This is a genomic window from Enterobacter sp. Ap-867 (assembly GCF_011752855.1).
In the GTDB taxonomy this organism is placed as follows: domain Bacteria; phylum Pseudomonadota; class Gammaproteobacteria; order Enterobacterales; family Enterobacteriaceae; genus Cedecea.
In genome coordinates this window covers 967,971-1,083,313 of the sequence record NZ_VWWS01000001.1, presented here as the reverse complement: position 1 = coordinate 1,083,313, position 115,343 = coordinate 967,971, and the positions used below count along the sequence as shown (strand labels likewise).

Annotated in this window: 108 protein-coding genes, 2 tRNA genes, 1 other RNA gene, 1 pseudogene and 1 riboswitch (2 of these 113 cut by a window edge); of the genes and pseudogenes, 48 read left to right on the top strand and 64 right to left on the bottom strand. The window is 55.8% G+C overall.

What is annotated here, in order from left to right:
• A protein-coding gene (gene adhE / locus F3J26_RS05230; protein ID WP_166992030.1) for a bifunctional acetaldehyde-CoA/alcohol dehydrogenase crosses the window boundary here: on the top strand, positions 1–1,487 show its 3' portion. It extends 1,186 nt beyond the left edge of the window; only the last 1,487 of its 2,673 coding nucleotides appear in the window; the start codon falls outside the window, past its left edge; the stop codon is at positions 1,485–1,487.
• A 120-nt stretch (positions 1,488–1,607) separates the two neighbouring features.
• On the opposite strand, the gene tdk is transcribed toward adhE, so the two are convergent.
• A complete protein-coding gene (gene tdk, locus F3J26_RS05225; protein WP_039303730.1) occupies positions 1,608–2,213 on the bottom strand; it encodes a thymidine kinase in 606 nt (201 codons plus the stop codon).
• Positions 2,214–2,767: 554 nt separating this feature from the next.
• Here tdk and hns point away from each other — a divergent pair.
• Positions 2,768–3,175, top strand: coding sequence for a histone-like nucleoid-structuring protein H-NS (gene hns, locus F3J26_RS05220; protein ID WP_008454242.1), 408 nt, complete (start codon positions 2,768–2,770; stop codon positions 3,173–3,175).
• Positions 3,176–3,931: 756 nt separating this feature from the next.
• Here hns and F3J26_RS05215 read toward each other — a convergent pair.
• From F3J26_RS05215 to rssA, 4 genes are all read right to left on the bottom strand, one after another.
• Positions 3,932–5,272 carry a UDP-glucose dehydrogenase family protein gene (locus F3J26_RS05215; RefSeq protein ID WP_166873320.1) on the bottom strand — a complete coding sequence of 447 codons (1,341 nt, stop codon included), beginning with the start codon at positions 5,270–5,272 and terminating at the stop codon, positions 3,932–3,934.
• A 24-nt stretch (positions 5,273–5,296) separates the two neighbouring features.
• Positions 5,297–6,205 carry a UTP--glucose-1-phosphate uridylyltransferase GalU gene (galU, locus tag F3J26_RS05210; RefSeq protein ID WP_008454237.1) on the bottom strand — a complete coding sequence of 303 codons (909 nt, stop codon included), beginning with the start codon at positions 6,203–6,205 and terminating at the stop codon, positions 5,297–5,299.
• A 202-nt stretch (positions 6,206–6,407) separates the two neighbouring features.
• Complete coding sequence (rssB, locus tag F3J26_RS05205; RefSeq protein WP_008454235.1) at positions 6,408–7,421, bottom strand: two-component system response regulator RssB; 1,014 nt, start codon at positions 7,419–7,421, stop codon at positions 6,408–6,410.
• 81 nt (positions 7,422–7,502) lie between these two features.
• Positions 7,503–8,411, bottom strand: coding sequence for a patatin-like phospholipase RssA (gene rssA / locus F3J26_RS05200; RefSeq protein WP_166992028.1), 909 nt, complete (start codon positions 8,409–8,411; stop codon positions 7,503–7,505).
• A 113-nt stretch (positions 8,412–8,524) separates the two neighbouring features.
• On the opposite strand from rssA, the gene F3J26_RS05195 reads away from it, so the two are divergent.
• From F3J26_RS05195 to F3J26_RS05175, 5 genes are all read left to right on the top strand, one after another.
• Positions 8,525–8,980, top strand: a complete 456-nt coding sequence (locus tag F3J26_RS05195) for a YchJ family metal-binding protein (RefSeq protein WP_166992025.1) — start codon at positions 8,525–8,527, stop codon at positions 8,978–8,980.
• A gap of 63 nt (positions 8,981–9,043) precedes the next feature.
• Positions 9,044–9,886, top strand: coding sequence for a formyltetrahydrofolate deformylase (purU, locus tag F3J26_RS05190; RefSeq protein WP_008454230.1), 843 nt, complete (start codon positions 9,044–9,046; stop codon positions 9,884–9,886).
• 157 nt (positions 9,887–10,043) lie between these two features.
• Positions 10,044–10,128: transfer RNA gene (locus F3J26_RS05185), tRNA-Tyr, on the top strand.
• 43 nt (positions 10,129–10,171) lie between these two features.
• Positions 10,172–10,302, top strand: a non-coding RNA gene (locus tag F3J26_RS05180) — RtT sRNA.
• 26 nt (positions 10,303–10,328) lie between these two features.
• Positions 10,329–10,413: transfer RNA gene (locus F3J26_RS05175), tRNA-Tyr, on the top strand.
• A 377-nt stretch (positions 10,414–10,790) separates the two neighbouring features.
• On the opposite strand, the gene crcB is transcribed toward F3J26_RS05175, so the two are convergent.
• The 11 genes and pseudogenes from crcB to F3J26_RS05120 form a co-directional block, all read right to left on the bottom strand.
• Positions 10,791–11,168, bottom strand: a complete 378-nt coding sequence (gene crcB / locus F3J26_RS05170; RefSeq protein WP_008454228.1) for a fluoride efflux transporter CrcB — start codon at positions 11,166–11,168, stop codon at positions 10,791–10,793.
• 54 nt (positions 11,169–11,222) lie between these two features.
• On the bottom strand, positions 11,223–12,512 hold the full coding sequence (gene eno, locus F3J26_RS05165) for a phosphopyruvate hydratase (protein ID WP_166992022.1): 1,290 nt from the start codon (positions 12,510–12,512) through the stop codon (positions 11,223–11,225).
• 10 nt (positions 12,513–12,522) lie between these two features.
• A complete protein-coding gene (locus F3J26_RS05160) occupies positions 12,523–12,954 on the bottom strand; it encodes a universal stress protein (RefSeq protein WP_008454225.1) in 432 nt (143 codons plus the stop codon).
• Positions 12,951–13,862 carry a DHH family phosphoesterase gene (locus F3J26_RS05155; RefSeq protein WP_166992019.1) on the bottom strand — a complete coding sequence of 304 codons (912 nt, stop codon included), beginning with the start codon at positions 13,860–13,862 and terminating at the stop codon, positions 12,951–12,953. The genes F3J26_RS05160 and F3J26_RS05155 overlap by 4 nt, the downstream gene beginning before the upstream one ends.
• 80 nt (positions 13,863–13,942) lie before the next feature.
• Positions 13,943–14,013, bottom strand: a riboswitch (Fluoride riboswitch).
• Between the two features lie 36 nt (positions 14,014–14,049).
• Positions 14,050–14,328 (bottom strand): annotated as a pseudogene (locus tag F3J26_RS05150) (ArsC/Spx/MgsR family protein); the annotation flags it as partial.
• Positions 14,329–14,424: 96 nt separating this feature from the next.
• A complete protein-coding gene (locus tag F3J26_RS05145) occupies positions 14,425–14,766 on the bottom strand; it encodes a metalloregulator ArsR/SmtB family transcription factor (RefSeq protein ID WP_166992013.1) in 342 nt (113 codons plus the stop codon).
• Between the two features lie 133 nt (positions 14,767–14,899).
• The gene (gene narI, locus F3J26_RS05140; RefSeq protein WP_008454218.1) at positions 14,900–15,577 is read right to left on the bottom strand and encodes a respiratory nitrate reductase subunit gamma; all 678 of its coding nucleotides are present in this window, start codon (positions 15,575–15,577) and stop codon (positions 14,900–14,902) included.
• Entirely contained in the window at positions 15,577–16,281 is a 705-nt protein-coding gene (gene narJ / locus F3J26_RS05135) for a nitrate reductase molybdenum cofactor assembly chaperone (RefSeq protein WP_008454216.1), read from the bottom strand. The genes narI and narJ overlap by 1 nt, the downstream gene beginning before the upstream one ends.
• Positions 16,278–17,816, bottom strand: a complete 1,539-nt coding sequence (gene narH, locus F3J26_RS05130; RefSeq protein WP_008454215.1) for a nitrate reductase subunit beta — start codon at positions 17,814–17,816, stop codon at positions 16,278–16,280. Before narH ends, narJ begins: the two co-directional genes overlap by 4 nt.
• Positions 17,813–21,559, bottom strand: coding sequence for a nitrate reductase subunit alpha (locus tag F3J26_RS05125; RefSeq protein ID WP_166992010.1), 3,747 nt, complete (start codon positions 21,557–21,559; stop codon positions 17,813–17,815). The genes narH and F3J26_RS05125 overlap by 4 nt, the downstream gene beginning before the upstream one ends.
• A 347-nt stretch (positions 21,560–21,906) precedes the next feature.
• On the bottom strand, positions 21,907–23,298 hold the full coding sequence (locus F3J26_RS05120) for a NarK family nitrate/nitrite MFS transporter (RefSeq protein WP_166992007.1): 1,392 nt from the start codon (positions 23,296–23,298) through the stop codon (positions 21,907–21,909).
• A 307-nt stretch (positions 23,299–23,605) separates the two neighbouring features.
• Here F3J26_RS05120 and narX point away from each other — a divergent pair, with 307 nt between their 5' ends.
• Both narX and narL read left to right on the top strand, forming a co-directional pair.
• Positions 23,606–25,399 carry a nitrate/nitrite two-component system sensor histidine kinase NarX gene (gene narX / locus F3J26_RS05115; RefSeq protein ID WP_166992004.1) on the top strand — a complete coding sequence of 598 codons (1,794 nt, stop codon included), beginning with the start codon at positions 23,606–23,608 and terminating at the stop codon, positions 25,397–25,399.
• Positions 25,396–26,046, top strand: a complete 651-nt coding sequence (gene narL / locus F3J26_RS05110) for a two-component system response regulator NarL (RefSeq protein WP_008454210.1) — start codon at positions 25,396–25,398, stop codon at positions 26,044–26,046. Before narX ends, narL begins: the two co-directional genes overlap by 4 nt.
• Before the next feature lie 6 nt (positions 26,047–26,052).
• Here narL and F3J26_RS05105 read toward each other — a convergent pair whose 3' ends face one another.
• A complete protein-coding gene (locus F3J26_RS05105) occupies positions 26,053–27,453 on the bottom strand; it encodes a YchO/YchP family invasin (protein WP_166992001.1) in 1,401 nt (466 codons plus the stop codon).
• A gap of 161 nt (positions 27,454–27,614) precedes the next feature.
• Between F3J26_RS05105 and F3J26_RS05100 the strand changes: the two genes are divergently transcribed.
• From F3J26_RS05100 to F3J26_RS05090, 3 genes are all read left to right on the top strand, one after another.
• Positions 27,615–27,968, top strand: a complete 354-nt coding sequence (locus tag F3J26_RS05100; RefSeq protein ID WP_166991998.1) for a DsrE/DsrF/TusD sulfur relay family protein — start codon at positions 27,615–27,617, stop codon at positions 27,966–27,968.
• 110 nt (positions 27,969–28,078) lie between these two features.
• Positions 28,079–29,866: a methyl-accepting chemotaxis protein gene (locus tag F3J26_RS05095; RefSeq protein ID WP_166991995.1), complete on the top strand. Its 1,788-nt coding sequence runs from the start codon at positions 28,079–28,081 to the stop codon at positions 29,864–29,866.
• Positions 29,867–30,088: 222 nt separating this feature from the next.
• A complete protein-coding gene (locus F3J26_RS05090) occupies positions 30,089–30,334 on the top strand; it encodes a DUF1883 domain-containing protein (RefSeq protein ID WP_166991992.1) in 246 nt (81 codons plus the stop codon).
• 35 nt (positions 30,335–30,369) lie between these two features.
• On the opposite strand, the gene F3J26_RS05085 is transcribed toward F3J26_RS05090, so the two are convergent.
• A complete protein-coding gene (locus tag F3J26_RS05085; RefSeq protein WP_166991989.1) occupies positions 30,370–31,065 on the bottom strand; it encodes a gamma-glutamylcyclotransferase in 696 nt (231 codons plus the stop codon).
• A gap of 572 nt (positions 31,066–31,637) precedes the next feature.
• Here F3J26_RS05085 and chaA point away from each other — a divergent pair.
• Positions 31,638–32,741 (top strand): sodium-potassium/proton antiporter ChaA, encoded by a 1,104-nt coding sequence (gene chaA / locus F3J26_RS05080; RefSeq protein WP_166991986.1) that lies wholly within the window; start codon positions 31,638–31,640, stop codon positions 32,739–32,741.
• Positions 32,742–32,901: 160 nt separating this feature from the next.
• Here chaA and kdsA read toward each other — a convergent pair whose 3' ends face one another.
• Genes kdsA through hemA form a run of 6 tightly spaced genes read right to left on the bottom strand, consistent with a single transcriptional unit; the run spans position 32,902 to position 38,208 of the window.
• Positions 32,902–33,756, bottom strand: coding sequence for a 3-deoxy-8-phosphooctulonate synthase (gene kdsA, locus F3J26_RS05075; RefSeq protein WP_008454194.1), 855 nt, complete (start codon positions 33,754–33,756; stop codon positions 32,902–32,904).
• Between the two features lie 24 nt (positions 33,757–33,780).
• On the bottom strand, positions 33,781–34,590 hold the full coding sequence (sirB1, locus tag F3J26_RS05070) for an invasion regulator SirB1 (protein ID WP_008454192.1): 810 nt from the start codon (positions 34,588–34,590) through the stop codon (positions 33,781–33,783).
• Positions 34,591–34,592: 2 nt separating this feature from the next.
• A complete protein-coding gene (locus F3J26_RS05065) occupies positions 34,593–34,982 on the bottom strand; it encodes a SirB2 family protein (protein WP_008454190.1) in 390 nt (129 codons plus the stop codon).
• Positions 34,983–35,002: 20 nt separating this feature from the next.
• Positions 35,003–35,833 carry a peptide chain release factor N(5)-glutamine methyltransferase gene (gene prmC / locus F3J26_RS05060; protein ID WP_166991983.1) on the bottom strand — a complete coding sequence of 277 codons (831 nt, stop codon included), beginning with the start codon at positions 35,831–35,833 and terminating at the stop codon, positions 35,003–35,005.
• Positions 35,833–36,915 (bottom strand): peptide chain release factor 1, encoded by a 1,083-nt coding sequence (gene prfA, locus F3J26_RS05055; protein WP_008454187.1) that lies wholly within the window; start codon positions 36,913–36,915, stop codon positions 35,833–35,835. The genes prmC and prfA overlap by 1 nt, the downstream gene beginning before the upstream one ends.
• 36 nt (positions 36,916–36,951) lie before the next feature.
• Positions 36,952–38,208 (bottom strand): glutamyl-tRNA reductase, encoded by a 1,257-nt coding sequence (hemA, locus tag F3J26_RS05050; RefSeq protein WP_008454185.1) that lies wholly within the window; start codon positions 38,206–38,208, stop codon positions 36,952–36,954.
• A gap of 202 nt (positions 38,209–38,410) precedes the next feature.
• On the opposite strand from hemA, the gene lolB reads away from it, so the two are divergent.
• The 4 genes from lolB to dauA all read left to right on the top strand — a co-directional run bounded on the left by lolB (position 38,411) and on the right by dauA (position 42,775).
• Positions 38,411–39,034, top strand: coding sequence for a lipoprotein insertase outer membrane protein LolB (lolB, locus tag F3J26_RS05045; protein WP_008454183.1), 624 nt, complete (start codon positions 38,411–38,413; stop codon positions 39,032–39,034).
• 2 nt (positions 39,035–39,036) lie between these two features.
• Positions 39,037–39,903, top strand: a complete 867-nt coding sequence (ispE, locus tag F3J26_RS05040) for a 4-(cytidine 5'-diphospho)-2-C-methyl-D-erythritol kinase (protein ID WP_166992944.1) — start codon at positions 39,037–39,039, stop codon at positions 39,901–39,903.
• A gap of 125 nt (positions 39,904–40,028) precedes the next feature.
• Complete coding sequence (gene prs, locus F3J26_RS05035; protein ID WP_008454180.1) at positions 40,029–40,976, top strand: ribose-phosphate diphosphokinase; 948 nt, start codon at positions 40,029–40,031, stop codon at positions 40,974–40,976.
• A 116-nt stretch (positions 40,977–41,092) separates the two neighbouring features.
• Positions 41,093–42,775, top strand: coding sequence for a C4-dicarboxylic acid transporter DauA (gene dauA, locus F3J26_RS05030; RefSeq protein WP_166991980.1), 1,683 nt, complete (start codon positions 41,093–41,095; stop codon positions 42,773–42,775).
• 15 nt (positions 42,776–42,790) lie between these two features.
• Here the strand turns inward: dauA and F3J26_RS05025 are convergent, their stop codons facing one another.
• On the bottom strand, positions 42,791–43,003 hold the full coding sequence (locus tag F3J26_RS05025) for a tautomerase family protein (protein ID WP_008454175.1): 213 nt from the start codon (positions 43,001–43,003) through the stop codon (positions 42,791–42,793).
• Positions 43,004–43,016: 13 nt separating this feature from the next.
• Positions 43,017–43,757: an SDR family NAD(P)-dependent oxidoreductase gene (locus F3J26_RS05020; RefSeq protein ID WP_166873251.1), complete on the bottom strand. Its 741-nt coding sequence runs from the start codon at positions 43,755–43,757 to the stop codon at positions 43,017–43,019.
• A 117-nt stretch (positions 43,758–43,874) separates the two neighbouring features.
• On the opposite strand from F3J26_RS05020, the gene F3J26_RS05015 reads away from it, so the two are divergent.
• Complete coding sequence (locus F3J26_RS05015; protein WP_166991977.1) at positions 43,875–44,786, top strand: LysR substrate-binding domain-containing protein; 912 nt, start codon at positions 43,875–43,877, stop codon at positions 44,784–44,786.
• Here F3J26_RS05015 and F3J26_RS05010 read toward each other — a convergent pair.
• Together F3J26_RS05010 and ychH are read right to left on the bottom strand one after the other, a co-directional pair.
• A complete protein-coding gene (locus tag F3J26_RS05010) occupies positions 44,743–45,795 on the bottom strand; it encodes a MerR family transcriptional regulator (protein ID WP_166991974.1) in 1,053 nt (350 codons plus the stop codon). The genes F3J26_RS05015 and F3J26_RS05010 overlap by 44 nt on opposite strands.
• A 123-nt stretch (positions 45,796–45,918) precedes the next feature.
• On the bottom strand, positions 45,919–46,197 hold the full coding sequence (ychH, locus tag F3J26_RS05005; protein WP_008454166.1) for a stress-induced protein YchH: 279 nt from the start codon (positions 46,195–46,197) through the stop codon (positions 45,919–45,921).
• 275 nt (positions 46,198–46,472) lie between these two features.
• On the opposite strand from ychH, the gene pth reads away from it, so the two are divergent.
• The gene (gene pth, locus F3J26_RS05000) at positions 46,473–47,057 is read left to right on the top strand and encodes an aminoacyl-tRNA hydrolase (protein WP_008454164.1); all 585 of its coding nucleotides are present in this window, start codon (positions 46,473–46,475) and stop codon (positions 47,055–47,057) included.
• Positions 47,058–47,196: 139 nt separating this feature from the next.
• The gene (ychF, locus tag F3J26_RS04995; RefSeq protein WP_008454161.1) at positions 47,197–48,291 is read left to right on the top strand and encodes a redox-regulated ATPase YchF; all 1,095 of its coding nucleotides are present in this window, start codon (positions 47,197–47,199) and stop codon (positions 48,289–48,291) included.
• 63 nt (positions 48,292–48,354) lie between these two features.
• Here ychF and F3J26_RS04990 read toward each other — a convergent pair whose 3' ends face one another.
• From F3J26_RS04990 to F3J26_RS04960, 7 genes are all read right to left on the bottom strand, one after another.
• On the bottom strand, positions 48,355–49,791 hold the full coding sequence (locus F3J26_RS04990) for a purine-cytosine permease family protein (protein ID WP_166991971.1): 1,437 nt from the start codon (positions 49,789–49,791) through the stop codon (positions 48,355–48,357).
• Between the two features lie 331 nt (positions 49,792–50,122).
• Positions 50,123–50,524, bottom strand: a complete 402-nt coding sequence (locus tag F3J26_RS04985; protein ID WP_008454157.1) for a DUF6515 family protein — start codon at positions 50,522–50,524, stop codon at positions 50,123–50,125.
• 205 nt (positions 50,525–50,729) lie between these two features.
• Positions 50,730–51,365 (bottom strand): carbonic anhydrase, encoded by a 636-nt coding sequence (locus tag F3J26_RS04980; protein WP_008454155.1) that lies wholly within the window; start codon positions 51,363–51,365, stop codon positions 50,730–50,732.
• A 156-nt stretch (positions 51,366–51,521) separates the two neighbouring features.
• Positions 51,522–52,400 (bottom strand): cycle-inhibiting factor, encoded by an 879-nt coding sequence (locus F3J26_RS04975; RefSeq protein ID WP_166873231.1) that lies wholly within the window; start codon positions 52,398–52,400, stop codon positions 51,522–51,524.
• A 104-nt stretch (positions 52,401–52,504) separates the two neighbouring features.
• Positions 52,505–53,968: a hypothetical protein gene (locus tag F3J26_RS04970; RefSeq protein WP_166991968.1), complete on the bottom strand. Its 1,464-nt coding sequence runs from the start codon at positions 53,966–53,968 to the stop codon at positions 52,505–52,507.
• Positions 53,969–54,055: 87 nt separating this feature from the next.
• The gene (locus F3J26_RS04965; RefSeq protein ID WP_166991965.1) at positions 54,056–54,763 is read right to left on the bottom strand and encodes an SDR family oxidoreductase; all 708 of its coding nucleotides are present in this window, start codon (positions 54,761–54,763) and stop codon (positions 54,056–54,058) included.
• A gap of 92 nt (positions 54,764–54,855) precedes the next feature.
• Positions 54,856–56,223 carry a formimidoylglutamate deiminase gene (locus F3J26_RS04960; RefSeq protein WP_166991962.1) on the bottom strand — a complete coding sequence of 456 codons (1,368 nt, stop codon included), beginning with the start codon at positions 56,221–56,223 and terminating at the stop codon, positions 54,856–54,858.
• 107 nt (positions 56,224–56,330) lie between these two features.
• On the opposite strand from F3J26_RS04960, the gene hutC reads away from it, so the two are divergent.
• Positions 56,331–57,092: a histidine utilization transcriptional repressor HutC gene (gene hutC, locus F3J26_RS04955; protein ID WP_008454147.1), complete on the top strand. Its 762-nt coding sequence runs from the start codon at positions 56,331–56,333 to the stop codon at positions 57,090–57,092.
• Positions 57,089–57,643, top strand: a complete 555-nt coding sequence (locus tag F3J26_RS04950; RefSeq protein WP_166991959.1) for a HutD family protein — start codon at positions 57,089–57,091, stop codon at positions 57,641–57,643. Before hutC ends, F3J26_RS04950 begins: the two co-directional genes overlap by 4 nt.
• Before the next feature lie 42 nt (positions 57,644–57,685).
• On the opposite strand, the gene F3J26_RS04945 is transcribed toward F3J26_RS04950, so the two are convergent.
• The 8 genes from F3J26_RS04945 to F3J26_RS04910 are packed head-to-tail and all read right to left on the bottom strand — an operon-like array spanning position 57,686 to position 65,448.
• On the bottom strand, positions 57,686–58,447 hold the full coding sequence (locus F3J26_RS04945) for an enoyl-CoA hydratase-related protein (protein ID WP_166991957.1): 762 nt from the start codon (positions 58,445–58,447) through the stop codon (positions 57,686–57,688).
• Positions 58,440–59,333, bottom strand: coding sequence for a 3-hydroxyacyl-CoA dehydrogenase family protein (locus tag F3J26_RS04940; RefSeq protein ID WP_166991954.1), 894 nt, complete (start codon positions 59,331–59,333; stop codon positions 58,440–58,442). The genes F3J26_RS04945 and F3J26_RS04940 overlap by 8 nt, the downstream gene beginning before the upstream one ends.
• Positions 59,334–59,349: 16 nt before the next feature.
• Positions 59,350–60,546 carry a CoA transferase gene (locus F3J26_RS04935; RefSeq protein WP_166991951.1) on the bottom strand — a complete coding sequence of 399 codons (1,197 nt, stop codon included), beginning with the start codon at positions 60,544–60,546 and terminating at the stop codon, positions 59,350–59,352.
• Positions 60,539–62,098, bottom strand: a complete 1,560-nt coding sequence (locus tag F3J26_RS04930) for an HAL/PAL/TAL family ammonia-lyase (RefSeq protein WP_166991948.1) — start codon at positions 62,096–62,098, stop codon at positions 60,539–60,541. Before F3J26_RS04930 ends, F3J26_RS04935 begins: the two co-directional genes overlap by 8 nt.
• Before the next feature lie 9 nt (positions 62,099–62,107).
• Positions 62,108–62,992, bottom strand: a complete 885-nt coding sequence (locus F3J26_RS04925) for an ABC transporter substrate-binding protein (RefSeq protein WP_166991945.1) — start codon at positions 62,990–62,992, stop codon at positions 62,108–62,110.
• A gap of 33 nt (positions 62,993–63,025) precedes the next feature.
• Entirely contained in the window at positions 63,026–63,706 is a 681-nt protein-coding gene (locus F3J26_RS04920) for an ABC transporter permease (protein WP_039303879.1), read from the bottom strand.
• A gap of 3 nt (positions 63,707–63,709) precedes the next feature.
• Positions 63,710–64,354 (bottom strand): ABC transporter permease, encoded by a 645-nt coding sequence (locus F3J26_RS04915; RefSeq protein ID WP_008454132.1) that lies wholly within the window; start codon positions 64,352–64,354, stop codon positions 63,710–63,712.
• The gene (locus F3J26_RS04910) at positions 64,351–65,448 is read right to left on the bottom strand and encodes an ABC transporter ATP-binding protein (protein WP_039303885.1); all 1,098 of its coding nucleotides are present in this window, start codon (positions 65,446–65,448) and stop codon (positions 64,351–64,353) included. The genes F3J26_RS04915 and F3J26_RS04910 overlap by 4 nt, the downstream gene beginning before the upstream one ends.
• A gap of 494 nt (positions 65,449–65,942) precedes the next feature.
• Here F3J26_RS04910 and hutU point away from each other — a divergent pair, with 494 nt between their 5' ends.
• The 5 genes from hutU (at position 65,943) to gap (ending at position 71,779) form a co-directional block, all read left to right on the top strand.
• On the top strand, positions 65,943–67,619 hold the full coding sequence (gene hutU, locus F3J26_RS04905) for a urocanate hydratase (protein WP_166991942.1): 1,677 nt from the start codon (positions 65,943–65,945) through the stop codon (positions 67,617–67,619).
• Positions 67,620–67,670: 51 nt separating this feature from the next.
• The gene (gene hutI, locus F3J26_RS04900) at positions 67,671–68,879 is read left to right on the top strand and encodes an imidazolonepropionase (RefSeq protein WP_166991939.1); all 1,209 of its coding nucleotides are present in this window, start codon (positions 67,671–67,673) and stop codon (positions 68,877–68,879) included.
• Positions 68,872–69,669, top strand: a complete 798-nt coding sequence (hutG, locus tag F3J26_RS04895) for an N-formylglutamate deformylase (RefSeq protein WP_166991936.1) — start codon at positions 68,872–68,874, stop codon at positions 69,667–69,669. The genes hutI and hutG overlap by 8 nt, the downstream gene beginning before the upstream one ends.
• A 40-nt stretch (positions 69,670–69,709) precedes the next feature.
• Positions 69,710–70,690: a GlxA family transcriptional regulator gene (locus tag F3J26_RS04890; protein WP_166991933.1), complete on the top strand. Its 981-nt coding sequence runs from the start codon at positions 69,710–69,712 to the stop codon at positions 70,688–70,690.
• 78 nt (positions 70,691–70,768) lie between these two features.
• On the top strand, positions 70,769–71,779 hold the full coding sequence (gene gap, locus F3J26_RS04885) for a type I glyceraldehyde-3-phosphate dehydrogenase (RefSeq protein WP_166991930.1): 1,011 nt from the start codon (positions 70,769–70,771) through the stop codon (positions 71,777–71,779).
• A gap of 86 nt (positions 71,780–71,865) precedes the next feature.
• On the opposite strand, the gene mqo is transcribed toward gap, so the two are convergent.
• The gene (gene mqo / locus F3J26_RS04880; protein WP_205246349.1) at positions 71,866–73,524 is read right to left on the bottom strand and encodes a malate dehydrogenase (quinone); all 1,659 of its coding nucleotides are present in this window, start codon (positions 73,522–73,524) and stop codon (positions 71,866–71,868) included.
• Positions 73,525–73,825: 301 nt separating this feature from the next.
• The gene (locus tag F3J26_RS04875) at positions 73,826–74,386 is read right to left on the bottom strand and encodes an NADPH-dependent FMN reductase (RefSeq protein WP_166991927.1); all 561 of its coding nucleotides are present in this window, start codon (positions 74,384–74,386) and stop codon (positions 73,826–73,828) included.
• A gap of 97 nt (positions 74,387–74,483) precedes the next feature.
• Between F3J26_RS04875 and F3J26_RS04870 the strand changes: the two genes are divergently transcribed.
• Entirely contained in the window at positions 74,484–75,254 is a 771-nt protein-coding gene (locus tag F3J26_RS04870; protein WP_166991924.1) for a helix-turn-helix domain-containing protein, read from the top strand.
• Here F3J26_RS04870 and F3J26_RS04865 read toward each other — a convergent pair.
• Positions 75,218–76,639: an MFS transporter gene (locus F3J26_RS04865; protein ID WP_166991921.1), complete on the bottom strand. Its 1,422-nt coding sequence runs from the start codon at positions 76,637–76,639 to the stop codon at positions 75,218–75,220. The genes F3J26_RS04870 and F3J26_RS04865 overlap by 37 nt on opposite strands.
• A 111-nt stretch (positions 76,640–76,750) precedes the next feature.
• On the opposite strand from F3J26_RS04865, the gene F3J26_RS04860 reads away from it, so the two are divergent.
• The 6 genes from F3J26_RS04860 to F3J26_RS04835 all read left to right on the top strand — a co-directional run bounded on the left by F3J26_RS04860 (position 76,751) and on the right by F3J26_RS04835 (position 85,457).
• A complete protein-coding gene (locus F3J26_RS04860) occupies positions 76,751–77,626 on the top strand; it encodes an MmyB family transcriptional regulator (protein WP_166992938.1) in 876 nt (291 codons plus the stop codon).
• 485 nt (positions 77,627–78,111) lie between these two features.
• On the top strand, positions 78,112–78,606 hold the full coding sequence (locus F3J26_RS04855) for an SH3 domain-containing protein (RefSeq protein ID WP_166991918.1): 495 nt from the start codon (positions 78,112–78,114) through the stop codon (positions 78,604–78,606).
• A gap of 120 nt (positions 78,607–78,726) precedes the next feature.
• Entirely contained in the window at positions 78,727–79,686 is a 960-nt protein-coding gene (locus tag F3J26_RS04850) for a hypothetical protein (RefSeq protein WP_008454108.1), read from the top strand.
• Between the two features lie 38 nt (positions 79,687–79,724).
• Positions 79,725–81,107 (top strand): protein kinase domain-containing protein, encoded by a 1,383-nt coding sequence (locus F3J26_RS04845; RefSeq protein WP_166991915.1) that lies wholly within the window; start codon positions 79,725–79,727, stop codon positions 81,105–81,107.
• A gap of 174 nt (positions 81,108–81,281) precedes the next feature.
• On the top strand, positions 81,282–83,039 hold the full coding sequence (gene treA, locus F3J26_RS04840; RefSeq protein ID WP_166992935.1) for an alpha,alpha-trehalase TreA: 1,758 nt from the start codon (positions 81,282–81,284) through the stop codon (positions 83,037–83,039).
• 240 nt (positions 83,040–83,279) lie between these two features.
• Positions 83,280–85,457 (top strand): TonB-dependent siderophore receptor, encoded by a 2,178-nt coding sequence (locus tag F3J26_RS04835; RefSeq protein ID WP_166991912.1) that lies wholly within the window; start codon positions 83,280–83,282, stop codon positions 85,455–85,457.
• A 65-nt stretch (positions 85,458–85,522) separates the two neighbouring features.
• On the opposite strand, the gene F3J26_RS04830 is transcribed toward F3J26_RS04835, so the two are convergent.
• A complete protein-coding gene (locus F3J26_RS04830) occupies positions 85,523–85,774 on the bottom strand; it encodes a GlsB/YeaQ/YmgE family stress response membrane protein (RefSeq protein WP_008454104.1) in 252 nt (83 codons plus the stop codon).
• A gap of 236 nt (positions 85,775–86,010) precedes the next feature.
• Between F3J26_RS04830 and ycgR the strand changes: the two genes are divergently transcribed.
• Positions 86,011–86,742: a flagellar brake protein YcgR gene (ycgR, locus tag F3J26_RS04825; protein ID WP_008454103.1), complete on the top strand. Its 732-nt coding sequence runs from the start codon at positions 86,011–86,013 to the stop codon at positions 86,740–86,742.
• Position 86,743: 1 nt separating this feature from the next.
• Here the strand turns inward: ycgR and emtA are convergent, their stop codons facing one another.
• Positions 86,744–87,355, bottom strand: coding sequence for a membrane-bound lytic murein transglycosylase EmtA (gene emtA, locus F3J26_RS04820; protein WP_008454102.1), 612 nt, complete (start codon positions 87,353–87,355; stop codon positions 86,744–86,746).
• 95 nt (positions 87,356–87,450) lie between these two features.
• On the opposite strand from emtA, the gene ldcA reads away from it, so the two are divergent.
• Positions 87,451–88,362, top strand: a complete 912-nt coding sequence (gene ldcA / locus F3J26_RS04815; RefSeq protein ID WP_166991909.1) for a muramoyltetrapeptide carboxypeptidase — start codon at positions 87,451–87,453, stop codon at positions 88,360–88,362.
• An 89-nt stretch (positions 88,363–88,451) separates the two neighbouring features.
• Positions 88,452–90,182 carry a potassium/proton antiporter gene (locus F3J26_RS04810; protein WP_008454099.1) on the top strand — a complete coding sequence of 577 codons (1,731 nt, stop codon included), beginning with the start codon at positions 88,452–88,454 and terminating at the stop codon, positions 90,180–90,182.
• Positions 90,183–90,322: 140 nt separating this feature from the next.
• Here F3J26_RS04810 and dadX read toward each other — a convergent pair whose 3' ends face one another.
• Together dadX and F3J26_RS04800 are read right to left on the bottom strand one after the other, a co-directional pair.
• Positions 90,323–91,393: a catabolic alanine racemase DadX gene (gene dadX, locus F3J26_RS04805; protein WP_166991906.1), complete on the bottom strand. Its 1,071-nt coding sequence runs from the start codon at positions 91,391–91,393 to the stop codon at positions 90,323–90,325.
• An 11-nt stretch (positions 91,394–91,404) separates the two neighbouring features.
• Positions 91,405–92,703 (bottom strand): D-amino acid dehydrogenase, encoded by a 1,299-nt coding sequence (locus tag F3J26_RS04800; RefSeq protein WP_008454094.1) that lies wholly within the window; start codon positions 92,701–92,703, stop codon positions 91,405–91,407.
• Positions 92,704–93,028: 325 nt separating this feature from the next.
• On the opposite strand from F3J26_RS04800, the gene F3J26_RS04795 reads away from it, so the two are divergent.
• Complete coding sequence (locus F3J26_RS04795) at positions 93,029–94,561, top strand: SpoVR family protein (RefSeq protein WP_008454091.1); 1,533 nt, start codon at positions 93,029–93,031, stop codon at positions 94,559–94,561.
• Positions 94,562–94,769: 208 nt separating this feature from the next.
• On the opposite strand, the gene fadR is transcribed toward F3J26_RS04795, so the two are convergent.
• Positions 94,770–95,489 carry a fatty acid metabolism transcriptional regulator FadR gene (gene fadR, locus F3J26_RS04790; protein ID WP_008454089.1) on the bottom strand — a complete coding sequence of 240 codons (720 nt, stop codon included), beginning with the start codon at positions 95,487–95,489 and terminating at the stop codon, positions 94,770–94,772.
• Positions 95,490–95,717: 228 nt separating this feature from the next.
• On the opposite strand from fadR, the gene nhaB reads away from it, so the two are divergent.
• Complete coding sequence (gene nhaB, locus F3J26_RS04785; protein ID WP_166991903.1) at positions 95,718–97,283, top strand: sodium/proton antiporter NhaB; 1,566 nt, start codon at positions 95,718–95,720, stop codon at positions 97,281–97,283.
• Positions 97,284–97,428: 145 nt separating this feature from the next.
• A complete protein-coding gene (gene dsbB / locus F3J26_RS04780; protein ID WP_008454083.1) occupies positions 97,429–97,959 on the top strand; it encodes a disulfide bond formation protein DsbB in 531 nt (176 codons plus the stop codon).
• A 50-nt stretch (positions 97,960–98,009) separates the two neighbouring features.
• On the opposite strand, the gene F3J26_RS04775 is transcribed toward dsbB, so the two are convergent.
• From F3J26_RS04775 to F3J26_RS04755, 6 genes are all read right to left on the bottom strand, one after another.
• Entirely contained in the window at positions 98,010–98,249 is a 240-nt protein-coding gene (locus tag F3J26_RS04775) for a putative hemolysin (protein WP_008454082.1), read from the bottom strand.
• Between the two features lie 24 nt (positions 98,250–98,273).
• The gene (gene ymcF / locus F3J26_RS22825; protein WP_502706580.1) at positions 98,274–98,483 is read right to left on the bottom strand and encodes a cold shock small protein YmcF; all 210 of its coding nucleotides are present in this window, start codon (positions 98,481–98,483) and stop codon (positions 98,274–98,276) included.
• A 98-nt stretch (positions 98,484–98,581) separates the two neighbouring features.
• Positions 98,582–99,028 (bottom strand): cysteine cluster protein YcgN, encoded by a 447-nt coding sequence (ycgN, locus tag F3J26_RS04770; protein ID WP_008454079.1) that lies wholly within the window; start codon positions 99,026–99,028, stop codon positions 98,582–98,584.
• A gap of 89 nt (positions 99,029–99,117) precedes the next feature.
• The gene (locus F3J26_RS04765) at positions 99,118–99,777 is read right to left on the bottom strand and encodes a fumarylacetoacetate hydrolase family protein (RefSeq protein ID WP_085540087.1); all 660 of its coding nucleotides are present in this window, start codon (positions 99,775–99,777) and stop codon (positions 99,118–99,120) included.
• Positions 99,778–99,867: 90 nt separating this feature from the next.
• The gene (locus F3J26_RS04760; RefSeq protein WP_166992932.1) at positions 99,868–100,929 is read right to left on the bottom strand and encodes a lytic murein transglycosylase; all 1,062 of its coding nucleotides are present in this window, start codon (positions 100,927–100,929) and stop codon (positions 99,868–99,870) included.
• Between the two features lie 75 nt (positions 100,930–101,004).
• The gene (locus tag F3J26_RS04755) at positions 101,005–101,280 is read right to left on the bottom strand and encodes a YcgL domain-containing protein (protein ID WP_008454073.1); all 276 of its coding nucleotides are present in this window, start codon (positions 101,278–101,280) and stop codon (positions 101,005–101,007) included.
• A 126-nt stretch (positions 101,281–101,406) separates the two neighbouring features.
• Between F3J26_RS04755 and minC the strand changes: the two genes are divergently transcribed.
• From minC to minE, 3 genes are read left to right on the top strand one after another with little or no spacing between them, the layout of a single operon-like run.
• Positions 101,407–102,117 (top strand): septum site-determining protein MinC, encoded by a 711-nt coding sequence (gene minC / locus F3J26_RS04750; RefSeq protein WP_008454072.1) that lies wholly within the window; start codon positions 101,407–101,409, stop codon positions 102,115–102,117.
• A 24-nt stretch (positions 102,118–102,141) separates the two neighbouring features.
• Entirely contained in the window at positions 102,142–102,954 is an 813-nt protein-coding gene (minD, locus tag F3J26_RS04745; protein WP_008454070.1) for a septum site-determining protein MinD, read from the top strand.
• Between the two features lie 3 nt (positions 102,955–102,957).
• The gene (gene minE / locus F3J26_RS04740; protein ID WP_008454068.1) at positions 102,958–103,233 is read left to right on the top strand and encodes a cell division topological specificity factor MinE; all 276 of its coding nucleotides are present in this window, start codon (positions 102,958–102,960) and stop codon (positions 103,231–103,233) included.
• A 140-nt stretch (positions 103,234–103,373) separates the two neighbouring features.
• Here the strand turns inward: minE and rnd are convergent, their stop codons facing one another.
• From rnd to yoaA, 5 genes are all read right to left on the bottom strand, one after another.
• Positions 103,374–104,495, bottom strand: coding sequence for a ribonuclease D (gene rnd / locus F3J26_RS04735; protein WP_166991900.1), 1,122 nt, complete (start codon positions 104,493–104,495; stop codon positions 103,374–103,376).
• Positions 104,496–104,564: 69 nt separating this feature from the next.
• Positions 104,565–106,250, bottom strand: a complete 1,686-nt coding sequence (fadD, locus tag F3J26_RS04730) for a long-chain-fatty-acid--CoA ligase FadD (RefSeq protein ID WP_166991897.1) — start codon at positions 106,248–106,250, stop codon at positions 104,565–104,567.
• 201 nt (positions 106,251–106,451) lie between these two features.
• Positions 106,452–107,045, bottom strand: a complete 594-nt coding sequence (locus F3J26_RS04725; protein ID WP_008454060.1) for a Slp family lipoprotein — start codon at positions 107,043–107,045, stop codon at positions 106,452–106,454.
• 42 nt (positions 107,046–107,087) lie between these two features.
• Positions 107,088–107,783: a tRNA (adenosine(37)-N6)-threonylcarbamoyltransferase complex dimerization subunit type 1 TsaB gene (gene tsaB, locus F3J26_RS04720; RefSeq protein WP_166991894.1), complete on the bottom strand. Its 696-nt coding sequence runs from the start codon at positions 107,781–107,783 to the stop codon at positions 107,088–107,090.
• Between the two features lie 68 nt (positions 107,784–107,851).
• Positions 107,852–109,762, bottom strand: a complete 1,911-nt coding sequence (gene yoaA / locus F3J26_RS04715; protein ID WP_008454055.1) for a DNA repair helicase YoaA — start codon at positions 109,760–109,762, stop codon at positions 107,852–107,854.
• Positions 109,763–109,890: 128 nt separating this feature from the next.
• Between yoaA and F3J26_RS04710 the strand changes: the two genes are divergently transcribed.
• Entirely contained in the window at positions 109,891–110,235 is a 345-nt protein-coding gene (locus F3J26_RS04710; protein ID WP_008454054.1) for a RidA family protein, read from the top strand.
• A gap of 21 nt (positions 110,236–110,256) precedes the next feature.
• Here F3J26_RS04710 and F3J26_RS04705 read toward each other — a convergent pair whose 3' ends face one another.
• On the bottom strand, positions 110,257–110,457 hold the full coding sequence (locus F3J26_RS04705) for a YoaH family protein (protein WP_008454053.1): 201 nt from the start codon (positions 110,455–110,457) through the stop codon (positions 110,257–110,259).
• A 62-nt stretch (positions 110,458–110,519) separates the two neighbouring features.
• Between F3J26_RS04705 and pabB the strand changes: the two genes are divergently transcribed.
• The 3 genes from pabB to sdaA all read left to right on the top strand — a co-directional run bounded on the left by pabB (position 110,520) and on the right by sdaA (position 114,035).
• Complete coding sequence (pabB, locus tag F3J26_RS04700) at positions 110,520–111,887, top strand: aminodeoxychorismate synthase component 1 (RefSeq protein WP_166991891.1); 1,368 nt, start codon at positions 110,520–110,522, stop codon at positions 111,885–111,887.
• Between the two features lie 3 nt (positions 111,888–111,890).
• Positions 111,891–112,487, top strand: coding sequence for a CoA pyrophosphatase (locus tag F3J26_RS04695; protein WP_166991887.1), 597 nt, complete (start codon positions 111,891–111,893; stop codon positions 112,485–112,487).
• Positions 112,488–112,670: 183 nt separating this feature from the next.
• The gene (gene sdaA / locus F3J26_RS04690; protein WP_166991884.1) at positions 112,671–114,035 is read left to right on the top strand and encodes an L-serine ammonia-lyase; all 1,365 of its coding nucleotides are present in this window, start codon (positions 112,671–112,673) and stop codon (positions 114,033–114,035) included.
• Between the two features lie 142 nt (positions 114,036–114,177).
• On the opposite strand, the gene F3J26_RS04685 is transcribed toward sdaA, so the two are convergent.
• Positions 114,178–115,038 carry a LysR family transcriptional regulator gene (locus tag F3J26_RS04685; protein WP_166991881.1) on the bottom strand — a complete coding sequence of 287 codons (861 nt, stop codon included), beginning with the start codon at positions 115,036–115,038 and terminating at the stop codon, positions 114,178–114,180.
• Between the two features lie 95 nt (positions 115,039–115,133).
• Between F3J26_RS04685 and F3J26_RS04680 the strand changes: the two genes are divergently transcribed.
• Positions 115,134–115,343, top strand: partial view of a nitrilase family protein gene (locus tag F3J26_RS04680; RefSeq protein ID WP_166991878.1) — the start only. 804 nt of this gene lie beyond the right edge of the window; 210 of the gene's 1,014 nt are visible here — the first part of the coding sequence; it begins with the start codon at positions 115,134–115,136; its stop codon lies off the right edge, out of view.

Below are 115,343 nucleotides of genomic sequence, written 5' to 3'. Positions count from 1 at the left end.
TTAACACTCCGGCTTCACAGGGGGGTATCGGTGACCTGTATAACTTCAAACTTGCGCCGTCTCTGACGCTGGGTTGTGGTTCATGGGGCGGTAACTCCATCTCCGAAAACGTGGGTCCTAAGCACCTGATCAACAAGAAAACCGTTGCTAAGCGAGCTGAGAACATGCTGTGGCATAAACTTCCGAAATCTATCTACTTCCGCCGTGGCTCTCTGCCAATTGCGCTGGATGAAGTGATTACTGATGGCCACAAACGTGCGCTGATTGTGACCGACCGTTTCCTGTTCAATAATGGCTATGCCGATCAAATCACCTCCGTGCTGAAAGCCGCTGGCGTAGAAACCGAAGTCTTCTTCGAAGTTGAAGCTGACCCTACGCTGACCGTTGTTCGCAAGGGTGCTGAACTGGCAAACTCCTTCAAACCAGACGTGATCATTGCGCTGGGCGGCGGCTCCCCAATGGATGCAGCCAAAATCATGTGGGTCATGTACGAACACCCAGAAACCCACTTCGAAGAACTGGCGCTGCGCTTTATGGATATCCGTAAACGTATCTACAAGTTCCCGAAAATGGGCGTGAAAGCGAAGATGATTGCGGTCACCACCACGTCCGGTACCGGTTCTGAAGTTACACCGTTTGCGGTTGTTACCGACGATGCAACCGGCCAGAAATACCCGCTGGCTGACTACGCGCTGACCCCGGACATGGCAATTGTTGATGCTAACCTGGTGATGGATATGCCTAAGTCGCTCTGCGCCTTTGGTGGTCTGGATGCCGTGACCCACGCGCTAGAAGCTTACGTTTCCGTGCTGGCAAGCGAATTCTCTGACGGCCAGGCTCTGCAGGCACTCAAACTGCTGAAAGAAAACCTGCCAGCTTCCTATAATGAAGGGTCTAAAAATCCGGTTGCACGTGAACGTGTTCACAACGCAGCGACTATCGCCGGTATCGCGTTTGCTAACGCCTTCCTGGGCGTGTGCCACTCCATGGCTCACAAACTGGGTTCTCAGTTCCACATTCCTCACGGTCTGGCGAACGCCCTGCTGATCTCCAACGTTATTCGCTATAACGCGAACGACAACCCAACCAAGCAGACGGCTTTCAGCCAGTATGACCGCCCGCAGGCTCGTCGTCGCTACGCTGAAATCGCCGACCATCTGGGTCTGACCGCAGCGGGCGACCGTACCGCGGCTAAGATTGAGAAACTGCTGGCATGGCTGGAATCAATCAAGGCTGAACTGGGTATTCCTAAGTCCATCCGCGAAGCAGGCGTGCAGGAAGCAGACTTCCTGGCCCACGTGGATAAACTGTCCGAAGATGCCTTTGATGACCAGTGCACCGGCGCTAACCCACGCTATCCACTGATTTCTGAACTGAAACAGATTCTGCTGGATACCTACTACGGCCGTCCGTTTGTTGAAGGTGCTGCGGCTAAAGAAGCTGCACCAGCGGCAAAAGCTGACAAAAAAGCCAAGAAAACGGCTTAATCGGTAGCCCTTAAAATGCAAAACCCGCCTTTTGGCGGGTTTTTTTCTGTCTGAATACGTCACTCAGGCCTGCACAGCATGTTTAATGTAGAAGCGTTACAGGAAGTTATGGTCGGTGAATCAGTTGCCCTGAATGGCCTGTAGAGAGCCTTTAAGCAACGCTTCTTTGTAATGCTTACGGCAGACCGAAACATAGCGCTCATTCCCGCCTATCACCACCTGTTCACCCTCATTATAAGGCCGACCTTCCTGATCGAGACGCAGTACCATACTGGCTTTACGGCCACAGAAACAAATCGTTTTCAGCTCAACCAATTTGTCTGACAGCGCCAACAGGTACTGACTTCCGCTGAATAACTCCCCGCGAAAATCCGTTCGCAGCCCGTAGCATAAAACAGGAATATCCAGCTCATCGACAACATCAGATAAAGCATAAACCTGCTCTTTAGATAAAAATTGGCTCTCGTCCACCAGAACGCAGTGTATCGGGGCAGATTGCTGTTCGGCGCGGATGTCGGCCAGCAGGTCCGTTGTCGGATTATAAAGCCGGGCCGGGGAAGACAGACCAATACGCGAACTGACCTTACCCACACCAAAGCGATTATCAATTTCGGCGGTGTAGACCAGCGTACGCATCCCTCTTTCCTGGTAATTCCAGGATGACTGAAGTAGCGCCGTCGATTTTCCCGCATTCATTGCTGAGTAGTAAAAATAGAGTTGAGCCATTGCACCCGTTGCCTGAATCAAAAGTGTAAATTATGTTTCGGCGGATTGTACCACACTGTAACGTGCGGTGGATGGCGGATTACCTCGCTAAACATCAAGGTTAATTGTATCCGATATATTAATAAATCACGCTTATACATTGAGTAATAGCGGTACGCCGGATACATGAAACAGCTATGACGGATCGCCGATCCAGATGGGTTATCGCCTCTAATGAAATGCTTCACCTGCTCAATTATTATAAATTGTAAACGACCGCTATCCATCCTATGCCTAAATACCCGCGCTTGATATTTGATGATTAATGCGAAATTTTTATCTTTCCCTCATCATGACAAACCCTTTTGATGGCAGGGTTGTTGTCTAAAAATTGAGTCTTGAAGTGCCATTTCACGTGGTTTAGCGGCCAGGAATTAAGTTAACAGTATTTAAACTGCCACTTATATATCAGCAAATTTTGAATTACTTACATTCACGGCTATTGCAGAACCTAATATAACGCTCTATTATTAGCTCAAACGTCACCCCCCAATAATAAGTTTGAGATTACTACAATGAGCGAAGCACTTAAAATTCTGAACAACATCCGTACTCTTCGTGCCCAGGCAAGAGAATGCACCCTGGAAACTCTGGAAGAGATGCTGGAGAAATTAGAAGTTGTCGTTAACGAACGTCGTGAAGAAGAAAACGCGGCGGCGGCTGAAGTTGAAGAGCGCACTCGTAAACTGCAGCAATACCGTGAAATGCTGATTGCTGACGGCATCGACCCTAACGAACTGCTGAACAGCATTGCTGCTGTTAAATCTGCAGGTAAAGCGAAACGCGCTGCGCGTCCTGCTAAATACCAGTACATCGACGAAAACGGCGAAACTAAAACCTGGACTGGCCAGGGCCGTACGCCAGCAGTTATCAAGAAAGCAATGGATGAGCAAGGTAAGAAACTGGAAGACTTCCTGCTGTAATCCCCTCAGTGCTGCTTATTAAGATCCCGCTCCGGCGGGATTTTTTATTTGTGACGCACTTCATTTTAATGCCCCCGGCATGAACCACTTTAGTAAAACAATCCTATAACAGCTTACGTTTCTTTATTAATGAATCGTATTTAATATCTTTAGATACAATACCTGTCCTTTAGTACAGTTAATTTCTCCCGCTAATCATCAGGTTAAGCCTGACGCAGATTTATCTGGCGTTAAGGTAATCCATTTCTCGGGTTGATATACTCCATAAGCGTTATCAACTAAAAATGTGGCGTTAATACATAGAGTTGAATCCTTGCCTGAACAAAGTGGGGAATCCTGCCTGAAGATCTCATGCCGAGAGATTATTGAGTATCCCATACGTTGCATTTATCTCGCTGACGCCGAGACTGGTTCGCCCCACATACGCGCCGTGAAGTATATTACTGCCACTTTTATCGCTCATATTTACACGGCCCATTGTTATCAGCGTTTAGTCGCTCGCTTATCTTTCTGCTTCAAATGCACCCTGATGTTCAAATAACGAACACAACCCTTTACCTTAACCCCTATAAAGGTTTTGTCCGTCGAGCACGGCAGAATATTGCAGGAACACGGCTGAAAAGCCCTGTAGGAGCCTAATAGCGGGGATTTAAAATCTTAGGAGTGGTGCGAAGAAGGAGAACGTGACCGGCAGCGTACAGGCTCTCTGGTGCGCTGTCGTGCCGGTCACGATAAATAACAACAGACGGGCGTTATTTAAACAATATTAATGGAAGCACCGCGGCCGATTGCGTAATAAACAAAACCACGCTTATTCAGTCTCTCTGGATCATAAAGATTACGACCATCGAAGATGACCGGCTGCTTCAGGGATTTCTTCATCAGATCGAAATCCGGAGCCTTAAAGCTCTGCCACTCGGTACAAACCACAAGCGCATCAGCGCCCTGCAGGGCCGCTTCTTTGGTTCCCATCAGCCTTAAATCACTGCGGTGGCCGTAAATACGCTGAGTTTCATCCATGGCTTCTGGATCGAAAGCCTGAATCTCTGCGCCTCGTTCCCACAGAGCCTCAATCAGCACCCGGCTGGAGGCTTCACGCATATCGTCTGTATTAGGCTTGAAAGACAGTCCCCAAAGCGCAAAGGTTTTGCCTTTCAGATCCTGGCCAAAGTGGCGGGTCACGAATTCAGGCAGCTTTTGCTTCTGAGCATAGTTAACCTCTTCGACCGCCTGCAGAATTTTTGGCGTGTAGCCAATCTGCTCTGCGGTGCGAATCAGCGCCTGAACATCTTTCGGGAAGCAGGAGCCACCGTAGCCGCAGCCTGGATAGATGAAACTGTAGCCAATCCGGGAATCAGACCCGATACCCATTCGCACTTTCTCGATGTCAGCCCCGAGACGTTCGGCCAGGTTAGCAATCTCGTTCATGAAGCTGATTTTGGTCGCCAGCATGCAGTTAGCGGCGTATTTGGTCAGCTCGGCGCTGCGGATATCCATCAGAATCATGCGATCGTGATTACGGTTGAACGGCTCGTACAGCTCACGAAGCAGGTCAATAACCTCTTCGTTATCCGTCCCGATGACGATACGCTCAGGGCGCATGCAGTCGGCAACCGCGGCACCTTCTTTCAGGAACTCGGGGTTAGAAACCACATCAAAGTTAATCTCCAGACCGCGAGATTTCAGGGTTTCTTCCATCACCGCACGGACTTTGTCTGCCGTGCCAACGGGTACCGTTGACTTGTCGATGACGACTTTATGTGAATCCATGTACTGCGCAATGGTACGCGCAACGGAAGTCACGTATTTCAGGTCAGCGGAACCGTCTTCATCCGGCGGAGTCCCCACGGCGATATAGTGCATTTCGCCATGGTTGACGCCCTCTTCAGCATTGGTGCTGAACTGCAGGCGCCCTTCTTCATAATTTTTCTTCACCAACGGCGCAAGGCCTGGCTCAAAGATAGGGATTTCACCTTTTTTCAGGTTTTCCACTTTCTTTGCGTCTACGTCGATGCACATGACGTCATGCCCAACATCAGCGAGCACGGCGGCCTGGACTAAACCAACGTAGCCAATACCAAATACGGTAACTTTCATCTTACCATCCTGCGTTGAATTAACTTATTTCTTCGCGCCAACGGTGGCTTCAAGCCAGGTTTTAAAGTCTGCACCCAGCGTGTTATGACGAATACCGTACTCAACAAACGCCTGCATATAGCCCAGCTTGTTGCCGCAGTCGTGGCTCACGCCTTTCATGTGGTAGGCTTCAACGGTCTCTTTTTCCATCAGCATTGCGATAGAATCGGTGAGCTGAATTTCATCCCCGGCACCTGGAGGGGTTTTCGCCAGCAGCGGCCAGATATCCGCGCTCAGCACATAGCGTCCGACAACGGCCAGATTGGATGGCGCAACGTCAGCTTTAGGTTTCTCAACAATCCCGACCATTGGCACGCTGTCGCCCGCAGAAAGCGCAGCGCCTTTGCAGTCAACCACGCCATAAGCGGTTACATCCGCAACAGGTTCAACCATGATTTGGCTGTGTCCGGTTTCGTCAAAGCGGCGGATCATTTCGGCCAGGTTGTCCTGAGAAAGGTCGGATTCGAACTCATCCAGAATCACGTCCGGCAGGATCACCGCAACCGGCTCATCACCGACGACAGGATGCGCACACATCACGGCGTGGCCCAGCCCTTTCGCCAGCCCCTGACGCACCTGCATAATGGTGACGTGCGGCGGGCAAATAGACTGCACTTCTTCCAGAAGCTGACGCTTAACGCGCTTCTCAAGCATGGCTTCCAGTTCAAAACTGGTGTCGAAGTGGTTCTCGATGGAATTTTTAGAAGAGTGGGTAACCAGTACAATCTCGGTAATACCGGCAGCGATACACTCATTAACGACATACTGAATCAGCGGTTTATCAACCAGCGGCAGCATCTCTTTTGGAATTGCCTTTGTTGCCGGCAACATACGCGTTCCCAACCCCGCAACCGGGATAACAGCTTTTCTTACTTTAGAATTAATGGCAGCCATTGAAAAAACCTCCAGGACTGTTCAAGTTTCACACTTGTCGTCAATTTAAAAACGCGGTTGAGTATATCAGCTTAAAAACGAAAACCGCCCCCCGTTTACTCCGGCAGCGGCTAATTTAAGACAAATACGATTAGGTTGGACGCGATATTACCACCGCCCGGGTTCCAGGAAAAAAGCTAAATGTAATCAGTTGTTCCGTTGTTTATTCTGCAGACAACATCAGCCGTAAACGCCCACCGGAGCCCCACACCTGGCATTGCCAGGCTTCGCACCGCTGGCTGATTTGATTGAGGTAGGCATTGCCCAGCGTCCCCAACGGCACGCCGTTGCTGACCTGGATTTGGTGCTCGCCGGTATTTAATGTGGCATTAAGCCCGGCGGAGACCAGAATGAGGTTTTTTAATCCGCTGTGATAATAACCCACAATGAGCGGAAATTGTCCGTTCAGGTTTGCCTGACGCAATAGTTGATTGACCTGTTTTAGTAAATTACCCAGTTCAGGTAAACGCTGGCCCTGATGCGAAAGTTGTTCCTGTAATAATCCGTTGAATAACGCTCTGAGCAACAGCGCGGCTAATACACCGTTATCGCCAGCACGGGTAACGTCTAAACAATAAAAAGCCAGATCATTATCTGAAAGTGGCGCAATATCGAGCACCAGACCAGGCTGATCGACCGCAATTAACTGGCGATAATTTATTCGGCAGCGCGACATAACCTGCTGGACCGGCGGTTGCAGTTCTTGCAGCAGCTTGGATGCAGCCTGAGGATCCCGTGCCAGCGCATCCCAATCCTGAAACAGCCGCTCCTCCTCTTCTACCCGGGAATTAAACATTGTGGGGTAGATACAGGACAATACGGTCTCTTTTAATCGATTAAGATCTTTAATGGGTTTCAGCAACACATCCTGCACACCGAGCCGTAAAGCCTGGGCTATGTCAGACATATTTTCCGTCGCTGAAATAACTAAAATGGGCGTTTGATTACCTTCGTTACGGATATGTTCCACCAGTTCAAGACCATTCATTCGTGGCATCGCCAGGTCACAAATCAGCAGATCCGGCGTAAATTGCCCCAGCTTCTCAAGCGCATCCATGCCGTCCCAGGCAAGCAGCGTGCCCGCGCCAAGCGACGTCAAATAGCTGTCCAGCAGAGAGCGGAAAACGGGCTCGTCTTCAACAATGAGGATCTGCTTTCCTTCCAGCGGGTAACTCATGCGCTTTCCTCTGCCTGGCAATATTTCAATAGTGGCACGGTATCGCAACGAGCGCCTGTCAGAAACGGGTTAAGTATTAACTTAATCATGAGTACGAACCAGCGGCAGTAGCTCATCCATTTTTTTCTCAACCGCAAGGTAGCCTGCCGCGATAGCTTCGGACGCACGATGAAAGTCGAGGGTGGAAATTTGCGGGCAAAAGGGCTGCAGAAGAATATCGGGAGGATCGCCCGCCATGCGGTTACGCTTGAGGCGGTTTTCCAGCACCTGAATCGAGGTCGTCATAATTTCCATCGCCGTCGGCGTAACAGTGGCCCGGCGGTGGGTCATTTTTCCCAAACGCTCCCGTAAACGACTGCGCCAGGACGCAGGCTGCGCCAGATTATCCTCCCCGGCAGGCGTCATATTCACCGACAGCAGATCCTGCTGCATCAGGTGCGCATCGTGCTGCAAGTCCACCGCAATGACGATATCCGCCCCCAGCGCACGAGTGAGCGAGATCGGCACCGGATTGACAATTGCGCCATCCACCAGCCAGTAACCGTTGTGTGCAACGGGAGACAGCAGCCCCGGCATGCTGCAGGAGGCGCGAATAGCCTGATGGAGGTCGCCGTCGGTAAACCACAGCTCTCGCCCGGTACTCAGGTTGGTGGCCACGGCACCAAATCTCATGCCACAGCCCTCAATAGCGGTTTCTGGAATGATTTTGCGAATATTGTTAAACACGCGTTCACCGCGGAGCAGCCCGCCGCGACGCCAGGAAAGATCCATCAGACGCAGGACATCCCAGTAGCTGAATGATCGCACCCATCGCTCCATCAACGGCAACCGCTGGCTGGCATAGGCGGCACCGACCAGCGCGCCGACGGAACACCCGGCCACGATATCAATCTGAATCCCTGCTTTTTTTAACGCATTGATAACGCCAATGTGCGCCCATCCTTTGGCCGCACCCGACCCTAATGCCAGGCCGATCTTTACCTGTCTCATCACGCCTCGGTCAATCTTCCCCGGTAATCACTCCGTGACGCCAACGCCACCGCTCAGTTAACATAAGTGCTGCCGTCGTATTATTGGCGTCGTTTATTTTTCCTGGAGATATTATGTTGCAACTTTGTCCCTGTGGCAGCGGTTTGGAGTATAGCTTATGTTGCCAGCCTTACCTAAGCGCGGCCCAGCATCCGCAACGCCCGTCACAGCTTATGCGCTCTCGTTACACCGCTTTTGTGAAGCAGGATGCGGATTATCTTGTTGCAAGCTGGCATGAGAGCTGCCGCCGTCCGTCGTTAAAATCAGAAATATCCAGCGGCTTCGGCGACACGGAATGGCTCGGCCTGACGATATATGAAGAAGCCGAAGGCAAAGATGTCAACGAAGGATTTGTCAGCTTTGTGGCCCGTTTTCAGGAAAACGGCAAGCAAAGCGCGATAATCGAACGCTCTCGTTTCGTCAGGGAAAGCGGTCAATGGTACTATATCGACGGCCTCCGCCCGCAGTTCGGTCGTAATGACCCCTGCCCTTGCGGTTCTGGAAAAAAATATAAAAAATGCTGCGGATGATAGCCTTCGCTGCATAACAGCATTATTGTTTCGCAAACACCGTTCAACAGGATTTATCTCTTCATGCAGGCATTACAACGTAAAGTTCTCCGCACAATCTGCCCCGATCAGAAGGGTCTCATCGCGCGAATCACTAACATTTGCTACAAACACGAACTCAATATTGTTCAGAACAACGAATTTGTCGATCATCGTACCGGCCGCTTCTTTATGCGTACCGAGCTTGAAGGCATTTTTAACGACACTACGCTGATGGCCGACCTGGACAGCGCGCTGCCGGAAGGCTCAATTCGTGAATTGACGCCTGCGGGCCGCCGTCGCATTGTTATTCTGGTCACCAAAGAAGCCCATTGCCTCGGCGATTTGCTGATGAAATCCACCTATGGCGGCCTGGACGTAGAAATCGCTGCCGTCATCGGCAATCACGAAACCCTACGTACCTTAGTGGAGCGTTTCGACATTCCGTTCCAGTTAGTCAGCCACGAAGGGATGACGCGCGAAGAGCACGACATGCAAATGGCCGATGCTATCGAAGCACATAAACCAGACTACGTCGTGCTGGCCAAATACATGCGCGTATTGACGCCTGAGTTTGTCGCCCGCTTCCCGAACCAGATAATCAACATCCATCACTCGTTCCTGCCGGCGTTTATCGGCGCACGCCCTTATCACCAGGCTTACGAACGCGGCGTGAAGATTATCGGCGCCACCGCGCATTATGTTAATGATAATCTGGACGAAGGCCCGATCATCATGCAGGACGTGATCCACGTCGATCACACCTACACCGCCGACGACATGATGCGTGCCGGGCGTGACGTAGAGAAAAATGTGCTAAGCCGGGCGCTCTACGAAGTGTTGGCCCAGCGAGTCTTCGTTTACGGCAACCGTACGATTATTCTCTAATCACTCAGAAAATGAATTGGTTAGCTTTGCGGCGCTCAGCGTAAAAAAGCGGCAAACGATTCATTTTCCTCAAGTGAATGCTTTACAGCGGCGCTTCATTTGATATGATGCGCCCCGCTTCCACAGCGAAGCAGGCCAGTAACAAGCATTACCCCGTGGTGGGGTTCCCGAGCGGCCAAAGGGAGCAGACTGTAAATCTGCCGTCATCGACTTCGAAGGTTCGAATCCTTCCCCCACCACCATTATTCACCACAGCGATGTGGTAATACCGATGAGATGAGACAAAGTTTTCGCTTATCGGGAAGGGTGAGAATCTTCGACCAAGGTTCGAATCGAGCGAAAGCGAAATAACGCTGCTAAAGCAGCGGCCCGAAGGGTGAGGAGTGAAGCGACGAATAATCCTTCCCCCACCACCATCTAAAAATTCAAAGCATTAACCCCTGGCGGGGTTCCCGAGCGGCCAAAGGGAGCAGACTGTAAATCTGCCGTCATCGACTTCGAAGGTTCGAATCCTTCCCCCGCCACCATATTCCAGAACAAACCCCAACTTAAGAACTTGCACAATCATCCAGATTCCCGTTGGGGAAGGACGAGAAGCTTCGATTAAGGTTCGACTCACGTCAGTGAGAACGCGCTTGCGCGGTCATCCTTCCCCCGCCACCATCTTCCAGAACAAATCCCAACTTCAGAACTCGCACAATCATCCAGATTCCCGTTGTGGAAGGACGAGAAGCTTCGATTAAGGTTCGACTCACGCCAGTGAGAACGCGCTTGCGCGGTCATCCTTCCCCCGCCTCCCTATTCCTGGCACTCGGGCTAATACTCTTATAAAACGCCTTTCGCTGTTGTTCTCTAAGAATAAAAAAGGCGAGCCAAACTCAGGCCCGCCGGTTGCACAGCCCTATTACATCACTGCATTTATGACAAAGAAACCGACCGCGGTCATTAACAGTGAACCCAGTACGTGAGCGAAAACGGACGCCATCGCCCAGGCATAATTCCCCCCCTGCAGCAGCGAAAACAGCTCAACAGAGAACGTTGAAAAAGTACTCATGCCGCCGCACAGGCCGGTGGTAATCAACAACTTCCAGCCGGGATCGAGCTGCGGCTGACGCAGAAAGAAAGCCATTGCGCCACCGATAATCAACCCAGCCAACAGGTTGACCGCCAGCGTACCGAGGGGCAAATGAGGGAAAAGGCCATTCAGACGTAACGCAAGGAGCCAGCGAATAACACACCCAGCCGAGCCGCCAACAATAACTGCAAACAGTGGTTTAACCATATTTCCCTCAAAAAGATCTAAACGATACGGTGTTGTTAAATAAGAACTTTGCTTTTAGCTTTTATGAATAAAAGCGCTACGTCCGGCAAAATGTGCATCTGCGCCTAGCGCCTGTTCAATTCGCATCAACTGATTATATTTTTCTACCCTTTCGCCCCGACAAGGCGCGCCGGTTTTCAGGTGCCCCGCACGCAGGGCAACCGTCATGTCCGCAATAAAGCTGTCCGTCGTTTCACCGCTGCGGTGCGAAATAAACGTTCCCCAGCCGTGCTGCTGGCAAAGTGCCACCGCGTCGAAGGTTTCGCTCAGGGTGCCTATCTGGTTCAGCTTGATCAGCGCCGCGTTAGCCAGGTTCTCTTCTATGCCACGTCGGATGTATTTCACGTTAGTCACGAAGAGATCGTCGCCCACCAGCTCGACCCTGTTGCCCAATTTTTGGTTCAGGTGCTTCCAGCCTGCCCAGTCATTCTCGGCCAGCCCATCTTCAAGCAGCACAATAGGAAACTGGCCCAGCAGATCGGCATAATAGCCCGTCATCTCTTCGGCGCTAAGCGTGCTTTTTTCCGTTCTTAGGTGGTATTTACCCTCGGTATAGAATTCGCTGGAAGCGGGATCGATACAGATGCTGATATCTTCCCCTGGCCGGTAGCCCGCTTTCTCAATCGCCTGCACGATAAACTGCAAAGGTTGTTTATTAGAGGACACCGCCGGGGCAAATCCGCCTTCATCACCCACGGCTGTAGAAAGATTGTTATCCAGCAGGATCTGGCGAAGCGCCTGGTAGACTTCGCTCCCCTGGCGCACGGCTTCGGTCAGGCTGGCCGCACCATGTGGCGCAATCATAAACTCCTGAAAATCCGCTCCCTGCCCCCGGGCATGCACCCCGCCGTTAACAATATTCATGCAGGGAACCGGCAGCAGGTTCGCCCTCAGCCCACCGAGATAGCGAAACAGCGGCTGGCCGGTTACCTGAGCTGCAAGCCGCGCGACGGCCAAAGAAACACCGAGAATGGCGTTAGCCCCCAACCGTGCCTTGTTTTCCGTGCCGTCCAGCGCCAGCAGAATATCATCCACCCGCCGCTGTTCACGGCCATCAACGCCCACAAGTGCCTGATGAATCTCGGTATTGATCGAATGCACTGCGTTCTGCACCCCCTTACCGTTGTAGCGCTGTTTATCGCCATCCCGTCGCTCTATGGCCTCCCTTGAACCCGTGCTGGCACCGGACGGAACCGAGGCCCGGGCCATAACCCCCTCTGTGGTATAAGCATCAACTTCAACGGTTGGGTTCCCACGAGAATCCAAAATTTCACGAGCAACTATTTTATCCAGCGTAAAATTCATGGTGATTACCTCATTGTTTGCCATCGATATGTTTAATCAGCACGTCAACATTCAGATGATTAACGTATTCCATCGAGTCAGAAGCGATCTGCCCCAGCCAGCGGTTGCGGTGCCCGGCCAGCACCAGGTCCACATCCAGTGAAGAAATGCATTTTTCAACGTCTTCAAAGCGGTTCAACGTCACCAGCTCCCGCGTTTTTACCGGCACGTTGACCGAGCGCACCAGCTCGCTAAACAACGCTTTCGCCTGAATCAGGTCGGCAGAAACGTTGTCATCCATTCGCGCATCGGAGACGTAATTCATCTCCCGGTAGTCTTCGCTGATGTGGACGAGGGTGATTTGGACGGGCAGCGCCCCGGCAAGGCGAGCGGCATGTTGAATCAGCACCTGCCCGTCGGTCTTGCCCTGAATAAGTACGAGAACGTGGGAGTAGAGGTTCATAGCGGGCTCCTGGCGGGATTGAGCTGGCTTTGCAGCCAGGGGAGAAGCTGTTTTTTGCGACTCATCATGCCCGGCATCACGCGGGGCTGCGCCCCAGGCATCAATGAAGAGGTGGAGAAATAGAGTTCAGATTCACAAGCATTAATATCGGTCACCATCAACACGACAAGATCGACATCGGCGTCGGCCGCATGCAGATTCATTTCTTCCAGCAGAGCATCCAGTTGAGGAGCAAGTTGCGTTAGAGAGTAGAGTTCCAGCTGCGCAATTTTTAGCCGAACACCGTTGATGTCAAAACGCTTGAGATCTTTGTGCAGCAGTTCCCTCGCGCTCTGCCCGGCCACAGAGGTCTTGGCCGTGAGCAGGTCGGCAATAAACTCTTCATAATCGATACCGATGCGCCCGGCCAGCTCATCCGCCGCCAGCCTATCCTCAGGTGTGGTCGTGGGCGAACGTAGCGCGACGGTGTCACTGAGCAGCGCGCCCAGGAGCAAAATAGCCTCGCTGGCAGAGATCCCGGCCCGAAGTCGGGCGTCCATAAGCTGCCAGATCACCGTGGCCGTGCTGCCTACGGGTTTGATGCACACCTCCGGCGGCAACCGGGTAATCAGCCCGCCCAAACGGTGATGATCGATGATCCCAACAATATTGCCGGTGATAAGCGAGTCTGGCCCTTGCCCCGGCTCGTTAAAATCCACCAGCCAGATGTCTTTGTTGCTCAGAGAAGACGAGAGAAGCCCGGGCAGAGGAAGAGCGGCACGGGAGAAAATCAGTTCAGTTTCACGGTTAACCTCGCCGCAGCGCCACGCCTGTGCCGTGCGGCCCCGCAGCGTTAACCAGCGAGCAACCATCACGGCGCTGCAAACGGCATCGCTGTCGTGATGAAGGTGACCAATAACATGTATCATGGCTCGAGCCCCGTTAAGGGAAGCATGCAGAGCCGGGGGGTAAACGTTGACCAGCCTGACATGCCTCTTGGATTAAAAGAGTCATACCAGGCGTCATCAGCCTCTGAACGAGGCGGTTGGGGGAAGGTGGAACGCCATCACCTTGCGAAGTATTGTGAACCCTTCCCCTCAGGGTTTCAAGCGGGTTTTACGGTTTCAAGCGCTGGCCCTGCTCATCCACAACCGGCTCGCCGTCCTCTTTACTGAACGCACCCTGCTGCCCTTCAGGCAGGATATCCAGCACGCGTTCCGAAGGGCGGCAAAATCTCGTCCCCCGCTCAGTCACCACAATCGGGCGGTTAATTAACAGCGGGTACTGCACCATCAACTCAATGAGTCGCTCCTCGCTGAATTGCCCTTTCTCCAGCCCTAAAACTTCATAAGGCTCAACGTTTTTGCGCAGCAGTTCACGGGCGCCGATTGCCATGAAGAAATAGCGTTCCTGCTAAAAACATGTTCACTCCCACTTCAGTAAAACAACGCCATAATATTCGAAAAAACGAATATGTTAAGTTAAATTTTTTTACTGGCAAAGCGCCATAGCCCCACTCGCCTCGATGCGTTTCAAACGCTCCAGCACTTCATGGCCCTGGCTTTGCCAGGCCTGCTCAATGACCGCCGCCGCCCACGCGGGCATGTGGGGTGAAAGGCGATAATAAACCCATTTCCCCTCTCTTCTGTCCTGCAGCAAACCGCCCTCGCGCAGCATCGCCAAATGCCGGGAGACCTTAGGCTGCGGCAGGTCCAGCACAGCAGTTAGTTCACAGACGCAAAGCTCGCTTTTCGCTCTTAGCAGCAGAGTGATAGCCAGCCGGGTTTCTTCCGACAAATGTTTAAAAAGCTGTAAAGGCGCCAGGGCAGTCATGGTGAGATCTCTTGAATAAACGCTGCCATAGTAAAGCTCTCGGCGTTAAAGTCAACGTTCATATCCGAAAAAACGAATTTGTTTATTGTGTAAAAAGCCCGGCATATACCGGGCTTGTGATCGTTCATGCAGACTAGCGGCGAGCGCGAACAATCTGGTATTTGCGTGTCAGGTATTCCACCGGCGCGCTCCAGATATGCACGAGGCGCGAGAACGGGAACAGCAGGAACAGCGTCATGCCCAGCACCAGATGAACGCGGAAAATAAACGCCACGCCGTCGAGGTAGTCAGATGCGCCACCGCGGAAGGTGACCACGTGCTGCGCCCAGTTCACCAGCTTCATCATTTCGCTGCCGTCCATATGCTGGGCGGAGAACGGAATAGTGCCGAGGCCCAGCGCACACTGGAGCATCAGCAGGCTAAGGATCAGGATATCGGCCCCAGTGGTGGTGGCGCGCACGCGTGGGCTGAACAGGCGACGCTTCAGCAGCAGCAGGCCGCCCACCAGCGTCATCACGCCGCTGGCTCCCCCGGCAAACATGGCCATTTTCTGTTTAATTTCTAGCGGCAAAAACGCCTCGTACATCCAGTGCGGCGTCAGCATGCCAAGGAAGTGTCCGGCAAAGATCCCAAGAATACCGAAATGAAACAGGTTTGAGGCCAGGTTCATGCCCTTGCGATCCAGCATCTGGCTGGACGCTGCACGCCAGGTGTACTGCCCGTAGTCATAGCGCAGCCAGCTGCCAATCAGGAACACGGCACCGCAAAGGTACGGGTAGATATCAAAGAAGAAGACGTTGAGAAAATGCATTATTTCCCTCCTGCTATATTCAGGTACTGCGGAGCCACCGCCCCGGCAAAACGGCGCTGGTGTGCGGTAATGTCGGTCTCTCCGCAGCTGTCATCGGCCATGAATTTCACCTGCTCCTCTTCCCACACCGCATCCAGCGCCTGAGGCGTGTCGTCGCGCGCTTCGTTGGCAATTTGCTGGCGGACCGTTTCGACGCTGACGTCGCTTTCAGCCAGAGCAATCAGCAGGTCGAAGAGGAGCGCATAGTCGCTTTCACGCTGTTTCAGACGCGCGCTGAGCAAAGCCAGGATCGGCGCGATGTCCTGCAGCCCGCCCTGCGCTTCTGCCCGCGTGCGCTGGGACAGGTATTCCAGATAAAGCGGCAGATGGTCCGGCAGCTCGCGGCTGTCAATTTCCAGCCCGGCCTGTTGATACTGGTTCATCAGGTTAACCATCGCCTGGCCCCGATCGCGCGATTCACCGTGAACGTGCTCGAAGAGCAACAGCGAAGTGGCTCTGCCCCGGTCGAATAGCTCGCTGTAGCTGGATTGCGCGTCCAGCAGCTCCCGCTGGCAGAGTGAGTCGATAAACCCATCCAGACTGGCGCGCTGCATTTTCGTCAATGTCTCGCTTTGGGCCAGCGCCTCATGCAGCTCCTGATGATGCTGCCACAGGGCAGCATCCGGGTACTCCAGCAGGCGGGAGATAATCAGTAGTTCAATCATGGATGCGGCTCCGTTTTGCTCGAGACGTCGATAGCGTCAATCCGACGGCTGTTGAACAGATTGAATTTGGTGTCGCTGCCGTGACAGCCGTCGCCAAAGCTAAAGCCGCAGCCGCTGTGCTCAGGGAAAGAGTTCTCGGCCAGTTCGCGATGGCTGGTCGGCACCACAAAACGATCTTCGTAGTTAGCGATAGCCAGGTAGCGGTACATTTCCTGCGCCTGAGCTTCGGTTAGCCCCACCTCTTCCAGCGCACGCGTGTCGATCACGCCTTCAACGGTTTCAGCACGTTTGTAGTGACGCATCGCCATCATGCGCTTCAGCGCCCGCAGCACCGGCGCGGTGTCCCCGGCGGTCAGCAGGTTGGCCAGGTACTCCACCGGAATACGCAGGCTTTCGACATCAGGCAGAATACCGGTGTGCGGCAGCTGGCCCGCATCGCTCGCGGACTGAATCGGCGACAGCGGCGGCACGTACCAGACCATCGGCAGCGTGCGATATTCCGGGTGCAGCGGCAGAGCCAGCTTCCAGTCCATCGCCATTTTGTACACCGGCGACTGCTGAGCCGCCGTAATCACTCCCTGCGGGATACCGTCTTTCAGCGCTTGCGCAATGACTGCCGGATCGTTCGGATCCAGGAATACGTCCAGCTGGCGCTGATACAGATCTTTCTCGTTTTCCGTGCTGGCCGCCTGCTCAATCGCATCGGCGTCATACAGCAGCACGCCGAGATAGCGAATACGTCCGACGCAGGTTTCTGAGCAGACCGTCGGCATCCCCGCTTCAATGCGCGGGTAGCAGAAGATGCACTTCTCGGACTTGCCACTTTTCCAGTTGAAGTAGATTTTTTTGTACGGGCAGCCGGTGATGCACATCCGCCAGCCGCGGCATTTATCCTGATCAATCAGCACAATGCCGTCTTCTTCGCGCTTGTAGATGGCCCCGCTCGGACAGGTGGCGACGCAGGCCGGGTTCAGGCAGTGCTCGCACAGGCGCGGCAGGTACATCATGAAGGTGTTTTCGAACTGGCCGTACATCGCCTTTTGCATATTGACGAAATTCTGGTCCTGCGCGCGTTTTTCAAATTCGCCGCCAAGCAGCTCTTCCCAGTTCGGGCCAGCTTCGATTTTGTTCATCCGCTGGCCGGTAATCAGCGAGCGAGGCCGGGCCACGGGCTGCGCTTTGCTGCCCTCCGGCGCGGTGTGCAGGTTCTGGTAGTCGTAGTCAAACGGCTCGTAATAATCATCGATCCCCGGTAAATGCGGGTTAGCGAAGATTTTACCCAGCAGCATCGCGCGGTTGCCCATGCGGGGCTGCAGCTTGCCGTTGATTTTGCGGATCCAGCCCCCCTTCCATTTGTCCTGGTTTTCCCAGTCGTTTGGGTAGCCCAGGCCAGGCTTGGTTTCCACGTTGTTAAACCACGCGTATTCCGTTCCTTCGCGGCTGGTCCAGACGTTTTTGCAGGTCACCGAGCAGGTATGGCAGCCGATGCATTTGTCCAGATTCAGCACCATGCCAATTTGTGAACGAATTTTCATTTTACGCTCTCCTGTACCTGGTCATTGCCTTCGCCGTCTAACCAGTTAATCTCTTTCATTTTGCGAACCACCACGAACTCATCGCGGTTAGAGCCGACCGTACCGTAATAGTTAAAGCTGTAGGCCAGCTGGGCGTAGCCGCCAATCATGTGGGTTGGCTTCAGCGTGATGCGGGTCACCGAGTTATGAATGCCGCCGCGCTGGCCGGTGATTTCAGAGCCCGGCAGGTTCATGATGCGTTCCTGCGCGTGGTACATCATCGTCATCCCGGCCGGAACGCGCTGACTCACTACCGCGCGCGCCGTCAGCGCCCCGTTTTTGTTAAACACTTCAACCCAGTCGTTATCGGCGATGCCGATTTCTTTGGCGTCTGCTTCACACAGCCAGATAATTGGCCCCCCGCGCCCCAGCGTCAGCATCAACAGGTTGTCGCTGTAGGTGGAGTGGATGCCCCACTTCTGATGCGGGGTCAGGAAGTTAAGCGCTTTTTCCGGGTTGCCATTAGACTTGTGGCCCATCATGCCGTCCACGGAACGGGTATCAATCGGCGGACGGTACACCACGAGGCTCTCGCCAAAGTCGCGCATCCACTGGTGATCCTGATAAAGCTGCTGGCGGCCAGACAGGGTGCGCCACGGGATCAGCTCGTGCACGTTGGTATAGCCCGCGTTATAAGAGACATGTTCGTCCTCCAGGCCGGACCAGGTCGGGCTGGAGATGATTTTGCGCGGCTGAACCTGAATGTCGCGAAAGCGAATCTTCTCTTCTTCTTTCGGCAATGCGAGGTGCGTGTGATCGCGACCGGTAAATTCACCGAGCGCGGCCCAGGCTTTCACCGCCACCTGGCCGTTGGTTTCCGGCGCCAGGCTGAGCACAACCTCGGCGGCATCAATGGCCGTGTTGATCATAGGCTGACCTTTCGCCGGGCCGTCGGTCTTCACGTAGTTGAGCTTGCGCAGGAACTCGACTTCTTTTTCGGTATTCCAGCTAATGCCTTTCCCGCCGTTGCCCATTTTCTCCAACAGCGGTCCGACGGAGGTAAAGCGTTCGTACGTCGCCGGATAGTCGCGTTCAACGGCAATAATGTGCGGCGCGGTTTTGCCTGGGATCAGGTCACATTCGCCTTTCTTCCAGTCCATGACGCCATACGGCTGAGCCAGTTCGGCGGCCGAGTCGTGCTGAATCGGCAGCGTCACAACATCGGTCTCTTTACCGAGGTGGCCAACGCAAACTTCGGAGAACTTCTTCGCGATACTTTTGTAGATTTCCCAGTCGCTTTTCGATTCCCAGCAAGGATCCACGGCGGCGGAGAACGGGTGAATAAACGGATGCATATCCGAAGTGTTCAGATCTTCTTTCTCATACCAGGTGGCGGTCGGCAGCACAATGTCGGAATACAGGCAGGTGCTCGACAGGCGGAAGTCCAGGGTGACCACCAGATCCAGCTTGCCGTCCAGGCCGTTATCGACCCATTCCACCTCCTCCGGCATCAGCCCGCCTTCCTGGCCGAGATCTTTCCCCTGAATGCCGTGCTCGGTGCCCAGCAGGTATTTGAGCATAAATTCATGCCCCTTCCCGGAAGAGCCCAGCAGGTTCGAACGCCAGATAAACATGTTGCGCGGGTGGTTATAGCCGGAGTCCGGCTGCTCCGCCGCAAAGCGGATGCCGCCGGATTTAAGTTGTTCAACGGTGTAATCCACCGGCGACATTCCGGCCTCTTTCGCCCGGTCAGCAATGCGCAGCGGGTTAGTGCCAAGCTGCGGTGCAGACGGCAACCAGCCCATGCGTTCGGCGCGCACGTTGAAGTCGATCAGGTGGCCGGTGTAGCGGGACTTATCCGCCAGCGGCGACAGGAACTCATCCGCCGTCACCGTCTCATAGCGCCACTGGCTGGAGTGGTTATAGAAGTAGGAGGTGCTGTTCATGTGGCGCGGCGGGCGCTGCCAGTCGAGGGCGAACGCCAGCGGCATCCAGCCGGTCTGCGGACGCAGTTTTTCCTGACCGACGTAGTGGCCCCAGCCGCCGCCGCTCTGCCCGATGCTGCCGCAGAAGATCAGCATATTGATAAGCCCACGGTAGGCCATATCCATATGGAACCAGTGGTTCACGCCTGCGCCAACGATAATCATCGAGCGGCCGTGGGTTTTGTCCGCGTTATCCGCGAACTCACGGGCAATGCGCACGATATCCTGGCGAGGCACACCGGTGATCTGCTCGGCCCAGGCTGGTGTATAAGCCTTCATTTCATCGTAGCTGCTGGCGCAGTTATCATCGTTCAGGCCGCGATCCAGACCGTAGTTAGCCAGGGTGAGATCGTAGACCGTTGCCACCAGCACGCTTGAGCCGTCCGCCAGCTGCAGGCGTTTAACCGGCAGCTTATGCAGCAGTACGTCTTTCAGTTTGACGTTGTCGAAATGCTCGGTGCTCTCACCGCCAAAGTACGGGAACCCCACCTCGGCAACTTCATCGTGGCTGCCCAGCAGGCTCAGGCGCAGCGCGGTTTCTTCCCCGGTGCTGCCGTCACGCTGCTCGAGGTTCCACTTGCCTTTTTCACCCCAGCGGAAGCCAATGGATCCGTTAGGTGCAACCAGCTCGCCGGACTGATCAGCCAGCGCAACGGTTTTCCACTGCGGATTATTTTCCTGGCCGAGACTGTCGACCAGGTCTGCCGCACGCAGCAAATTCGCTGGGGCATAGAAGCCGTCACGGGCTTCCAGCGTCACCAGCATCGGCATATCGGTGTAGCGACGAACGTAGTCGGTGAAGTACTGGCTTGGTTTGTCGAGATGGAATTCCCGCAGCATAACGTGGCCCATCGCCATCGCCATCGCGGCATCCGTCCCCTGCTTCGGCGCCAGCCACTGGTCGCACAGCTTGGAGATTTCCGCATAGTCCGGCGTGACGGCAACCGTTTTGGTGCCTTTGTAGCGGACTTCGGTGAAGAAGTGGGCGTCCGGGGTACGCGTCTGCGGGACGTTAGAGCCCCAGGCGATGATGTAACCGGCGTTGTACCAGTCCGCGGACTCCGGTACGTCAGTCTGCTCGCCCCAGGTTTGCGGAGACGCTGGCGGCAGGTCGCAGTACCAGTCGTAGAAGCTCATGCAGGTGCCGCCGATAAGCGACAGATAGCGGGTGCCTGCGGCGTAAGAAACCATCGACATGGCCGGGATCGGCGAGAAGCCGGTGATGCGGTCCGGACCGTAGGTTTTTGCGGTATAGACGTTCGCCGCCGCGATCAGCTCGTTAACCTCTTCCCAGGTCGAACGAACAAATCCCCCGCGGCCACGCGCCTGTTTGTAACTTTTGGCTTTGTCGGGATCGTTAATGATCGATGCCCAGGCTTCAACCGGATCGTTATGCTGCGTTTTCGCTTCGCGCCACAGCTTGATCAGACGTTTACGCATCTGAGGGTACTTCAAACGGTTGGCGCTGTAGAGATACCATGAGTAGCTTGCCCCGCGCGGGCAGCCGCGAGGTTCGTGGTTCGGCATATCCGGGCGGGTACGAGGGTAGTCCGTTTGCTGGGTTTCCCAGGTCACCAGGCCGCTTTTGACATAAATCTTCCAGCTGCAGGAGCCGGTACAGTTCACGCCGTGCGTGGAGCGCACCACTTTGTCATGCTGCCAGCGCTGGCGATACCCTTCTTCCCAGTCGCGATTGGTATCGAGTAGCTGGCCGTGTCCATTGGCGAAGGTTTCTCCCTTCTGCCTGAAATAACGAAACCGGTCGAGGAACTTGCTCATCGGGATACTCCTGATGTGGAGCCTGGTGGCTCTTCTGGTGAAATCGACATTGCTTGATGCCCGAGACGGTAACGCCTCGAAAGCTGGGGATTTTTGATAACGATCAACTGCTTCTGGTGTGGTTTTTGGGCGCCCGGCAGCCACTACCACCAAAGTGTAAGGTCTTAAGAATCACTAACTAACTGAATATAAATACAAAAAAATCAAAACCTATCGGGGAGTGGGTAGCGGCAAGCCGGGTTTGGGTATTAAGGGGTAGGCGGCGAATTAACCAGCGCTGAAAACGTAACGGGCAAAAAAAAGCGCGGACGAAGCCGCGCAAAGGGATAACCAAAAAGGTCAATGCATTAGCGAGAGGATTTCCGGCCATAAACGGCCCAGGTAATAACCACACACACAATGTAAAAGACGAGGAACAGCTTCATCGCCCCGGCAGGCGAGCCGGTCAACGCCAGGGAAGTGCCGAAGGCTTTAGGGATAAAGAACCCCCCGATGGCGCCAATGGCCGAAATAAAGCCCAGCGCTGCGGCGGTATCCGTGGCGGCCTCGCGCAGGGCGACTTCATCGCTGCCACCGGCGGCTTTTACTCTGTCCATTGTCAGCTTACGGAAAATCACGGAAATCATCTGGAAGGTCGAGCCACTGCCCAGCCCCGCCGTCAGGAACAGCATCAGGAACACCCCGAAGAAGGCGATGAAGTTCCCACCCTGTCCGTTCGTTGGCAGCGTGGTGAACAGCAGCGCGCTGAAAATGGCCATCAGCATGAAGTTATACAGCGAAACTCGGGTGCCGCCCCAGCGGTCGGAAATCGCCCCACCTGCAGAACGTGCCAGGGCGCCAAACAGCGGGCCAAAGAAGGCAAAATGCAGAATGTTGACGTCCGGGAACTGGGTTTTAGACAGCATCGCAAACCCGGCAGAAAAGCCGATGAACGAGCCAAATGTCGCCAGGTAGAGCAGCCCCAGAATCCAGAGATGGCCGCGCTTAAGCACCGGCAACTGCTCACGCAGGGAGGCTTTCGACGCCGAGAGATCGTTCATTCCGAACCAGGCCGCTAAGGTGAATACCGCCAGAAACGGCACCCAGATCCACGCGGCATTTTCCAGGAACAGCATCGTGCCGTCGCCCTGTGCCACGCCTTTGCCGCCAAAAATGGCAAACATCGACAGGGAGATAGCCAGCGGGGCCACCAGCTGCATCACGCTCACGCCCATATTCCCCAGCCCGCCGTTAATCCCCAGCGCACCGCCCTGCTTTGCCTTCGGGAAGAAGAAGCTGATGTTTGCCATGCTGGAGGCAAAGTTCGCCCCGGCAAAGCCGCACAGCAGAGAGATACAGATGAAGGTGTTAAACGAGGTGCTGGTATCCTGCACGGCAAAGCCCAGCCAGACGCACGGAATAATCAAGATCCCCGTGCTGAACGCCGTCCAGCGGCGGCCGCCAAAGACCGGTACCATGAACGAATACGGGACGCGCAGCAGCGCGCCGGAAACGGAAGGTAACGCCGTGAGCATAAACAGCTGATCGGTGGTGAAGGTAAAGCCGACCTTATTCAAATTCACCGCCACCGCGCTGAACAGCATCCAGACGCAGAAGGCCAGCAGCAGGCTTGGGACGGAAATCCACAGGTTGCGGCTGGCGATCCGATGACCTTTTTGCTGCCAGAACTGTGGATCTTCCGGCCGCCAGTCGGTAATCAGTGCGCCCGACGGCTTCTCGGGAACGGGAGACTGTGACATAAACACCTCATTTCGTGTGAGTAAATGCCGCAACCTTAGGGTTCCTGTGTCGAGATTAGTTGATGTAAATCAAGGGATAATCTATCTCTCCGGCGGGCAAAAAAGCCCCCTCATTCTTTGTGAGTAATCTTCTGGCAAAAAAATAACGTGATTTATCACACCCCTGCGGGACTTGCTGCTGACCGCTCCCATTGCCCTGTCACCTCTGGCAATTTGGGGGTAATCCTTTGGAGGTATGGGTATACTCCAGCTGTTGACTGAAAATAGCGCCACTCGTCACTTTTCCCACTCAGGAGCCCGTTTGCCAATGCTAAAACGCCTGTTTTCTCCCCTTTCGCTGGTCAATCAGCTCGCGCTGGTTGTCATGCTGCTGGCGATGTTAAGCGTGGTGGGAATGGCGATGGCCGGCTGGCTGGCCCAGGGGATTTCGGGCAATGCCCACGCGATCAACAAAACGGGCTCCATGCGCATGCAGAGCTACCGCCTGCTGGCAGCCATTCCGCTGACGGAGCAGGACAAGATGCTGCTGCGAGAAATGGAGCAAACCACATGGAGCGACGATCTCCGCCTTGCCGCCGAGCGCGACGGGCAGCAGGCCAGGCTTCAACAGCTACAAGATTACTGGCGCAGCACGCTTGAACCCGCGCTGATTGCCGCCCAAACGCCGCAGCAGGTAAAACCCGCCGTCGCCCATTTTGTCGCCAGCATTGATGAACTGGTCAGCTCCTTCGACCGCACCACCGAGATGCGTCTGCATCACGTGATTTTGCTGCAGCAGGGTATGGCGGTGTTACTCGGGCTGTTGATCGTCTTTACCCTGATTTGGTTACGCAAAAGATTACTCCGCCCGTGGCGTCAGCTACTGGCGATGGCCACCGCCATTGGTCAGCGAGACTTCACCCAACGGGTGAATTTTCGCGGCCGCGACGAAATGGCCACGCTTGGGAGCGCGCTAAACAGCATGTCCAGCGAACTGGCGCAAAGCTACGCCGTGCTCGAGCGGCGGGTCCGGGAGAAAACCGCCGGGCTTGAGCAAAAAAACCAGATGCTCACCTTCCTCTACGAGGCTAACCGCCGCCTGCACGCGCAGGCTCCGCTGTGCCAGCGTATTTCCCCTGTACTGAGCGAACTCCAGATTTTAACCCCGCTGCTGGGCATCGTGCTCCGGGTGTACGAGTACGAAGATGAAGAGAATTATCAGGAATACACGTTCCAGCCGGACGCGCACTGCGATGCCCGGGGCTGCCAGCTGTGCCCGGATGCCGGGGCAGCGCTACCGCAGGACACCACCACGCTGAAATGGCGCCTCACCGATAACCATCTTCATTACGGTCTGGTGCTGGCCCAGCTTCCGTTGGGCAAAACGCTGACCGAAGACCAGCTGCAGCTTATTGCCACGCTAATGGAGCAGCTCACCGCCACGCTCGCCATGGAGCGTCAGTATGAACACCAGCAGCAGTTAGTGGTGATGGAGGAGCGATCTGCCATTGCCAGGGAATTGCATGACTCCATCGCCCAGTCGCTTTCCTGTATGAAGATGCAGGTCAGCTGCCTGCAAATGCAGGGCAAAACGCTGCCGGAGGAGAGCCGGACGCTGCTGGAGCAAATACGCGGCGAGTTGAACACCTCCTGGCGGCAGTTGAGAGAATTGCTGACCACCTTCCGCCTTAAGCTCACCGAGCCTGGTTTGCGCCCGGCGCTTGAGGCCAGTTGCCAGGAGTTCAGCGACAAACTTGGCTTCCCGGTGATGCTGGACTACCAGCTCCCGCCGCGCTTAGTGCCTTCTCATCAGGCCATTCATTTGGTGCAGATTGCGCGTGAGGCGCTGAACAACAGCCTGAAACACGCGGAAGCCAGCGCCTGCGGTATCAGCGTTACCCGTCACGGAAATCAGGTACGCCTTGCGGTGTGGGACAACGGGCGCGGTATTTCCGGCAGCGGCGAGCGCAGCAACCATTACGGCCTTATTATCATGCGCGACCGCGCCCAAACCTTGCAGGGTGACTGCCAGGTTCGCCCCCGTCCCTGCGGCGGCACCGAAGTGGTCGTCAATTTTATCCCCGAAGCACCGCTTTCTTCCGTAATAAGGAGCGAAGAATGAGTCATCAGGAAGCAGCAACCATTTTGCTGATAGACGATCATCCCATGATGCGTACCGGCGTTAAGCAGCTGATCAGCATGGCGCCAGAGCTGGCCGTCGTCGGAGAGGCCGGCAGCGGCGAACAGGGCGTGCAGCTTGCCGAAGCGCTCGATCCAGACCTGATCCTGCTCGACCTGAACATGCCGGGCATGAACGGGCTGGAAACGCTCGACTGCCTGCGCGAAAAAGCGCTGTCAGGACGCATTGTGGTGTTTACCGTTTCGAACCATGAAGAAGATGTGGTCACCGCCCTTAAGCGCGGTGCGGATGGCTATTTGCTGAAAGACATGGAGCCGGAAGATTTGCTCAAAGCCCTGCAGCAGGCCGCAGCGGGAGAAATGGTACTCAGCGAAGCGCTGACCCCGGTGCTGGCGGCCAGCCTGCGGGCCAACCGTGCAACCTCAGACCGTGACGTCAATCAGCTTACTCCGCGGGAACGCGATATCCTGAAGCTGATAGCCCAGGGACTACCGAACAAGATGATCGCCCGTCGCCTGGACATCACCGAAAGTACGGTGAAAGTGCACGTCAAACATCTGCTGAAGAAAATGAAGCTCAAGTCCCGAGTGGAAGCGGCCGTTTGGGTTCACCAGGATCGTATTTTTTAGCGCCGATTACTCCTCCGGCAGCAAGGAGTAACGCGGGTCACTTTCGGGGGCAATCAGCAGCGGTGCGGCAGGCTGGAGTACAATCTCATTCGACGAGACGCGCTGCCCCTTTTCGTCTTCCACGGTGACCGACAGGTGATATTCATTTGCCGCACCTGCCTGCCACGCAGGCAAAATAATGCTCCAGCCGTCGGTGCTGAGCGGCCGTGCCGGCGGCGTCAGGCTGAGCACCTGGGTATCTCCCTGCCATACCAGCCGCCGGATGCCATGCGTCGCTTTCACCTGCAGCTTAAGCAAAACCGTTTCTCCCGGCTGCAGCTGCCACGGCGGCGTGGCCAGGAATACTGACAACGTTTTACGCTGACGGAACTGCATCACCGGGGCGGACTCGCGCTCAACGCTATCGTAGCGGCTGCCGCGCAGGGAGCTGGTCGCGGCCACTTCGTCCGCCGAGAGCTGCTTCTGCAGCGGCACCCCGAAACGATAATTCAGCTTGAGCCCCAGATTTTCCTGCGCGACGCCGCTTTCACCCTGCTTGTGCTGGGCCGTGAGCGTGATCAGCGGCACGGGCGTATAGTTAATGCCCATCGTCACCGCGACTGGGTTTCGGTATCCGCTATCGCTGTCGAAGAGAGTGACGTTGTCACCAAAGTATTGTTCGAAGCTAAGACTGGTCGCAATATGCCGATAAAACGGCAGCCAGGCCTGCGCCGTGACGTCATAGCCCCGGGCCAGGCGCTGCTCAAGCGTGTCGGTTTGCCCGCGCCAGCCGTTCAGCGGCTGGTAATAATTGGCCGAAAGCCGCAGGTATTCGCCCCAGGCTTCGGCGCCAAATCCCGCCCGCTGTAGCTGCGTAGTCAGCTGATTATCGTAGAACGAGTTGTAGCCCAGTAGCCAGCTTCCGGCGACCCAGCGCTGCCCCAGCCCGAGGTTACCGGTGGTGCCGTATTTTTGCTGGCTAAAGCCGAGCTGGCTCCAGGTCAGATAGCGGCTGTTGTCCTGCCAGGGCGTAAAAAGCGAACCATTGCTGCCCTTCCAGCTCCCGTGTTCATCCACCCGCAAATTGACGCTGGCTTTGCCCCAGGGCGAAAGCAAAGCCTGGGTTTCATCGGTCACTTTGTCGGCCAGTAAATCTCTCAGGCTGGTAAAAGCGAACAGTCGCGCCTGCTCGCCGGTATCCAGCCCGTTGTCCACCATGCTGTCTTCGCCAAACTTCTTCGCCACTGCGGCAATCCTGCGCGCGGCAGCATCGGTTTCAGGCGCGAGGCCCATGTTCGGCAGGTCATCAGCGGGAGAAGAGAAAGGGTTTTGGGCCGCGGGAACAACGTTATTTGAGGTACTCATTGCCCCTCCCGGACGAGGGAGCAAACAACACAAGGTTAAAAGCGGAACGGCAAATCTACGCATTGATTAATGATAACACACTGGTTTTGCTCTTAACCCACCGGGGAGACATGCATGCACGACTCCAGGATTAATCCTGCTTTTCCGGGCACAAATCATACCCAGCGATAACTCAGGGCGATACACTGCTTCTCACGCTCAACGTTATCATCAAGGAGAAACTCATGCAGAAGATAGTCATTATTGCCAACGGGGCGGCGTACGGCAGCGAATCGCTTTTTAACAGTTTGCGGCTGGCCATCGCCCTGCGCGACCAGGAGCCGCAGCCAGAAGTAAAACTGTTCCTGATGTCCGATGCGGTGACCGCTGGCCTGCGCGGTCAGAAGCCCGCCGAGGGATACAACATTCAGCAGATGCTCGAGATTCTCACCGCGCAAGGTGTGCCGGTGAAGCTCTGTAAAACCTGTACCGACGGGCGCGGGATCACCAGCCTGCCGCTCATTGAAGGCGTTGCCATCGGCACGCTCCTTGAACTTGCCAAATGGACGTTAGCGTCGGACAAAATCCTCACTTTCTAATTATTTCAGCGCGGGAATATTATTTGCTTATACCCTCTCCCGCGCCATCAAGTTACCTGCATTTGTTGCCGATATTTTGCTTAGGACAACACAGCAGCAGGATAATAATTATGGTTAAATCTCTTCGTACACGTCTTCTTTTAGTCACGGCAATTTGCCTGGTCTCAGCTCTATGTCTCAACACCTTCATTAATTACGCCGTCACCAGCCGCGATAACCAACGTGCCATCACCGACACACTAACCAGCACCAGCCTGAGCCATTCCGTCGCTATCGGCGACTGGGTCAGCGGTAAAATGGCGATCGTTAGCTCCTTGGAAAACACCGCGCTGAGCGAAGATCCCATCCCGGTCTTCACTCAACTGGCCAAAGCCGGCGGCTTCACCAATATCTACGTCGGTTATGCGAATAAAACCGCAAAATTTTCTGATCCAACGGGGGTACCGGCCGACTTCGACCCCACCGGGCGCCCGTGGTATCAGCAGGTGGTGAAAGACGACGCTCCCGTCGTCACCGCTCCCTACGTGGATGCCGGTACCGGTAAGCTGGTCGTGACTTTTGCCGTGCCCATTAAGCAAAATGGCAGCCTTAAAGCCGTCTTCGCGGGGGATGTGGCGATGGACAGCGTGGTGGCGAACGTGCGCAGCATTCACCCAACGCCCGCCAGCAGCGGGCTGCTAATCAACAGCGATGGGACATTGATTGCCGCTCAGGATCCGACCCTGACGCTGAAAGCCTTTTCTGATGCCGTTCAACAGGCTGATTTACCTCAGCTACTCGGCGATACACATCGCGCCGTCGGCATAATCAGCGGGCAAAGTAAACAGCTGATGGCTACGCCGATTAGCGGCACGCATTGGTATCTGGTCGTGGCCCTCGACGAGCATGATGCCACCTCCGGGATGCGCGCTTTACTGAAGGCTTCCGCCATCGCCCTGCTGGTGTTGGTGCTGATTTCTGGTGCAATTGTGCATCTGCTGATCGGTAAGGTGATGAGCCGCCTCGGGACAATTCGCGACGGGATGCGCGCCATCAGCAACGGCACAAATGATCTATCTCAGCGGTTGCCGGAAACGGGTCACGATGAAGTGACGGAAATCGCCCACGCCTTTAACGCCTTCAGCGACAAGTTGGGCGTAGTCATGACCCAGCTCAGGGATTCAAGCGCCTCGGTGAAAGTCGCCGCCAACGAAATTGCTGCAGGCAATCAGGAGCTTTCTGCCCGCACCGAGCGGGCCGCCTCCAGCCTGCGAGAAACAGCCAGCGCCGTAGAGCAGATCACCGCCTCTGTCGCAAATTCTACCGCTTCTGCCGCTCAGGCCAACGCTCAAGCCCACAGCGCCGGTGAAGCCGCTGAACGCGGGGGTGAAGTGGTCTCGAAGGTTATTACCACCATGCAGGCCATTGAGCTGGCCTCCGGCAAGATTGGCGATATTACCGGCGTCATTGACAGCATCGCTTTCCAGACCAACATCCTGGCGCTAAATGCCGCCGTTGAGGCTGCCCGCGCCGGTGAACAAGGCCGGGGATTTGCCGTAGTCGCTGGCGAAGTGCGCAACCTCGCCAGCCGCAGCGCACAGGCGGCGAAGGAGATCAAAAGCCTGATCGACTCCACCACCGCAAGCGTTGCCGATGGCTCGCTTTACGTGCGCCAGGCCGGTGAGGCGATGGACAAAATAGAACAAAGCGTCGGCAGCGTTTTGGTCATCATGCGCGAGATAACCCTCTCAACCGACGAACAGATGAAAGGGATTCAGGAGATTAATCACGCGGTGACCCATCTGGACAATATGGTACAGCAGAATGCTGAACTGGTAGTGGAATCTGCGGCGGCGGCGGGTGCATTGCAAAGCCAGGCTGGAGAGTTAGCGGAAACCGCGGGGCATTTCCGTATTTAATGATGCGCGGGCGGACGTTTGCCAACGAAACGCCCGCCAGCTGAAAGGTTTCAGGCACAATATGATTATTGTTTAATCGTTGCGGCATTTTTTGATCAACATCAGCATTTACCCCTCTCGGCTCTGGTGTGATGCCACGAGTGATTTGTGAACAACATCACGAACCAGGACAGCACCTTTGGGGGCCAGCAGGCCATGTTTGATGCGGAAGTGGAGTGAAAAATGCCAGTAGTAAAAGCCAGTCTAAAACTTTTTGGTGGCGATACCGTGGTGGTTCGCTGTTCGAATAACTGTCATATCCATTTGATGTGCGACTCAGACAGGCGCGGTAGCTCGGAGGCCGACGTGCTAAGCGTACAAAATCGCCAGTCGGCCTATATCGCCGTGCCCTACAGCGGGACCTGGAAGGTGCTGATCGACAGTCATACCCAGTCGCTGGAGCACTCCATCAGTTTTGTTCCGGCATAAAACACTGAGGCCACCTTTCGGTGGCCTTTTTCTTACTATGCAAAACCAGGCAGCAGCCCGCTGTTATCCTCATGCCCGCTCAGCCAGGCCCGCACCTGGTTTGCCAGTTCGGACATACAATCGTCCTTCATCCCGTGCTTTTTCATTTCCTGCTCGAGCGAAAAAAGATACTGAGCATTGGTGCCCAGCGGCCCGCTGGCAGAAGCGATCAGCGGCGCGATGGTTTCTGCCCGGGTATCCGCCTCATAAAGCGGGTGACGCGGGTCCATAATGAACACCAGCGCGTTGACCATTCGCCCATCGTCCAACTCGAGTTTGCACCAGGTTGGCAAATAGCAGCCGGTAATCATCTCCCGCTTCCAGACCAGCGTCAGTTCGTCTTCCAGGCCAGCCTCCGGCAACCGGTAAGCCAGCCCGGTCGTTCTGCCGCCCTCTTTAAGCGCGAGCATACGTCCAGGGCGGCAGGCGGTTCCACGCCCCGCCGTCAACCGCAGGCAAAATGCACGATGCCAGCCCACCAGCATGCCGGGGGCTGACTCTTCAAATTCAAAAGCCGGGTTCCACATCAGTGAACCGTAACCAAAGAGCCATACCGGACTTTGGTCTGGGCGACAAGCGAGCGTGGCGGCAAGAGACGCCGAACGCTGCTCAGGGGACCACAGTAACGATTCCTCAATGGCACCAAAAGCCGTCTTACAATCCGCTTTCATTAAGAAATCACGCGTTAACACGATATACCTCCGCCACTGCTTGCTTCCGTGCGACTGCACACGCTGCGCCTTCCCGGCATTTATTGACAACTTTTGCCTACTAATAGAGCAATATATCAAGACCATAAGCAATTCACCGCGCGCTGGCAAGCATGATAGCGATCACAAAACAGATAAATTGTCATTTTTTCTTGCCAGACTGATGTGTGTTACCCTGTCGCCAATAAATTAGTCACACATAATGGCGGGTTAATTTTCATAATACTTCTTTTTGTAAACAATGCACTCGCCCGTTACTCTATCGCTAACATACTGATTTCGCGCCCAGGTTGTGATTTTCATGCCAATACCCGGGACTAACACCGTCAAAAACAGCGGTTATTTGACTGAATGCAATTCATATCAATATGTTTTATTTAAATTAAATAAAGAATACACGCCATTTCGGTGAACCAGACTTAAATTCAAATAAATGCCGTAAAAATAAGTAAATTTTTAACTAAAAGTAACGGTTTTTTGCTAGTTTATATGACTTCAAAAACCTGACTATAATGATCAAAACAGGTTATCGCCTGCAGAGATGGAGAAGTTGAATGACAAAAACACAACATGAGGCGGTAAAAACCCGCCACAAGGAGAGTTCTCTCATTTTCCCGGTACTGGCACTGGCGGTACTGGCGATGTGGGGGTCAAGCCAGTCCCTGCCGGTGGTTGTCGGCATCAATATTTTGGCGCTGGTCGCCATTCTGGGCAGTGCCTTTAGCGTTGTTCGCCACGCGGACGTGCTGGCGCACCGTCTGGGTGAACCCTACGGCTCACTGATTCTGAGCCTGTCGGTCGTTATTCTTGAAGTTAGTCTGATTTCCGCGCTGATGGCCACCGGCGATGCAGCCCCAACGCTGATGCGCGACACGCTCTATTCCATCATCATGATTGTGACCGGCGGCCTTGTGGGCTTCTCCCTGTTGATGGGCGGCCGCAAATTTGCCACGCAGTACATGAACCTGTTTGGTATTAAACAGTACCTGATCGCGCTCTTCCCGCTGGCGGTGATCGTGCTGGTGTTCCCGATGGCGCTTCCGGGCGGCAATTTCTCGCTGGGTCAGTCCCTGCTTGTAGCGCTGATCTCTGCCGCCATGTACGGCGTATTCCTGCTGATTCAGACGAAAACGCACCAGAGCCTGTTTGTTTACGAGCATGAAGATGAAGGCGACAGCGACGACCCGCACCACGGCAAGCCATCCGCGCACAGCTCCGCGTGGCACACGGCCTGGCTTATCGTCCACCTGATTGCAGTGATTGCCGTGACCAAGATGAACGCCAACCCGCTGGAGCATCTTCTGGACGCGATGGATGCCCCGGCCCAGTTCACCGGCTTCCTGGTCGCCTTGCTGATTCTGTCTCCGGAAGGGTTGGGCGCGTTAAAAGCGGTGCTGAGCAACCAGGTGCAGCGCGCCATGAACCTGTTCTTTGGTTCCGTGCTCGCCACCATTTCTCTTACCGTACCGACGGTGACGCTGATTGCCTGGCTCACCGGCAACGACCTGGTTTTCGCCCTCGGCATGCCGCAGATGGTGGTGATGATGGCGGCGCTGGTCCTGTGCCAGATTTCGTTCTCCACCGGACGCACCAACGTGCTTAACGGCACCGCGCACCTGGCGCTGTTTGCCGCCTACCTGATGACAATCTTTGCCTAAGTAAACAGCAAGACCGCCTGTAAAGGCGGTCTTTAATATTTGCTCCCCCTCCCACGGGGAGAGAGCATCAGGCCACTACGGACTCATTTCGCTGTCTCCCTCAAGAGAGGGAGACAAATATAAAAAAACCCGCCGAAGCGGGTTTTCTTTTTTGCAGCAATTACTTGCTGGTGTCCAGCGGCTCGAAGTTCTTCACCAGATCGTCAATCGCTTTAATCTGGGTCAGGAAAGCTTCCAGCTTCGCCAGCGGCAGCGCAGATGGGCCATCGCAGCGGGCGTTATCCGGGTCCGGGTGCGCTTCAATAAACAGACCCGCCAGGCCAGTAGCCATCCCGGCGCGAGCCAGTTCAGTCACCTGCGCACGACGACCGCTTGACGCCGCACCAAACGGGTCACGGCATTGCAGCGCGTGGGTGACATCGAAAATCACCGGCGCGCCGTTAGAGACCTGCTTCATCACGCTGAAGCCCAGCATGTCGACAACCAGGTTGTCGTAGCCGAATTGCGTGCCGCGATCGCACAGGATGATTTTGTCGTTGCCGCCTTCGGCGAATTTATCCACGATGTTACCCATCTGACCAGGGCTGACGAACTGCGGCTTCTTCACGTTGATGACGGCGCCGGTTTTGGCCATCGCTTCAACCAGGTCGGTCTGGCGAGCCAGGAAAGCTGGCAGTTGAATCACATCAACCACGTCAGCCACAGGCTGTGCCTGGTGAGCTTCATGCACGTCGGTAATGATTTTCACACCGAAGGTCTGCTTCAGCTCCTGGAAAATCTTCATGCCCTCTTCCAGGCCCGGGCCACGGTAGGAGTGAATGGATGAACGGTTAGCTTTATCAAAAGAGGCTTTGAACACGTACGGGATACCCAGCTTTTGGGTCACGGTCACGTAGTGTTCGCAGATGCGCATCGCCAGGTCGCGGGACTCCAGCACGTTCATGCCGCCAAACAGCACAAACGGCAGGTCGTTTGCGACGTTGATATCGCCAATGTTAACCACTTTTTGTTTCATATGTTCGCCTTATCAGGTGTGAACTTAATGCAGGGTAATCTGCTTGTGCGCAATCGAATTGATTTGCGCCTTAATCATTTCGCTAATTGGATCTTCCGGGCACTGCTCAACAAAATAGCTCAAGTCGTTGAGCGCCACGTGCTCGCAGTCCAGCTGCGCATAAATCAGGCCGCGGTCGCGAATTTCGTACGGATCTTCCGGATTAAACTGCAGCAGTACTTCGCTGGCGCGCAGCGCCATCTCCATCTGCCGCTCCTCCATCAGCGCGGACTTGAGCGTATCCAGCAGCTTGCGGATCACCTCCGCGTTGTCGGACTCGTCAAGATCTTCGTCGAACAGCTCCGCCGTCGGGTTAATATTGCCCTTGATCCACACTTCCAGCGTGTGCTCATCCAGCGTATCGCCGTTAAACGGATTGATAAGCCACATTTCGCCGTCCATCCAGTCGGCACGCAGAATAAGCTGCGTCGGGAAAATCACCGGCATCAGCGGAATATCAAGCTGCTCGGCAAGCCACAGCAAAATTGCCCCAAGGGAAACCGCGCTCCCCTGACGACTTTTTAAAACGTTGTCCAGCCACAGGGCGTCGGACAGGCGATACACGCCGCCTGAGTCCTTAAAGCCCCATTCGCCGTAAAAGAGTTCCAGCAGTTTTTCCAGCTGCAGGTCGGGATGTGTCCCCAGGCAAATCTCTTCTTTTGCCAGCTTCACCAGTTCCCCGAGCTGTGCTTTCACTTCTGCGGTCGGGAAATCATCCCGAATCAGCTGCGAGACCAAAATCATGCCCTCGCAGAGCGGTGCCTGATTAAATTCGAAATCGGCTAACGACTTCATACTTACCCCAATATCGGTATTTTAGTGGTGGCGAGTTTTATGATGATGTAAAGCACCACCAGCCCCAGCAGAAAAGCAAACCAACGAACCTGCTGGCTGCGCGGGCGTTTTCCCAGCGCGATAAAACCTAAAGCGATATAGATAATAACGCCAAACAGCTTTTCAGTCAGCCACGTTCCCTGCGGCGTAAAAGGATAGAAATGCGTAACCATAACCAGCGCGAAACCGCTGATCAATAACAGCGTATCATTAACGTGCGGTACGATGCGCACCCAGCGCTTGCCGGACATCACAGACCCGCGATATTGCCACCAGTAGCGTAAAACAAACAGGCTGATTGAAATAACGACGGTGAAAATATGCAGATATTTAAGTGAAAAATAAGTCGCCAAAATGTCTGTTCCTTAATAAGTCAAAGATAGCGTCCTGACGTCAGGCGATCGTTATCGCCATAATCTTTGTAGGTTGCAACCTCGGTAAAACCGGCATCCCGCAGCAAACGCTGCACGCTTTCGCCCTGCGTCCAGCCGTGCTCCAGCACCAGCCAGCCGCCGGGTTCAAGAAAACGGCGTGAATCGTTAACCAGGGTTTCTAAATCGGCCAGACCATGATTCTCCGCTACCAGCGCGCTTTTCGGTTCAAAGCGAACGTCACCTTCACTGAGGTGCGGATCGGCTTCGTCGATATACGGTGGATTACTGACAATCAGCGCAAAGCGCTGGGCATCAAGGACGTTAAACCAGTGGCTTTGCAACACCCTGACGTTGTTTATGCCCAGGTTTTTTGCGTTCGTTTTCGCCAGCGCCACGGCTTCCGGCACCACGTCCAGCGCGGTGACGTCGCAGTCAGGACGTTCGCTGGCCAGCGCCAGAGCGATAGCGCCCGTCCCGGTGCCCAGATCTAACATTGCGCACGGGGTTTTCGGCAGCTTAGTTAACGCATGTTCGACGAGGCATTCGGTATCAGGGCGAGGAATCAGCGTCACCGGAGAAACGCGCAGCGGCAGCGACCAGAACTCACGTTCGCCCACAAGGTGTGCAATCGGTTCACCGCGCTCCCGGCGAGCCAGAAGCCCATCAAGCTCGGCTTGCTGGGCTGGTGTCAGCGAGGTTTCACCAAAAGCGAGGATAAACGTGCGGGATTTGCCGGTGGCAAATCCCAATAAAATCTCCGCATCTCGCTTTGGGCTTTCGCTTTGCGCCAGGCGCTGAACGGCCTGGCAAAGCCATGACTGAAACTCCATTAATCCTGCTCGGACAGCGCCGCGAGCTGATCGGCCTGGAACTCCTGCACAATCGGCTCGATCAGGGCGTCGATTTTCCCTTCCATCACTTCATCCAGACGGTAAAGCGTCAGGTTGATGCGGTGATCGGTCACGCGCCCCTGCGGGAAGTTGTAGGTACGGTTGCGGTCAGAGCGGTCGCCGGAGCCGAGCAGGTTACGGCGAGTGGAAGCCTCTTCCTGCTGACGTTTGGCGACTTCGGCGGCGCGAATTCGCGCCCCCAGCACGGAAAGCGCTTTAGCTTTGTTTTTATGCTGGGAACGTTCGTCCTGGCACTCCACCACAATGCCGGTTGGCAAGTGAGTAATACGGATTGCGGAGTCGGTGGTGTTAACGTGCTGCCCGCCCGCCCCAGAGGAACGGAAGGTATCGATGCGCAGGTCCGCCGGGTTAATGTCCGGCAGTTCCGCCTCTGGAATTTCCGGCATCACCGCCACGGTACACGCGGAAGTATGAATACGCCCCTGGGATTCCGTGGCCGGAACACGCTGCACGCGGTGGCCGCCGGATTCAAATTTCAGGCGGCCATAGACACCCTCGCCGCTGATTTTTGCGATCACTTCTTTGAAGCCGCCGTGCTCGCCTTCGTTGGCGCTGATGATTTCAATCCGCCAGCGGCGGGCTTCGGCATAGCGGCTGTACATGCGGAACAGATCGCCGGCAAACAGCGCAGCTTCGTCCCCGCCGGTGCCGGCACGAACTTCGACAAACGCATTGCGCTCATCGTCGGGATCTTTTGGCAGCAGCAGAACCTGAAGCTGCTGCTCCAGCTCTTCGCTGCTGGCTTTGGCTTCGGCCAGCTCTTCCTGCGCCATTTCGCGCATTTCCGGATCGCCGAGCATACTTTCTGCGGTCTCAATGTCTTCCTGTACCTGACGCCATTGCAGGAAACAGCGCGATACATCGCTTAACTGGGCATACTCACGAGACAGGGCGCGGAAACGGTCCTGATCGGCAATGGTCGAGGCATCGCCTAGCAGGGCCTGAACTTCTTCATGGCGCTCCTGCAAGGCTTCCAGTTTGGCAACAATAGAAGGCTTCATGGGCGGTGGTTCACCTTGTAATAAGAGTTGTGTGTGCTAATCCAGCCCGAGGCTGTTACGCAGGATTTGCAGGCGTTCGTCGTCCCCGTCACGGGCAGCCTGCGTGAGCGATTTGGTTGGGGCATGAATCAGGCGATTGGTCAGTTTCCAGGCCAGATCCTGCAGTACGGATTCCGCGTCGCCGCCCTGTTGTAGGGCAGCCAGCGCTTTGGCAGCCAGGTCGTCTCTCACCTGCTCTGCCTGACTACGGTATTCGCGAATGGTCTCGGAGGCGCTTTGCGCGCGCAGCCAGGCCATAAATTCACTGCATTCCTGCGCCACGATAGTTTCAGCCTCAACCGCCGCCGCTTTGCGCTGCGCAAGGTTGCTCTGAATAATGGCCTGCAGGTCGTCCACGCTGTAAAGGTAGGCGTTCGCCAGCTTACCGACTTCGGGTTCAACGTCACGCGGTACGGCGATGTCTACCAGCAGCATCGGCTGGTTACGACGGGCTTTAAGCGCGCGTTCCATCATCCCCTTGCCGATGATAGGCAGCGGGCTGGCGGTAGAACTGATGATGATATCGGCATCCGCCAGACGTTCGTCAATTTCACTCAGGCTAATCACTTCCGCGCCGACCTCATCGGCCAGCACCTGAGCGCGTTCTCGGGTACGGTTGGCGATAATCATCTTCTCAACTTTATGCTCGCGCAGATGGCGGGCAACCAGTTCGATAGTCTCCCCGGCACCGACCAGCAGGACAGTTACCGAGGAGAGCGATTCAAAGATTTGCCGTGCCAGGGTGCAGGCGGCAAACGCGACGGAAACGGCGCTGGCGCCAATGTCGGTTTCGGTGCGCACGCGCTTGGCAACGGAGAAGGACTTCTGGAACATGCGCTCCAGCTCGCTGGAAAGCGAATGGCCTTTTTGGGAGTCGGCAAAGGCTTTTTTCACCTGCCCGAGGATCTGCGGTTCGCCCAGCACCAGTGAATCCAGGCCACTGGCCACGCGCATCAGATGGCTGACGGCGTCGTTATCGTGGTGCCAGTAAAGGCTTTTACGCACTTCCTCTTCGTTGAGGTTGTGGTAATCACACAGCCAGCGCACCAGCCCTTCGTGCAGGTTTTCCTGTTGCTCAACGCTCAGATATAACTCGGTTCTGTTGCAGGTCGACAGCACCACTCCGCCCTGAACCATAGGCTGTTCCAGCAAACTGCCCAACGCCTGGTCGAGCGTGTCTGGCGAAAACGTTACACGTTCTCGCAGCGATACCGGCGCGGTTTTGTGGTTAATTCCTAACGCTAACAGGGTCATGGAGCGGTCTGAGTAATACCGATGTTGATAAGGATTTCTGGTCGCATCATACAGGATGAGCCGAATCAATAAAAGAGAGCTTCCCCTTGTGGAGTAAGTGGATGATTTATGATTTAAGACAACATGACCGTAGACGCCCTGCCGCCCGCCCGCTAGCATGAACGGTTGACCACAAAAATGAATTTAAGGATTTGCTGCCGCCATGTTGATGCCAAAAGCCCGCCTGATGCGCCTTCTGCCCCTTGCCAGCCTCGTGCTGGCCGCCTGTTCAGTCACCCAACCGAGCGGCCCGGGCAAAAGTCCTGACTCGCCGCAGTGGTTAGAACACCAGCAACAAGTGCAAAAAATCACCCAATATCAGACGCGTGGCGCTTTTGCTTATCTCTCCGATAGCCAAAAGGTATATGCCCGCTTTAACTGGCAGCAAACTGCCCCGGACCGTTACCGCCTGCTGCTGACCAACCCGCTCGGCAGCACCGAACTTGAGCTTAATGCTCAGCCGGATCGGGTTCAGTTAACCGACCGCGACGGCAAGCGCTACACCGCCACAGATGCGGAAGAGATGATCGGCAAGCTGACCGGGATGCCTATTCCGCTGAACAGCCTGCGCCAGTGGATGCTCGGCCTGCCGGGCGACTCCACGGACTACAAGCTGGACGACCAGTACCGCCTGCGCGAAGTAAACTACACCCAGGGCGGCAAAACCTGGAAAGTGGTATACAGTGATTACGACAGCAAAACCCAACCTTCTCTGCCGTCCAACATGGAATTGCGCGAAGGCGACCAGCGTATCAAGCTGAAAATGGACAGCTGGACGGTGAAATAATGATTTCCCGCTGGCCTGCCCCTGCAAAACTGAACCTGTTTCTGTACATCACCGGCCGCCGTGCCGACGGTTATCACAACCTGCAGACGCTGTTTCAGTTTCTTGATTATGGCGATACGCTCACCATCGAACCGCGTTCCGACGGCGTCATTCGGCTGGTGACGCCGATTGACGCCGTGCCTGATGAAGAAAACCTGATTGTGCGCGCCGCCCGTATGCTGATGGAATTCGCGGCAGAAAAAGGCACCCTGCCCGCGGGCGCAGGCGCCGATCTCGGCGTTGAGAAGCAGCTTCCAATGGGCGGTGGGCTGGGCGGCGGCTCCTCCAACGCGGCTACCGTACTGGTGGCACTGAACCAGCTCTGGAAAACCGGCTGCAGCGAAGACGAACTGGCCGCGCTGGGCATTCGCCTTGGTGCCGACGTGCCGGTATTTGTCAGGGGCCACGCCGCCTTTGCTGAAGGCGTCGGTGAAATCCTGACGCCGGTCGAACCTGAAGAAAAATGGTACCTGGTTGCTCATCCGGGCGTCAGTATTCCAACGCCGATCATTTTTGGCGATCCTGACCTCCCGCGCGAAACCCCGGTCAGGTCAATTACGACGTTGCTAAAATGTGAATTTGTCAACGATTGTGAGGTTATCGCAAGAAAACGTTTTCGCGAGGTTGATGCCGCGCTTTCCTGGCTGTTAGAATACGCGCCGTCGCGCCTGACCGGCACCGGCGCTTGTGTGTTTGCTGAATTTAACACCGAGCACGCCGCCCGGCAGGTGCTTGAGCAAGCCCCGGAATGGCTGCATGGGTTTGTTGCGCGAGGCGTTAATAGATCTCCGCTGCATCAGGCCATATCCGGGCAAGCTGGGCATTGGTGACAACGTCACCTCGTTTCAGACGTTGCATCGTGCTCTTTAATACACCGCCTGGATGGGGGCTACCCCGCCCGCACATTATGCGGTAGCAACCATCCGCCACTGGACGCATGCCTGAGGTTCTTCTCGTGCCTGATATGAAGCTTTTTGCTGGTAACGCCACCCCGGAACTAGCACAACGTATTGCCAACCGCCTGTACACCTCCCTTGGTGACGCCGCCGTCGGTCGCTTTAGCGACGGTGAAGTAAGCGTACAAATCAACGAAAATGTACGCGGTGGTGATATTTTCATCATCCAGTCCACCTGTGCCCCAACGAACGACAACCTGATGGAATTGGTTGTTATGGTTGATGCCCTGCGCCGCGCTTCTGCAGGTCGTATCACCGCTGTTATCCCTTACTTTGGCTACGCTCGTCAGGACCGTCGTGTGCGCTCCGCTCGTGTACCCATCACTGCGAAAGTCGTTGCTGACTTCCTCTCAAGCGTAGGGGTTGACCGTGTTCTCACCGTGGACCTGCACGCTGAACAAATCCAGGGCTTCTTTGACGTCCCGGTAGACAACGTCTTCGGTAGCCCAATTCTGCTGGAAGATATGCTGCAAATCGGCCTGGAAAATCCAATCGTGGTTTCCCCGGACATCGGCGGCGTGGTACGTGCCCGTGCTATCGCTAAGCTGTTGAACGACACAGATATGGCTATCATCGACAAGCGCCGTCCGCGCGCTAACGTTTCCCAGGTTATGCATATCATCGGTGACGTGTCCGGCCGTGATTGCGTACTGGTTGACGACATGATTGATACCGGCGGCACCCTGTGTAAAGCAGCTGAAGCGCTGAAAGAACGCGGCGCTAAACGCGTATTCGCCTATGCCACTCACCCTATCTTCTCCGGTAACGCGGTGCACAACCTGCGCAACTCGGTGATCGACGAAGTGATTGTCTGCGATACCATCCCGCTGTCTGACGAAATCAAAGCCCTGCCAAACGTCCGTACCCTGACCCTGTCCGGTATGCTGGCAGAAGCCATTCGTCGTATCAGTAACGAAGAATCTATCTCTGCGATGTTCGAGCACTGATAGACGTTGCTTTTAAAACCCGCTGCGGCGGGTTTTTTCGTTTTTGAACTACTCTTTTTCAATGCCTCCTTCACCTGCCTGAACGACAGATGATGCGCTCACGGATGGAATCACAAGTGAAAACCGTATCTTCTTCTCACGTAATGCCATTCCGCGCCCTGATTGATGCCTGCTGGCGCGAAAAGTACACCCTGTCCCGCTTTAGCCGGGACGCCATCGCCGGTGTGACCGTCGGGATCATCGCTATTCCTCTGGCCATGGCGCTGGCCATCGGCAGCGGCGTTGCGCCGCAGTACGGTTTGTATACTGCCGCCGTGGCCGGGATTGTCATCGCCCTTAGCGGCGGCTCGCGCTTCAGCGTCTCCGGCCCGACAGCGGCTTTCGTGGTGATCCTCTACCCCGTCGCGCAACAATTCGGGCTTGCTGGCCTGCTGGTTGCCACGCTGATGTCCGGGATATTCCTGATCCTGTTTGGGCTGGCACGCTTTGGGCGGCTTATCGAATACATTCCGCTGTCGGTGACGTTGGGCTTTACCTCCGGGATAGGCATCACCATTGCGACGATGCAGGTGAAAGACTTTTTCGGCCTTACGCTGGAGCACGTGCCGGAACACTACCTGAATAAAGTGGCCGCGCTGGCGATGGCGCTGCCCACGCTGAATATGGGCGACGCTGCGATCGGCATCGTGACGCTGGCGGTGCTGATTCTCTGGCCGCGCCTGGGGCTTCGCCTGCCGGGGCATCTGCCTGCGCTGCTGGCGGGCTGCGCCGTGATGGCGATGGTGACTTTGCTTGGTGGTGAAGTTGCGACGATTGGCTCCCGGTTCCACTACGTGCTTGCCGACGGCACCCAGGGCAACGGCATTCCCCAACTGCTGCCTCAGCTAACGCTCCCGTGGGCGATGCCAGATTCGGACTTTACGCTTAGCTGGGACTCACTCAGCGCCCTGCTACCTGCGGCGTTCTCTATGGCCATGCTGGGTGCCATCGAATCCCTGCTTTGTGCGGTGGTGCTGGACGGCATGACCGGCACCAAACATAACGCCAATAGCGAGCTGGTCGGCCAGGGGCTGGGAAATATTATTGCCCCGTTCTTCGGCGGAATTACCGCCACCGCGGCCATTGCTCGCTCAGCCGCCAACGTGCGTGCCGGGGCAACTTCGCCTGTGGCCGCCATTATTCACTCGCTGCTGGTGATCCTGGCCCTGCTGGCGCTAGCCCCTCTGCTTTCCTGGCTGCCTCTCTCGGCGATGGCGGCCCTGCTGCTGATGGTGGCGTGGAACATGAGCGAGGCGCATAAAGTCGTCAACCTGCTGCGCCGGGCGCCGAAAGACGACATCATCGTGATGCTGATCTGCATGTCGCTGACCGTGCTGTTTGATATGGTGATTGCCATCAGCGTCGGCATTGTGCTGGCGTCGCTGCTTTTCATGCGACGCGTGGCTCGAATGACTCGCCTCGCGCCGCTTAGCAATGTGAATGTGCCTGAGGATGTGCTGGCGCTGCGCGTCACGGGGCCGCTGTTCTTTGCCGCTGCCGAAGGATTGTTCATTCAGCTGGCCCAGCAGGTGCCGGGGCATCGGGTGGTTATTCTGCAATGGGATGCGGTTCCGGTGCTGGACGCAGGGGGTCTGGATGCCTTCCAGCGCTTTGTAGAGAAAATGCCGGAAGGCTGCGAACTACGGGTGACGAACCTTGAATTCCAGCCGCTGCGCACGCTCGCGCGGGCTGGCGTGAAACCGATTCCCGGCCGCCTTGCGTTCTTCCCGGACGTTCAGGCCGCACTGGCCGCCAATTAGCGGCCAGGTTCACTCCTACTCCTGCCCGGCTTCGCGTCGCCGCCGGGCGCTCACGCTTTCACGGTTCACGCCCCAATTGTCGGTTTCAACCTCGTCGATAACCACAAAGGTGTCGGCGGGCTTTTTGTTTAATACCTGCTCCAGCAGGTCGGTGACGCCCTCAATAAGCGCCAGCTTTTGCTCTGCGCTGACCCCTTCCCGGGTGACGCGAATATTAACGTATGGCATAGCGGCTCTCCTGTTACCAAACCCCGGCGGTGCTGCCGCCGTCCACGGCCATGACCGTGCCGCTGACGAACTGTGAATCCGTCAGATACAGCACGGCGTTTACCACATCCTGCACGGTGCCTGTCTTCCCGCTCGGCGACAGCGTGCTGAGAAAACCTATTGAGCCTGAGTAGTCCGCGTGCAGTGGCGTTTCGATAATGCCAGGCGCAACGGCGTTAACCCGCACATTATCCGCCGCCAGCTCTAAAGCCAGCGCCCTGGTCGCCTGATTCAGACCGCCCTTCACCATCACCGGCAACAAGGCAGGCACCTTGACGTTAGGCTGCATGGCCACGCTCGCCGTGATGTTCACAATGTGCCCCGACTTGTTTTTGCTCATATGGCTGGCGGCCAGCTGAGACGGGAACATAAACCCTTTCAGGTTGGTGTTAATCAACGCGTCGATATCCTGCTCGCTGTAGTCGCTCGCCGGTTTCGGGATAAAGATCCCGGCGTTATTGATCAGAATATCCACGCGGCCAAAAGCAGCGATAGCCTGCTTAAACAGCGTTTCTGCGGTACTCTTCAACGCAATATCTCCGGCCACCAGCAGGAAATTCGCCGGGTTACCGAGGCTTGCCGCCGCCGTTTCTAAGCGCTTCAGCGTTCGGCCATTGCCGACAACATTGTAGCCGCGAGCCAGGTAAGCCTGCGCGATAGCCAGGCCGATGCCGCTTGAGGCGCCGGTCACAATAACGGTTGGGGTTGAGTTCATGATTTGCTCCTGTGGGTGAATGTGGAGCTCACTATACTTATGACACAATGACCGATAAATTAGCCATCCGTAACATGACAAGATACCTCATGTAATAAATAGAAAGAGAACATCGGAATGAAACGCCACTTCGAAGAGATGCAGATCGGCACGCTGGAGCTGTTTTGCCAGGCCGCGGAACAGCTGAGCTTCAGCGCGGCGGCCAATTTTATGGGGATCACGCCCGCGGCGGTCAGCCGCTCTATCGCCCGCCTGGAAGAGCGCTTAGGCGTGCGCCTGTTCGTGCGTACAACCCGCCAGATCAGGCTGACAGAAAGCGGGGAGCGCTATTTCCGCCAGTGCCAGCAGGCGCTGCAGCAGCTCAGAGAGGCGGAGCGGGAAGTCACCGGCGCACAGAGAGAACCCGCTGGCGTGCTGCGAATTAGCCTCCCTACCCCGTATGCACATCATCGAGTGCTGCCGCTGCTGCCGGAATTCAGGCAGCTTTACCCCCGCGTCTCGGTGCAGGTTCACATCAGCAACCGCAACATCGACTTTGCCGATGAAAGTTACGACATTGCCATTCGCGGCCGCTCACCTCAGGACTCATCGCTTATTGCCCGCAAGCTCGAAGACGCGGAGCTTATCACCGTGGCTTCTCCGGTCTATTTAGCCCGGGCGGGAATACCCCAAACGCTGGGCGACTTAAATCACCACGAGTGCATCCAGTTTGAGCTGCCGAGCACCGGGCGAAAAGTCCCCTGGACGTTCAGCGTCGACGGCAAAGATACCGACATTTTTACCCGCGGCGGCTTTACCTGCGCGGAAGATGTGCTGGGAATAGTGGCGCTTGCCAGAAGCGGAGCGGGCCTGATTCAGACCTACCGGTTTATTCTGGAGCAGGATGTGGCCGACGGAACGCTGGTTGAGGTGCTGCCGGAGTACGGCGGCACCTCACGACCGTTTATTTTACTTTATCCTCACGCTCGCCATCTCTCTTTACGCGTCAGGAGCCTGGTTGATTTCTTAGTCCAGCGGCTTGGAACATAGCGCCAATCGCCCTCTGCAGCCAGGCCAGCACCTCCGGCGTCATCCAGGTGCCTTTGGCAAGCTCTGGCTCGTTCGCCATTGCGGTGCGGAATTTTTGCTGCGTCTGCACAGACGGCCCGGCAAACGACTGAAACAGTTCCAGCCAGCGACGTGCTAGCTGCTGCGCCTGCTCTGATTCAGCCTGCACGCCTTCCGCATTGGCCTTACGCACCGCGGCCACCAGCGGCGGCCACTCCTGCATACGGTCGAAATAGTGGCGGCTGGTGAAAGCAAACTCCTCATCGTTGAGGTAGCGCCGGTAAATGTTCAGCTTGCTGTGGCCGAATGCGTGCGTTACGTATTCGGTCAGCGCCGGCGAAATCCCGGTCTGGCGGGCCATGTCCGGCTCAGCCTGATGCATTTTGTTCAGGCGAACCAGAAAATCCGGCTCACCCGCCGTGTCACGCTCCAGGATTTCCATCCAGTACACCGCCAGCCGCTGGGCGCGCTCATCCGCCGGTGGAACGCCCTGGGCATGAAGCCCGGCCACCTCGTCGACCAGTTGTTTCCATTCCCCGTCACGGCGGCTATCAGCCTGCGCAAAAGGCAGGCGCTCTAACTCTTCTTTTGAAAAATAGCGATCGTACATCGTCATTAACTCCAGCGTAGTCAGCCATTCCTCGAGGTCAGGTTCTGCGCCGCTGCGCAGAGTTTCACGCAGCGTAACCAGCCGCTGGCGCAGCACGGCGATTTCAGCCAGCTGGCCATCCAGCACGGAGATCTGCGAATCCAGGATCTCCTGGAGCGACAGCGCCTGACGCTCGAGACAGTCGCGCACCTCACCCAGGCTCATTCCCATCCGGCTCAACGCCTGAATATGATGCAGCCGGGCGATATCCAGCCGGTTATACAGCCGATAACCCGCGGCGGTGCGGGCAGAAGGCAGCAACAGGCCTATAGCTTCATAGTGGTGTAGCGTCCGTACCGTGATCCCGGCACGCTTTGCCAGTTCACCTACTTTGAACAACATGTCCTGCTCCTTTTGGCTTCTGCTGAGAGAGAGTGTGCAGCCTCACGTAACGTGAGGGTCAATCCGTTAAGCATAAAAAAAACGGCCCCTGAAAAGGAGCCGTTTCTCAAAATCTGCTAAATATTAGCTGTGGCGATGATGTTCATCCCGGCGGCAGCGTTTATCGTAGTGGCGAACCCACCAGTAACGGTCGCAGACCTGTTCACGTCCGCCAATACGCGCCCCGGCAAGCCAAAGTACGGCCCCAACGAAGATGCTCAGCACGGCACCGTGGGCGAAAAACTGCGGCAGGTTTAGCTGCGGGAGCTGGTTCAGAATTGAATAGCCCACGCCGACCACCATCACAACCAGTCCCAATCCCATGAGGACATTACCGAGTAACGAAGCGTTTCTGCGTTTCATATGTCACCTCCGCACTATTACGGGTCGGTGGGGAACATCCCCTATCCTTGTGACTAAAGTATAGACAATGCCCCTAAAGAGCGTGTGCGTGAGCGATCACAATTACGAATGAAAGACCTACAAAAGTTTACAAATAAGCGTCTGAGTTACTTGAAATTCTAATGGTTCAGATCCTCAACTATTCAAGAATGTGTCGGCGGGGGGATTGCGCTTTGTCAACGTCGCCCTCGCGCAGTAAACTACGCGGCTGTGAACGGTTTTCAGGAATTTTAAACGTGAGCATTAAATTAATTGTCGGCCTGGCCAACCCAGGCGCTGAATATGCAGCGACCCGCCATAATGCCGGGGCCTGGTATGTGGATTTACTGGCCGAGCGCCACAATCAGTCGCTGAAAGAAGAAGCGAAATTCTTTGGCTATACCGCCCGCATTAATCTGGGTGGAGAAGACGTTCGCCTGCTGGTTCCGACCACGTTTATGAACCTCAGCGGGAAAGCGGTTGCCGCCATGGCCACCTTCTTCCGCATCGCCCCGGACGAAATTCTGGTGGCGCACGATGAACTGGATCTCCCTCCGGGCGTGGCGAAATTCAAGCTGGGTGGCGGCCACGGCGGGCACAACGGCCTGAAGGACATTATCAGTAAACTCGGCAATAACCCGAACTTTCACCGGTTACGCGTGGGAATTGGCCATCCGGGCGATAAAAACAAAGTTGTCGGCTTTGTGCTCGGCAAACCGCCGGTCAGCGAACAGAAGCTTATCGACGACGCAGTAGATGAAGCGGCGCGCTGCACCGAAGTCTGGCTGAAAGAGGGTCTGACTAAGGCAACTAATCGTCTGCACGCCTTTAAAGCACAATAAACCGGCCTTCCCCGCACCGGGAAAGGATTTCCACGCCCGCTGGCGGTGGTTTCAGTGTATAATGCGCAAAGTTATCTACATTTTTTCAATGAAAACAGTTAAATTCATTGATAATCAAGCAATTAAGGTGATTTAAACCATGGGATTCAAATGCGGTATCGTCGGCTTGCCGAACGTGGGCAAATCCACGCTGTTCAACGCCCTGACCAAAGCAGGTATCGAAGCGGCTAACTTCCCGTTCTGTACCATTGAGCCGAACACGGGTGTGGTGCCAATGCCGGACCCACGTCTGGACAAGCTGGCTGAAATCGTTAAACCCCAGCGCATTCTGCCGACCACCATGGAATTCGTGGACATCGCAGGCCTGGTGAAAGGCGCATCTAAAGGTGAAGGCCTGGGCAACCAGTTCCTGACCAACATCCGTGAAACCGAAGCTATCGGCCACGTGGTGCGCTGCTTTGAAAACGACAACATCATCCACGTAAACAATAAAGTGGATCCGGCTGACGACATTGAAGTTATCAATACCGAGCTGGCGCTGTCTGACCTGGACACCTGCGAGCGCGCTATTCACCGCGTGCAGAAGAAAGCCAAAGGCGGCGACAAAGACGCTAAAGCCGAGCTGGCGGCGCTGGAAAAATGCCTGCCACAGCTGGAAAACGCCGGTATGTTGCGCGCGCTGAAAAATCTGACCGAAGAAGATAAGGCGGCGATCAAATACCTGAGCTTCCTGACCCTGAAGCCAACCATGTACATCGCCAACGTTAACGAAGACGGTTTTGAAAACAACCCGTACCTCGATAAAGTCCGCGAAATTGCCGCTGGTGAAGGTTCCGTCGTGGTTGCCGTCTGCGCCGCGGTTGAATCCGACATCGCCGAGCTGGACGATGCCGACCGCGAAGAGTTCATGGCCGAGCTGGGTCTGGAAGAGCCGGGCCTGAACCGCGTGATCCGCGCTGGCTACGAGCTGCTGAGCCTGCAGACCTATTTCACCGCTGGCGTGAAAGAAGTGCGCGCGTGGACCATCCCTGTCGGCGCGACTGCTCCACAGGCGGCGGGTAAAATCCACACCGACTTCGAAAAAGGCTTCATCCGCGCGCAAACCATCGCCTATGAAGACTTTATCACCTACAAAGGCGAGCAAGGCGCAAAAGAAGCCGGCAAAATGCGCGCCGAAGGTAAAGACTACATCGTGAAAGACGGCGACGTGATGAACTTCCTGTTCAACGTCTAACCCCTTCCCTTCGGGCATAAAAAATCCACGCTCAGGCGTGGATTTTTTTTAAACACAGAAAAATCAGCGAACAGCGCTATTCGGGTAAACCGTCGCCGCTGGCAGAACGCGTTTATCGAGGCGATGCAGGCCATAATAGAGAATCGCCGTACCAAACCAGCCAATGATCCACGACACATCGTTGCCGTCGAATAGCCACGTCAGCGAGCCGTGGAAAAGCGGGTTCTCAATAAACGGCAGCTGAATCAGCACCCCGACGATATAAACCCCTATGCCAAACAGGTTCCAGCGGCCATAGCGCTTATCGGCATCAAACAGCGCGGGAATATCTACGGCTCGGGACGAAATAAAGAAGTAATCGGTCAGGCTAATGGCGCTCCACGGCACAAAGAAGGCCAGCAAGAACAGCAGGAAATGAGTGAAGTGTTTCAGGAATGCCGGTTCACTCAGCAGCGCAATGATGCATGAAACCGCCACCATCAGCACCACAAACAGAATGCGGTTCTTCTGGCTCAGGGTCACCTGCTTGCGGAACCCTGACACAATGGTGGTCAGCGACATAAAGCTGCCGTAGGCGTTCAGCGTGGTAAAAGTAATTTTGCCGAAGCAGATAGCAAAATAAATCAGCATCGCCATGGTTTCGGTTTTGCCCAGCCCCACAATGTAGCCGACTTCGTGTCCGGAAAAAGCGCTCCCGGCAATCGCAGCGGTGATAACGCCCAGCGTCATTGAAGCCTGAGTCCCCAGCACGGTGCCGCTGAACACCGAGAAAAACACCTTCGGGCCAGACACGTCTCGCGGCAGGTAGCGCGAGTAATCGGAAACATAGGGGCAAAAGGCAATTTGCCAGGAAGAGGACAGCGACACCGCCAGCAAAAACATCGGCATGGAGAAATGGTTATTTTGCACAATGGCCGCAAGATCGGTGTTGAACAGCAGCGACCCAAACAGCCAGGCAAAAGCCAGCACGCCAACAACACTGGCGACCTTGCCAAGCTTATGGATCACGCGATACCCGAGCACGGCAATGACGATAATAATGGCGCTGAACAGGATCATCCCGCTGACATCGCTGATTGACAGCAAATGCGCCATTGCCTGCCCCGCCAGCACGGTGCCGCTGGCGGAAAAGCCGATATACATAATGCACACCAGCACCAGCGGAATCACCGCCCCGTAAACGCCAAACTGCGCCCGGGAGATGATCATCTGCGGCAGGCCAAGACGCGGCCCCTGCAAAGCGTGGAAGGACATGATCGATGCCCCCAGAACCTGCCCCACGAACAGCCCCACCAGCGACCAGACGACGTCGCCGCCCAGCACCACGGCCAGCGCGCCGGTGACAATCGCGGTGATCTGCAAATTGCCGCCGAACCAAAGAGTAAACTGGCTAAACGCATGCCCGTGACGTTCCCCGTCAGGAATGTAATCAATAGATCGGCTCTCGCTTAGACGTGAGCTCTTTTTGGACTGTTCTTCTGTGGATGAAAAGGAAGACATAACGACCTCGCTGAACCTGATTAAACGCCGGAAAACCCATCGCACATCAAATGATCACTCATGTATATACAAGTAATGCGCGCAAACCACACCCTGCTGATAATGAATTTGCGAACTAAGTTGTAGATTTTATGTAACCAAATTGATGTGTAGATGTACCAATATGAAAAAGTGATGGTGAACAGACGTGGAAGACCGGCCCAAGGGTTGACGGGAGGGCGAACGTTGAGAAAAGAGGGGAACTAAGGCGTCAGTTAATGCCAAAAGAAACCCACGCTGACGGTGGGTTTCCTACATTACCGCCTGCCACACAGGCTGAACAAAATGGGGATTACAGCCCGGCGGGGCGCGGCACTTCGAAATAGTTACCGTTAATATCCTTCTGGTAATAGCTGCCGTTACGCACGTAATAGCGTTTGCCGTTGTAATCCAGCACGCTGACGCCAGAATTGATGCTGGACGGCGTCTCCACGCGAATGTATTCCGCTCCCTGACGCTGGTAATAAATCCCGTTGACCACGTAATAGGTCAGGCCGCCTACGATTATGGCCGTGGCAAGCCCTGGCAAAACGGTTAAACGCGGTCCGCCATAGAAATAATGTGGCCCCGGATAATAGCGCGGGCCAGACCAGAATCCTGGGCCATGACCAAACCAGGGGCCAGGACGCGCCTGCGCCAGGGACGGCACAACAATCAGCGCAGACATAGCCAACACATACAGATACTTTTTCATCTTAAACTCTCCTGACCTGCGGCTGAGCGCGAGCATTCGCCCGCTTTATGTCGATTATAATCCCGCCGACTCAGGCTTTTCCGTATAGGGAAAGTAAATCCGTGAAATCTCCACAATCCTGCTTCTGGCGTCTTTATTTATCCATAGATGTAAAAAATCCACGCAAAGCGTGGATTTTTTTATCTGCAAGAGCGCTGACGTGAATTTATTCGAAACAAACGTCAGGGTTATCCGCCAGGGAAACAAAGGATTTGCTGTTTTTATCCAGCGTGCGAATTTCACCGCTTTCGATATCGTAAACCCAGCCGTGCAGGCGCAGGCCGTTGTTACGCAGCCCTACCGCGACGGAAGGATGCGTTTTAATGTTGTTCAGCTGGGCGATAACGTTTTCTTCTACCATGGCGTTGACCTTATCGGTCTCGTTGTTCCAGGTTTTCTTTTCCACGACCGCTTTTGCCGCATCGGCATAGTGCAGCCAGTGCGCAACGGCCGGCATCGGATCCAGGCACTGGCAGGAGGCGATAGCTTTCATCGCACCGCAGTTAGAGTGCCCGCAAATCACAATATCGGTTACGCCAAGGGCAACAACCGCGTACTCGATGGTTGCCGAAACGCCGCCCGGCTCTGGACCGAAAGAAGGCACGATATTGCCGGCATTACGAATAACGAAGAGCTGCCCCGGTTCCTGCTGTGTTACCAGCTCCGGCACCAGTCGGCTGTCGGAACAGGAAATAAAAAGCGCTTTAGGATTTTGGCTGGACGCCAGGCTGCGAAAGAGCTCTTTGCGCTGCGGGAAAATCTCTTTCTGGAAGTTAAGAAAGCCTTCGATGATATGTTGCATAGCACGTTCTCTTGTTCTGTAGTGACCCCGACATGATAGAGATCACATTGAGTTAGTCCAGCCCCGACTCGCCAAAAGGCCGCTTTTTCTCTGGCGACAAACCGGAATAAATCCACATTAAACGTGGATTTATTCCCTGCTACCGGCGGCAAATACTTAGCCGCATCGGGCTTTAATCGCCGAGACGTTTTTCTCCAGATTCGCCGGGTCGTATTCCGCCAGCTGAAAATTAAAACCTTGATTCCTTTGTAGATCCAGGCGCTCCGGGCGCAGCATATTCGGGTTACTGTCGACGTCGAACAGCTTAGCAATATGCCCCGGATCGATTCGCCCGTGCGCCATGTTCATAAAATGCGTATTGATATCGTTCAGCGAAACCGGCTGTGCAGCTTTCTTGCTCATCCAGTCGTCAAGACGCAGCGGGCGAGTCGCCCCTTCCCCTAAATCCGACTGATACAGAAACGCATCGCGCCTTGGTTTTGTGCTGGCCGGGAGATCAATCACGTAAGCATGGCCCATGCCTGCGTCATTCACGCGCAAAATAAAGTGTTTGTGGGCGGGTAAATTGGCAAGCTGTTGCTGAAGCTGGGGTAACGACATTGTTCGCCCGTGTTCAAAAGCGTAGCTGAAATGGTCGGTGTCGAGGAAAAGCTTCATCACGTTATTCGCCGTAACGCCGCAAACAGGCTCGTTAATGCGCTTGCTGCTGCCCAGCATCGCCTCAACTTCATGCTTAGGCATCCCCCACTCTCTGGCCGTATTTGAAATATTATCGTCTATCGCTTTCAGCAGCGCCGACGGGCTTTTATGGTGAATAGGTACCGAATTATCATCGCTGTTAAGCAGCACGTTGGCCCTCAGGTTTTTGCCGCTTAGCTTCGCGAAATCCTGCACCAACCGTGTGGACGGGTTATTCACGTTGCGGGACGACGATGCTGTGGCCGACGTTCTGGCGGTGCGGCTTGACTGGCCGCTTTGCGCCTGCAGGCGAGGATCGGACTGTGTAGGACGGAAAGTATTAAGGATGTTTCTCATCGGAGGGTATTCCACTCGTTGGGCAATTGAGGCTGAGTGGTAACGCCGGCGAGCCGGTTCCCCGACAGAGGTAAAAAACCCACGCCGCAGCGTGGGTAGCAGGATTATTTCAGATTCAATGGATTGGTTGATTTCAGATTGACATTATCCGCCAGGAGATTGACCTTCTTCGTCTCTTCCTTATCAAACGGGGTGCGTTTCTCATCGGTCAAACGCGCCGCAACGTAAGTCTGAACATATTCGGCGTTATGGGTCGCGCGGCTGGTTTCCACGCTCGCCAGATTGCCCTTTTTGAACGCCAGCGTTGTTTGGGTCGACGTTTCTTCACTAATCACATGATAAGTATAATTTTGTGAGGATTTCAGTCCCGTGAGGTCCAATTTTCCGCCCGGGACCAGCGACTCATGATAGCTGGCCTTGAGGCCCGCCTTTGTGCTCTGAGCCAGCTTGCTCAGGTCACCCCGGGTATCGGTGCTGCCCTGAGTGGTCTGGCTAAAGTCATAGGAAAAACTGTCTTTTTCCTCGGACTTGTAAGGGTTTGAGGCGACGTCCGACTGTTTAAAGGACGCGGTAAAATCAGCCAGCCCGCTCAAGTAAGAGCGTGCTTTATCTTCTGCAGAAACAGTGATGCTTTGCTGTATCCCACTGGTTTTCAATTCGTTAGAGCCATAATCGCTGTTCAGCGCGTGGAAGGCGCTTTTAAACAGGGCAAGCTGGGCTTTGTTCGCATGGCCGCGGGATCCTGCTCCGTCGAGCTGTTTCTCATAGGCGGAAAGCGCCTGGGCCTGCTGACTTTTGCTGCCCAATGTCCCCGCGTTACTGAGGTCGGTCGTCAGGTTAAACGTGGCGTCGCCGTCTTTATAACTGAGCGTGCGCCGAGCGCTGTCGCTCTGGAAACTCAGAGACTGGATTGAGCTGCCGGCCTGGCTGACATCGGTGTTCAGCTCCACGGACTTGAACAGCCTGCTATCAACGTTGAGCAGTCCGCCAATTTTTATCGCCGGTGGCTGCTGCGACAGGCCATCAAGCACGTTCTGGAAGCCATCCGCCAGGCCCGAGATCGCCGCCACGTCATCGTCGGTCAGATCGCCGCCGCTGGTCTGAACTTGCGCGACCAGGCCTTCAGACTGGCGGGATAACGAAATGCTGACCTTTACGCCGCTCTTTGTCTCGATATTCAGCGCGACAGCGCTGTCTTTGTCCTGCACAACGTCGCCCTCTACGGCGGCGGCCGCAGGCGAGGCAACCGCCAGAGAGAAACCTTTCGGATTATCTTTCAGCGCCAGCAGAAGCTCTTTACCCAGCCCCTGAAACGAGACAGAACCCGGCTGCGAAAGGGTTGCCCCCATCAGCGCGGATAAACTGCTGTTGCCTGCGGGCGTATTCGCCCGAAGCTTTTGGGCACCGAACGAGTAAACGGCGCTGATGCTGTCGCTCGCTCCGCTGAGGGTAACGCGCGTTGAGGCCTGGATCGCCGGGGCGGGGACCACCGGAGCTTTAACCTTTGCCGCAATATTTGCCCCCATCGAGGGAACAGAAACGCCAATGCTGCCAATCGGACCTGTCATTTAATTCATCCCATATTGTTGGTCTGCAAAAAATATCGGCCCGGGCGGAGCTAACTTGAGTGCGAAAGCACCCACGGACAAACGTGCCTACCGCAGCGTATAGCCGCCATCGCAATAAATTGTACTGCCTGTAATGTTATGATTATCCAGTAAAAAAAGTGCCGTTGCGGCCTGTTCATCTACGTGTCCTGGGCGACCATTTAACGCCAGACTGTTCCAATATTGGTAGGTAGATTCACGCACTTCGGCCGGTCGGCTACGCCAAAGTTCGCTGTCGGTGGTGCCCGGCGACAGGCAGTTGACCCGCACCGGCTTCAGCTCCACCGCCAGGCCCCGGGCCAGTCCCTCAAGCGCCGCGTTACAGGCGGCATAGGCGGGCGCACCAATGGGGCGGGCAGAAGCGGCACCGGACATCAGCACCACGGCAGAGGAAGTATGCAGATTAGGAAGCGCCTCATAGACGGCCCAATACTGTGACCAGAATTTGGCCTGAAACAGCGCTTCGGACGTGGCGGCATCGCCATCGCGAAAATCGCCAGTTTGATAAGAGGCCGCCGGAGTAAACAACCCAGCCAGCGGCCCGGCATCCGAAAAGAATGCCCGGAGAGACAGGCGGTCGGTCACGTCCACCGTTTTACCTGCGGCATTTTGGCCAAGCTCAGCTAATGCCGCCTGCAGTTTTTCCCCCGATCGTCCGCCGATAAGGACGCTGTCTCCGCGAGACGTCAGCTTCAGGGCAAGCGCCAGCCCGATACCAGAGCTGCCGCTCAAAATAGCATAACGTGCATTGGCCATGATTTTCTCCTCGTGAACTTGCAGGCCAGCATTAAAACCTGAAAGCCCGGAGGCGGATAGCTCAATAGCGGATATGCATTTTCACCGGGTAACTAACGCGTTAGCTGCTTCAACACCTGCGCGAAGTCCGCTTTGATCTCTGCGTCTTTCTCATGCCGCCCTTCGCGTATTACCCATTTCCCGCCGGTCACAACGTCTTTGATTGGGTTAGAAGAGCAGGCAAAAATCCAGCGGTTCAACAGCTCGCTATCTTTCGCTGTCGCCAGGAATGGATCGTCCCCGTCCAGCACCAGCCAGTCGGCCCGCGCCCCTACGGCCAGCTCGCCAATGTTTTGCCCCAGCGCCATGCGCCCGCCGCGCAGCGCCCCCTGGTAGAGCACGTTGCCAACATAAGGCTCCGTTCCAAGGTGCAACAAATTGCGGCGGCGGTTATTCAGCCGCTGGCCGTATTCAAACCAGCGTAAATCCTCGCTAACGCTGACGCTGATATGGCTGTCGGAGCCAATGCCCCAGTTGCCGCCCTGCTGCAAAAACGCCTGCCCGGGGAAAATGCCGTCCCCGAGATTCGCTTCGGTGGTCAAACACAACCCGGCAACTGCGCCGGAATCAGCAATAAGTCGCGTTTCGCTTTCGGTGATATGGGTGGCGTGAATCAGGCACCAGCGATCATCGACGGGCATATTGTCATACAGCCACTCGACGGGACGCAGCCCGGACCAGGCGAGGCAGTCCGCCACCTCTTTCTGCTGCTCGGAAATATGAATATGCACCGGCTGAGGCTGCGGCTGGCTGGACAGCACCAGATGCATTTGTTCCGGCGTCACGGCGCGCAGCGAATGGAAGCACAACCCAGCGCGCTGCATCGGCTCCGGGGCAAGCGCTGTGGCAATGCTGTCATACAATTTCAGGTAGCTGTCGGTGTCGTTAATAAAGCGACGCTGCCCCGACGATGCGGGCTGCCCCCCGAAACCGGAATACGTATATAGCACCGGGAGCAGCGTCAGGCCAATGCCGACGTTTTTTGCAGCCTGAGCCACGCGCAGCGCCAGTTCCGCAGGCTGCGCGTAGGCTTTGCCGTCCACATCGTGATGCAGATAGTGAAACTCGGCCACCGAGGTATAGCCGGCTTTTAACATTTCGATATACAGATAGCTGGCGATGGTTTCCAGCTGTTCCGGGATGATTTTGCCCACCAGGCGATACATTAGATCGCGCCAGGTCCAGAAGCTGTCTGCCGGGTCGCCAACGACTTCCGTCAGCCCCGCCATCGCCCGCTGAAAAGCGTGCGAATGCAGGTTCGGCATCCCCGGCACAACAACGCCGTCCAGGCGAATATCGCCTTCATCCGGCACGCTGTCAGCGACCACGGACTGAATGACGCCCTCGGGCGAAACGCCCACTCTGACATTTTCCGCCCAGCCCTGCGGCAGAAGCGCTTTTGCCGCGAAATATACCGCCATATCAGCACCCCGGTTCGATGTTAATCAATTGTATATACATGCATGTATATATACATCCAAATAGGGGTAGAGTAAACTTTAAAGGATACCCGGGCGAGGAATGATGAATGGCACAAAACGACGTTTTTAAAGCAGCGGCAGAGACCGACAATCTGGACCAGCCGGCCCCCTATTATGAAAGGGTCAAAATCATTATTAAGACCAATATTCATAGTGGATTATGGCCAGTAAACTACCGGGTTCCCTCCGAAAGTGAACTGGTGAATCAGTTTGGCTACAGCCGCATGACCATCAACCGCGCCCTGCGTGAACTGACCGCCGAAGGTCTGCTGGTGCGTATGCAGGGCATCGGGACTTTCGTCGCCGAAGTGCGCGGGCAGTCCGCGCTGCTCGAAATCAATAATATTGCCGACGAAATTGCCAGCCGCGGCCACCGCCATCACGCCCGCGTGCTGGAGCTAACCCAGGTGTATGCCGACGCGCAGCAGGCCATGGCCTTCAATTTACCCAAGGGCAGCCGCCTGTTCCATTCGCTGATTTGCCACTACGAAAACGGCGTGCCGGTGATGCTGGAAGACCGCCTGGTGAACTCGCTGATCGTGCCGGATTACTTCCAGCAGGATTTCACCCGTATCACGCCCAACGCCTATCTCTCGTCCATCGCGCCCATCGTTGAAGGTGAGCATATTATTGAGGCGGTAAACGTGCCTCGCGAAGAGTGCGCGTATCTGGAAATCGACGAGCACACGCCTTGCCTGCAGGTCAATCGTCGCACCTGGACCGGCCGCCAGAACAAAAAAATCGTCACCAGCGTGCGCCTGGTTTACCCGGGTTCACGCTACCGCCTCGAAGGAAGCATGCACAAATGATCCAGCTTCTGCCCTACGAGCAGTGCCCGGAAATGCTCTGGAAAAACGGCCAGGGCGTGACGCGGGAAATTTATCGTTTCCCGGCGACGGATAACTACGCCTGGCGCATTTCGGTGGCGACCATCCGCCAGGACGGCCCCTTCTCTCTTTTTTCAGGCTATCTGCGCAATATCAGCGTGCTGGAAGGCGAAGGTATGTATCTCACCGTCGACGGCGAACAAAGCCCGCTGATTCCACCGTTCCAGGCCACGGATTTTAGCGGCGACAGCGAAGTCAGCTGTACGATTGTCGGCGGGCCGCTGCTGGACTTTAACGTCATCTATAAAGCAGAGAGCACGCGAGCCACGGTAAGCTGGCTGCGGGAAGGCACCTGGAAACACCAGCAGGGTACACAGCTGCTGTTTAATGCCGGTGACGATCTGGAGGTTGAGGTCAACGGTGAACGCCAGGTATTACAACACTACGACAGCCTGTTGATGAGCGCCCCGGCCACGGTCAGCGTGGTTTCTGCGGCCTCTTCCCTTTTCGCTCGCGTCACCCTTTCGGCATAAAAAAACCGGCAGACTGGCTGCCGGTTTCAGCGTTATCTCACTTCATCGCCCCTTAAACTCGGGCGATTGCTTATTTTTAAACGCCGCCAGCCCCGCCGCCCGGTCTTCGCTGTCGGCAATTAACGCAGAGAGCGATCGCTCGTAGGCCACGCCCGCACTCAGCGGCATTTCGTAGCTGGCCGCCACGGCTTTTTTAATCATCATCGCGGCAAGCGGCGCGGCTTTTGCCACCTGAGTCGCCAGCGCTAAAGCCTGCTCTTCCAGCGAGTCCGTCACGCGGCTGACAAGCCCGGCACGCAGCGCTTCCTGCGCGTCAATTCTTCTGCCGCTTAACAGCATGTCCATCGCCAGCGATTTGCCCACGGCACGCACCAGCCGCTGCGTCCCGCCCGCCCCGGGGATAATCCCGATGTGGCTTTCCGGCAGGCCAAAGACGGCGCTTGAATCGGCGATAATAATGTCGCACAGCAGCGCCAGCTCCAGGCCACCGCCGAGGGCGTAGCCAGACACGGCGGCAATCAGCGGCGTTTCAATGCTCGCCACCAGGTCCCACTTCTCGCTGAATCCGCTGCGCCATAATGTTGTCGCCGAAGCAGACGCCAGCGTGCCGGTATCCGCCCCGGCAGAAAACGCTTTGGGAGAGCCAAGCAAAACGATCGCCCTGACGTCCGGTCGCCCGTCCAGCTCGGTTAAGACGCCGAGCAGCTCATCAAGCATTTCAGCCGTGAGCGCATTGTATTTCTGTGGCCGATTGAGCGTCACCACCGCAACCGCGCCATCAACGTGAGAAAGGATATCACTCATGCTTCTCTCCCCCGGTTAGCTGCCTGACGATTTCATCCCGGTGGCGCATTCCGGCTGCGGCGGTCTCTGCGGTCCACGCATAGAAGCCCTCCCCGCTTTTCACGCCGAGCTTACCGTCGGCCACTTTGGCTTTCAGCCACGCCGGGAGTTCAGCGCTGTTATCCAATTCGGGCAGTAAAATACCGGCCACTTTCTCTACCGTATCCAGCCCGGCAAAATCCATTAGCTTCATCGGCCCCATCGCCGCCCAGCGGGGCGCCAGCGTGCGCTGCACCGCGCGGTCAACATCCTCTACGGAGCCGATTCCGGCATCCACCAGGTAAAGCGCCTCGCGCAGCATCGCGTACTGCAGCCGGTTGATAATAAAACCCGGAATATCCCGGTTGACGACGATAGTCTCTTTCCTCAGGTGCTGGCAGATGTCCCGCACGCGCTGGCAGATGTCATCCCCGGTCTGTGCCCCGCGCACAATCTCGATCATCGGCATGGTATCCGCCGGGTTAAACCAGTGCATACCGATCAGCCGCTGCGGCTGGCTCAAGGCCGAGGCCAGCAGCGTAATAGACACGCTTGAAGTGTTCGTCGTGATAACGCAATGCTCACTCACCAGGCGCTCGATATCCCCCAGCACGCGCTGCTTGAGCGCCACGTCTTCGGCAACGTTCTCGGACACCAGGTCGGCGTCGCTCAGGCAAGTCTCAAAGGAGGTGGTGAACTCTACGGCTTCACCAGCGCCGAGCGATGCCACAATAGTCCGCGCTTTATCGAGCGTCGGCTCAGAGCGCGACCACAGGCTAACGCGGTAGCCCGCTCGCGCCATCACCACGGCGATGCGCGCGCCCATCGTTCCGGCCCCGACCACCGCCACTTTATTTATTTGCACCATTTTCGTTCTCCGCCGGTTAAATGACACCCAGCGCCTTGAGCTGCGCCAGCGTTGCCTCGTCGATGGCCAGTAATTCTCGCAGCACGCTGGCCGTATGCTCACCCAGCCCAGGCGGCACCAGCGCGGGCTCGGCCTGCATGGCGCTCATTTTCACCGGCTGCGGAACAATAGAGATGGTGCCTGCCGTCGGGTGCGTCACCTGCTTAACGAGTTCACGTTCCTTCGCATAGTCGCTGGTCAGAATCTGGTCGAGACGCAGCACGGCAGAAGCCGGGACGCCCGCATGGTCCAGAATGGCCTGAGCATCGTTCACCGTTTTATCCGCCAGCCAGCGCTCAATTTCTTCCCGCAGTGGCCGCTGGTTCGCCAGGCGTAGCGGATCGGTGAGATACAGTGGATCGCTTGTCAGTTCGGGCTTATTCATCGCCGAGCAAAGCTGGCGGAAAAGTTTATCGTTGGCGACGGCAATGACAATGTGGCCATCCTGCGCCGGATAGCTGTCCATCGGGGCGCTAATCGGGTGCGCGTTGCCCAGCCGCCCGGCGGAAGGCTGCCCGCCGATCCACTGGGTCAGGGAAACCATTTGCATCGTCACCATCGTGTCGAGCATCGACACATCAAGATGCTGCCCTTTGCCGCTGATCCCGCGCTGCAGCAACGCCGCGAGCACCGCCCAACTGCCGTACAACCCGGCCACAACATCCCCAATGGCATCGCCGACGCGTGTTGGTTCTCCTTCCGCCCAGCCGGTGACCTGCATAATGCCGCCGTAGGCCTGCACGATATGGTCGTAGGCAGCTTTGTGTGCCATCGCCCCGTGCTGCCCAAACCCGGAAATGCTGGCGTAAACCAGCCGCGGGTTGATTTCCTGCAGCGTCGCGTAGTCGATGCCGAGGCGTTTGGTTACGCCCGGACGGAAGTTCTCCACCAGCACATCGGCCTGCGCCACCAGTTGCTTAAGAATGGCTAACCCCTCCGGTGCCTTTAAATCCAGAGTGACGCTTTTCTTGCCGTGGTTAAGCTGCATGAAGTAGCTGCTTTCCCCGCCGATGTGCGGGGTGAAGCTACGGGAGTCATCCCCGCTGCCCGGCATCTCAATCTTGATGACTTCCGCCCCGAGATCGTTCAGCAGCGAGGCGCACCACGGGCCGGCCAGCACACGGGATAAATCAAGCACTCTGACGCCTTTCAGCGGTTGCAAAGCTTCACTCATGTTCGGATTCCTCAACCAGGGCGAGCAGCCGTTGGCTCAGCTCACCCTCAGCAATCAAATCGCGCACGGCGTGCATATCCGGGTAAAGCGCCGTGTCTGTCTCACGAAATGGCACACGGGCGCGCACCATGCTCAGCGTTAACTCCGCGCCAACCGAGGCGCGAAGCGGGCGGTGAAACTCCAGCGCCTGGCTGGCGCACAGCAGCTCGATGGCAACGATATCCACCGCGTTGCTCACCGCCAGCATGGCTTTTCGCGCCGAAGAAACGCCCATGCTGATATGGTCTTCCTGCCCGGCGCAGGTGGTGACGGTATGCACGCTCGACGGAGCTGCCAGGCTGCGGTTATCCCCCGCCAGCGCGGCGGCCACGTAAGGCGGGATCATCATCCCGGAGTTCGCGCCGCTTCTGCCCACCAGGAACGCAGGCAGGCCGCTCAGGTGCACGTTGGTAATACGATCCGATCGCGCCTGGGACGCCGTGCTGACCTGGGCAATGGCAACGGCCAGAGAATCCAGCGCCAGCGCCATCGGCGCACCGTGCCCGTTGCCACCGGGCAGAATAACCAGCGCATCTTCTTCGATAAGGAAGACCGGGTTATCGGTCACCGAATTGAGTTCGATAGTCACAATCTGACGGCAATGGGCGAGCTGGTCGCGCACCGCGCCGTGAATTTGCGGAATGCAGCGCAGGCTGAGCGCATCCTGCACCCGATGGTCGCGGTAGCGGGCAAAGATCTCGCTGCCGCTCAGTAACCGGCGAAGAATCGCGGCGGTTTTCTGCTGCCCATCGTGCGGACGCAGGGCGTGCAGACGGGCATCATAGCCACGAGTATTGCCCTTCAGCGCCTCAAGGCACATACCGCCGGCCATGTCCGCCACCGGCAGCAGCCGCTCAAAATCATGCACGGCAAGGCACGCCAGGCCGGTGATTTCGTAGGTGCCGCTGATCAGCGCATGGCCTTCGCGCGGGCCAGGCACTCGGGGAGCAATCCCCGCTTTTGCCAAAGCTTCGGCGGACGGCAGAAGCTCGCCCTGATACCAGCACTGCCCCTCGCCAAACAGAGACAGTCCGATATGCGCCGTCGCAATTAAATAGCCGACCGAGCCGCTGGCCGGTGACCATGGCGTCACCTGCCGGTTAAGCATTTCGGCCATGCGTGTCGCCAGCTCGGCGCTGACGCCGCTATAACCCTGCAGCAGCGACTTCAGCATCACCGCCATCATGGCGCGCACTTCACGCACGGACAAATCTGGCCCCATCCCGCAGGCGTGGCTGCGCAGCATATTGAGCTGCACGCTGGCGATTTGGTCGGCGGAAAGGCGCTCCGTCACCAGGTCGCCTACCCCGGTGGTCAGGCCGTAGATCACCTGCCCCTCATCTATTGCCCGTCGAATATAGCCGCTGACGTGGTTCATATTCGCCAGGGCTTCGGGGGCCAGTTCGACCGGCGCCCCGTCGGCAATGCGTACCAGCTCGTCAATGGTGGTTTGCGCCCTGCCTAAGGTGACGGTTTCATGGGAACGTGCGGTGGAGCCAGTTTGTCTTGTCATCGTTCGCCCTTACTTGCTCAGACCATGTTTAACCAGCCACTGATGCGCCACGTCATCAATGCTGGCAAATTCCGCAAGCTGCCCGTTCATAGCGATCAGATCCGCGGTGGTTAACTGATCCGAGACTTTATTCAGCGTGCCCTCAATCGTCGGATTCAGCGTAGTAGTGGCCACAATCGGGACGATATTTTGCGCCGCAAACAGGTTTTTCGGATCGGCCAGCGCCACCAGATGGTCTTTCTGAATTTCAGGCGTGGTGGAGGTTAAATCCGCCGCCTGAATTTGGTTGTTCTTCAGCGCGGTCAGCGTCAGCGGGCCAGCCACGTCCAGCACTTTGAAGCTCTTGAAGTTCAGGCCATACACTTCTTTCAGCCCCGGCACGCCTTCGTGACGCGTTTTCCATTCGGCCGGGCCGCCCAGAATCAGCTCCGCCGCGTGAGGCTTCAGGTCTTCAATGGTTTTGAGGTTGTATTTATCCGCCGTTTTTTTGGTGACGGCGATAACGTCGCTGTTTTGCGCCACGGAGGTATTCAGCATTTTCACTTTGGCCGGCAGCCTCGCCGCCAGCGCGGTCGCCACTTCGTCAGAACTGTGCGCCGTGTTCTTGGCATCCAGGTAGCTCAGCAGCGCGCCGCTGTACTCAGGGATAACGTTAATGGAGCCGTCCAGCAGGGCCGGAATGTATACTTCGCGGCTGCCGATGTTGAGCTTCTTCTCCACCGGGATGTTCTGTGCTTCCAGCGCCCCGGCGTAAATCGTCGCCAGCAGCTGGTTTTCCGGGAAGTCAGCCGAGCCAATAATTACCTTCTGCCCCGCATCTGCCGCCCACGAGGAGGAAACAACGGACAGCATCGCGGCACTCAACAGCGTCAAACAACGTTTCTTCATATTCATCGCTTTCACCTTGTGTAATTAACGGGCTCAACATCACTGGGTTTTGATACGTCGGGAAATGCCGTGGGACACCACGTACTTCACCGAAAGGGAAAAGAACACATCCACGAGCAGCGCCAGAATGGCAACGAGCACCGCGCCAGCGGTCATCTGGGCAAAATCGTTCGCCGCACGGCCATCGATAATCAACCGCCCCAGGCCGCCAAGGGAGACGTAGGCCGCGATGGTAGCAGTAGAGATAATCTGCAGCGTGGCGCTGCGAATGCCGGACAGAATCAACGGCGTGGCGCAGGGTAACTCCACCTGAGTCAGCACCTGGAACGGCGTCAGGCCGATGCCTTTGGCGGCGTCGTGCACGCTGGGGTCTACGGAGCGAATCCCCGCATGCACGCCCAGCGCTATAGGCGGCAGGGCTAATACCACCAGCACGATGATGCACGGCAGAATAAAGGCCATGTCGGACTCGAAGTAGCCCGCCATCAGAATAACCAGCAGGATAATCAGGCCAAACGACGGCAGGGAGCGCAGCGCGTTGGTGGTGCCAATCAGCAGCGCCTCCCCTTTGCCGGTATGGCCGGTGTAGCAGCCCACCGGAAACGCAATGGCTATCGCTATTGCCAGCGCCACCGCGCTGTAGCCGATATGCTGCGCCAGCAGCGGAAGAATACCGTCATCGCCATACCAGTGGCTGAGCGTAAAGAACCAGTCAGACATACTTTAACCCCTTGTTGGCTGCCAGCGGCTTAATGAGCGGGTGACGGCCACAACCACGCAGTCGAGCACGAAAGCCAGCACGATACACAGCACGATGCCGGCAATAATCGGTGTCAGAAACTGCAGCTGAAACCCCTGGGTAAACAGCGACCCAAGCTGCGGGGCACCGATCAGCGCAGCGACAGAAACGATGCTGACGTTAGACACCACGGCGACCCGCATCCCCGAGCCAATCACCGGCACCGCCAGCGGCAAATCAACCTGGAAAAACTGGTGCACTGGTTTGTAGCCGAGGGCAAAGGCGGACTGCCGGGTGTCGGTGGGTACTGAATCCAGCCCGTCGCACACGGTTCTGACCAGCAGCGCAAAGCTATAAATTGTCAGCGCCACCACCACGTTGATCGGGTCGAGGATCTGCGTGCCGAGCAGCGGCGGCAGCAGCACAAACAGCGCCAGAGACGGGATGGTGTACAGCAGCCCGAACAGGTTAAGAATGACGCCCTTCACGCGCGGCATACTGCTCACCAGCCAGCCAGCCGGAATGGCCAGCAGCAGGCCAATCAGGATCGGCGTCACCGAAAGGTAGAGATGCCACAGCAGCAAATGGAAAATTTTGTCGCTCTGCGCCCACAGCCAGTCAAATCTCATACCGCCTCCCGCGCCATCGACTTGCAGGCATCCAGGACGTGATCCAGCCCCAGCGTCCCCAGCACTTCTGCCCGCTCGCCAATCACCACCGCCCGATGGCACGGCGAGCTGAGCGCAGAGTCAAGCATCTGGCGCAGCGTGCCGGTTTGTGGGAAGAAGGTGGCGCCCAGATTAATATGCTCCGGCACCACGGCCTCAACCTGCTGATGCGTATCAAACCAGCCGCAGGCTTTGCCTTCGCGGGTGACCAGCAGCCAGCGCTGCACCGCAATGTTGCGAGCCATATCAATAGGCGTGCCCACTTCGGCGGTCGGCTCCGTTTGCATTGAGGCCAGCGGCCCGGAATTGTAGAAACTCAGCTTGCGATAGCCGCGGTCGCGGCCAATAAAGTCGGCGACAAAATCACTCTGCGGGGCGTTAAGCAGTTCACCCGGGGATGCCATCTGCCCCAGCTTGCCGCCGGGCTTCAGGACGGCGACCAGATCGCCCAGCTTCATCGCCTCGTCAATATCGTGCGTCACCATAATGATGGTTTTACTCACTTCCTTTTGAATGCGGAGAAACTCCTCCTGCAACTGGTCACGCACCACCGGGTCCACGGCGCTAAAGGGTTCATCCATCAGCATGAACTCCGGGTCAGCGGCCAACGCTCGGGCAACCCCGACACGCTGCTGCTGGCCGCCGGAAAGCTGCCACGGATAGCGTTTGGCCAGCTGCGGGGCAAGGCCGACGACTTCCAGCAGTTCCCCCGCTCGCGCACGGGCTTTAGCCTTAGGCATGCCGTTGAGGATCGCGGTGGTAGCAATGTTGTCGATGATGTTTCGATGCGGGAACAGGCCCGCATTCTGGATAACGTAGCCAATACGGCGACGCAGCTGCACCACGTCCATGGCGGAGGTGGATTCGCCGTTAAGCAGAATGTCGCCGGAAGACGGCTCGATCAGCCGATTGATCATGCGCAGTGACGTTGTTTTCCCACAACCGGAAGGGCCTACCAGCACGGTGATCTTGCCGCCGGGTGCGGTGAGATTCAGTCCATCCACCACGACCGTGCCGTCGTCATAAAACTTGGTCACATTGTTGAAAGTAATCATCGCTACGCCTCATGGTCATCTGGCTGCCGAAGAAATGAACGGCTGCGTAAAAAAGCTATGTATAGCATTGTATGTACAATCTGCAAAGCCTGTGCCATAACAAATACGCAACATTAAAAACAATAAAATTTATCGTTTAAAAACAAATAAATAATGAATTTATTAAATTTTAAGTGTGATCAATCCGTGATTTTTATCAGGATTAAACGGTGCCTTCCGGGCGATTTTCCAGCTATCTGAACTGCTATTTTTGCCCCAAAAAGGATCAATCTCTTTGTAAAGAGCGCCAAAATAGTGCGGAAGAGGTCGAAAAAGAAACGATATATGATGTAACTACTTATCCGTTATTATTTAATATGTTGATTTAAAAGAATAATAAAATGTTTTTCGTGCCTGGCATCAAATGTGCTAATCATGTATATACAAGCAAACGAAAAGATGACATGGTATTTTTCGTGAGCACTTTCCCGTTATCTCAAAACAAGGTGAACCCCATGAAGAGTGAGTTTTCTCGTTATCGTGATGTTGAAATCAGGGCGCCACGCGGCACGAAGCTGAATGCCAAAAGCTGGCTGACGGAAGCTCCGCTGCGCATGCTGATGAATAACCTCGATCCCGATGTGGCTGAAAACCCGAAAGAACTGGTGGTTTACGGCGGCATTGGCCGGGCGGCGAGAAACTGGGAGTGCTACGACAAAATGGTCGAAGCGCTAAAAGCCCTGAATGATGATGAAACCCTGCTGGTGCAGTCCGGCAAGCCGGTTGGCGTCTTTAAAACCCACGCCAACGCCCCTCGCGTGCTGATTGCCAACTCTAACCTGGTGCCGCACTGGGCTAACTGGGAACACTTCAATGAGCTGGACGCCAGAGGTCTGGCGATGTACGGCCAGATGACCGCCGGGTCGTGGATCTACATCGGCAGCCAGGGCATTGTGCAGGGCACCTATGAAACTTTCGTGGAAGCAGGCCGCCAGCACTACAACGGCTCGCTAACCGGGCGCTGGGTGCTCACCGCGGGCCTCGGCGGCATGGGCGGCGCGCAGCCGCTGGCCGCTACCCTTGCCGGTGCCTGTTCACTGAACATTGAATGCCAGCAGTCGCGCATCGACTTCCGCCTGCGCACCGGGTATGTCGACGAGCAGGCTAAAGATCTGGACGACGCCCTCGCCCGCCTCAAACGCTACACCGGCGAAGGGAAAGCTGTTTCTATTGCCCTGCACGGTAATGCGGCAGAAATTCTGCCTGAACTGGTGAAGCGCGGCGTGCGCCCGGACATGGTCACCGATCAGACCAGCGCCCACGACCCGCTCAACGGCTACCTGCCCGTTGGCTGGAGCTGGGAAGAGTATCGCGAGCGCGCAGCCGTTGAGCCTGCGGTGGTCACTCAGGCAGCGAAAGCGTCCATGGCGGAGCACGTGAAAGCGATGCTAGCCTTCCAGCAGCAGGGCATCCCTACCTTTGATTACGGCAACAACATCCGCCAGATGGCCAAAGAGATGGGCGTCAGCAACGCCTTTGATTTCCCGGGCTTTGTGCCGGCCTATATTCGCCCGCTGTTCTGCCGTGGGATCGGACCTTTCCGCTGGGCCGCACTCTCCGGCAACCCGGAAGATATTTACCGCACCGATGCCAAAGTCAAAGAGCTGATCCCGGACGACAAGCACCTGCACCGCTGGCTGGACATGGCCAAAGAGCGCATTAGCTTCCAGGGCCTGCCGGCGCGTATCTGCTGGGTCGGCCTCGGCCAGCGCGCAAAACTGGGCCTGGCGTTTAACGAAATGGTCAGAAGCGGCGAGCTGTCCGCCCCTATCGTCATTGGCCGCGATCACCTTGATTCCGGCTCGGTGGCAAGCCCCAACCGCGAAACCGAATCGATGCAGGATGGCTCCGATGCCGTGTCCGACTGGCCACTGCTGAACGCCCTGCTGAACACGGCCAGCGGCGCGACCTGGGTTTCCCTGCACCACGGCGGCGGCGTCGGCATGGGCTTCTCACAGCACTCCGGCATGGTTATCGTCTGCGACGGTACCGACGAAGCGGCGGAGCGTATTGCTCGCGTGTTGAACAACGACCCGGCCACCGGCGTGATGCGCCACGCGGATGCGGGCTATGATATTGCTATTGAGTGCGCCAGAGAACACGGCCTGAACCTGCCAATGCTGGCGAAGTAGTTCCCCTGGGGCGCGGCTTTCGTCGTGCCCCGTCCTGATGAGAGAGATCTTATGCGGATTTTATGGCGTAACTGCCGCATCACCACCATGGTCAGCGGCAAGTACAATATTATCGAAGATGCGGCGCTGCTGACCGAAGGCGAGAAAATTGCCTGGGTTGGCCCCGAAAGCCAGCGTCCCAACCAGCCCCACGACGAAGAACGCGACCTTCAGGGTAAATTCGTCACCCCCGGCCTTATCGACTGCCACACCCACAGCGTGTTCGGCGGCAACCGCAGCCAGGAATTTGAGATGCGCCTGAACGGGGCCACCTACGCGGATATTGCCGCAGCCGGCGGCGGGATAGCCAGCACGGTGAAGGCCACGCGTCAGGCCAGCGAAGCCGAGCTGCTGGCAAGCGCCAGTCGCCGTATCAATGCGCTGCGTAAAGACGGCGTGACGACTCTGGAAGTGAAATCGGGCTACGGCCTCAGCTTTGACGACGAGCGCAAAATGCTGCGCGTTGTACGCCAGCTGGCACAAAGTCTGCCGCTGACGATTTACAGTACCTGCCTGGCTGCACACGCCCTGCCCCCGGAATACAAAGACCGCAGCGACGATTTTATCACCGACGTTTGCGAACGTTGGTTACCGGAATTGCATCGCGAAGGGCTGGTTGACGCCGTCGATGCCTTCTGTGAACACCTGGCCTTTTCCGTGCCGCAGGTTGAGCGCGTCTTTGTGAAAGCCCATGAGCTGGGCCTGCCGGTTAAGCTTCATGCCGAACAGCTTTCGCTGCTGCATGGCGCGGGGCTCGCCGCCCGCCACAATGCGCTTTCCGCCGACCATCTGGAATATCTCTGCGAGGACGATATTACGCTGATGGCAAAACACGGTACGACCGCCGTGCTGCTGCCCGGCGCATTTTACTTCCTGCGCGAAACGCAGAAGCCGCCGGTGGCGCTGCTGCGTAAACATCATGTGCCAATAGCCATTTCCAGCGATCTGAACCCGGGCACCTCCCCGGTGCAATCCCTTCGTCTGATGATGAATATGGCCTGCACGCTGTTTGGCCTGACGCCGGAAGAAGCACTTGCTGGCGTGACGCTGAATGCGGCGCGCGCACTCGGGATCGGTGAGAAAACGGGCACTCTTGAAGCCGGGAAAGAAGCCAGCTTTGTTGCCTGGGAAATAGACCATCCCGCCGAGCTGAGCTACTGGCTGGGCGGCACGCTCTCCAAACAGGTTATCTATCAAGGTAAAGAGGTGTGGAATGATTAAGGGCTTTGAGCTTCATCAGGGCAAGCTGCCGCTGCTGATCAGCATGCCGCATCCCGGTACACAGTTAACGCCGGAAGTGGCAAACGGGCTGACGGCGCGGGCCAAAAAACTGGAAGATACCGACTGGCATATTCCCAAACTTTATCAGCCTATACGCGAGATGGGTGCCAGCATACTCAGCGCCAACTACTCCCGCTACGTGGTGGATTTGAACCGCCCGTCGGACGATAAGCCGCTGTACACCACCGCCACTACCGGGCTTTACCCGGACATTTTTTTCGACGGTGAACCGCTGTTCGAGGCGGGAAAATCCCCCGATGTGCAGGCCAGAGCAGATATCCTGACCAACATCTGGCAGCCCTATCATCAGGCGCTGGCCCAGGAACTGGCAAGGCTGAAAGAAACCTTTGGCTATGCGCTGCTGTGGGATGCGCATTCCATCAAATCCGTGGTACCTCGCCTGTTCGAAGGCCGCCTGCCGGATCTTAACTTCGGCACCGCAGACGGCACCAGCTGCGATCCGGTACTCAGCGCTGAACTGTTAAAAACCAGCGAGCATTTCAACGGCTACAGCAAAGTGCTGAACGGGCGCTTCAAGGGCGGGTACATCACGCGCCATTACGGTGCGCCACAGCAAAATATCCATGCGGTACAGCTGGAAGTGGCGCAGTGTTGCTACATGGATGAAGAGAGTTTTGCCTGGTCAGACGATAAGGGCGCGCAATTCCAGCAGGTGCTAGCCCGACTGATTGAAACCGCCCTGGCCTGGGGACAGCGGCATTACGGCTAGCCCACTTGACTTAATTTGTTAAAAGCGTACTTTTCAGGACATGAAAACGATCCTGATAATTGTTCCTGACGGCGGCATGCTGTTCGAAGCCGCCGGTATCGCCGATATTCTGATGCAGGCTAACCGCCTGCATGCGGACGCCTTGACCGAGCCTCGCTACCGCATCAGTATCGCCACCACTCAACCTCATCACGTCGTGCACGGCATGTCCGGCCTGAACCTGCTGGCTGACCACAGGCTGGCCGACCTTGACCCCAATGAGCCCCGCGACACCATCATGATCACCGGCAAAGGCCAGAGCGAACCTGAAGGCAGCGCGGTGGTCGACTGGTTATGCCGCGCCGCGCCAAATACTCAGCGCATTGCCTCCGTGTGCGGCGGTGCGATGCTGCTGGCCCGAGCCGGGCTGCTGGATGGCCGCCGGGCAACCACCCACTGGCGAATGCTGGAAGAGATGCAGGCCAGGTGGCCGCAAATCAAAGTGGAAGGCGGCCCTCTGTATATTCAGGACGGCCCGGTGTGGACCTCCGGCGGCGTGAGTTCCGGCTTTGACCTTACGCTGGCGTTAGTTGAGGCGGATTACGGCTTTACCCTCGCGCGGGATGTGGCCCAGGATCTGGTGATGTACCTCCATCGCCCCGGCGGTCAGCTACAGTTTAGCCGCTATCATCTGCGCCAGTCGGCCAATACCGGGCCGATAAGTCAGCTCCAGGACTGGCTGCTGGATAACCTGGCGGAGGATTTATCGGTGGAAAAACTGGCGGAACGGGTCGCCATGAGTCCGCGTAATTTTACCCGCGTCTTTACCCGTGAAACCGGCGTCACGCCCGCCCGCTATGTGGAAGAAGCCCGGCTGGCCGCCGCCCGCCATCATCTTGAGCAGTCGAACGACACCCTGGAGCGGGTCGCCTGCGCCTCGGGCTTTGGCACCGCCATTAACCTGCGCCGCGTCTTTGAGCGCCAGCTTCACCTCACGCCGGGGGAATACCGCGAGCGCTTCCACTGCCGGAAGTTGGCATGAATTGATCCTTTTTTGTCATTTACGCCATTTCACTCTGCGCCTACTCTGACCTCAGACATTCAAGAGAAGGAGTGAATCATGGTTAAGGTCGGGATTAATGGTTTTGGCCGAATCGGACGTAACGTGCTGCGCGCTGCCCTGGGTAACCCCAATATTGAGATCGTGGCCATCAACGATCTGACGGACAGCAAAACCCTTGCGCACCTGTTAAAACACGACTCGCTGATGGGTAAACTGCCTGCGCCAGTGGCAGCCTCCGAAGGGCAGCTCCACGTTGACGGCAAGCCGGTTCGCGTTTTCAGCGAAAGAGACCCGGCGCAGATCCCATGGCGTGAGGTCGGCGTAGATGTCGTTATCGAGGCCACCGGCTTCTTCACCAGCCGCGAAAAAGCTGAAGTTCACATCACCCACGGTGGCGCAAAACGCGTGATCATTTCTGCCCCAGGCAAAGATGACGACCTGACTATCGTGCTTGGCGTGAACCACGAAAGTTACGATCCGCAGAAACACTTTGTGGTCAGCAACGGCAGCTGTACCACCAACGGCCTGGCCCCTGCCGCGCAGGTACTGCATCAGGCATTCGGCATTGAACACGGCCTGATGAACACGACTCACGCCTACACCAACAGCCAGGCGCTGCACGACCAGCCAGAAAAAGACCTGCGTGGTGCACGTGCGGCAGCGCTATCGATTGTGCCATATTCCAGCGGCGCGGCTAAAGCCCTCGGCAGGGTTATCCCCGAGCTTGACGGTCGCCTGACAGGCTACTCTTTGCGCGTGCCTGTACCAGTGGTGTCTATCGTTGATTTAACCGTGACGCTCAAACGCGATGTCACGGCGGAAGAAGTGAATGCCGCGTTCCGCAAAGCCGCTGAAGCTGGCCCGCTGAAAGACATTCTGGGCTACAGCGATGAGCCGCTGGTTTCCAGCGACTATCAGGGTGACCCGCGATCTTCGATTATTGACGGGCTTTCGACCCTGGTGATTGGCGGTAACCTGGTGAAAATCCTGGCCTGGTACGACAACGAATGGGGCTTCTCTAACCGCCTGGTTGACCTTGCCCTGCTGATGGATAAACGCGGGCTGTAACGGCAGCTGAAAGAGAAAAGCCAGCCTTGCGGCTGGCTTTTTTTATCATTGCCTCTGTCGTAACAGCGGCTGGCTGAGGCGTTAACTTACAGCGCCATGTCGTGCTGGGTAGCCGCGTCCGCTTTCGCTTCTGCTGGTTTTGCTACCGGGGTTGCGCTCTGGTCGTTCATTTGAATGACCGGCGGTTTGGTCAGCTGCAGCGTGGCCGCGGTGTCATCCCACACTTTCTGCGTCAGCGCCGCGTTGCCGTTCATCTCCTGGCCGTAGCTTGGCACAACAGCGCGGATTTTACTCTGCCACTCAGGCGAGTTGAACTGCTGCGGGAACATCTGCTTCAGCACGTTCAGCGTGATAGGTGCCGCAGTAGACGCGCCTGGAGATGCGCCCAGCAGAGCAGAAATGGTTTTCTGCTGGTCAACAACCACTTCGGTACCGAGCTTCAGGACGCCGCCTTTGTTTTCATCTTTTTTGATGATCTGCACGCGTTGGCCAGCCTGAATCAGTTTCCAGTCTTCTTTACGCGCCTGCGGGTAGTACTCTTTCAGCGCTTCAAAGCGATCTTCATCACTCAGCATCACCTGACCAATCAGGTATTTCACCAGGTCAAAGTTATCCAGACCTACGTCGGTCATCGGCATAAAGTTGCTGGTGGTGGTGGTGCTCAGCAGATCAAAGAAAGAGCCGTTTTTCAGGAATTTGGTAGAGAAGGTCGCGAACGGCCCGAACAGCACCACGCGCTTGCCGTCGATAAAGCGGGCATCAATGTGCGGCACGGACATCGGCGGTGCACCCACGGAGGCCTGACCATACACTTTTTCAAGATGCTGGCTGGTTACCGCCGGGTTTTCGGTCATCAGGAAGGAGCCACCCACCGGGAAACCGGCGTAGTTTTTCGATTCCGGAATACCAGTTTCCTGCAGCAGTTTCAGTGCACCGCCGCCAGCCCCGATAAAGACATATTTCGCGTCGATGGCGTGCTCTTTGCCGCTGGTGACGTCTTTGATAGTGACGTGCCAGGAATTATCGCCGTTGCGTTTGAAGTCGGTGACTTCAGAAGAGGTCTGCAGGGAGAAATTCGGGCTTTTTTTCAGGCTGCCGATCAGCTGGCGGGTAATTTCACCGTAGTTAACGTCGGTCCCTACTGGCGTCCAGGTCGCCGCCACTTTTTGATTTGGGTCGCGCCCTTCCATCACCAGCGGAGCCCACTGTTTAATTTGCTCGTGGTTGGTGGAGAATTTCATCCCCTGGAACAGCGTGGTTTTCTGCAACGCGGCATAGCGCTTGGTCAGATACTCAACGTTTTTATCGCCCCAGACAAAACTCATGTGCGGTGTGGAATTAATAAACGAATGCGGGTCGTTCAAAATACCGCGCTGAATTTGTGCGGACCAGAACTGGCGGGAAATCATAAACTGTTCGTTAATTTCCAGCGCTTTGCTGACATCAATAGAACCGTCCGGGCGCTCCGGCGTATAGTTCAGTTCCATATTTGCCGAGTGCCCGGTACCGGCATTATTCCAGCCGTTCGAGGACTCAAGCGCCACGCCGTCAAGCTTCTCAACCATGATCTGTTTCCAGTCCGGCTGCAGCTCCTGGAGCCACGTCCCGAGAGAGGCGCTCATAATACCGCCGCCAATCAGCAGGAAGTCAGTTTTTTGCGTGGAATCCGCGTTAGCGTAGCTAGCAGAGCTGACGAATAACGCCAGTGTTGTCAGAGAAATAATTGTCTTTTTCATTGCAGGCATAATAATTCTATTGCATCGCAGGTGAATGAAGTAAATCTATGTTAACCCACTTTCACGATATTTTAAAATCTCATTCACATCCTGATTAATCCATACAATTAATGCCAATAATTTTTTTAATTAAAAAAACCAAATAAAATCAAATATTATAAAAATAACACCACCGAATAATACATCCTGTATTCCGGGTATTATTAGCGGTAATCCGCTTAGTTATCGGGATGTTATTGGCAAAAAAAATCCACACACATGTATGGATTTTATCCTTATTTTGTTGCCCTATAAGGCGATAAATCCGTCGTTAACGGTTTGTGCTATTCTGCTCTACCGCCTTAATAAAGACGGCAAGCTGGGTACGAATAGACGCCGCCGTGGCGGAATCAATTAAACGACCGTTCTCTAATTTCTGATTCGCGAAGCTGACCGCCAGCTCCGGCAGCGGCACCATATTGCACAGCATTGAGGCCAGCGTTTCCCGCAGCTGGTATTGCGCCCTGACGCCGCCAAGCGCGCCGGTCGACTGCGAAACGAAAAAGACATATTTTCCCAGCATACAGCTGGCTCTGACCGGCCGAGACAGCCAGTCGAGCGCATTCTTGAGTACGCCGGGCATGCCGTGATTGTACTCCGGTACCGTAATGATCACCGCATCGGCCTCAGCCACTAACCGGCGGGCGCTTACCACCGGCTCCGGTAATTCCCCCTTTTCCAGATCCTGGCAGTAATGTTCCATGGCGCCAATATCAAGCACGCTAAAATGACTCTGCTCAGGCAACATTTCACCAATGCTGTTGAGCAATGCACGGGAAGCGGAATCTACCCGCAAACTACCGGCGATACCTACGAAGCGTAATGTTTTCATCTTGTTCTCCTCTAATTTTCTCGATGCAGGCATTATCAGAAAAAGAATGAGATAATTCTTTCGCTAATCCGCCAAAACACTTCGCAGGAGTGCCAACATGCCAGATGCCCTATCCGTGGCTATCGCTGCTTCCGACATGGCCCATCACCGGGGTGACGATGTGACGTTTCACCACCATATACACGGCCAGTTAAGCGTGACGCTGGAAGGCACTCTTCGTCTGCAAAACGAAACAGGTTGGTGGCTGGCTACGCCTGGTAACGGCATTTGGGTGCCGCCGGGCCTGCTACACCGGGCGCTTTACACCGAGCGTTCGCGGCTGATCAATTTGCGTTTCAGGCAAGGATTTGAGCTGCAATTGCCGGAAAATAGCTCGCTTATCGTCGCCTCTAACCTGCTAACGGAACTGGCCAAAGAAGCCTTAGCGATTCAACACCACGTCGATTCGGGCGCGCAACTTGAGCTCATTGCACAACTGCTGCACTTCCAGTTGCGCAAGCAAGTTTTGAAAACCGATCTGTTTGTGCCTGAGGGTAAAGATAAGCGGCTGAGGCTAATCACCAGCCTGCTGCGGGAAGATCCGGCCTGCAATAAAACGCTGGTGCAGCTGGCCGCCGTTGCCTTCATCAGCCCCAGAACATTAGGCCGCCTCTTCGAAAGCGAAGTCGGGATGAGTTTTACCCGCTGGCGGGAAAGAATGCGGATTATCAGTTCGGTGGAGAAATTGGTTAACGGCGAGCCGATAACTCAGGTGGCCTATGATATGGGCTATCAAAGCGCCAGCAGCTTTACCACTGCCTTTACCCGAATTATCGGCCAGCCGCCGGGGCGTTATCTTAAAGAGACTTTCACCCCAGATAAAAGCTGACGGCGGGTGACGGCGGCAACCGCCAGCGCCAGCATCATCACGATTTCAGCCGCCAGGAAACCGATCATCGCCACGGAGTAATCCCCGCTTTGGTGCTGCAGATGCAGGAACAATGCTCCAAGGACCGCCGGGCCAAGCCCCAGCGCAGACTGCTGCAACGTGCTTAATATGGCGCTTGCCGCCCCGGCATCGTTCAGGTCGATATCGCGCATCCCGATGCGGTAGAAGCTGTTCACAATCAGCGCCTGGCCGTAGCCCACCACCAGCGTCGCCGGGGCAATAGCCAGCGGGCCTGCGTGGGTGCCAAAGTGCCAGAGCGTAAATATCAGTCCCAGCAGTCCCACCACCTGGATAGCAATCCCACTCAGCAGAATCGTGCTTAGTGAGTGGCGCACGATAAGCCTCGGCGCAAACCACGCTGAGACAAAATACGAAATGCCCATGGCAATAAAGCTGTTCCCGGACTGCCACGGCGCCATTCCCATGCCCGACTGGAGCGTCAGCGCCATGCAGAACATAAAGCCCGACCAACAGGTAAAGAACAACAGCGCGATCAGCAGGCCAAACCTTATGCTGCCCAGCTTAAGCATTCTTGGTGGCAGCAGCGGCTGTAGCCCCCGCTGCTGTTGGTTAAGCGCGCCAACGCGCATCAGATAACCGAGCGGCAATGTCGCCACCAGCATCAGCTGCATCGGCCATGGCCAGTGCAGCTCGGGGCCAAGCGCCATCGGGAACAGCAGGCAACACAGCACCAGCGCGAGCGTGGCGGTGCCCTGCCAGTCAATACGCGAGTGGCTTTCGCTGCGCGTTTCAGGAATATAAAACCGGCTCAGCACCAGCACCAACAGGCAGATGGGCACGTTAATAAAGAATGCGTTTCGCCAGCCCAGCCCGGCAATATCCGCCGACACCAGCCAGCCGCCGCCCATCTGGCCGATAATAAAAGCGATCCCACCAATACCGCCGTACAGACTGATGGCGCGGGCGTGAGCGGTACCCTTGAGCGTCACGTGCAGCGTGGCAAGGATCTGCGGCACGATCAGCGCCGCCCCGACGCCTTGCAGGGTCCGGGCCGCCAGCAGCTCAGTGACCGAGCCGGAGATCCCGCACAGGAAAGAAGCAATACCGAACAGGGCCACGCCCCAGAGCAACGTTCTGCGTCGGCCGTGGTTATCCCCCAGCTTGCTGCCCACCGCCAGGCTGACGGCAAAGGCAACGCCGTAAAGTGCCACAATAAGTTCAAGCTGGGTTGGCGTGGTGCCGAGGGACTGGGTGATCGAGTCCAGCGCCACGTTGGTGATAGAGGTGTCGATTAACGGCAGCATCTGGCCCGTCAACAGCAGCACCAGGCCTGCACGACCGGGTGAAACAGGCGAATTATTCATCAGGGACTCCATTGCATAGTTCAGGATACCGACGTAGGATCCCTGAACATTTAACCGGGTACCAGTTCTTACTTATACTGGTACTGGCACTACTATTCTGGAGTATTTGTGATGCTCGTCACTCAGCCTGAGCTGCGGCATGGCCCGCTGGACGACAGCCGTAAAATGCTGGCGCTGTTTTTGCGCACCCGGCGTGAAAGTCTGGACCCGCAGCGGCTGGGGCTACCGCGCAGCGGGCGTCGGCGCACGCCCGGCCTTCGCCGTGAAGAAGTGGCGCTGCTGGCTGACATCGGCGTAACCTGGTATACCTGGCTGGAACAGGGCCGAGAAGTGAATCCATCTTCAAGCGCCATGGCGGCGATCGCCAGCGCGCTGCAGTGCTCCCCGGCGGAAACCCGTCATTTGTTTATTCTGGCCGGACTGCCTCCGTCCGAAGCGCCCGCCGCCGCGCAGTGCGAGGGGCTCAGCCCCGCCGCCCGCCGGATGCTGGACGCCCTGATGCCCAACCCCGCCAGTATCCAGAAGCCGAACTTCGACATCCTCGGCTACAATTCACATTTTTGCCAGCTAATGGGGGTCGATCTCGACAATGAACCGCCGGAGCATCGCAACTGCATTTATCAATATCTGACCAATGAGACCTGGCGCAGCCGGGTGGACTGTAACGAAGATGTGCTGCCCAAGTTTGTCGGCTGGTTCCGCGCCGGGATCACCGAGCACCGCGGCGACCCGCGCTGGGAAGCGCTGCTGGAGTCGTTTTTCACCGCCTCTCCCGCGTTTAAAACGCTCTGGGAGCAGCGCTATGAAATCCGCAATATCGAAAACCATATCAAACAGTATACGCATCCGCAGATCGGCACCTTCGGTATGCAACAGGTCAACTGGTACTCTGCCCCACGAGACGGTTCAAGGCTGCTGGTTTACCTGCCGATCGATGAAACAGGTGAGCGGGCTTTGCGGTTATTTTCTCAATCTAGCGGAGCCTGAACCTCTGCCTTCTCATCGGGCATCCTGAAGACGGCCCGATGTTTTTTTATTGTTTTAAGAATAACCTCAGGGAAACCCCAAAAGACGATTTGCATTGACCACAGAATAAAAATAACACCACAACGAAAAGTCTGAATTTATCAAATAAATTCAAAAAATTACCGTCATCTCCCTGCTTTTCATTCCTTTTAAGTGGCGAGCCGATTACATTTACCTCAGCCCAATTTTTTACTGCGCTAACCCGGCATCAAACCTTCATGTACGTAATAGGTTATTCCACTGTTATAACACCATTGAATTGTTAACCGGGCTATGTAAAATCACGCTACTATGCTGAAACCACGCGAATTCCTTGCGCCGGCGAGATACTCAAGCCGCCGCACCGTTTTGCGTGGGCGTATCTCACGTCGTGGATAATTTTCCTGTGCGGCGCTCCTTGCTCCCGCGGCGGTTGAGTTTTAACCTTTTTCTCAGGGAACGTCTCAATGAAATTGCGAAGCCTGTTAGTCCTCCTTGTTGTCACTACGGTTGTCGGCTGTAAAGCGCCGCCGCCGAAGATGACCGACGACACCATTGTGACCAGCACGGTAAACGGCGTCACCCTGACTCACCGCTATGTCGTTGAAGTACCAAAAGAGTTTACGCCTGTTGACGCCGAGTATCGGGCGCTTTATCCGGGCTCCATCATGAGCAAACCCGATTTTGGTGGCAAAGTGCTGGCCCAGCTTGAAAACGGCCAAAGCTACACGGTGCTGGGCGAGGTAGAAAATCACTGGTTTGCTATCGCCGAGCAGGATAAACAAGAGCTGCTGGGCTATGTGCCGCTCAGGGCGCTGGTCAAAAGCGAGCTGTATACCCAGACGCTGAAAAAAGACCGGCCTCGTCCTCGCCGCGCGGCCAAAAAATCCACCTGCGTTGCGGTAGATAATAAAAGCAAAGCCTGCCAGAACGCCGACAACGGAACGTGGATCATTAATTAAACTTCCCCTTCGGGGGTTTTCTAACCAAAGATTTTGGTATGAGAGTAGCAACGACTCGCCCGGCAACCTGTATGGGCGTTAACGTAGCCCCTCTTTACACACAGGCTAACAAGGATTTTTATGAAACTCTGGCTTTCGGGTATGGCGTTGCTGCTGGCATCCACTACCGTCTGGGCAGGGAACTACCGCATCGTTCAATCGCCGTCCCAAAAGCTGGACGTGTGGATAGACAACATCAAAAGCAATGCCCCGCAAAGCTGGTGCGGAAGCGATCTTCCGGTTCGAATTGTGGCAAACGGGGATAAAAACCCCCTTATTCTGAAAACGTTCATGCCTCGCCTCGGCGCGCTTCTGGAAAATCAGTGCAGCGAGATTGAGCGCGTCAACTGGCAGCTTGAAGATCCCGAGGGGGCTTCCCTTGCTCGCGGGTCTGCCACCAAAACCAGCGACTGGGGAGTGACTATCGAGTCCCCGCTTTCTTCGGTTGCGACCCGTAATGAGCGCCCGGAAGATCTTTCCACGCCTCTCGACCGCACGCCATGGCTGGAATTTACCCTACAGGATGGCTGCCACTTGCGCACATTCTGGCAGGGGGATGCCTCCAGCAGTTCCCTGTTTATTCCGGGTAAAGAGAATGGCAAATGTGAAAAAGGCGGCTGGCTGAACGGCACCAGCGAAGTGGTGCAGCGCGGCGTCGGCGGCGAAAAGCGCATTATGATGACGTTTGTCCACGGTTTCCCGGTCAGCGGACTCAACCCCTCAGCGGACGCCGACAGCCTGCTTATCACCAGCGTGAACAATGAGCGCATGGTCGTCAGCAGTGAACAGGCACCGCAAAGCTGGCTTATTTTGCCTTACCACCCTGAAATTAACGGCTGGAAAGCCAGCGGCACCGTTGCCGTGGAAGTGTCCCGCGACATGGCATTGGATGAACAGCGTCTCCAGACGCGGCTCAACGAGGTGCGCAAGCTCTGGTCCGGCTGGGTGACGCCGGGGACGGCCATTACGTTGTTGCTGGTCGAGTCCCTGCACCCGCAGCTGCGCGACCCGGCCGCGGGTGCCTGGCGAGCCCAAAAATAAATACGCCGCATGTTGCATGACTACGCGCAGAGAACATCATGATAGATAACGATTTTATTCCAAAAGTGCCCAATGCTCTGCCGCCTGGCTACCGCTTTGACGAATTTGAAATTCAGGAAGCCATCGACGCCAGCATGACCAGTATTCTTTACCGGGCGTGGGATCATCAGCTCGAACGTCTGGTGGCTATCCGTGAATACATGCCTAAAGCTTACGTCATGCGCAATGACGTGATGGAGCTGGTGCTGCACAGCGAGCGCGACCATCTGGTCTACACCACCGGTCTGAACGGTTTTATGCAGGAAGCGCGTCAGCTGGCGCACTTTAATCACCCGAATCTGCCTCAGGTGCTGCGCATCTGGAGCGACAATAATACCGCTTACGTCGTGACGCTGTTTTATAGCGGCATTACGCTGGATGAACTGCAAAAGCAGCAGCCGTCGCTGATCGATGAAACGTGGATACGCCGGATGCTGCCCATGCTTTGCGGCGCGCTGGCAACGCTTCACGCGGCCGAACATCTGCACCGCAACCTGTCGCTGAAAAGCATTCAAATTCAGGATAACGGGCTGCCCATCCTGCTCAATACCGGCGCGCCACGCCGGGGACAAGGCTCGCTGGATGAAGGCAATACCCTGCTTCACCCCGGATTTGCACCGCTGGAGCAGTACACCGGAGATCTGGCAAGCCAGCTGGGGCCGTGGACAGATATTTACGCCGTCGGAGCCGTGCTTTATACGCTGATTACCGGCAATGCACCGCCTGCCAGCGTCGCCCGCAGTATTCAGGACAGCTGCATCCAGCTCGCGGAAAACCAGCCCGAGGGCTATTCCCTGAATTTACTGCAGGCGGTTGATAAAGCGCTGTCGCTGAAGCCGGAAGATCGCCCCCAATCCATTGACGCTTTTGCGGCCCTGCTGAATATCCAGCCAGACGACGTGCGTGAACTGATCGGTAATAAAAAAACGGGTACCGCGCTGGTACCGGTAGAAGATCCAGAGAATACGGCGACGCGTCCGCTCTGGAAGCGCTATCAACCTGCCCTGCAAATTGGTGCGGGCGCCGTCGCGGGTCTGATTGTTGGCGCGGTACTTTTTGGCCGGGGAAGCCCTTCAGTGAGCTCGCCGGAACCTGCTCCCGCGCCGCTTGCAGCGAATCAAAGCCCGGCGCAGGCAAGCGCGCCCCCTGTAGCCGTCGCGGCTGAAAGCACGCTCGCCCGAGTGTATGTTCGAATGAACGACGGCGAACAGCTGGCGGTCAACGGCAAAGCGCAAAAGCTGACGCCCGCCGCCAACGGTTTTGCCTCGCTTCAGCTCCCTGCCGGGAAATATTTGTTGACGCTGAGCGGCGGCGAAACGCCCCGCAAGCAAACCATTGTAGTAGCAAACTCCGGCACATGGCTGGTAAACCCGCAGGGGTGATTACAGACTTAACGAATACTTCAGCCCCGCTCTGCGGGGCTTTTTTATGGGGTAAATAATCCGGTTTTTCTCTTTTTATCTTCAACGGCGCTCGAAATTCGGAAAATTCAACTAAGGTTTTCAGGGAGTTGATCGCAACGTAGCGTGTTGCGTCCCGTCGATGGAGAAGGAATGATGATAAAACCCGTTTTGCGCCGGCCTTATGCGCTTTGCTTTGCGGCCCAAATGGCCGCTGCCGGTGCCGTATTTGGCCTTACGCCGCTTGCTTCGTTTGCAGCCCAGGAAACCGAATCCCCACGCCCGCCCGAGCCTCAATCGCCCGACGAGCTTTTTGGGCCTTTGTTTATTGATGTCCAGACCGCGAAGCTGTTCCCCGACCAGAAAACCTTTGCGGATGCCGTGCCCAAGGGCGATCCGCTGATGATCCTTGCTGATTATCGTATGCAGCGCCGGCTCTCGGGGTTCGACTTACGCCATTTTGTTGATGTGAACTTTATCCTGCCAAAGGAAGAAAAAAAGTCTGTGCCGCCGGAAGGAGAAAGCCTGCGGGAGCATATCAACGGGCTCTGGCCAGAACTGACCCGTTCCGCGAACAGCGACAACAAATGGGACCCGCTTCTCCCGCTACCAAAACCTTACGTTGTGCCCGGCGGGCGCTTCCACGAGCTTTACTATTGGGACAGTTACTTCACCCTGCTGGGGCTGGCGGAGAGTGGGCGCTGGGATGACGTGCAAAATATGGTGGACAACTTCGCCCACGAAATCGATACCTGGGGCTACATTCCCAACGGGAACCGCAGCTACTACCTGGGCCGTTCACAGCCGCCGTTCTTCGCCATGATGGTGGAACTGCTGGCGCAGAATAAAGGCGATAGCGTTTACACAGCCTACCTGCCGCAGTTGAAGCAGGAGTACAGCTGGTGGATGGAGGGCAGCGACGCCCTCAAACCGGGCGAAGCCCATGCCCGCGTGGTGAAACTCAAAAATGGTGCCCTGCTCAACCGTTACTGGGATGAGAAAGACACGCCGCGAACAGAGTCTTACCTGGACGACGTCACCACTGCGAAAAATACGCCGTCGCGTGCGGCCACGGATATTTATCGTGACCTGCGAGCTGCCGCCGCTTCCGGCTGGGACTTCAGCTCCCGCTGGATGGATAATCCAGCCCAACTGGGCACCATCCGTACCACAAGCATTGTGCCCGTGGACCTTAATGCGCTGCTCTACCAGCTTGAAAAAACGTTGGCTCACGCCAGCGAGCTGGCAAAAGATAGCGACGCAGCACAGCGCTATAAGCAGGCCGCGGACGATCGACAGAAAGCAATTGAACAAAACCTGTGGAACGCCAAAGAAGGCTGGTACGCGGATTACGATCTGAAAAGCCACACGGTTCGAAACCAGCTAACCGCCGCCGCCCTGTTCCCACTGTACGTTCATGCGGCGGCGCAGGACAGAGCGGACAAGATGGCGAAAGCCACCCGTCAGCACCTGCTCAGCGCGGGCGGACTTGCCACGACCAGCGTAAAAACCAGCCAGCAATGGGATGCCCCCAACGGCTGGGCGCCGCTGCAGTGGGTGGCCACCGAAGGTCTGCAAAATTACGGGCATAAAGATCTCGCGCTGGAAGTCAGCTTCCGCTTCCTGAGTACGGTGCAGAACCTCTACAACAAAGAGCAAAAGCTGGTTGAAAAATACGATGTCACAGCCGGAGGTGCGGGTGGTGGAGGCGGTGAATATCCGCTTCAGGATGGCTTCGGCTGGACCAACGGCGTCGCGCTGAAAATGCTGGATATGCTCTGTGCAAAAGAAAAACCCTGCGACAATGCGCCGGACAAGCTGCCTTCGGCCACGCCCGGCCCGGTAACGGAAGCGGCCAAACCTGCCGCAGATAAAACGGGGATCTCACCTGCCTCGAGCAAGCCAGCGCCGTAACCTGACCATACTGACCACGGCGTGATTGCCGCTTAATCATTTCATTTAAAACAATAAGCCCATGAAATCATCATTGATTTCATGGGCTTTTATGCATTAAAAATCATCGCACGCCTTGCACTTGATAATAATAACGATAACAATTCTCATTCGAAACCGCATTTAAAAACCGCGTTTTCCCGTCGCATGCCGGCGGAGGACTTCCATCAGGATGATGATCTCAATACTTCCGGACAAAAAATGATAAAGGACCTTACCGTAAAGCGCTCCGCTTTACTCTGCACGCTGGCGCTCATCGCCCCTTTTTCTTCATCGGCTGAAGAAATACTGGTTGTGACCGCCAAACCTGCTGACACCGCAACCTCTCCAACAATAGGTTATACCGCCACCACAACCCGTGGCGCGACCAAAACCGACGAGCCGCTGATTACCACCGGGCAAAGCATTTCCGTCGTGACCCGTCAGCAAATGGAAGACCAGGGCGCGCAAACCATTAATAGCGCGCTGCACTATACCCCGGGCGTGTTTACCGGATTCTCCGGCGGTGCAACCCGTTACGATACCGTCGCATTACGGGGTTTCCACGGCGGCGACGTGAATAACATCTTCCTTGATGGCCTCCGCCTGATGAGCGACGCGGGCAGCTTTAACGTGGTCCAGGTCGATCCCTGGTTCCTGGAACGCCTTGACGTCATCAAAGGCCCGTCTTCCGCACTTTACGGCCAGACTGTTCCGGGTGGCCTGGTGATGGAAACGTCTAAACGTCCGCAGTTTGTCGAAGAAGGCCACGTGCGGGCGATATACGGCAACCACAACACCAACGGCACGGCGTTTGATTACACCAACGCGATTAATGACCAGTGGGCCTTCCGTATCACCGGCCTGACTAAAAATAGTGATACACAGTATGACAACACGCGTGATGAACGTTACGCTATTTCGCCGTCCCTGCTTTGGCAGCCGGATGATGCAACGTCTCTGGTACTAAGAGCCTACCTGGAAAAAGATCCGTCCGGGGGCTACCACGGTTCTGTTCCGGGCGACGGCAGCCTTTACACCACCACGGGACGCAAGCTGGATACTGGCTTTTCTGACGTACAGCCGGGGGATGACGCCTTTAAGCGCCACCAGCAGATCTACAGCTACGAGTTTGCTCACGCCTTCGATGAGGTCTGGTCTTTCCGCTCAAACGCCAGCTATACCCACTCAAACGTAGCGCTACGCCAGGCCTATCAAATTGGCTGGGCAGATACCGCGCATAACGAACTGTCGCGCTACTACAGCCGTGAAAACTCCTCGCTGGATGCCTGGGCCATCGACAATCAGTTAGAAGCCGACTTCTCGACCGGCGATCTGCAGCATAAAGTGGTGCTCGGCGGGGAATATCACCGGTTCACCAACGATCTGACCGACGGGACGGGCTACACTACCAACCTGAATCCGTGGACCGGCGTTTCTGGTGGCGTTGGCAGTTACTATTATTACGATCCACGTGACCCAAGCTACGCGACAATTAATCAGGGGCTTTTGGTGAAATCAGGCCGCCGCCAGTATGAGCAAACCGGGGCTTATCTGCAGGATGAGATGAAGTGGGACCGCTGGCATATGACGCTGTCTGGCCGCTACGATCATCTGGTGACTAAAAGCCATCTGGTGGCGACGGCGATCGACAGTGACGTGACGGACAACCGCAGCGACAACCACTTTAGCGGCCGCGCATCTCTGCTGTACGCCTTTGATAACGGTATTTCGCCGTATGTGAGCTACAGTCAGGCCGTCACACCGCAGGTACTTTCCGATGCCGAAGGCAAACTGCTGAAACCCACAACTGCCGAACAGTACGAAGCTGGCGTAAAATACCAGCCTGTGGGAACCAGCGATCTGTATAGCGCCGCCGTTTACGATTTGACCCAAAAAGATGTGGGGAACCGTAACGTGCAGGGGGGATATTTTGAACCGGCAGGCAAAGTGCATTCACAAGGACTTGAGCTTGAAGCCCGCACTCAGTTGACACCACGCCTGTCAACCATCGCCAGCTATACCCTTAACCGGGTGCGCTATAAAGATGCCATCGACGGTAATGACGGCAACACGCCGTACGTCACGCCAAATCAAATGGCGAGCCTGTGGAGCACGTTCAAAGCCGATTATGGCCTGAGCCTGGGCGCAGGGATTCGCTACATCGGCAAACAATGGGCCGACAACGAAAATACCCTGCGTGTTCCTTCCGTAACGCTGCTGGATGCCATGGTTCGGGCAGATATGGGCGCATGGACACCGTCGCTGAAAGGCGCGTTTGTGCAGCTCAATGCCACCAACCTGACGGGCCGTGACTATGTGGCGGGCTGCTACGGGACGGGCTATTGCTATTGGGGCGCGGAACGTTCGATCATTGCGACCGTGGGCTACGATTTCTAAACTTATATAGAAAGCTAAACGTAAAAACGGCCCTGAAGGGCCGTTTTTTTGTAATGAATGACTGTCTACCGTCGTACCATCCTGAAAATAGCCAGCACAATAATGGCGCCAATCACCGCCACAAAGAAACTTGGCCAGTTAAAACCGGTTACCGGTCCGCCAAGGTGCAATGCCGTCGCCACCCAACCGCCGACAACCGCGCCCACGATCCCCAGAATACAGGTGAGGATAATACCGCCGCCGTCTTTGCCAGGCATAATCCACTTAGCTACCACACCCGCGATAAGACCAAAAATAATCCAGGCCAGGATACCCATTTTAGAACGTCCTCTTCTACATTGTGAGCTTTAGCAGGCTCGCCCGAGGCTGTCTGCGCCCCGGCCATCGACCTGCTGTCAAAAAGAGTATAGTTCGGCTGCAAAAAAACGTGATGAATCTCACCTGGTTATGCGCATTTTCAGGAAAAAATAGTCAAAAATTTGTATTAAGTTTTGTGCGGTTTTGCCGATAAGCTTCGTTACCACAACCTGAAAACACAACAAGGACTTGAGCCTTGAGTCACTATAACGATCAGTTCCTGAAGCAGTCTCCTCTGGCAGTATTAGGTGTGTTACGTGATTTACACAGACAGCAGGTTCCCGTCAGGCTGGAATGGTCTAACGGGCAGTTCATCAGCAAAATTCTCGATGTCTCGGCGGAGCGTTTAGTGCTGGACTTTGGCAGCCAGGCGCGGGAAAACCTTTCCGTGCAGAAGGCCAACGATATTGATTTCATCGCTGAAACGCAGGGGGCAAAAGTCGAATTCTCCCTGCCCGGCCTTAAAGCGACGGAATATCAAAATCTCCCGGCGTTTACCACGCCGCTGCCGCCATCGCTGTGGTTCGTTCAGCGCCGGGAATATTTCCGCATTACCGCGCCTACGCAGCCCCAGTATTATTGCCGCACCGAACTTGCCGACGGTTCTCAGTTTGCCTTCCGGCTCTGCGACCTGTCTCTTGGTGGAATGGGCGCCCTGGTGGACGGCACGTTACCGCCGGGCCTTGCACCCGGGCTGCGTTTTGGCCGCGTAGAGATGGATCTCGTAGAATGGGGCAAGTTTTACTTTGATATGCAGCTGGTGATGGTTTCAGAGCGAAAAGTCGTGGACAGTAAAAACGAGACCATTTCTACTCCGCGCCTGAGTTTTCGTTTCTTAAACGTCAACCCGGCGGTCGAGCGCGAACTGCAAAAGATTATTTTCTCGCTGGAGCGGTCGGCCCGGGAAAAGGCCAACCGCGTGAAATAGCTTAAATGGCGTTCATGGCCCGCGTGACCTTATACAGGTAGCGCGGTGCCTGCGGTGCAGGATGGTTGGTCGCTACATGCTGATAAAATTCATCCGGGCTCAGGCGGTTAATTTTGTCGATTGCGGTCTGCCTGTCGGAATCAAAGGTTCTTAGTAGCGCCCCCGCCCCGTTCACGTAAGAAACAATCAGCGCGTACTGCATCACCTGCGGGTCGTTGATTCCCCGCAAAATGCCGTGTTCCAGAATACTCAGATAAGCCGTACCGATGTCGATATTACGCGCCGGCTCTCTCAGTTCACTGTCCGAGGGCTGCCCTCTGAAGCCCTGATTGCGATACACCTCTTTGCCCGCCGTGGAGCCTTTGATCTGCATCAGGCCGATGGCATTAGAGGCGCTAACCAGCTGCGGATTGCCGCCCGACTCTACCGCAATAATTGCCGTTATCAGTCTCGGACTAACGCCCCATTGCTGGCCGGAGAGTTCGGTCAGCGGCATCCAGTTCAGCGCCCGCTGGGTGGGGATCGTCGGATCCCAAGGTGCCTGCTGCTGCGGAGAATGGCTGGAGCAACCGGCCAAAAAAAGCACCAGAATGATAAACCCTCTTAATTTCACGCCTCTATCCTTATTGATGTGGCCGGCCATAACGGCGATGACAAGCGCTCTCGATAGCGGCATGATAACCAATTCATATTCAGCAAGGAAATGCCATGTCTCTGATTCATTTAATCGCCCCGTCCGGCTACTGCATTAATCAACAGGCCGCCGCCAGGGGCATTCGTCGGCTGGAAGAGAATGGGCATCAGGTCGTCAATCAGCAGGCAGTGACCCGGCGTTTTCAGCGTTTTGCCGGCACGGACAGTGAACGACTGGCTGAACTTAATCAGCTGGCGGCGCTGCCGCCGGAAACGAACATCGTGCTGGCCGTGCGCGGGGGTTACGGTATGAGCCGCCTGCTTGAGCACATTGATTTTTCACGTCTTGGGGCTTCGCTTCGTGCCCGGCCACAAATTATCTGCGGTCACAGCGACTTCACCGCTTTCCAGATGGCCCTGCTGGCACAGTGCGGAGCCATCACCTTCAGTGGCCCGATGCTGGCCGGAAATTTTGGTGCCGAGGAGATGGATGAATATACCTGGCGCCACTTCTGGCAGGCGCTCAGCGAACCGACGTTCACGCTAAGTTGGGAAAACGATGCGTCCGCGATGCAGGCCAGCGGCACGGTTTGGGGCGGCAATCTCGCAATGCTAATCTCTCTGGTCGGCACGCCGTTTTTGCCGCCAATAGACGGCGGTATTTTGGTTGTGGAAGACATCAACGAACATCCCTTCCGCGTTGAGCGCATGCTGCTGCAGCTTTACCATGCGGGCATTCTGTCACGCCAGAAAGCGATTATTTTAGGAAGTTTTAACGGGACAACCGCAACGGATTACGATGCAGGATATACTTTTGAAGTAATGCGTAAAACGCTGCAACAGCGCCTGAACGTGCCTGTCCTTTCCGGCCTGCCTTTTGGACATGAACCACAAACCGTGACGCTGCCGCTCGGCGCGTTTGGCGAGCTGGCCCACGACGGCGTTACCTCCCGACTGACGTTAAGTGGACACCCGGTACTTCGCTAAAGAAGCCCGGTTTAAGCGCCCTTTTTGAGCGTTTGCGTAACAGATGACATGTTACAATTCGACAACATAGACAAAGGAGACGAATGATTTTGGACGCAGGGGCGATTGTCAGTCTGTTTATTTTGGGTTCCGTTCTGGTAACTTGCAGTATCTTATTAAGTTCTTTCTCCTCTCGTCTGGGCATTCCCATTCTGGTTATCTTTCTGGCTATCGGCATGCTGGCCGGGATCGATGGCCTTGGTGGTATCCCGTTTGATAATTATCCCTTTGCCTACCTGATCAGCAATCTGGCGCTGGCGGTGATCCTGCTTGACGGCGGGATGAGAACCCAGGCGAGTTCGTTTCGCGTTGCGCTGGGCCCCGCGCTCTCGCTGGCAACCGTTGGGGTATTAATTACCTCCGGGCTGACCGGGATTGCCGCCGCCTGGCTGTTCAACCTGAACCTGATTGACGGCCTGCTTATCGGCGCCATTGTCGGCTCCACCGACGCCGCCGCGGTCTTTTCCCTGCTCGGTGGGAAAGGCCTGAACGAACGCGTCGGCGCGACGCTTGAAATTGAATCGGGCAGCAATGACCCGATGGCGGTGTTTCTCACTATCACGCTGATTGAGATGATCCAGCAGCACCAGACCGGCCTGAGCTGGCTGTTCCTCGTGCATATCATTCAGCAATTTGGCCTGGGGATTGTGCTTGGTCTCGGCGGCGGCTATCTGCTGCTGCAAATGATTAACCGGATAACCTTACCCCACGGGCTTTACCCAATGCTGGCCCTGAGCGGCGGGATTATGGTATTTGGCGTCACGACGGCGCTGGACGGCAGCGGTATTCTGGCGGTTTATCTGTGCGGCTTTGTGATGGGCAACCGCCCGATTCGCAACCGTTTCGGGATCCTGCAAACCTTCGACGGCCTGGCCTGGATGGCGCAAATCGGCATGTTCCTGGTGCTGGGTTTACTGGTGAACCCGTCCGATCTGCTGCCGATTGCAGTCCCTGCTCTCCTGCTTTCCGCGTGGATGATCTTCTTTGCTCGTCCGCTGTCGATTTTTGCCGGTCTGCTGCCATTCCGCGGTTTTAATCTGCGCGAGCGCGTATTTATCAGCTGGGTTGGGCTGCGAGGCGCAGTGCCGATTATCCTGGCGGTGTTCCCGATGATGGCCGGGCTGGATAACGCCCGCCTGTTCTTCAACGTGGCCTTCTTTGTGGTGCTGGTGTCTCTGCTGCTCCAGGGCACGTCGCTGGGCTGGGCCGCCAAAAAAGCCAAAGTCGTCGTGCCGCCAGTAGGTTGGCCCGTTTCGCGCGTGGGTCTGGATATTCATCCTGACAATCCATGGGAACAGTTTGTCTACCAGCTAAGCGAAGAGAAATGGTGCGTGGGTGCCGCCCTGCGTGACCTGCACATGCCAGAAGAAACGCGTATTGCCGCGCTGTTCCGCAATAACGTACTGCTTCACCCAACGGGCAGCACCCGCCTGCGAGAAGGCGATGTGCTTTGCGTTATTGGCCGGGAACGCGATCTTCCCGCGCTGGGGAAACTGTTTAGCCAGTCGCCGCCGGTGGATTTGGATCAGCGTTTCTTTGGCGACTTTATTCTGGAAGCCAGCGCCCAGTTCTCCGACGTGGCGACCATTTACGGCCTGACGCTGGATGAAGAAGTGGATCCTCAGCAATCGTTAGGTGATTTTGTGCTAGGGATGCTCGGCGGCGCGCCGGTGGTTGGCGACCAGGTGGAGTTTGCCGGAATGATTTGGACGGTGGCCGAGAAAGAGGACAATCTGGTGCGTAAGATTGGTGTCCGGGTGGCTGAGGAAGAAGAGGAGTAGTCTCGCCTCACCCCGGCCCTCTCCCTCTGGGAGAGGGTTAGGGTGAGGGTAAAAAAACCAGAAGCGATTCTGCGGTTAAATTCAGTGCCTGTCATCAAGCAAGATGACAGCGAGACAACATCTCGAGAGAAGCAGAAACGTTAACTCATCACCACCGGCACTCTCGGCGCTAACGCACACATCAGCTCATAGCCAACCGTACCCGCGGCGCTGGCGACATCGTCAATTTTGACGTTTTTGCCCCACAGCTCAACCGGGCTGCCGATACCCGCCTGCGGGCAAGGCGTCAGGTCTACAGCGATCATATCCATCGACACTTTGCCCACCAGGCGGGTCATGACGCCATCCACCATGACCGGCGTGCCATCCGCCGCAATACGTGGGTAGCCGTCCGCATAGCCACCAGCCACAATCCCGATTCGCTGCTCGCCGCTGGCGGTGTAGCGGCTGCCGTAGCCCACGGTATCGCCAGCCTTCAGGTTCTGAATGCCGATAATTTCGCTGCTCAACGTCATTACCGGCTGAAGGCCGCTGGTGGCGATATCCTGCCATTGCCCGCTCGGAGAGGCGCCATAAAGGATTATCCCCGGGCGAACCCAGTCAAAATGCGCCTCCGGGTGCCACAGCGTAGCCGCCGAGTTTGACAGCGAGCGTGGGGCGTCAATTCCCTCCGCCGCCCGTTCAATGCGCTTCATCGGCTCAGTAATGCCTTCTGGCTGCTCGGCATCGGCAAAATGCGCCATCAGGGTCAGTTCGCCCACATTCGGGATAGAACGGAGTTTTTGCCAGATGCCGTGTACGCGGTCGGGTGTAAACCCGAGACGATTCATCCCGCTATTGATTTTGAGATAAACATCCAGCGGCGCGCTCAGCTTCGTGTTGGCTATCGCCTTCACCTGCCAGTTGCTGTGCAGGCTGGTGGTCAGCCGGTATTTGTCGAACAGCGCCAGCTCATCGGTATGGAAGAACCCTTCCAGCATCAGGATCGGCCCTTTCCAGCCGCGCTCACGCAGCAAAATGGCCTCTTCGAGATTCAGCATGGCAAAACCATCGGTCGTGCCTAACGCCGACCAGATACGGTCGAGACCGTGGCCATATGCGTTGGCCTTAACGACCGACCAGACACGCGAACGCGGGGCGGCTCTGCGCACCACTTCAAGATTATTGCGCAGCGCGCTGAGATCCAGCGTCGCTACCACAGGACGGGACATGACGGCTCCTTTTAGTTATGTGCGCCGTGAAGGTGGCGGGCGCTCAGTGGCGTAAAGCCAGGCGCGTAGCGTGCGATGCCTAAATCCTCGCTTGGGATAGCCGGAGTACGCCCGGAGATCAGGTCGCTCAGCATCTGGCCCGAACCGCATGCCATTGTCCAGCCTAGCGTGCCGTGTCCGGTATTAAGCCAGAGATTCTTGAACGGCGTGCGCCCTACAATTGGCGTCCCGTCCGGCGTCATCGGACGCAGCCCGGTCCAGAACGTGGCCTGCTCGACGTGCCCGCCTCGCGGATAGAGATCCCTGACGACCATTTCCAGCGTTTCACGGCGCGGCTGCAGCAGTTCAGTGTTAAAACCGACGATTTCTGCCATGCCTCCCACGCGGATGCGGTTGTCAAAGCGGGTAATAGCGATCTTGTAGGTCTCATCCAGAATGGTTGAAACCGGCGCGCCCTGTTCGTCGGCAATAGGAATTGTCAGGGAGTAACCTTTCAAAGGATAGACAGGAATATCGGCGATGCCCTTGAGCAGACCAGTGGAATAGGACCCGAATGCCACGACGTAGGCATCCCCCTTCACCACTTCCTGGCCGCACTGTACGCCGCTGATTTGCTGGTTGTCGTAAAGCAGACGATCAACCGGCGTATTGAAGCGAAACTCAACGCCGGCTTCCGCCGCCATCCGCGCCAGGTTTTGGGTAAACAGCTGGCAGTCACCGGTTTCATCGTTCGGTAAACGCAGGCCGCCGGTCAGCTTGTGGGCTACGTCCGCCAGCGCGGGTTCAACGCGGTTAAGCTGGCTGGCTTCCAGCAGCTCATACGGCACGCCTGCGTCTTTCAAGACGGCGATGTCTTTGGCCGCGCTTTCATACTGCTGCTCGGTGCGGAACAGCTGCAGCGTCCCGCCCTGTCGGCCTTCATACTGGATGCCTGTGGCGTGGCGCAATTCTTTCAGGCAATCACGGCTGTACTCCGCCAGGCGTACCATGCGGCCTTTATTTTCCATGTAATGGCGGGTATCGCAGTTGCGCAGCATCTGCCACATCCACTTCAGCTGGAACTGGGTTCCGTCGAGGCTGATGGCCAGCGGCGCGTGGCGCTGAAACATCCACTTAATGGCTTTTAACGGGACGCCCGGAGCCGCCCACGGAGCAGCATAGCCCGGAGAGATCTGCCCGGCGTTGGCCGCGCTAGTTTCCTGCGCCGGCCCTGATTCGCGATCGATGACAGTGACTTCATGCCCGGCCTGACGTAAATACCAGGCGCTCGCCACGCCGACGACACCACTTCCCAGCACCACAACACGCATATCTGCTCCGCAATTAGCTAAAAGAATAATCTTCTGATTACATATTGATAACTCAGTTGAATATGTTATTCAACATATGGCTTTATTATGGTGACTAAACTCACAAACCTGCCCGCCAGCGCTGGAGCGGGATAATTAGCATCTCCTGTACGGGAAAACATTTTCGTCAAAATAAAATGCTGAGTGACGCGCTAAAAGCCCGCTATTGAGATCAATAAATCGCGAAGAAAAAATTTTACTTGTCGGCGCTATCTTTCAGGAGTTGTCTATTCTTGAGAGTGAGGCTTTCCATCCAGAGAAAGTCGAAAACAATGAGGGCGCGCTGATGGCTAACGTAACTGATTTCGCCACAAAGGATCCCACCCGTCTGAGTGACGGCCCCGACTGGACGTTTGAGCTACTGGACATTTACCTGGCCGAGATTGACCGGGTAGCAAAGCTCTACCGCCTGGACACCTATCCCCACCAGATTGAGGTCATTACCTCCGAGCAGATGATGGACGCGTATTCCAGCGTCGGGATGCCGATTAACTACCCGCACTGGTCTTTTGGCAAAAAATTCATCGAAACCGAGCGCCTGTACAAGCACGGGCAGCAAGGGCTGGCGTATGAGATCGTCATCAACTCTAACCCCTGCATTGCCTATTTGATGGAAGAGAACACCATCACCATGCAGGCGTTGGTGATTGCGCATGCCTGTTACGGGCACAACTCTTTCTTTAAAAACAACTACCTGTTCCGCAGCTGGACGGATGCCAGCTCGATAATCGACTACCTGATTTTCGCCAAAAATTACATTACGCAGTGTGAAGAGCGCTACGGGGTTGATGAGGTGGAGCGTCTGCTGGACTCCTGCCACGCGCTGATGAATTACGGCGTGGATCGCTATAAACGCCCGCAGAAGATATCCCTGCAGGAGGAGAAAGCGCGCCAGAAAAGCCGCGAAGAGTATCTGCAAAGCCAGGTGAATACGCTCTGGCGCACGCTACCGCGTAAGGAAGAGGAAAAAGCCGCGGAATCCGCCCACCGCTTCCCTTCGGAGCCGCAGGAGAATCTGCTGTATTTTATGGAGAAGAATGCCCCGCTGCTGGAGCCGTGGCAGCGTGAGATCCTGCGTATTGTGCGCAAGGTGAGCCAGTATTTTTATCCGCAAAAACAGACCCAGGTCATGAACGAGGGCTGGGCCACCTTCTGGCACTACACCATTCTCAATCATCTGTATGACGAGGGCAAAGTCAGTGACCGCTTTATGCTGGAGTTTTTGCACAGCCATACCAATGTGGTGTTCCAGCCGCCCTATAACAGCCCGTGGTACAACGGCATTAACCCCTACGCGCTGGGGTTCGCCATGTTCCAGGATATCAAACGTATTTGCCAGTCGCCGACCGAAGAAGACCGCTACTGGTTCCCGGATATTGCCGGCAAAGACTGGCTGGAAACGCTGCATTTCGCCATGCGTGACTTCAAGGACGAAAGCTTTATCAGCCAGTTCCTTTCGCCTAAGCTGATGCGCGACTTCCGCCTGTTCACCGTGCTGGACGATGACCGCAATAATTACCTGGAAATTTCGGCCATCCACAATGAAGAGGGATACAGGGAAATACGTTCCCAGCTGTCGGCCCAGTACAACCTGAGCAACCTCGAGCCGAATATTCAGGTTTGGGATGTAGATTTGCGTGGGGATCGTTCGCTAACGCTGCGCTACATCCCGCACAACCGCGCCCCACTGGATAAAGGGCGCAGAGAAGTGCTCAAGCATGTGCATCGCCTGTGGGGCTTTGATGTCGTGCTGGAGCAGCAAAATGCGGATGGTAGCGTGGAACTGCTGGAGCGCTGCCCGCTGCGAAACCCGCTGTAAGAGTGAAAAAAAACGCTTCCCGAGGGAAGCGTTTAAAGTTGCTGACAAAGAGGGAAAAAGCGTGATTTTTCCCTCTTTGTGGTTATTAGCCAAAAATCAATGAATTGATTTTCCTGTTTTTTTAACGAGCCCTCTGTTATTTCTTATATCACCAGAGGTTTGTCAACAGTCTGTAACGCTTCCCGAGGGAAGCGTTTTTTATGCTGGCCTAGCGACTGTGCATCGCCAAATCGCCAGGCAGGTTTTTCTGCATACGGTGCCAAATCTCGCCGCTCTCGCGACCGTAGTTACGCACGGTATCAAAGACCTGCTCGTGAAGCCCCTGCTGGCAGATTTCTGCCAGGCGGTGGTAGAAACCCAGCGCCAGGCTTCGGGCTTCAGGATTGGAGAAGTAGTGACGCCCGATGCGGGTGTACAGCCCTTTCATCCCGTTCAGGATCAGCCCATAAATTGGGTTACCTGATGCAAACGCCAGGCCGCGGAAAATGTTGTAATCCAGCTCGGCAAACGCGTCCGCGTGGTCTTCAACTTTGCTAGCCGTGGCCAGCACTTCCTGCGCTTTATCTGGATACTGACGAATCGCCGTACGAATAAATATCGTGGAGATATTGGTTCGCACCGAAAGCAGATTATCAATCAGCTGCGGCACGCTGTCGTGATCGAGACGAGCCAGCGTTTCCAGAATGTTTAAGCCCGAGGTTTCCCAGAAATTGTTCACCCGCGTTGGCTTCCCGTGCTGAATTGTCAGCCAGCCGTCGCGTGCAAGACGCTGAAGCACTTCACGTAAAGTGGTACGGGTAACGCCAATCAGTTCTGAAAGTTCACGCTCTGCCGGCAGAATAGAACCCGGCGGAAAACGGCTGTTCCAGATACTTTCTATAATATACTCTTCCGCGAAACCCGCTGGGCTCTGCGCCTTAATGACCATAGTAAGATTTCCATTACTCAGGTTTTGCAAATTGGACTCATCATACCAGATGCCATGCGCGCCAGATAGCGGGGGCGACGCGCAAATGCGGGATCGGCGTTGAATTTTGACGATAAACGCCTTAACTCAGGATTTCCTTCGGCTTGATCGCGTGCGTCATAAACGAGTACCCTGAAGCGTTATCTTTTTAGACATCAACATAATACAACGGATAATGGTAACTATACGATGGAAATGTCCTTTGGGCGGGCGTTGTACCGCAATTTTCTGGGTCAATCACCTGACTGGTACAAACTGACGCTGCTTCTCTTTTTAGTGCTTAATCCGCTAGTCTTTTGGTTTGTCAGCCCGTTTATCGCGGGATGGATGCTGGTGGTGGAGTTTATTTTTGCCCTGGCGATGGCGCTGAAATGCTACCCGCTGCTGCCGGGTGGCCTGCTGGCCATTGAGGCCGTGCTGGTCGGCATGACCAGCCCCGATCACGTTCGTGCTGAAATTGCTTCAAACCTCGAAGTGCTGCTGCTGCTGATGTTTATGGTGGCCGGGATTTATTTCATGAAGCAGCTCCTGTTGCTGCTCTTCACCCGCCTGCTGTTGGGGATCCGGTCTAAAGTTGCGCTGTCGCTGGCCTTTTGCGTCGCCGCCGCGTTTCTTTCCGCCTTCCTTGATGCCTTGACGGTCGTGGCCGTTGTCATTAGCGTCGCCGTGGGCTTCTACAGCATCTATCACCGCGTAGCATCTGAAGCACAGGATGACAGCAACGTTCAGGACGACAGCCATATTCGGAGCGACAGCCGCGAAGTGCTTGAGCAATTCCGCGCTTTCCTGCGCAGCCTGATGATGCACGCTGGCGTCGGTACCGCACTGGGCGGCGTAATGACCATGGTTGGCGAGCCGCAAAACCTGATCATTGCTAAAAACGCTGGCTGGCACTTCGGCGATTTCTTCCTGCGCATGATGCCGGTGACCGTGCCGGTGCTGATTTGTGGCCTGCTCACCTGCATCCTGCTGGAACGTTTTAAAGTGTTCGGCTACGGACAAACGCTGCCGGAAAAAGTGCGTGGGATCCTGTATGACTTTGATGCTCAGAGCACCAGGAAGCGAACAAAGCAGGACAAGATGAAGCTGCTGATCCAGGCGCTGATTGGCGTCTGGCTGATTATCGCTCTGGCCTTCCATCTGGCAGAAGTCGGCCTGATTGGCCTGTCGGTGATTATTCTGGCGACATCGCTGTGCGGGGTTACCGACGAGCATGCTATCGGCAAAGCCTTCACCGAAGCGCTGCCGTTTACCGCCCTGTTGACCGTTTTCTTCACTATCGTGGCGGTTATCATCGACCAGCATCTGTTCAGCCCGATAATTCAGTACGTGCTCGATGCCTCTCCGCACGCCCAGCTGTCGCTGTTTTATATCTTTAACGGCCTGCTCTCCTCGATTTCCGACAACGTCTTTGTCGGCACCGTTTATATCAACGAGGCGAAAACTGCACTGCAGAATGGTGCCATCAATATGCAGCAGTTCGAACTGCTGGCGGTGGCTATCAATACCGGCACAAACCTGCCCTCGGTGGCAACGCCAAACGGCCAGGCGGCGTTCCTGTTCCTGCTGACATCGGCGCTGGCGCCGCTGATTCGCCTCTCTTACGGCCGCATGGTTGTGATGGCGCTGCCCTACACGCTGGTTCTGACCCTTGTGGGCCTGCTATGTGTGGAATATACCCTGACGCCTGCTACACAATGGATGCTGGACAGTGGCTGGCTAATGACGCCTGATACGCTGCTTGCACCGCACTAAGGCAATTTGACGGGAAGTCCGCTTCCCGTTACAAATTTTTTCCTTATAAACATCCGATTACTGCGTTATTTTCATCTGCGCTACTGGCGCAAAAAGGGAATTGGTTTACACTGCCGATTCTACGCATGCTGCAGGGAAACTGATTATGTTGCGATATTTAAACCAATGCTCTCTTGGGCGCACCGCCTGGCTGCTTTTAGCCTTTACGGCATTTGCGCTTGAGATGGTGGCATTGTGGTTCCAGCACGTTATGGGGCTGAAACCTTGTGTGATGTGTATTTATGAACGTTGCGCGCTGTTTGGCGTGATGGGGGCAGGCATCGTGGGCGCGATAGCGCCTAAAAGCCCGCTTCGCTATGGCGCCCTGGCCATCTGGCTCTACAGCGCAGGGAAAGGCGTTCAGCTGGCATGGGAGCACACCATGCTGCAGCTTCACCCGTCCCCATTTGTGACCTGTGATTTCTTCGCTCGCTTCCCAAGCTGGCTGCCGCTGGATAAATGGCTGCCGCAGGTCTTTGTTGCCAACGGTGACTGCTCCGTTCGTCAGTGGGAATTCCTGTCGCTGGATATGGTGCAGTGGCTGCTCGGGATCTTCGCCGTGTTCCTGGTAATCGCGGTTCTGGTGCTGATTGCCCAGTTCTTCAAACCTAAGCGTCGCGATCTGTTTGGCCGCTAAGTTAACAAACACGTTAGACAAATAACCCACCTTTCGGTGGGTTATTTTTTTCAGGAATGATCGCGCCGGTACAGAGCCCATTCATCAATTCTTTCCCCGCCTGGCAGCAGGCAGTCACTTCTTTCGCCCTCAGGCGTTTTCACCATCACAGATTTCCCGCCTTTGGCCTGGCAGTAAACCGAAGCCGGGTTCGCCATGCCTATGCTGTGCGGAGGCTTCGGTGCCTCACGCTCTGCCGTCGCACAGCCGCTGAGCAACAATAGGCTCATGATGGTTGTTAGTTTTTTCATTTTTCCTCCTTTGAGGACGGAATCTTAACAGCGCGGCTGGGAAGAAGCCAAAGACTGTTGCCCCAGCGGGCTAAAACCGGAGAAGGTCGCATTTAATGGACGATGAGCGGACGCCTGCATTGCGGATTTGCAAAAGATACAGACTGCGCCATGGGGATTTGATTCTCGGACATCGTAGGGGGAGGTGCGATACTGCGATCCGCCACATGACGGACACTGGAATGTTAAATTCAGGATAAAAACTCTCTTATTTTGGTTATTGAAAGTCTATCCTATCACAAGATTGGTTATATAAAGGATTTATTCTCATTACCGACCAGCATCGAAATACGCTAGTCAGCCCACTCGGGCTTGTTGAGGATATGATCCTGCCAGTCGCGAACCTCTGACTCTTTCACCGCGATATGACGCACGGAAATGCGCTCACCGTGCATGGCGGCTTTTGAGCCAGTGATTAGCGGGTGCCATTCCGGCAGCGGTTTGCCTTCGGCCAGCAGGCGGTAAGCGCAGGTGTGCGGCAGCCACTCAAAAGTCGGCAAATTGTCGCGAGTGAGTTTGATGCAGTCCGGCTCGTATTCGAAGCGACGGGCGTAGTTCTTGCACTGACAGGTTTTGATATTGAGCTGCTTACAGGCGACGTTGGTGAAATAAATCTCGTCGGTGTCTTCGTCCATCAGCTTATGCAGGCAGCACTGGCCGCAGCCGTCGCACAGGGATTCCCACTCGGCGTCGCTCATTTCGTCGAGAGTTTTACTTTGCCAAAAAGGAGTGGGTGTCATAGCGGTTCCTGCATTTAAAAATTAAGCTGCACCTTATAAACAGTCTGACACCCGGATGCAAGTTTTGCCGCCCTGAAGCGGCAAATTGTTTATAAAACGCGCGTCGTCAGGCTGTGACCTGCAAAGCTCACTTCCAGCTCATCGCCGCTAAGCAGCGGGCCTACGCCCTCCGGTGTACCGGTCAGGATCACATCCCCCGCACGCAGGGTGAAGAACTTGCTCATATAGGCAATCAGCGGCACGATCTTGTGGATCATGTCTTCGGTATTGCCCTGCTGGCGAATTTCACCGTTGATCTTCAGCTCCAGAGGGGTATTTTGCGGGTCGTGAGTGAACTGTGCCGCAGGGATAAACCCGGAAATTGGGCAAGAGTTATCGAAGCCCTTGGCTTTTTCCCACGGCTGGCCTGCTTTTTTCAGTTTGGCCTGCAGATCGCGCAGCGTAAGGTCCAGCGCAACACCATAGCCGGCGATGGCTTTTTGCACGTGCTCTTCACTTGCCTGCTTAAGGGTTGAGCCGATCAGAATGGCCAGCTCTACCTCATGATGCACGGAGCCGAATTCCTGTGGTAACGCCAGCGGCTGGCGAATATCGCACAGGGCACTTTCAGGCTTAATAAACACCACCGGCTCGTCCGGCGTCGCACTGCCCATCTCTTTAATATGTTTGGCATAGTTGCTGCCAACACAGACTACTTTGTTTACCGGAAAATCAAGCAGCGCACCCTGCCAGTTATGATGTTGATACATGCCTTTCCTCTGTGTCGTGTGTGTTAACTGCCTTTGATACTAGATAAAAAAATGCCTGCTGAATACCGGGGAAGTGTTTCTAAGCGTGCCTTATTTATCTGCGATGGCGTCCGCCATTTTGCCGATGCTAATGGCAAAGTAGTAAGAACGGTTCCAGTGCATCAGGGTGCGGAAGTTGTTATAGACCAGGAACGAACGATCCAAACCATCGTCTGGCTTCACCAGCCAGGCTTTCTTTGACGACGCTGGAAGATGGGAGCCTTTTGGCAGCGTCACGCCTAGTTTTTTCCACTGGGCCACGGACTTGCCCTGCCCCTGGCTTGTGCCCAGCAGCGAAGTATTAAAGCCCGTGGGCAGTTTCACTTCATAGCCCCACGCCCCACCACGCTGCCAGCCCTCTACCGCCAGGTAGTTTGCCGAGGAAGCGAAAACGTCTCGGGTGTTATTCCAGATATCAATTTTACCGTCGCCATCGCCGTCTTTGCCGTAGCGCAGCAGCGAACTCGGCATAAACTGGTTCTGCCCCATCGCCCCGGCCCATGAGCCTTTCATCTGCGTCGCGCTGACATCACCTCGCTGGATGATTTTCAGCGCCGCCATCAGCTCGTTGGTGAAAAAGGCTTCACGACGGCCCTCAAATGCGAGCGTCGCTAAAGCAGAAATGACATCCTCTTTGCCCTGCAGCTTGCCGAAGTTACTTTCCATTGCCCACAGCGCGACGATGTAGCGACTCTGCACGCCACTTTTGGCGCTGACTTTTTCCAGCTCTGCCCGGTGCTGGCGGGCCAGGCTACGCGCCTGTTTGATTTTGACGGGAGTAATAACGCGGTTTAAATAGTCATCCAGCGTTATTTTCTTTTCCAGCTGATTGCGATCGGATTGAATGACCCGATCGACAAAATGAATATTGGCAAAGGCTTTTGCCAGCGTCGCATTGCTGATGCCCTTTGCTCTGGCTTGTTGTTTTAATTTTTCGACATAAGCCGGAAATTCAGCGGGATTTCGCCCTTGCTCAGCGAGCGTGGCAGTTTGACGCGGGCTAGTTTGAGGAACTGAGGCGGCTGTGGGAGTCGCCTCAGCAGCGGGAAGATAACCGGCCCCGCTGGAAAGAATTAAGGCGCTGAAGGTATAACGCAAAGCTGCATTTTTCATCATCATTTCTTCAATAATGTGTTTCACACATTCTCCGTGTGAAAGCATGGAAAAGATTTACCTTCAGTCCGAAATTTATTTTTTAGGACTCTTTTCCAGGTGCATAGTCAGCAAACTTTCTACCGGAGGTGGGATCTGTAAATAATAGCCCTCAGTTTCCAGCGCCTGTTTCACTTTATCCAAATCGGCATTGGCCAGTTTTTTACTGCCGTCCAGCGGCAACAGCATCGACAGGACCGGTTTGCCAAAGCCTTTCATCAGCTCTTCCGGCACTCGGGAGAAATCGTCTTTTTTTTCGACATAAAGATATGTCTGGTCACGTTTAGTACTTCGGTAGATCACACAAAACATTTTTTTTACTCTATTTTCGCCAGCGAGTGGCTTGCCTGAATATAAGCTGGACTATAACATGCCTGGTGTACTTCGGAATATCGTCCCACAATAGTGGGGATTGAAACTGAATTGAGTAAGGCCAGGATGTCAAACACGCCAATCGAGTTAAAGGGCAGCAGTTTTACCTTATCTGTGGTTCATTTGCATGATGCACAACCTGAGGTTATTCGCCAGGCTCTGGAAGATAAAATCGCCCAGGCTCCCGCATTCTTAAAGAATGCCCCGGTGGTCGTTAACGTCGCCAGTCTCGATGGTTCCGTCAACTGGAAGAAAGTACAACAGGCCGTTACCGCAACCGGCCTGCGCGTGGTGGGTATCAGCGGCTGTAAAGATGAAGCTTTAAAGGCTGAAATTGAGCGTGCTGGCCTGCCCTTGCTTACCGAAGGGAAAGAAAAGGCCGCAAGAACGCCAAAAGCCGCACCTGCTGAGCCCGTGGTGGTCACCGCGCCGGATGTTACACCGATCACAAAAACGCGTTTAATTGATACTCCGGTCCGTTCCGGGCAGCGCATTTATGCGCCAAACTGTGACTTGATTGTGACCAATCACGTCAGCGCCGGTGCAGAACTGATAGCAGATGGTAATATTCATATTTACGGCATGATGCGTGGCCGTGCGCTGGCTGGTGCAAGCGGCGATCGTGATGCACAAATATTTTGTACTAACCTGGTAGCAGAGCTTGTCTCTATTGCGGGCGAGTACTGGCTGAGCGAGCAGATCCCAGCCGATTATTATGGAAAAGCGGCTCGCCTGAATCTGGCGAGTGGTGCGCTCTCCGTTCAATCTTTGAATTAAGCCCTTTTAACAAGGAAATCCTTTATGGCACGCATTATTGTTGTTACATCGGGTAAAGGGGGCGTCGGTAAGACCACGTCCAGCGCGGCCATCGCTACGGGGCTGGCCCAAAAGGGAAGAAAAACCGTCGTTATTGATTTCGACATTGGTCTGCGTAACCTTGACCTGATCATGGGCTGCGAACGCCGCGTTGTGTACGATTTCGTTAACGTGATTCAGGGCGATGCCACGCTGAATCAGGCGCTTATCCGCGATAAACGCACTGAACAGCTCTATATCCTGCCTGCTTCACAAACCCGCGATAAAGACGCTCTGACCCGCGAAGGCGTGGCCAAGGTGCTGGAAGACCTGAAAAACATGGACTTCGAGTTTATCGTTTGTGACTCCCCGGCAGGTATCGAAACCGGCGCGCTGATGGCGCTGTACTTCGCGGATGAAGCGGTCATTACCACCAACCCGGAAGTCTCCTCGGTGCGTGACTCAGACCGAATCCTCGGCATTCTGTCGTCCAAATCCCGCCGCGCTGAAAACGGTGAAGAGCCGATTAAAGAGCATTTATTGCTGACCCGCTACAACCCAGGTCGCGTCAATAAAGGCGATATGCTGAGCATGGAAGATGTGCTCGAAATTCTGCGCATTCCGCTGGTTGGCGTTATCCCTGAAGACCAGTCAGTGCTGCGTGCGTCCAACCAGGGCGAGCCGGTGATTCTTGACGGTGAATCGGATGCAGGCAAAGCCTACGCCGATACCGTGGAACGCCTGCTCGGCGAAGAACGCCCTTTCCGCTTCATTGAAGAAGAGAAGAAGGGTTTCCTGAAACGCCTGTTCGGAGGATAAGTTATGGCATTACTCGACTTTTTTCTGTCACGAAAAAAGAACACCGCCAACATCGCGAAAGAGCGTTTACAGATCATCGTAGCTGAGCGTCGCCGTAGCGATGCGGAACCGCATTACCTGCCGCAGCTGCGCAAGGACATTCTCGACGTGATTTGCAAATACGTGCAAATTGACCCGGAAATGGTCAGCGTCCAGCTCGAGCAGCGGGATGGAGATATTTCGATTCTGGAGCTGAACGTGACGCTCCCGGAAGCGGAAGAAGCCAGTAAGTCGGCATGAATAAAAAACCCCCTGCATTTGTCAGGGGGTTTTATTTTTACGCAGTCACTTAACGTTTATTAAGCTCATTCTTGTTGCAGCTTGCCAATATATTCAAACCTGAGAACAATACTGTAATTATTCCCAGGTCATATAAATAATCAGTATTCCGCCAGCAATTTCGTTAACGCTTCTGCCATTAATTCTGCCCGCCAGCCGCTAATTAATTCCGGTGCCACGCTTTGCGGTTTCAATTTCCAGTGCCAGTTTAACAGCTGATTGATTTGGCGGCGGGAGGCCAGTAATTCGGCGCTCAGCCCTTTAGCCTCGCTCACTTCCTGCACCAGGGCTTTAATGGCCTTAAACACTTTGCGGTAGCCCGGCATATCCACCAGGTTTTGCAGCGGCTGCGGCAGGTCGCTCTCCGGCAGCGCCTGCGCCTCGGCCACCAGGGCGATAAGCGTTTTGCCGTGGAAGCGAATTTCGCTGCCGCTCAGGCCAAGCGAGTCCAGTTCGCCCAACGAGCCAGGCATGTATCTCGCCACCTGCCACAGGTTTTCTTCGCGGACGACAAAGTTCACCGCCATGTCGCGCTCGCGGGCTTTACGCAAGCGCCAGGCCGCCAGCTTCTTGAGGCAGGCCAGCTGTCGGGTACGCAGCTGCCAGGCATTGCCTATTTCGCGCCAGGCTTCTTCCGGATCGAGCTGATCGCGACGACGGGAGCACATCAGATGGCACTCATCGAGAGCCGCGCCTATCCAGCCCGCCGCTTCCGTTTCGGCCATCAGTTTCTCAGCGATAGGCAGCAAATAAAGCACATCTGCCGCGGCGTATTCACACTGCCTCTCCGTGAGCGGACGCGCCAGCCAGTCGGTGCGGGATTCACTTTTATCCAGCGCAATGCCGGTGTAAGACTCAACGATAGTGGCAAAGCCGCAGGACAGCGGGCGGCCAGTAAAGGACGCCAGAATTTGCGTATCAATAAACGGATCAGGCAGCATGCCAAAGGCATTCAGGAAGACTTCGAGATCTTCGCTGCCCGCATGCAGATACTTGATGGTGTCAGGATCCTGCAACAACGCCTTGAACGGCGACCAGTCGCCGATGGCTAAAGGATCGATCAGCGAAACCTGCTGGCCGTCATAAAGCTGGATCAGCCCCAGCTGAGGGTAGTAGGTCCTGGTGCGAACAAATTCGGTGTCCAGCGCCAGCGCGGGGAACTGACGAGCGGCCTGGCATACGGCGGCCAGCCCTTCATCGGTAGTAATCATCTGGTAAGTCAAATTCAGTTCTCTTAGGTTGCGCCCATAAAAAATGCCGGCGAACCGGCATCAGGACGAGTGACTTGGAGCTCAGGCGTTATTGTTGCCTGTCTTGCCCGCTTCGTCACGCAGTTCTCGTCGTAAAATTTTCCCGACGTTCGATTTTGGCAGTTCCGTGCGGAATTCAATCAGTTTAGGCACTTTATAGCCGGTTAACTGGCGACGACAGAAGGCGATCAGCGCCTCTTCCGTCAGGGCAGGATCTTTTTTCACCACAAAGATTTTCACCTGCTCACCGCTCACCCCGGCAGGAACCCCCACCGCCGCGACTTCAAGCACGCCTTCGTTCTGCATGACCACATCTTCAATTTCGTTCGGATAAACGTTGAAGCCGGAAACGAGGATCATGTCTTTTTTGCGGTCAACGATGTTCATGAAGCCTTCTTCGTTCATTACCGCAATATCCCCGGTGCGCAGCCAGCCGTCTTTAAGGATTTCATCCGTTTCTTTCGGTCGCTGCCAGTAGCCCAGCATTACCTGCGGGCCTTTAACGCACAGTTCACCAGGCTCACCGGGCGGTACTTCATTGCCCTGATCGTCTATCAGCTTCACGTCGGTGGACGGCACCGGCAGGCCAATAGATCCGCTGTGATAATCCATATCATGCGGGTTCGCGCTGACCAGCGGTGCGCATTCCGTCAGGCCATAGCCTTCAAGCAGGAAGCGGCCCGTGAGTTTTTCCCAACGTTCGGCAACAGCGTGCTGGACGGGCATACCGCCGCCCGCAGCGAGGTGAAGGCTTGAAAAATCAAGCTGCTGGAACTCTTTGTTATTCAGTAACGCGTTAAACAACGTATTCACGGCGGTCATGGCAGTGAAAGGATATTTTGCCAGCTCTTTTACCAGTCCCGGAATGTCGCGTGGGTTGGTAATCAACAGGTTCTGCCCCCCCATGTCGATAAACAGCAGGCAGTTAATGGTCAGAGCAAAAATGTGGTACAGCGGCAGCGGAGTCACCACCAGCTCTTTACCTTCGTGCAGTAGCGGGCTGTATGCCGCCCTGACCTGCTCGAGGTTGGCCAGCATATTACGGTGCGTCAGCATGGCGCCTTTAGCTACGCCGGTTGTGCCGCCGGTGTACTGCAGGAAGGCTAAATCGCCATTGATAATTTCAGGTTTGATGTACTGCATGCGGTAACCGCTTTGCAGCGCCCGACGGAAAGAGATGGCGTGCGGCAGATGGTATTTCGGCACCAGACGCTTGATGTACTTCACCACGAAGTTAACCAGCGTCCCCTTCGGCCCGGAGATCTGGTCCCCCAGGCGAGTCAGGATGACGTGTTTCACCTGGGTTTTTTCGACCACTTTCTCCAGCGTGTGGGCAAAGTTTGACACGATCACAATCGCGCTGGCCCCGCTGTCATTCAGCTGGTGCTCCAGCTCTCGCGGGGTATAGAGCGGGTTAACGTTAACCACCACCATACCGGCGCGCAGAATGCCGAACAGCGCGACAGGATACTGCAGCAGGTTTGGCATCATCAGCGCCACGCGGTCGCCTTTTTTCAGGCCCAGCCCCTGCTGAAGGTACGCGGCAAATGCCCGGCTGCGCTCTTCCAGTTTGCGGAAGGTCATCACCTCCCCCATGTTGATAAAAGCGGGTTTGTCAGCGTAGCGAGTGACAGCCTGCTCAAACATATCAACCAGGGATTGATAGCGATCGGGATTTATTTCAGCCGCAACGTCGGCCGGGTAGCGGTTAAGCCAAACCTTATTCAAGGATCCACCTCTGAAATTATTATTTGTCGTCATCACAACCCCAGGGAATACATTTCGTTAACATAATATTAACTCAGCGTACCAGTTTATTAATTAGCCTGATTAAAGGTTGCGAAGCACATCACTAAATTTTTTCATCCGTCCTGGATAAAAACAAACAGCGGCCAGGCCGCTGTTTGAAAACATTTTAAAAACAACAGATTATTCGGTTACAACGGTTTGCACCTGTGCAGGCCCCGGATTGTACCAGCCGCCGCCCCACATGTCGTAATGGTGGCGATACGGGTAAGGCCCGCCCCAGAACCACGGATCGATCGGCTGCGGCGGCATGACGACCTGCTGGACGACGTTCCAGCGCTTGTATCCCGTCGCCTGCATGGTCATGAATTTATAGGGTGTCTGGCCAATCTTACCTTCTGCCGTGCCGGTAATTGGCCCGACGACGGTCACCAACTGATTGCGGAAATCTACCGGATCAAGGAAGCCATTGACGTCGGCATAAATGCGCCCTTGCGAAGGCTCATTCAATGCCGGACGGGCACCTTCATCGAGGCTGACGGTGGCAATCTCCAGGCGAGTTTTGCCCTTCAGGTTGTCCACGTTCACCACTCGCCCGCCAAAGCGCGCTTCCTGCCCGACATAGAGCTGGGGCGCACTCATCACCGCCGTCAGATCCTGCTGTGGGGTCGCGGAAGTCCCTTTAATTGCATCCGGCACGCTCACGCAGCCGCTCAGGACCAGCGCCGCAGCGGCGGCCAGCAGCCAGCTGCATTTTTTGACATTACAAACAGCCATACCTCATCTCCTTAACCTGCCCGCCGTTTAGCGGGGTCGGTCTTACTCTCTGCCAGGTAGCTTTTTCCAGGTGACTTCGTTACGCAGGTAGACAGGCTCCGCATGCTCGACGGCGACGGTTTTGCCGGCGCTAAACGCCTGCTGCGCCAGAGGAAGCATATCTCCAGCTTCAGGCAGCGTAGTTTCACCGTCCTGCAACAAAAGTCCGCTATCCTTCGCCATATCAGGCCAGGCCTGCCAGCCTGTTCCGACTGTAGCCCAGGTGCCGCTCAGATGCTTCAACCGCCCGGCAACGTCTTCAGGCTTAAGGACGGCTTCGCTTGCTTCACCGTGCCACACGCCCTGCTCGTCACGCTCATATTCAGCCCAATAAACTTCGCCCATGCGGGCATCTATTGCGGCGAGTACGCGGGTGGCGCCCGTTCTGCGCCATGCGCCCTGAGCCATTGTCGCCAGCGTTGAAACGCCAATCATCGGCAGCTCAGCACCCAGCGCCAGCCCCTGCGCAATCCCAATCCCAATGCGCACACCGGTGAAACTGCCCGGCCCATGCCCGTAGGCAAGTGCGTTCACCTCAGACAAAGTAATCCCGCCCTGGTTCAGGATCTCTTTGACCAGCGGTAAAATTCTTTGCGTGTGCTCACGCGGGCAGAGTTCGAAATGGGCGTAGGACGCCGCGTCGTTTTGCAGGGCAACAGAACAGGCTTCTGTTGCGGTATCGATGGCTAAAATTCGCATGGGCTTGCCAACCTCTGGCGGAGATAAGGTCAAAAAACGGCGCGCATCATACCATAGCCTGGCACAAATTACTGCGCACCAGAGGCATTGAGGAACTCAACTGCCCGATTTATATCCCGGGTACGCGGCGTGGGCGGCAGGCTGTTAAGGAAAACAGCGCCATACGGACGCATGACCAGGCGGTTATCGCAGATAACCAGGACCCCACGGTCTTCCACATCGCGGATGAGGCGACCGACACCCTGCTTAAGGGTGATCACCGCGTCAGGCAGTTGGACATCGTCAAATGGATCGCCCCCGCGAATGCGGCAATCTTCCATGCGAGCCTTGAGCAGCGGATCGTCCGGCGAGGTAAAGGGAAGTTTGTCGATGATAACCAGGGAGAGCGCGTCGCCGCGCACGTCTACGCCTTCCCAGAAGCTGCTGGTCGCCACCAGCAGGGCGTTACCGGCCTCAACAAACTGCTGCAGCAGTTGGCCTTTGCTGGTTTCCCCCTGCAGCAGCACGGGCAACGTCATGGTAGCCCGGAACTGTTCCGCCAGGTCGCGCATCATGGCGTGGGAGGTACAGAGCATAAAGCAGCGCCCGTTGTTCGCCTCAATGAGCGGGCGCAACAGGTTAGCCAGGTGACGGCCAGCATGGGGCTGATTGGGCGTCGGCAGCCCTCTCGGCACGCACAGCAGCGCCTGTTTAGCGTAATCAAACGGGCTGGCAAGCAGCAGGGTTTCTGCTTCGTCAATACCCAGCCGCTCGGTGAAATGGCTCATATTGTCATTCACCGCAAGCGTGGCCGAGGTAAAGACCCAGCAGCCCGCTTTTTCACGAATGACTTCCTTAAACTTGTCGGCCACGGACAGGGGCGTCAGGGCCAGTGTGAAGTGGCGGGCGTTGCATTCATACCAGTAGCTGTAGCCCGGCTGATTAATCTCTTTCAGCCGTTTGATTCGCCCACGGTAAATTACCGCGCGTTCAAATGCGGCATCCAGCAGCGCCGAGCGGCCAAGAGAAAGCTTTGCCACGTCATAACACAGCTCCAGGGCATCATCGAGCAGCAGCAGCGAACGCTGGATATTCGCGTCCGCAAGCAGCTCCCGCAGGTTTCCCCGGTAGCCCGGGTCGCCTATTTGCAGGCGGAAGTCCTGCGTGCGCTGGGCAAGGCTGTCGGCGCTTTTTTGCAGCTGCTGCGCGTCACGGACTTCCGTGCGGTAGGCAATGGAAATGTCTTTGGCGAGGTCGAGCAACTGCCGGCTGGAGATAGACTGGCCAAAATACTGGCTGGCGATATCCGGGATCTGGTGGGCTTCATCGAAAATTGTCACCTGAGCCTCGGGAATAAGCTCCGCGAAGCCGCTCTCCTTCACTACCATGTCGGCCAGGTACAAGTGATGGTTCACCACCACCACGTCGGCATCCATCGCCTTTTTACGCGCCTTGACCACAAAGCAGTCCTGATACTGCGGACAATCCTGCCCCAGACAGTTATCGTTGGTGCTGGTGACCATCGGCCAGACGGTGGAATCTTCGGCGACGGACCCACAGGTGCTGATATCGCCATCCACGGTTTCACTGGCCCAGCCGCGCAAATGCATCACGTCGCTTAACGCCTGCACGGGCAAATCACCGCCCGCCAGCGACTGCTGCTCCAGCCTTTCCAGGCAAAGATAGTTAGAGCGCCCTTTCAGCAACGCCACGCGACCGGTAAATTTCAGCGCACGGGATATCGTCGGCAGATCGCGAGAAAACAGCTGATCCTGCAGCGCTTTTGAGCCGGTAGAAATAATGACTTTTTTGCCAGAACGCAGCGCGGGGGCAAGATAAGCGTATGTTTTCCCTGTACCGGTACCGGCCTCTACCACCAGCTCGCCGCCGGCTTGAATCGCCCGGGTTACGGCCTCCGCCATTTCACGCTGAGCTTCACGCGGCTTGAAGCCCGGAATGACCTTAGCCAGTTGGCCGTCTGCTGCAAAATCGTCCGTCACGTTACCCCCTGGTTAAATTGCCAGTGATTATGTCAGCCCCGACGAGGTTTATCCAGCCAGGCGGTGGCACCGGGCGGCGGATTGTGGCAGTCTGTGCCGCACATATCGTTTGTTGTTAAGGAGTTGCCATGAGTATTGCGCGTATTAAACCTGAAGCCCGCTGGTCTGATGCGGTTATCCATAACCAGACCGTGTACTACACCGGCGTCCCGGAAAACCTGGATGCTGACGCCTACCAGCAGACGGCAAATACCCTGCAGCAAATCGACACCCTGCTGGCCGAACTCGGCAGCGACAAGACCCGCATTCTGGATGCAACGATTTTCCTGCCGGATGGCGAAGATTTTGCGGCGATGAATAGAGCGTGGGATGAGTGGGTTGTGGCGGGTAAAGCGCCGGTACGCTGCACCGTACAGGCTAAGTTGATGAACCCGCGCTACAAAGTGGAAATCAAAATCATCGCGGCGGTGTAACGCTAAGTCGCTAAGGCCCGGCTAGTCCTGCGGGTCTTCTTCTTCGCCGTCTTCATCTTCAAAGCGTACGGCGACGTTACCCCCGGTATGCGAGGCACGAATCTCACTGGCTACCAGGGCGATGGCTTCGCCGCTGCTCATGCCGTCGGCCATCAGTTCGTGAATACGCTCGACGGCCTGCTGCTGCTGCTCGTGGCTAAGCGCCGGTAATCCTGAAATCATGTTTAAGTCCTGTTACAGTGCTGAAGTCGCTATTTTACTCTGCTCCTGACGATGCTACCAAGATGAATGTTACAACCTCCCCCGTTTTTCGCGAACTCAGCTGGCAGGCCGATGCCGTTCAGCACTATTTCCGCTCGGTTTCCACTCAGCCCTGGGCCATGCTGCTTCACTCTGGCTTTGCCGACCATCCGCATAACCGTTTTGATATTATGGTTGCCAGCCCGCTTGCAACACTGGTCACACGCGGCCAGGAAACCGTGATTGAACGCCACGGGCTTTCATCACAACACAACGAATGCCCGCTTGAACTGTTACAGCAAACGCTGGACAGCTGTGGCCTTGCCACCACGCCCACTAGCGATATTCCGTTCTGCGGCGGCGCGCTGGGGCTATTTAGCTACGATCTGGGCCGCCGCTTTGAGAAAATCCCCGCGACGGCAGAACAGGATTTAACCACGCCGGACATGGCCGTCGGCATTTATGACTGGGCGCTGATTGCAGACCATCATCTGCAGCGTCTGACGCTGGTTTGCAGGGGAGACATTGAAGCTCGTCTGGCCTGGCTGAATGCACTCTCGCCCCGGCAAAATGTTCAGCCTTTCCGGCTGACCAGCCAGTGGCAGTCCAATATGTCCCGCGATACGTACGGCGAGAAGTTCCGCCAGATCCAGGCTTATCTCAGCAGCGGAGACTGCTACCAGGTTAACCTGGCTCAGCGGTTCCACGCCCGCTATGAAGGGGATGAATGGCAGGCTTTCGAAACGCTGAATCAGGCGAACCGCGCGCCGTTCAGCGCTTTTCTGCGGCTGCCGGACAGCTGTATTCTTAGCCTTTCCCCGGAGCGGTTTGTTCTGCTCGAAGACAAGCAGATTCAAACCCGCCCGATTAAAGGCACGCTGCCTCGTCTTGCCGATCCGCAGGCCGACGCAGCGCAAGCTGAACGCCTGGCGAACTCGCCAAAAGATCGCGCTGAAAATCTGATGATTGTTGATTTGCTGCGCAACGACATTGGCCGCGTTGCGGTGCCGGGCAGCGTCAAAGTGCCAGAGCTGTTTGTGGTGGAGCCTTTCCCTGCGGTGCATCACCTGGTGAGCACGATTACCGCCAGGCTGCCTGAGACGCTTAGCGCCTGCGATCTCCTGCGTGCCACTTTCCCCGGAGGTTCAATCACCGGTGCCCCCAAAGTGCGGGCAATGGAAATTATTGAAGAGCTTGAGCCTCAAAGGCGTAACGCATGGTGTGGCAGTATCGGCTACATTAGCTTCTGCGGAAAAATGGATACCAGCATCACCATCCGTACGCTCACTGCCGAAGGCGGGAAATTATATTGCTCTGCCGGCGGCGGGATCGTTGCCGACAGTCACGAGGCGGCGGAATATCAGGAAACTTTTGATAAAGTTAATCGTATCCTGCCCTTACTGGAGAATTAATGCATGCCTGGTTCGTCCCTGACGCTGAATGATTTCCTTACCCGGTTTCAACTGTTACGCCCGGCGGACAGCGGGCCGGTCAGCAACAAACGTCAGGCGGCGGTGCTGGTACCCATTGTGCGGCGCCCTCAGCCGGGGCTTTTACTCACCCAGCGCTCGCTGATGCTGCGCAAACATGCAGGCCAGGTGGCCTTCCCCGGTGGAGCGGTAGACGACACCGACAGTTCGCTGATAGCCGCCGCGCTGCGGGAGGCCCAGGAAGAAGTCGCCATTCCACCAGAATCCGTCGAGGTTATCGGCACGCTCCCGCCGGTGGACAGCGTGACGGGTTTCCAGGTCACGCCGATTGTCGGCATCATTCCCCCTGATTTGCCCTGGCGCGCCAGTGAAGATGAAGTTTCTGCGGTATTTGAAATGCCGCTCGCCGAGGCGCTGAGCCTTGGGCGCTACCATCCGTTAGATATCCATCGCCGCGGCAACGCGCATCGCGTCTGGCTTTCCTGGTATCAACGCTATTTTGTCTGGGGGATGACGGCGGGGATTATTCGCGAACTCTCTTTACAGGTAGATAGCGATCCAGGCGACACTTTAAAACACTGAAAATGGCTATATTTAAGCAACAGAAAGACCATAAATCATCTGCTATTAGGTGATTTATGGTTAAGCATTAGTTTAATTCATGTGAATAGTTTCCTGGTGGAACCAATAAATTTTTAAACTAGCGCTTAGCCATTTCAAAGCATCATGTTCCATGAAACAGGGTGCTATCAGAGGAGTTTTAGAGTGATTAGCATATTCGACATGTTCAAAGTCGGCATCGGGCCTTCCAGCTCCCATACCGTCGGGCCAATGAAGGCCGGGAAACAGTTTGTCGACGCACTGATCGAACAGGGACTGCTGGACAGTACCACCCGCATCGCGGTGGACGTTTACGGTTCTCTTTCCCTGACGGGGAAAGGCCACCACACCGATATCGCGATTATTATGGGTCTGGCCGGCAACCAGCCGGATAACGTCGATATCGACGCTATTCCGGCTTTTATTCGCGACGTGGAAACCCGCGGTCGTCTGCTAATTGCTCAGGGTCGTCATGAGGTCGATTTCCCGCAGGATAACGGCATGCGTTTTCGCAGCGACAACCTGCCGCTGCATGAAAACGGCATGCAGATCCACGCCTATAACGGCGACAAAGAGATCTACAGCAAAACCTATTATTCCATCGGCGGCGGCTTCATCGTCGACGAAGAACACTTTGGTAAAGATGCGGCTAGCGAAGTCACCGTGCCTTATCCATTCCATTCCGCACAGGAAATGCTGCAGCACTGCAAGGACACCGGGCTTTCCGTGTCCGGCATGGTAATGCAGAACGAACTGGCGCTGCATAGCCGCGAGGAAATCGAAGAGTACTTCGCCAATATCTGGCAAACCATGCGCGCCTGTATCGATCGCGGGATGAATACCGAAGGCGTGCTGCCTGGCCCGCTGCGCGTGCCGCGCCGCGCCTCTGCCCTGCGCCGGATGCTGGTGTCCAGCGATAAGCTGTCCAACGATCCAATGAACGTGGTTGACTGGGTGAACATGTTTGCCCTGGCGGTGAACGAAGAGAACGCCGCGGGTGGCCGCGTTGTGACCGCGCCAACCAACGGCGCCTGCGGGATCGTGCCTGCGGTGCTGGCCTACTACGACCACTTTATCGAGCCGGTCACGCCGGACACCTGGATTCGCTACTTCCTGGCCTCCGGCGCTATCGGCGTGCTGTACAAAATGAACGCCTCTATTTCTGGCGCTGAAGTAGGCTGCCAGGGTGAAGTCGGCGTTGCCTGTTCGATGGCGGCGGCGGGCCTGGCTGAAATTATGGGCGCAAGCCCGGAACAGGTTTGCGTTGCGGCGGAAATCGGTATGGAACATAACCTCGGCCTGACCTGTGACCCGGTCGCCGGCCAGGTACAGGTGCCATGTATCGAGCGGAATGCGATTGCCTCGGTGAAGGCTATCAACGCCACCCGTATGGCGATGCGTCGTACCAGCGCCCCGCGCGTTTCGCTCGATAAGGTCATTGAGACCATGTACGAAACCGGTAAAGACATGAACGCCAAATACCGCGAAACATCGCGAGGCGGGCTGGCTATTAAGGTTCAGTGCGATTAAGCCGTAACCAAGAAACGCGGCTTAAACGCTAAGCCGCGTTCGTTATAAAATGAGCGGGGAGTACCGTAAGGTATTTCCCGCTCACATCGTTTTACTGAGCATCCGCTTGTTCTTTCCCCGACATTCAATATCTAAAATTCAATTAGCTGGTCACCATCTGCAGGAAGCGATCTCGCACAGGATCGTTTAACTGAGCATTCCAGGCTATGCCCGTTTGCCAGGTGGTATGTTCACCTTCAAGTGCCACAAGCCTGACTCCGGCTGGCAGAATATGGCTTACCCCCGCCGGCAGTAATGCCACGCCCTCTCCGGCGGCAACCAGCGCCAGCAAGGTCTGAATATCATCTGCCGCTGAAACGGTACGGGGAGCGAGATTATTGCCTGAGAGAAAACGCGCTGCCTGTGCCGACAGCCCTTCTCCCCGATTGCGGGATAGCTGCAGCAGTTGGCTCATTTGCAGCAACTCTGTTGCCGCAGCTGTTTCCGTATTAGGCGCCTGAGCCACGGCAAGAACCAGCCGCTCTTCCGCCAGGATTCGACTTTCCAGCTGTGCAGGCGCAGGCAATCGCACAAACCCAACCTGAAGACTGCCCTCCATTAGCTGCCGAAACTGTTCTGCAGAGGACATATCATTCAGGGATACCTGCACATCTGGAAACTGGCTGCGAAAAACAGCCACCTGCCGCGGGGCCAACTGGAAGGACGAGATCCCAAAGCCCATGGTCAGTTTCCCCGCCCGCCCTTTCTGAATATCGGCCACTTCGGAACAGAAAAGATCGTGGCGTTCGAGTACCGCAGCGGCTCCTGGGAGCAGCAGCTCTCCTGCCACGGTCAGCCTTGCCCCGTGGCGACCTCGCTGAAATAGCGTGATGCCGGAAAGAAACTCCAGCGTCTGGATCTGTTTGGTCAGTGCAGGTTGCGTGACGCACAGTGTTTCAGCGGCTGAATGATACGACCCTGACTGTGAGAGGGTAACGAAAGCGCGCAGCAGTTTTATATCCATTCCGTCTGGTTATCGTATGGGGCGAAATCGTGATTATACACGCGAACGTGCTCTCTGATGGAATAGCCTCCGAATTGTTAAATAAGGAGTGAAAAATGGATACCCATATTCGTACTGCCACAGTTCAGTTCTGCCACCGGGCGGGAGATAAACAGTACAATTTATCGGTGATGGAGAAATTTATTATTCAGGCCTCCCAGGAGGAGGTAAAGATTCTGGCCTTCCCTGAAATGTGCATTACCGGATACTGGCATGTGCCGGATCTCAGCCGTCAGGCGCTGAATGCGTTGTCTGAGCGGGCTGAC

Coding starts and splice junctions, on each gene's coding strand:
- F3J26_RS04855 (WP_166991918.1), top strand. CDS start 78,112: ATGAAATTGCGAAGCCTGTTAGTCCTCCTTGTTGTCACTACGGTTGTC.
- F3J26_RS04930 (WP_166991948.1), bottom strand. CDS start 62,098: ATGACAAGACAAACTGGCTCCACCGCACGTTCCCATGAAACCGTCACC.
- F3J26_RS05010 (WP_166991974.1), bottom strand. CDS start 45,795: ATGTTGTTCAAAGTAGGTGAACTGGCAAAGCGTGCCGGGATCACGGTA.
- F3J26_RS04705 (WP_008454053.1), bottom strand. CDS start 110,457: ATGATTTCAGGATTACCGGCGCTTAGCCACGAGCAGCAGCAGCAGGCC.
- F3J26_RS04685 (WP_166991881.1), bottom strand. CDS start 115,038: ATGGATATAAAACTGCTGCGCGCTTTCGTTACCCTCTCACAGTCAGGG.
- minE (WP_008454068.1), top strand. CDS start 102,958: ATGGCATTACTCGACTTTTTTCTGTCACGAAAAAAGAACACCGCCAAC.
- purU (WP_008454230.1), top strand. CDS start 9,044: ATGCAGGCATTACAACGTAAAGTTCTCCGCACAATCTGCCCCGATCAG.
- prfA (WP_008454187.1), bottom strand. CDS start 36,915: ATGAAGCCTTCTATTGTTGCCAAACTGGAAGCCTTGCAGGAGCGCCAT.
- F3J26_RS04800 (WP_008454094.1), bottom strand. CDS start 92,703: ATGCGTGTTGTGGTGCTGGGAAGTGGTGTCGTCGGCGTGGCGAGCGCC.
- narX (WP_166992004.1), top strand. CDS start 23,606: ATGCTAAAACGCCTGTTTTCTCCCCTTTCGCTGGTCAATCAGCTCGCG.
- F3J26_RS04965 (WP_166991965.1), bottom strand. CDS start 54,763: ATGGCCAATGCACGTTATGCTATTTTGAGCGGCAGCTCTGGTATCGGG.
- kdsA (WP_008454194.1), bottom strand. CDS start 33,756: ATGAAACAAAAAGTGGTTAACATTGGCGATATCAACGTCGCAAACGAC.
- F3J26_RS04870 (WP_166991924.1), top strand. CDS start 74,484: ATGCCAGATGCCCTATCCGTGGCTATCGCTGCTTCCGACATGGCCCAT.
- rssB (WP_008454235.1), bottom strand. CDS start 7,421: ATGAGTTACCCGCTGGAAGGAAAGCAGATCCTCATTGTTGAAGACGAG.
- F3J26_RS04865 (WP_166991921.1), bottom strand. CDS start 76,639: ATGAATAATTCGCCTGTTTCACCCGGTCGTGCAGGCCTGGTGCTGCTG.
- F3J26_RS04765 (WP_085540087.1), bottom strand. CDS start 99,777: ATGTATCAACATCATAACTGGCAGGGTGCGCTGCTTGATTTTCCGGTA.
- F3J26_RS04925 (WP_166991945.1), bottom strand. CDS start 62,992: ATGAATATGAAGAAACGTTGTTTGACGCTGTTGAGTGCCGCGATGCTG.
- ychH (WP_008454166.1), bottom strand. CDS start 46,197: ATGAAACGCAGAAACGCTTCGTTACTCGGTAATGTCCTCATGGGATTG.
- ldcA (WP_166991909.1), top strand. CDS start 87,451: ATGTCTCTGATTCATTTAATCGCCCCGTCCGGCTACTGCATTAATCAA.
- F3J26_RS04710 (WP_008454054.1), top strand. CDS start 109,891: ATGAGTATTGCGCGTATTAAACCTGAAGCCCGCTGGTCTGATGCGGTT.
- F3J26_RS04980 (WP_008454155.1), bottom strand. CDS start 51,365: ATGCAACATATCATCGAAGGCTTTCTTAACTTCCAGAAAGAGATTTTC.
- mqo (WP_205246349.1), bottom strand. CDS start 73,524: ATGCCTGCAATGAAAAAGACAATTATTTCTCTGACAACACTGGCGTTA.
- F3J26_RS04850 (WP_008454108.1), top strand. CDS start 78,727: ATGAAACTCTGGCTTTCGGGTATGGCGTTGCTGCTGGCATCCACTACC.
- F3J26_RS04775 (WP_008454082.1), bottom strand. CDS start 98,249: ATGAAAAAACTAACAACCATCATGAGCCTATTGTTGCTCAGCGGCTGT.
- hutU (WP_166991942.1), top strand. CDS start 65,943: ATGAAGAGTGAGTTTTCTCGTTATCGTGATGTTGAAATCAGGGCGCCA.
- F3J26_RS05015 (WP_166991977.1), top strand. CDS start 43,875: ATGAAACGCCACTTCGAAGAGATGCAGATCGGCACGCTGGAGCTGTTT.
- minC (WP_008454072.1), top strand. CDS start 101,407: ATGTCAAACACGCCAATCGAGTTAAAGGGCAGCAGTTTTACCTTATCT.
- F3J26_RS04945 (WP_166991957.1), bottom strand. CDS start 58,447: ATGAGTGATATCCTTTCTCACGTTGATGGCGCGGTTGCGGTGGTGACG.
- F3J26_RS05155 (WP_166992019.1), bottom strand. CDS start 13,862: ATGATACATGTTATTGGTCACCTTCATCACGACAGCGATGCCGTTTGC.
- F3J26_RS04830 (WP_008454104.1), bottom strand. CDS start 85,774: ATGGGTATCCTGGCCTGGATTATTTTTGGTCTTATCGCGGGTGTGGTA.
- F3J26_RS04970 (WP_166991968.1), bottom strand. CDS start 53,968: ATGACAGGTCCGATTGGCAGCATTGGCGTTTCTGTTCCCTCGATGGGG.
- F3J26_RS04875 (WP_166991927.1), bottom strand. CDS start 74,386: ATGAAAACATTACGCTTCGTAGGTATCGCCGGTAGTTTGCGGGTAGAT.
- nhaB (WP_166991903.1), top strand. CDS start 95,718: ATGGAAATGTCCTTTGGGCGGGCGTTGTACCGCAATTTTCTGGGTCAA.
- minD (WP_008454070.1), top strand. CDS start 102,142: ATGGCACGCATTATTGTTGTTACATCGGGTAAAGGGGGCGTCGGTAAG.
- gap (WP_166991930.1), top strand. CDS start 70,769: ATGGTTAAGGTCGGGATTAATGGTTTTGGCCGAATCGGACGTAACGTG.
- F3J26_RS04985 (WP_008454157.1), bottom strand. CDS start 50,524: ATGAAAAAGTATCTGTATGTGTTGGCTATGTCTGCGCTGATTGTTGTG.
- F3J26_RS05125 (WP_166992010.1), bottom strand. CDS start 21,559: ATGAGCAAGTTCCTCGACCGGTTTCGTTATTTCAGGCAGAAGGGAGAA.
- F3J26_RS04975 (WP_166873231.1), bottom strand. CDS start 52,400: ATGAGAAACATCCTTAATACTTTCCGTCCTACACAGTCCGATCCTCGC.
- narL (WP_008454210.1), top strand. CDS start 25,396: ATGAGTCATCAGGAAGCAGCAACCATTTTGCTGATAGACGATCATCCC.
- treA (WP_166992935.1), top strand. CDS start 81,282: ATGATAAAACCCGTTTTGCGCCGGCCTTATGCGCTTTGCTTTGCGGCC.
- dadX (WP_166991906.1), bottom strand. CDS start 91,393: ATGTCCCGTCCTGTGGTAGCGACGCTGGATCTCAGCGCGCTGCGCAAT.
- rssA (WP_166992028.1), bottom strand. CDS start 8,411: ATGAGACAGGTAAAGATCGGCCTGGCATTAGGGTCGGGTGCGGCCAAA.
- F3J26_RS04990 (WP_166991971.1), bottom strand. CDS start 49,791: ATGTCTTCCTTTTCATCCACAGAAGAACAGTCCAAAAAGAGCTCACGT.
- lolB (WP_008454183.1), top strand. CDS start 38,411: ATGTTGATGCCAAAAGCCCGCCTGATGCGCCTTCTGCCCCTTGCCAGC.
- F3J26_RS05095 (WP_166991995.1), top strand. CDS start 28,079: ATGGTTAAATCTCTTCGTACACGTCTTCTTTTAGTCACGGCAATTTGC.
- F3J26_RS05120 (WP_166992007.1), bottom strand. CDS start 23,298: ATGTCACAGTCTCCCGTTCCCGAGAAGCCGTCGGGCGCACTGATTACC.
- narI (WP_008454218.1), bottom strand. CDS start 15,577: ATGCATTTTCTCAACGTCTTCTTCTTTGATATCTACCCGTACCTTTGC.
- tsaB (WP_166991894.1), bottom strand. CDS start 107,783: ATGCGAATTTTAGCCATCGATACCGCAACAGAAGCCTGTTCTGTTGCC.
- chaA (WP_166991986.1), top strand. CDS start 31,638: ATGACAAAAACACAACATGAGGCGGTAAAAACCCGCCACAAGGAGAGT.
- F3J26_RS04960 (WP_166991962.1), bottom strand. CDS start 56,223: ATGGCGGTATATTTCGCGGCAAAAGCGCTTCTGCCGCAGGGCTGGGCG.
- F3J26_RS04755 (WP_008454073.1), bottom strand. CDS start 101,280: ATGTTTTGTGTGATCTACCGAAGTACTAAACGTGACCAGACATATCTT.
- pabB (WP_166991891.1), top strand. CDS start 110,520: ATGAATGTTACAACCTCCCCCGTTTTTCGCGAACTCAGCTGGCAGGCC.
- F3J26_RS05025 (WP_008454175.1), bottom strand. CDS start 43,003: ATGCCATACGTTAATATTCGCGTCACCCGGGAAGGGGTCAGCGCAGAG.
- F3J26_RS04940 (WP_166991954.1), bottom strand. CDS start 59,333: ATGGTGCAAATAAATAAAGTGGCGGTGGTCGGGGCCGGAACGATGGGC.
- F3J26_RS04695 (WP_166991887.1), top strand. CDS start 111,891: ATGCCTGGTTCGTCCCTGACGCTGAATGATTTCCTTACCCGGTTTCAA.
- F3J26_RS04915 (WP_008454132.1), bottom strand. CDS start 64,354: ATGAGATTTGACTGGCTGTGGGCGCAGAGCGACAAAATTTTCCATTTG.
- hutC (WP_008454147.1), top strand. CDS start 56,331: ATGGCACAAAACGACGTTTTTAAAGCAGCGGCAGAGACCGACAATCTG.
- hutG (WP_166991936.1), top strand. CDS start 68,872: ATGATTAAGGGCTTTGAGCTTCATCAGGGCAAGCTGCCGCTGCTGATC.
- hutI (WP_166991939.1), top strand. CDS start 67,671: ATGCGGATTTTATGGCGTAACTGCCGCATCACCACCATGGTCAGCGGC.
- F3J26_RS05090 (WP_166991992.1), top strand. CDS start 30,089: ATGCCAGTAGTAAAAGCCAGTCTAAAACTTTTTGGTGGCGATACCGTG.
- hns (WP_008454242.1), top strand. CDS start 2,768: ATGAGCGAAGCACTTAAAATTCTGAACAACATCCGTACTCTTCGTGCC.
- tdk (WP_039303730.1), bottom strand. CDS start 2,213: ATGGCTCAACTCTATTTTTACTACTCAGCAATGAATGCGGGAAAATCG.
- F3J26_RS04920 (WP_039303879.1), bottom strand. CDS start 63,706: ATGTCTGACTGGTTCTTTACGCTCAGCCACTGGTATGGCGATGACGGT.
- narJ (WP_008454216.1), bottom strand. CDS start 16,281: ATGATTGAACTACTGATTATCTCCCGCCTGCTGGAGTACCCGGATGCT.
- crcB (WP_008454228.1), bottom strand. CDS start 11,168: ATGGTTAAACCACTGTTTGCAGTTATTGTTGGCGGCTCGGCTGGGTGT.
- F3J26_RS04845 (WP_166991915.1), top strand. CDS start 79,725: ATGATAGATAACGATTTTATTCCAAAAGTGCCCAATGCTCTGCCGCCT.
- F3J26_RS05145 (WP_166992013.1), bottom strand. CDS start 14,766: ATGACTGCCCTGGCGCCTTTACAGCTTTTTAAACATTTGTCGGAAGAA.
- F3J26_RS05105 (WP_166992001.1), bottom strand. CDS start 27,453: ATGCGTAGATTTGCCGTTCCGCTTTTAACCTTGTGTTGTTTGCTCCCT.
- F3J26_RS04835 (WP_166991912.1), top strand. CDS start 83,280: ATGATAAAGGACCTTACCGTAAAGCGCTCCGCTTTACTCTGCACGCTG.
- F3J26_RS05195 (WP_166992025.1), top strand. CDS start 8,525: ATGTTGCAACTTTGTCCCTGTGGCAGCGGTTTGGAGTATAGCTTATGT.
- fadR (WP_008454089.1), bottom strand. CDS start 95,489: ATGGTCATTAAGGCGCAGAGCCCAGCGGGTTTCGCGGAAGAGTATATT.
- F3J26_RS04860 (WP_166992938.1), top strand. CDS start 76,751: ATGCTCGTCACTCAGCCTGAGCTGCGGCATGGCCCGCTGGACGACAGC.
- F3J26_RS05100 (WP_166991998.1), top strand. CDS start 27,615: ATGCAGAAGATAGTCATTATTGCCAACGGGGCGGCGTACGGCAGCGAA.
- F3J26_RS04935 (WP_166991951.1), bottom strand. CDS start 60,546: ATGAGTGAAGCTTTGCAACCGCTGAAAGGCGTCAGAGTGCTTGATTTA.
- eno (WP_166992022.1), bottom strand. CDS start 12,512: ATGAATTTTACGCTGGATAAAATAGTTGCTCGTGAAATTTTGGATTCT.
- hemA (WP_008454185.1), bottom strand. CDS start 38,208: ATGACCCTGTTAGCGTTAGGAATTAACCACAAAACCGCGCCGGTATCG.
- F3J26_RS05215 (WP_166873320.1), bottom strand. CDS start 5,272: ATGAAAGTTACCGTATTTGGTATTGGCTACGTTGGTTTAGTCCAGGCC.
- ycgN (WP_008454079.1), bottom strand. CDS start 99,028: ATGACACCCACTCCTTTTTGGCAAAGTAAAACTCTCGACGAAATGAGC.
- prmC (WP_166991983.1), bottom strand. CDS start 35,833: ATGGAGTTTCAGTCATGGCTTTGCCAGGCCGTTCAGCGCCTGGCGCAA.
- ychF (WP_008454161.1), top strand. CDS start 47,197: ATGGGATTCAAATGCGGTATCGTCGGCTTGCCGAACGTGGGCAAATCC.
- F3J26_RS04910 (WP_039303885.1), bottom strand. CDS start 65,448: ATGATTACTTTCAACAATGTGACCAAGTTTTATGACGACGGCACGGTC.
- galU (WP_008454237.1), bottom strand. CDS start 6,205: ATGGCTGCCATTAATTCTAAAGTAAGAAAAGCTGTTATCCCGGTTGCG.
- F3J26_RS04760 (WP_166992932.1), bottom strand. CDS start 100,929: ATGAAAAATGCAGCTTTGCGTTATACCTTCAGCGCCTTAATTCTTTCC.
- F3J26_RS04725 (WP_008454060.1), bottom strand. CDS start 107,045: ATGGCTGTTTGTAATGTCAAAAAATGCAGCTGGCTGCTGGCCGCCGCT.
- F3J26_RS04890 (WP_166991933.1), top strand. CDS start 69,710: ATGAAAACGATCCTGATAATTGTTCCTGACGGCGGCATGCTGTTCGAA.
- F3J26_RS04950 (WP_166991959.1), top strand. CDS start 57,089: ATGATCCAGCTTCTGCCCTACGAGCAGTGCCCGGAAATGCTCTGGAAA.
- sirB1 (WP_008454192.1), bottom strand. CDS start 34,590: ATGAAGTCGTTAGCCGATTTCGAATTTAATCAGGCACCGCTCTGCGAG.
- F3J26_RS05020 (WP_166873251.1), bottom strand. CDS start 43,757: ATGAACTCAACCCCAACCGTTATTGTGACCGGCGCCTCAAGCGGCATC.
- dsbB (WP_008454083.1), top strand. CDS start 97,429: ATGTTGCGATATTTAAACCAATGCTCTCTTGGGCGCACCGCCTGGCTG.
- narH (WP_008454215.1), bottom strand. CDS start 17,816: ATGAAAATTCGTTCACAAATTGGCATGGTGCTGAATCTGGACAAATGC.
- F3J26_RS04795 (WP_008454091.1), top strand. CDS start 93,029: ATGGCTAACGTAACTGATTTCGCCACAAAGGATCCCACCCGTCTGAGT.
- F3J26_RS05160 (WP_008454225.1), bottom strand. CDS start 12,954: ATGAACCTCTACTCCCACGTTCTCGTACTTATTCAGGGCAAGACCGAC.